Source organism: Litorivivens lipolytica, assembly GCF_014191715.1.
Taxonomy (GTDB): Bacteria; Pseudomonadota; Gammaproteobacteria; order Pseudomonadales; family Spongiibacteraceae; genus Litorivivens; species Litorivivens lipolytica.
In genome coordinates this window covers 288,358-403,700 of the sequence record NZ_JACHWY010000001.1, presented here as the reverse complement: position 1 = coordinate 403,700, position 115,343 = coordinate 288,358, and the positions used below count along the sequence as shown (strand labels likewise).

105 protein-coding genes and 1 tRNA gene (2 of these 106 only partly in view) are annotated in these 115,343 nt (G+C 55.6%); 32 read left to right on the top strand and 74 right to left on the bottom strand.

Annotation, left to right across the window (positions count from 1 at the left end):
• The 6 genes from sixA to FHR99_RS01800 all read right to left on the bottom strand — a co-directional run.
• Window positions 1-259: the 5' portion of a phosphohistidine phosphatase SixA gene (sixA, locus tag FHR99_RS01825; RefSeq protein WP_183408834.1), read on the bottom strand. 221 nt of this gene lie to the left of the window's left edge; 259 of the gene's 480 nt are visible here — the first part of the coding sequence; its start codon is at window positions 257-259; the stop codon falls past the left edge of the window.
• Window positions 259-1,278 (bottom strand): NAD(P)H-dependent glycerol-3-phosphate dehydrogenase, encoded by a 1,020-nt coding sequence (locus tag FHR99_RS01820; protein ID WP_183408833.1) that lies wholly within the window; start codon window positions 1,276-1,278, stop codon window positions 259-261. The genes sixA and FHR99_RS01820 overlap by 1 nt, the downstream gene beginning before the upstream one ends.
• Window positions 1,279-1,420: 142 nt before the next feature.
• The gene (gene htpG, locus FHR99_RS01815) at window positions 1,421-3,325 is read right to left on the bottom strand and encodes a molecular chaperone HtpG (RefSeq protein ID WP_183408832.1); all 1,905 of its coding nucleotides are present in this window, start codon (window positions 3,323-3,325) and stop codon (window positions 1,421-1,423) included.
• 112 nt (window positions 3,326-3,437) lie between these two features.
• Window positions 3,438-4,214 carry an SDR family oxidoreductase gene (locus FHR99_RS01810; RefSeq protein ID WP_183408831.1) on the bottom strand — a complete coding sequence of 259 codons (777 nt, stop codon included), beginning with the start codon at window positions 4,212-4,214 and terminating at the stop codon, window positions 3,438-3,440.
• Window positions 4,211-5,680 (bottom strand): aldehyde dehydrogenase family protein, encoded by a 1,470-nt coding sequence (locus tag FHR99_RS01805; protein ID WP_246386438.1) that lies wholly within the window; start codon window positions 5,678-5,680, stop codon window positions 4,211-4,213. The genes FHR99_RS01810 and FHR99_RS01805 overlap by 4 nt, the downstream gene beginning before the upstream one ends.
• Window positions 5,681-5,725: 45 nt before the next feature.
• Window positions 5,726-6,589 (bottom strand): NAD(P)-dependent oxidoreductase, encoded by an 864-nt coding sequence (locus tag FHR99_RS01800; protein WP_183408830.1) that lies wholly within the window; start codon window positions 6,587-6,589, stop codon window positions 5,726-5,728.
• 151 nt (window positions 6,590-6,740) lie between these two features.
• On the opposite strand from FHR99_RS01800, the gene FHR99_RS01795 reads away from it, so the two are divergent.
• Window positions 6,741-7,151, top strand: coding sequence for a carboxymuconolactone decarboxylase family protein (locus FHR99_RS01795; RefSeq protein ID WP_183408829.1), 411 nt, complete (start codon window positions 6,741-6,743; stop codon window positions 7,149-7,151).
• Window position 7,152: 1 nt separating this feature from the next.
• Window positions 7,153-8,448 (top strand): hypothetical protein, encoded by a 1,296-nt coding sequence (locus FHR99_RS01790; RefSeq protein ID WP_183408828.1) that lies wholly within the window; start codon window positions 7,153-7,155, stop codon window positions 8,446-8,448.
• 60 nt (window positions 8,449-8,508) lie between these two features.
• Here FHR99_RS01790 and FHR99_RS01785 read toward each other — a convergent pair whose 3' ends face one another.
• The 8 genes from FHR99_RS01785 to FHR99_RS01750 form a co-directional block, all read right to left on the bottom strand.
• The gene (locus FHR99_RS01785; protein WP_183408827.1) at window positions 8,509-10,263 is read right to left on the bottom strand and encodes a cholesterol oxidase substrate-binding domain-containing protein; all 1,755 of its coding nucleotides are present in this window, start codon (window positions 10,261-10,263) and stop codon (window positions 8,509-8,511) included.
• A 112-nt stretch (window positions 10,264-10,375) separates the two neighbouring features.
• A complete protein-coding gene (locus tag FHR99_RS01780) occupies window positions 10,376-10,975 on the bottom strand; it encodes a DUF2314 domain-containing protein (protein ID WP_183408826.1) in 600 nt (199 codons plus the stop codon).
• Window positions 10,976-11,044: 69 nt separating this feature from the next.
• A complete protein-coding gene (locus FHR99_RS01775) occupies window positions 11,045-13,612 on the bottom strand; it encodes an amidohydrolase family protein (protein ID WP_183408825.1) in 2,568 nt (855 codons plus the stop codon).
• 104 nt (window positions 13,613-13,716) lie between these two features.
• Window positions 13,717-14,610 carry a 3-hydroxyisobutyrate dehydrogenase gene (gene mmsB, locus FHR99_RS01770; protein ID WP_183408824.1) on the bottom strand — a complete coding sequence of 298 codons (894 nt, stop codon included), beginning with the start codon at window positions 14,608-14,610 and terminating at the stop codon, window positions 13,717-13,719.
• A gap of 1 nt (window position 14,611) precedes the next feature.
• Window positions 14,612-15,763, bottom strand: a complete 1,152-nt coding sequence (locus FHR99_RS01765; RefSeq protein ID WP_183408823.1) for an enoyl-CoA hydratase/isomerase family protein — start codon at window positions 15,761-15,763, stop codon at window positions 14,612-14,614.
• On the bottom strand, window positions 15,756-16,559 hold the full coding sequence (locus tag FHR99_RS01760) for an enoyl-CoA hydratase (protein WP_246386437.1): 804 nt from the start codon (window positions 16,557-16,559) through the stop codon (window positions 15,756-15,758). The genes FHR99_RS01765 and FHR99_RS01760 overlap by 8 nt, the downstream gene beginning before the upstream one ends.
• Window positions 16,556-17,716 (bottom strand): acyl-CoA dehydrogenase family protein, encoded by a 1,161-nt coding sequence (locus tag FHR99_RS01755; protein ID WP_183408822.1) that lies wholly within the window; start codon window positions 17,714-17,716, stop codon window positions 16,556-16,558. Before FHR99_RS01755 ends, FHR99_RS01760 begins: the two co-directional genes overlap by 4 nt.
• Before the next feature lie 134 nt (window positions 17,717-17,850).
• The gene (locus FHR99_RS01750) at window positions 17,851-19,347 is read right to left on the bottom strand and encodes a CoA-acylating methylmalonate-semialdehyde dehydrogenase (protein WP_183408821.1); all 1,497 of its coding nucleotides are present in this window, start codon (window positions 19,345-19,347) and stop codon (window positions 17,851-17,853) included.
• A gap of 158 nt (window positions 19,348-19,505) precedes the next feature.
• Here FHR99_RS01750 and FHR99_RS01745 point away from each other — a divergent pair, with 158 nt between their 5' ends.
• Complete coding sequence (locus FHR99_RS01745; protein WP_183408820.1) at window positions 19,506-20,387, top strand: AraC family transcriptional regulator; 882 nt, start codon at window positions 19,506-19,508, stop codon at window positions 20,385-20,387.
• A 10-nt stretch (window positions 20,388-20,397) separates the two neighbouring features.
• On the opposite strand, the gene FHR99_RS01740 is transcribed toward FHR99_RS01745, so the two are convergent.
• Window positions 20,398-22,101 carry an amidohydrolase gene (locus tag FHR99_RS01740; protein WP_183408819.1) on the bottom strand — a complete coding sequence of 568 codons (1,704 nt, stop codon included), beginning with the start codon at window positions 22,099-22,101 and terminating at the stop codon, window positions 20,398-20,400.
• A 471-nt stretch (window positions 22,102-22,572) separates the two neighbouring features.
• On the opposite strand from FHR99_RS01740, the gene FHR99_RS01735 reads away from it, so the two are divergent.
• Window positions 22,573-22,779 (top strand): hypothetical protein, encoded by a 207-nt coding sequence (locus tag FHR99_RS01735; protein WP_343067328.1) that lies wholly within the window; start codon window positions 22,573-22,575, stop codon window positions 22,777-22,779.
• A 59-nt stretch (window positions 22,780-22,838) separates the two neighbouring features.
• On the opposite strand, the gene FHR99_RS01730 is transcribed toward FHR99_RS01735, so the two are convergent.
• From FHR99_RS01730 to FHR99_RS01720, 3 genes are all read right to left on the bottom strand, one after another.
• Complete coding sequence (locus tag FHR99_RS01730) at window positions 22,839-24,488, bottom strand: ShlB/FhaC/HecB family hemolysin secretion/activation protein (RefSeq protein ID WP_183408818.1); 1,650 nt, start codon at window positions 24,486-24,488, stop codon at window positions 22,839-22,841.
• A gap of 26 nt (window positions 24,489-24,514) precedes the next feature.
• Window positions 24,515-25,270 carry an OmpA family protein gene (locus FHR99_RS01725; protein WP_183408817.1) on the bottom strand — a complete coding sequence of 252 codons (756 nt, stop codon included), beginning with the start codon at window positions 25,268-25,270 and terminating at the stop codon, window positions 24,515-24,517.
• A gap of 252 nt (window positions 25,271-25,522) precedes the next feature.
• Window positions 25,523-26,485 carry a hypothetical protein gene (locus FHR99_RS01720; RefSeq protein WP_183408816.1) on the bottom strand — a complete coding sequence of 321 codons (963 nt, stop codon included), beginning with the start codon at window positions 26,483-26,485 and terminating at the stop codon, window positions 25,523-25,525.
• A 469-nt stretch (window positions 26,486-26,954) separates the two neighbouring features.
• Between FHR99_RS01720 and FHR99_RS01715 the strand changes: the two genes are divergently transcribed.
• Window positions 26,955-27,929 (top strand): D-2-hydroxyacid dehydrogenase, encoded by a 975-nt coding sequence (locus FHR99_RS01715; protein WP_183408815.1) that lies wholly within the window; start codon window positions 26,955-26,957, stop codon window positions 27,927-27,929.
• A gap of 10 nt (window positions 27,930-27,939) precedes the next feature.
• On the opposite strand, the gene FHR99_RS01710 is transcribed toward FHR99_RS01715, so the two are convergent.
• Window positions 27,940-28,389 carry a hypothetical protein gene (locus tag FHR99_RS01710; RefSeq protein ID WP_183408814.1) on the bottom strand — a complete coding sequence of 150 codons (450 nt, stop codon included), beginning with the start codon at window positions 28,387-28,389 and terminating at the stop codon, window positions 27,940-27,942.
• 178 nt (window positions 28,390-28,567) lie between these two features.
• Between FHR99_RS01710 and FHR99_RS01705 the strand changes: the two genes are divergently transcribed.
• Window positions 28,568-29,344, top strand: coding sequence for a glucose 1-dehydrogenase (locus tag FHR99_RS01705; protein WP_183408813.1), 777 nt, complete (start codon window positions 28,568-28,570; stop codon window positions 29,342-29,344).
• Window positions 29,345-29,399: 55 nt separating this feature from the next.
• On the opposite strand, the gene FHR99_RS01700 is transcribed toward FHR99_RS01705, so the two are convergent.
• Both FHR99_RS01700 and FHR99_RS01695 read right to left on the bottom strand, forming a co-directional pair.
• Window positions 29,400-29,606, bottom strand: a complete 207-nt coding sequence (locus FHR99_RS01700; RefSeq protein WP_183408812.1) for a type II citrate synthase — start codon at window positions 29,604-29,606, stop codon at window positions 29,400-29,402.
• Between the two features lie 13 nt (window positions 29,607-29,619).
• The gene (locus tag FHR99_RS01695) at window positions 29,620-29,991 is read right to left on the bottom strand and encodes an FtsB family cell division protein (RefSeq protein WP_183408811.1); all 372 of its coding nucleotides are present in this window, start codon (window positions 29,989-29,991) and stop codon (window positions 29,620-29,622) included.
• A 105-nt stretch (window positions 29,992-30,096) separates the two neighbouring features.
• On the opposite strand from FHR99_RS01695, the gene FHR99_RS01690 reads away from it, so the two are divergent.
• Window positions 30,097-31,368, top strand: coding sequence for a CinA family nicotinamide mononucleotide deamidase-related protein (locus FHR99_RS01690; protein ID WP_183408810.1), 1,272 nt, complete (start codon window positions 30,097-30,099; stop codon window positions 31,366-31,368).
• A gap of 173 nt (window positions 31,369-31,541) precedes the next feature.
• Entirely contained in the window at window positions 31,542-33,452 is a 1,911-nt protein-coding gene (locus tag FHR99_RS01685; RefSeq protein WP_183408809.1) for a B12-binding domain-containing radical SAM protein, read from the top strand.
• Between the two features lie 22 nt (window positions 33,453-33,474).
• On the opposite strand, the gene FHR99_RS01680 is transcribed toward FHR99_RS01685, so the two are convergent.
• The 6 genes from FHR99_RS01680 to FHR99_RS01655 all read right to left on the bottom strand — a co-directional run bounded on the left by FHR99_RS01680 (window position 33,475) and on the right by FHR99_RS01655 (window position 38,890).
• Window positions 33,475-33,894, bottom strand: a complete 420-nt coding sequence (locus tag FHR99_RS01680) for an HIT family protein (RefSeq protein WP_183408808.1) — start codon at window positions 33,892-33,894, stop codon at window positions 33,475-33,477.
• 34 nt (window positions 33,895-33,928) lie between these two features.
• On the bottom strand, window positions 33,929-36,001 hold the full coding sequence (locus FHR99_RS01675) for a GNAT family N-acetyltransferase (protein WP_183408807.1): 2,073 nt from the start codon (window positions 35,999-36,001) through the stop codon (window positions 33,929-33,931).
• A 12-nt stretch (window positions 36,002-36,013) separates the two neighbouring features.
• Complete coding sequence (locus FHR99_RS01670) at window positions 36,014-36,292, bottom strand: hypothetical protein (RefSeq protein WP_183408806.1); 279 nt, start codon at window positions 36,290-36,292, stop codon at window positions 36,014-36,016.
• Between the two features lie 3 nt (window positions 36,293-36,295).
• Entirely contained in the window at window positions 36,296-36,601 is a 306-nt protein-coding gene (locus FHR99_RS01665; protein WP_343067325.1) for a DUF2288 domain-containing protein, read from the bottom strand.
• A 3-nt stretch (window positions 36,602-36,604) separates the two neighbouring features.
• Window positions 36,605-37,324: a pseudouridine synthase gene (locus tag FHR99_RS01660; RefSeq protein WP_183408805.1), complete on the bottom strand. Its 720-nt coding sequence runs from the start codon at window positions 37,322-37,324 to the stop codon at window positions 36,605-36,607.
• A gap of 300 nt (window positions 37,325-37,624) precedes the next feature.
• The gene (locus FHR99_RS01655) at window positions 37,625-38,890 is read right to left on the bottom strand and encodes an MFS transporter (RefSeq protein WP_183408804.1); all 1,266 of its coding nucleotides are present in this window, start codon (window positions 38,888-38,890) and stop codon (window positions 37,625-37,627) included.
• Window positions 38,891-39,006: 116 nt separating this feature from the next.
• On the opposite strand from FHR99_RS01655, the gene FHR99_RS01650 reads away from it, so the two are divergent.
• Entirely contained in the window at window positions 39,007-40,518 is a 1,512-nt protein-coding gene (locus FHR99_RS01650) for an AbgT family transporter (RefSeq protein ID WP_183408803.1), read from the top strand.
• Between the two features lie 26 nt (window positions 40,519-40,544).
• On the opposite strand, the gene phoU is transcribed toward FHR99_RS01650, so the two are convergent.
• The 9 genes from phoU to FHR99_RS01605 all read right to left on the bottom strand — a co-directional run bounded on the left by phoU (window position 40,545) and on the right by FHR99_RS01605 (window position 50,812).
• Window positions 40,545-41,258: a phosphate signaling complex protein PhoU gene (gene phoU / locus FHR99_RS01645; RefSeq protein ID WP_183408802.1), complete on the bottom strand. Its 714-nt coding sequence runs from the start codon at window positions 41,256-41,258 to the stop codon at window positions 40,545-40,547.
• Between the two features lie 24 nt (window positions 41,259-41,282).
• Window positions 41,283-42,125, bottom strand: a complete 843-nt coding sequence (gene pstB, locus FHR99_RS01640; protein ID WP_246386436.1) for a phosphate ABC transporter ATP-binding protein PstB — start codon at window positions 42,123-42,125, stop codon at window positions 41,283-41,285.
• A gap of 21 nt (window positions 42,126-42,146) precedes the next feature.
• On the bottom strand, window positions 42,147-43,853 hold the full coding sequence (gene pstA / locus FHR99_RS01635; protein ID WP_183408801.1) for a phosphate ABC transporter permease PstA: 1,707 nt from the start codon (window positions 43,851-43,853) through the stop codon (window positions 42,147-42,149).
• Between the two features lie 11 nt (window positions 43,854-43,864).
• Window positions 43,865-46,090 carry an ABC transporter permease subunit gene (locus FHR99_RS16530; protein ID WP_343067323.1) on the bottom strand — a complete coding sequence of 742 codons (2,226 nt, stop codon included), beginning with the start codon at window positions 46,088-46,090 and terminating at the stop codon, window positions 43,865-43,867.
• A gap of 145 nt (window positions 46,091-46,235) precedes the next feature.
• Entirely contained in the window at window positions 46,236-47,207 is a 972-nt protein-coding gene (locus FHR99_RS01625; RefSeq protein ID WP_183408799.1) for a PstS family phosphate ABC transporter substrate-binding protein, read from the bottom strand.
• A gap of 110 nt (window positions 47,208-47,317) precedes the next feature.
• Window positions 47,318-48,628: a phosphate regulon sensor histidine kinase PhoR gene (phoR, locus tag FHR99_RS01620; protein ID WP_183408798.1), complete on the bottom strand. Its 1,311-nt coding sequence runs from the start codon at window positions 48,626-48,628 to the stop codon at window positions 47,318-47,320.
• Between the two features lie 6 nt (window positions 48,629-48,634).
• Window positions 48,635-49,339 (bottom strand): phosphate regulon transcriptional regulator PhoB, encoded by a 705-nt coding sequence (phoB, locus tag FHR99_RS01615; RefSeq protein WP_183408797.1) that lies wholly within the window; start codon window positions 49,337-49,339, stop codon window positions 48,635-48,637.
• Window positions 49,340-49,470: 131 nt separating this feature from the next.
• On the bottom strand, window positions 49,471-50,316 hold the full coding sequence (locus FHR99_RS01610) for an SPFH domain-containing protein (protein ID WP_183408796.1): 846 nt from the start codon (window positions 50,314-50,316) through the stop codon (window positions 49,471-49,473).
• Between the two features lie 34 nt (window positions 50,317-50,350).
• Window positions 50,351-50,812 (bottom strand): NfeD family protein, encoded by a 462-nt coding sequence (locus FHR99_RS01605; RefSeq protein WP_183408795.1) that lies wholly within the window; start codon window positions 50,810-50,812, stop codon window positions 50,351-50,353.
• A gap of 130 nt (window positions 50,813-50,942) precedes the next feature.
• Here FHR99_RS01605 and FHR99_RS01600 point away from each other — a divergent pair, with 130 nt between their 5' ends.
• Both FHR99_RS01600 and FHR99_RS01595 read left to right on the top strand, forming a co-directional pair.
• A complete protein-coding gene (locus FHR99_RS01600; RefSeq protein ID WP_183408794.1) occupies window positions 50,943-53,093 on the top strand; it encodes a YgiQ family radical SAM protein in 2,151 nt (716 codons plus the stop codon).
• A 199-nt stretch (window positions 53,094-53,292) separates the two neighbouring features.
• Window positions 53,293-53,499, top strand: coding sequence for a cold-shock protein (locus tag FHR99_RS01595; RefSeq protein WP_183408793.1), 207 nt, complete (start codon window positions 53,293-53,295; stop codon window positions 53,497-53,499).
• A gap of 78 nt (window positions 53,500-53,577) precedes the next feature.
• On the opposite strand, the gene rlmKL is transcribed toward FHR99_RS01595, so the two are convergent.
• On the bottom strand, window positions 53,578-55,761 hold the full coding sequence (rlmKL, locus tag FHR99_RS01590; protein ID WP_183408792.1) for a bifunctional 23S rRNA (guanine(2069)-N(7))-methyltransferase RlmK/23S rRNA (guanine(2445)-N(2))-methyltransferase RlmL: 2,184 nt from the start codon (window positions 55,759-55,761) through the stop codon (window positions 53,578-53,580).
• Window positions 55,762-56,024: 263 nt separating this feature from the next.
• On the opposite strand from rlmKL, the gene rmf reads away from it, so the two are divergent.
• On the top strand, window positions 56,025-56,228 hold the full coding sequence (gene rmf, locus FHR99_RS01585; RefSeq protein ID WP_183408791.1) for a ribosome modulation factor: 204 nt from the start codon (window positions 56,025-56,027) through the stop codon (window positions 56,226-56,228).
• 79 nt (window positions 56,229-56,307) lie between these two features.
• Here rmf and rluB read toward each other — a convergent pair whose 3' ends face one another.
• The 5 genes from rluB to FHR99_RS01560 form a co-directional block, all read right to left on the bottom strand.
• A complete protein-coding gene (rluB, locus tag FHR99_RS01580; RefSeq protein WP_183408790.1) occupies window positions 56,308-57,132 on the bottom strand; it encodes a 23S rRNA pseudouridine(2605) synthase RluB in 825 nt (274 codons plus the stop codon).
• The gene (gene scpB / locus FHR99_RS01575) at window positions 57,129-57,941 is read right to left on the bottom strand and encodes an SMC-Scp complex subunit ScpB (RefSeq protein WP_183408789.1); all 813 of its coding nucleotides are present in this window, start codon (window positions 57,939-57,941) and stop codon (window positions 57,129-57,131) included. The genes rluB and scpB overlap by 4 nt, the downstream gene beginning before the upstream one ends.
• Window positions 57,942-57,943: 2 nt before the next feature.
• The gene (locus tag FHR99_RS01570) at window positions 57,944-58,774 is read right to left on the bottom strand and encodes a segregation and condensation protein A (protein ID WP_246386498.1); all 831 of its coding nucleotides are present in this window, start codon (window positions 58,772-58,774) and stop codon (window positions 57,944-57,946) included.
• A gap of 186 nt (window positions 58,775-58,960) precedes the next feature.
• Window positions 58,961-59,587, bottom strand: coding sequence for an L-threonylcarbamoyladenylate synthase (locus tag FHR99_RS01565; protein ID WP_183408788.1), 627 nt, complete (start codon window positions 59,585-59,587; stop codon window positions 58,961-58,963).
• Between the two features lie 15 nt (window positions 59,588-59,602).
• The gene (locus tag FHR99_RS01560; RefSeq protein WP_183408787.1) at window positions 59,603-60,448 is read right to left on the bottom strand and encodes a PHP domain-containing protein; all 846 of its coding nucleotides are present in this window, start codon (window positions 60,446-60,448) and stop codon (window positions 59,603-59,605) included.
• Window positions 60,449-60,554: 106 nt separating this feature from the next.
• Here FHR99_RS01560 and FHR99_RS01555 point away from each other — a divergent pair, with 106 nt between their 5' ends.
• From FHR99_RS01555 to FHR99_RS01535, 5 genes are all read left to right on the top strand, one after another.
• Entirely contained in the window at window positions 60,555-61,280 is a 726-nt protein-coding gene (locus tag FHR99_RS01555; RefSeq protein WP_183408786.1) for a VC0807 family protein, read from the top strand.
• Window positions 61,281-61,308: 28 nt separating this feature from the next.
• Window positions 61,309-61,608 carry a YciI family protein gene (locus FHR99_RS01550; protein ID WP_183408785.1) on the top strand — a complete coding sequence of 100 codons (300 nt, stop codon included), beginning with the start codon at window positions 61,309-61,311 and terminating at the stop codon, window positions 61,606-61,608.
• 70 nt (window positions 61,609-61,678) lie between these two features.
• Complete coding sequence (locus tag FHR99_RS01545) at window positions 61,679-62,365, top strand: TIGR04211 family SH3 domain-containing protein (protein WP_183408784.1); 687 nt, start codon at window positions 61,679-61,681, stop codon at window positions 62,363-62,365.
• Window positions 62,365-62,925, top strand: a complete 561-nt coding sequence (locus tag FHR99_RS01540) for a peptidylprolyl isomerase (RefSeq protein WP_183408783.1) — start codon at window positions 62,365-62,367, stop codon at window positions 62,923-62,925. The genes FHR99_RS01545 and FHR99_RS01540 overlap by 1 nt, the downstream gene beginning before the upstream one ends.
• Window positions 62,922-63,692, top strand: a complete 771-nt coding sequence (locus tag FHR99_RS01535; RefSeq protein WP_183408782.1) for a pyridoxine 5'-phosphate synthase — start codon at window positions 62,922-62,924, stop codon at window positions 63,690-63,692. Before FHR99_RS01540 ends, FHR99_RS01535 begins: the two co-directional genes overlap by 4 nt.
• Window positions 63,693-63,771: 79 nt before the next feature.
• On the opposite strand, the gene FHR99_RS01530 is transcribed toward FHR99_RS01535, so the two are convergent.
• From FHR99_RS01530 to FHR99_RS01515, 4 genes are all read right to left on the bottom strand, one after another.
• The gene (locus FHR99_RS01530) at window positions 63,772-64,050 is read right to left on the bottom strand and encodes a hypothetical protein (RefSeq protein ID WP_183408781.1); all 279 of its coding nucleotides are present in this window, start codon (window positions 64,048-64,050) and stop codon (window positions 63,772-63,774) included.
• Window positions 64,047-65,669: a PepSY-associated TM helix domain-containing protein gene (locus tag FHR99_RS01525; protein ID WP_183408780.1), complete on the bottom strand. Its 1,623-nt coding sequence runs from the start codon at window positions 65,667-65,669 to the stop codon at window positions 64,047-64,049. Before FHR99_RS01525 ends, FHR99_RS01530 begins: the two co-directional genes overlap by 4 nt.
• A 16-nt stretch (window positions 65,670-65,685) precedes the next feature.
• On the bottom strand, window positions 65,686-65,955 hold the full coding sequence (locus FHR99_RS01520; RefSeq protein WP_183408779.1) for a hypothetical protein: 270 nt from the start codon (window positions 65,953-65,955) through the stop codon (window positions 65,686-65,688).
• 120 nt (window positions 65,956-66,075) lie between these two features.
• Window positions 66,076-68,193, bottom strand: coding sequence for a TonB-dependent receptor domain-containing protein (locus tag FHR99_RS01515; RefSeq protein ID WP_183408778.1), 2,118 nt, complete (start codon window positions 68,191-68,193; stop codon window positions 66,076-66,078).
• 357 nt (window positions 68,194-68,550) lie between these two features.
• Here FHR99_RS01515 and FHR99_RS01510 point away from each other — a divergent pair, with 357 nt between their 5' ends.
• On the top strand, window positions 68,551-70,326 hold the full coding sequence (locus FHR99_RS01510; RefSeq protein WP_183408777.1) for an acyl-CoA dehydrogenase C-terminal domain-containing protein: 1,776 nt from the start codon (window positions 68,551-68,553) through the stop codon (window positions 70,324-70,326).
• 59 nt (window positions 70,327-70,385) lie between these two features.
• On the opposite strand, the gene FHR99_RS01505 is transcribed toward FHR99_RS01510, so the two are convergent.
• From FHR99_RS01505 to FHR99_RS01495, 3 genes are read right to left on the bottom strand one after another with little or no spacing between them, the layout of a single operon-like run.
• Window positions 70,386-71,645, bottom strand: a complete 1,260-nt coding sequence (locus FHR99_RS01505; RefSeq protein ID WP_183408776.1) for a hypothetical protein — start codon at window positions 71,643-71,645, stop codon at window positions 70,386-70,388.
• Entirely contained in the window at window positions 71,645-72,415 is a 771-nt protein-coding gene (locus FHR99_RS01500; RefSeq protein WP_343067470.1) for an outer membrane lipoprotein-sorting protein, read from the bottom strand. The genes FHR99_RS01505 and FHR99_RS01500 overlap by 1 nt, the downstream gene beginning before the upstream one ends.
• A gap of 19 nt (window positions 72,416-72,434) precedes the next feature.
• The gene (locus FHR99_RS01495; protein WP_183408775.1) at window positions 72,435-74,777 is read right to left on the bottom strand and encodes an efflux RND transporter permease subunit; all 2,343 of its coding nucleotides are present in this window, start codon (window positions 74,775-74,777) and stop codon (window positions 72,435-72,437) included.
• Between the two features lie 215 nt (window positions 74,778-74,992).
• Here FHR99_RS01495 and FHR99_RS01490 point away from each other — a divergent pair, with 215 nt between their 5' ends.
• A complete protein-coding gene (locus FHR99_RS01490) occupies window positions 74,993-76,387 on the top strand; it encodes a class II fumarate hydratase (protein ID WP_183408774.1) in 1,395 nt (464 codons plus the stop codon).
• A 52-nt stretch (window positions 76,388-76,439) separates the two neighbouring features.
• Here FHR99_RS01490 and bfr (FHR99_RS01485) read toward each other — a convergent pair whose 3' ends face one another.
• Together bfr (FHR99_RS01485) and bfr (FHR99_RS01480) are read right to left on the bottom strand one after the other, a co-directional pair.
• A complete protein-coding gene (gene bfr, locus FHR99_RS01485; RefSeq protein WP_183408773.1) occupies window positions 76,440-76,922 on the bottom strand; it encodes a bacterioferritin in 483 nt (160 codons plus the stop codon).
• A gap of 36 nt (window positions 76,923-76,958) precedes the next feature.
• Window positions 76,959-77,423, bottom strand: a complete 465-nt coding sequence (bfr, locus tag FHR99_RS01480; protein ID WP_183408772.1) for a bacterioferritin — start codon at window positions 77,421-77,423, stop codon at window positions 76,959-76,961.
• Window positions 77,424-77,731: 308 nt separating this feature from the next.
• On the opposite strand from bfr (FHR99_RS01480), the gene FHR99_RS01475 reads away from it, so the two are divergent.
• Both FHR99_RS01475 and FHR99_RS01470 read left to right on the top strand, forming a co-directional pair.
• Entirely contained in the window at window positions 77,732-79,417 is a 1,686-nt protein-coding gene (locus FHR99_RS01475) for a hypothetical protein (RefSeq protein ID WP_183408771.1), read from the top strand.
• A gap of 113 nt (window positions 79,418-79,530) precedes the next feature.
• A complete protein-coding gene (locus tag FHR99_RS01470; protein WP_183408770.1) occupies window positions 79,531-81,213 on the top strand; it encodes a hypothetical protein in 1,683 nt (560 codons plus the stop codon).
• Window positions 81,214-81,243: 30 nt separating this feature from the next.
• On the opposite strand, the gene FHR99_RS01465 is transcribed toward FHR99_RS01470, so the two are convergent.
• Window positions 81,244-81,319 (bottom strand) — tRNA-Ala (locus tag FHR99_RS01465).
• A 74-nt stretch (window positions 81,320-81,393) separates the two neighbouring features.
• Window positions 81,394-82,884, bottom strand: coding sequence for a glutamate--tRNA ligase (gltX, locus tag FHR99_RS01460; RefSeq protein WP_183408769.1), 1,491 nt, complete (start codon window positions 82,882-82,884; stop codon window positions 81,394-81,396).
• A 138-nt stretch (window positions 82,885-83,022) separates the two neighbouring features.
• Between gltX and dusA the strand changes: the two genes are divergently transcribed.
• The 4 genes from dusA to FHR99_RS01440 all read left to right on the top strand — a co-directional run bounded on the left by dusA (window position 83,023) and on the right by FHR99_RS01440 (window position 86,771).
• Window positions 83,023-83,997: a tRNA dihydrouridine(20/20a) synthase DusA gene (gene dusA / locus FHR99_RS01455; protein WP_221200406.1), complete on the top strand. Its 975-nt coding sequence runs from the start codon at window positions 83,023-83,025 to the stop codon at window positions 83,995-83,997.
• Window positions 83,998-84,006: 9 nt separating this feature from the next.
• Window positions 84,007-84,951: a transaldolase gene (gene tal / locus FHR99_RS01450; RefSeq protein ID WP_183408767.1), complete on the top strand. Its 945-nt coding sequence runs from the start codon at window positions 84,007-84,009 to the stop codon at window positions 84,949-84,951.
• Between the two features lie 2 nt (window positions 84,952-84,953).
• Window positions 84,954-85,406, top strand: a complete 453-nt coding sequence (locus tag FHR99_RS01445; RefSeq protein ID WP_183408766.1) for a tellurite resistance TerB family protein — start codon at window positions 84,954-84,956, stop codon at window positions 85,404-85,406.
• 225 nt (window positions 85,407-85,631) lie between these two features.
• Entirely contained in the window at window positions 85,632-86,771 is a 1,140-nt protein-coding gene (locus FHR99_RS01440) for a GGDEF domain-containing protein (protein WP_183408765.1), read from the top strand.
• On the opposite strand, the gene FHR99_RS01435 is transcribed toward FHR99_RS01440, so the two are convergent.
• The 4 genes from FHR99_RS01435 to FHR99_RS01420 form a co-directional block, all read right to left on the bottom strand.
• Window positions 86,768-87,334 carry a hypothetical protein gene (locus FHR99_RS01435; RefSeq protein ID WP_183408764.1) on the bottom strand — a complete coding sequence of 189 codons (567 nt, stop codon included), beginning with the start codon at window positions 87,332-87,334 and terminating at the stop codon, window positions 86,768-86,770. The two genes, FHR99_RS01440 and FHR99_RS01435, sit on opposite strands and share 4 nt — an antisense overlap.
• A 9-nt stretch (window positions 87,335-87,343) precedes the next feature.
• Window positions 87,344-89,587 (bottom strand): xanthine dehydrogenase family protein molybdopterin-binding subunit, encoded by a 2,244-nt coding sequence (locus tag FHR99_RS01430; RefSeq protein WP_183408763.1) that lies wholly within the window; start codon window positions 89,585-89,587, stop codon window positions 87,344-87,346.
• Window positions 89,584-90,057 (bottom strand): (2Fe-2S)-binding protein, encoded by a 474-nt coding sequence (locus FHR99_RS01425; protein ID WP_183408762.1) that lies wholly within the window; start codon window positions 90,055-90,057, stop codon window positions 89,584-89,586. The genes FHR99_RS01430 and FHR99_RS01425 overlap by 4 nt, the downstream gene beginning before the upstream one ends.
• A 174-nt stretch (window positions 90,058-90,231) precedes the next feature.
• A complete protein-coding gene (locus FHR99_RS01420) occupies window positions 90,232-91,005 on the bottom strand; it encodes an SDR family NAD(P)-dependent oxidoreductase (RefSeq protein WP_183408761.1) in 774 nt (257 codons plus the stop codon).
• Window positions 91,006-91,211: 206 nt separating this feature from the next.
• Here FHR99_RS01420 and FHR99_RS01415 point away from each other — a divergent pair, with 206 nt between their 5' ends.
• Complete coding sequence (locus FHR99_RS01415; protein WP_183408760.1) at window positions 91,212-92,207, top strand: AraC family transcriptional regulator ligand-binding domain-containing protein; 996 nt, start codon at window positions 91,212-91,214, stop codon at window positions 92,205-92,207.
• A gap of 6 nt (window positions 92,208-92,213) precedes the next feature.
• Here FHR99_RS01415 and FHR99_RS01410 read toward each other — a convergent pair whose 3' ends face one another.
• Window positions 92,214-92,960, bottom strand: a complete 747-nt coding sequence (locus FHR99_RS01410) for a class I SAM-dependent methyltransferase (RefSeq protein WP_183408759.1) — start codon at window positions 92,958-92,960, stop codon at window positions 92,214-92,216.
• A gap of 173 nt (window positions 92,961-93,133) precedes the next feature.
• A complete protein-coding gene (locus FHR99_RS01405) occupies window positions 93,134-93,424 on the bottom strand; it encodes a hypothetical protein (RefSeq protein ID WP_183408758.1) in 291 nt (96 codons plus the stop codon).
• A 114-nt stretch (window positions 93,425-93,538) separates the two neighbouring features.
• On the opposite strand from FHR99_RS01405, the gene FHR99_RS01400 reads away from it, so the two are divergent.
• Entirely contained in the window at window positions 93,539-94,477 is a 939-nt protein-coding gene (locus tag FHR99_RS01400) for a LysR family transcriptional regulator (protein WP_183408757.1), read from the top strand.
• Between the two features lie 48 nt (window positions 94,478-94,525).
• Window positions 94,526-94,729 (top strand): hypothetical protein, encoded by a 204-nt coding sequence (locus FHR99_RS01395; RefSeq protein WP_183408756.1) that lies wholly within the window; start codon window positions 94,526-94,528, stop codon window positions 94,727-94,729.
• Window positions 94,730-94,762: 33 nt separating this feature from the next.
• Here FHR99_RS01395 and FHR99_RS01390 read toward each other — a convergent pair whose 3' ends face one another.
• Genes FHR99_RS01390 through FHR99_RS01380 form a run of 3 tightly spaced genes read right to left on the bottom strand, consistent with a single transcriptional unit; the run spans window position 94,763 to window position 98,641 of the window.
• Window positions 94,763-96,316, bottom strand: a complete 1,554-nt coding sequence (locus FHR99_RS01390) for a long-chain-fatty-acid--CoA ligase (RefSeq protein WP_183408755.1) — start codon at window positions 96,314-96,316, stop codon at window positions 94,763-94,765.
• Between the two features lie 25 nt (window positions 96,317-96,341).
• Window positions 96,342-97,454, bottom strand: coding sequence for an acyl-CoA dehydrogenase family protein (locus FHR99_RS01385; protein ID WP_183408754.1), 1,113 nt, complete (start codon window positions 97,452-97,454; stop codon window positions 96,342-96,344).
• 8 nt (window positions 97,455-97,462) lie between these two features.
• The gene (locus FHR99_RS01380; RefSeq protein ID WP_183408753.1) at window positions 97,463-98,641 is read right to left on the bottom strand and encodes an acyl-CoA dehydrogenase family protein; all 1,179 of its coding nucleotides are present in this window, start codon (window positions 98,639-98,641) and stop codon (window positions 97,463-97,465) included.
• 225 nt (window positions 98,642-98,866) lie between these two features.
• On the opposite strand from FHR99_RS01380, the gene FHR99_RS01375 reads away from it, so the two are divergent.
• Both FHR99_RS01375 and FHR99_RS01370 read left to right on the top strand, forming a co-directional pair.
• A complete protein-coding gene (locus FHR99_RS01375) occupies window positions 98,867-100,864 on the top strand; it encodes a DUF3604 domain-containing protein (RefSeq protein WP_183408752.1) in 1,998 nt (665 codons plus the stop codon).
• 101 nt (window positions 100,865-100,965) lie between these two features.
• Window positions 100,966-102,327: a cytochrome P450 gene (locus tag FHR99_RS01370; protein WP_183408751.1), complete on the top strand. Its 1,362-nt coding sequence runs from the start codon at window positions 100,966-100,968 to the stop codon at window positions 102,325-102,327.
• 78 nt (window positions 102,328-102,405) lie between these two features.
• On the opposite strand, the gene recA is transcribed toward FHR99_RS01370, so the two are convergent.
• Entirely contained in the window at window positions 102,406-103,443 is a 1,038-nt protein-coding gene (gene recA, locus FHR99_RS01365) for a recombinase RecA (protein ID WP_183408750.1), read from the bottom strand.
• Between the two features lie 205 nt (window positions 103,444-103,648).
• On the opposite strand from recA, the gene mutS reads away from it, so the two are divergent.
• Complete coding sequence (mutS, locus tag FHR99_RS01360) at window positions 103,649-106,222, top strand: DNA mismatch repair protein MutS (protein ID WP_246386433.1); 2,574 nt, start codon at window positions 103,649-103,651, stop codon at window positions 106,220-106,222.
• 143 nt (window positions 106,223-106,365) lie between these two features.
• Complete coding sequence (gene fdxA, locus FHR99_RS01355; RefSeq protein ID WP_183408749.1) at window positions 106,366-106,689, top strand: ferredoxin FdxA; 324 nt, start codon at window positions 106,366-106,368, stop codon at window positions 106,687-106,689.
• A 71-nt stretch (window positions 106,690-106,760) separates the two neighbouring features.
• Here the strand turns inward: fdxA and rpoS are convergent, their stop codons facing one another.
• From rpoS to pyrG, 11 genes are all read right to left on the bottom strand, one after another.
• Window positions 106,761-107,750 (bottom strand): RNA polymerase sigma factor RpoS, encoded by a 990-nt coding sequence (gene rpoS / locus FHR99_RS01350; RefSeq protein WP_343067468.1) that lies wholly within the window; start codon window positions 107,748-107,750, stop codon window positions 106,761-106,763.
• 82 nt (window positions 107,751-107,832) lie between these two features.
• A complete protein-coding gene (locus tag FHR99_RS01345) occupies window positions 107,833-108,591 on the bottom strand; it encodes a peptidoglycan DD-metalloendopeptidase family protein (protein WP_183410074.1) in 759 nt (252 codons plus the stop codon).
• A gap of 223 nt (window positions 108,592-108,814) precedes the next feature.
• Window positions 108,815-109,672, bottom strand: coding sequence for a DUF368 domain-containing protein (locus tag FHR99_RS01340; protein WP_183408747.1), 858 nt, complete (start codon window positions 109,670-109,672; stop codon window positions 108,815-108,817).
• The gene (locus FHR99_RS01335) at window positions 109,669-110,337 is read right to left on the bottom strand and encodes a protein-L-isoaspartate(D-aspartate) O-methyltransferase (protein ID WP_183408746.1); all 669 of its coding nucleotides are present in this window, start codon (window positions 110,335-110,337) and stop codon (window positions 109,669-109,671) included. Before FHR99_RS01335 ends, FHR99_RS01340 begins: the two co-directional genes overlap by 4 nt.
• Window positions 110,334-111,344 (bottom strand): tRNA pseudouridine(13) synthase TruD, encoded by a 1,011-nt coding sequence (gene truD, locus FHR99_RS01330; protein ID WP_183408745.1) that lies wholly within the window; start codon window positions 111,342-111,344, stop codon window positions 110,334-110,336. The genes FHR99_RS01335 and truD overlap by 4 nt, the downstream gene beginning before the upstream one ends.
• Entirely contained in the window at window positions 111,345-111,818 is a 474-nt protein-coding gene (gene ispF, locus FHR99_RS01325) for a 2-C-methyl-D-erythritol 2,4-cyclodiphosphate synthase (RefSeq protein ID WP_183410073.1), read from the bottom strand.
• Window positions 111,819-111,831: 13 nt separating this feature from the next.
• Window positions 111,832-112,539 (bottom strand): 2-C-methyl-D-erythritol 4-phosphate cytidylyltransferase, encoded by a 708-nt coding sequence (ispD, locus tag FHR99_RS01320; RefSeq protein WP_183408744.1) that lies wholly within the window; start codon window positions 112,537-112,539, stop codon window positions 111,832-111,834.
• Window positions 112,536-112,829 carry a cell division protein FtsB gene (ftsB, locus tag FHR99_RS01315; protein ID WP_343067317.1) on the bottom strand — a complete coding sequence of 98 codons (294 nt, stop codon included), beginning with the start codon at window positions 112,827-112,829 and terminating at the stop codon, window positions 112,536-112,538. The genes ispD and ftsB overlap by 4 nt, the downstream gene beginning before the upstream one ends.
• Before the next feature lie 23 nt (window positions 112,830-112,852).
• Window positions 112,853-114,136: a phosphopyruvate hydratase gene (gene eno / locus FHR99_RS01310; RefSeq protein ID WP_183408743.1), complete on the bottom strand. Its 1,284-nt coding sequence runs from the start codon at window positions 114,134-114,136 to the stop codon at window positions 112,853-112,855.
• A 38-nt stretch (window positions 114,137-114,174) separates the two neighbouring features.
• Complete coding sequence (kdsA, locus tag FHR99_RS01305; protein ID WP_183408742.1) at window positions 114,175-115,032, bottom strand: 3-deoxy-8-phosphooctulonate synthase; 858 nt, start codon at window positions 115,030-115,032, stop codon at window positions 114,175-114,177.
• Window positions 115,029-115,343: the end of a CTP synthase gene (pyrG, locus tag FHR99_RS01300; protein ID WP_183408741.1), read on the bottom strand. The gene runs 1,317 nt beyond the window's last position; 315 of the gene's 1,632 nt are visible here — the last part of the coding sequence; the start codon falls outside the window, past its right edge; its stop codon occupies window positions 115,029-115,031. The genes kdsA and pyrG overlap by 4 nt, the downstream gene beginning before the upstream one ends.

The following is a 115,343-nucleotide window of genomic DNA, read 5'->3' as shown; positions in this document are numbered from 1 at the left end:
CCAGTTTTTGCAGCGAACTATCGGGCGTGAGTGAAGGATGATTTTTGCGCGACACGCCGGAATAGCACCCCAAGAATTCGGCGGCCGTCTGCTGCGCCCGGCGATAGGGGCTGACCAATATAAGATTCGGCTGCCAATGCTCAGAGAGCCAGCGCGCGGCCGCGCGTGCATGAGCTTCCCCCGCCGGGGTCAGCGATCGTTCGGCATCCGTAGCGGCTTCCCAGGAGGCTTCCCCATGGCGAACAAAGACACATTCCATCAGCGCAGACTGAAATCCACATCGCGCGTCTGATCGGCACTCATCATGGTCGACACGACTTCATCCAAAGATTGGCCATTGTAGATAATGCCGTACAAACCACGCACCAGAGGCATGTGCACATCCAGCTCCTCGGCCTGAGCATAGAGCAACTTCAGGGTATTCACACCTTCAGCAACCTGCCCCAGCTCTTCAACAACCGCGTCCAGATCCTTGCCCTGCCCCAGTGAGTAGCCAACGCGATAGTTGCGACTCAGTGGCGACGTACAGGTGACAAACAAGTCACCAACACCACCGAGGCCCATAAAGGTCATTGGATCGGCGCCTTTTTTCACCGCAAAGCGACACATCTCAGCCAGCGACCGGGTGATCAACACACTTTGCGTATTACTTCCCACCCCGATCGCTGCCGCAATACCGGAGCAGATGGCGTAGACATTTTTAAGCGCGCCGCACAGTTCCAGTCCGAATATATCCTCACCTGCGTAAACGCGAAAATAGCTGCACTGCAGGAGCCCTTGAATGGTTTCAGTCACATTCGTATCTTGGCTGGCGATAACCGTTGCTGTGATTTGGCGTTCGGCCAGCTCCTTGGCCAGATTTGGACCACTCATGACACCCAGACGGGCGTAGGGAATTTCCTCGTGAATGACCTGACTCATCAACTTGAAGCCATCGGCTTCAATGCCCTTGGTGGTACTGATCAGAATACAGTCTTTGCTGAGCAGGCCGGCCAGTGTGCGGGAAACCTCCCGGCAGGATTTACTGGGCACCGCCATAAAGACCACTTCGGCAGACTGCACGGCCTCGGCGAGATCCGTCGTCGCCTTCAATGAAGGGTTTAGCTGGATACCGGGCAAGTAGGTTTCGTTGACATGGCGCTGGTTGATTTCGTCAGCGCGCTCCTCGCTGCGCAGCCATAAATGCACATCATGGCCGTTATCGGCAACGATGTTGGCGATGGCTGTACCGAAACTGCCGCCGCCCAGGATGGCAACGCGATAGGACTTCTCGGACATGGATTATTCTTTACTCTGCCGCTGTGGCAGGCAGTCTACCACAGAGAAATGGGGGATTGGTTTGCAGGAAAAAAAGGCTAGCAGACGCTCACCTGCGAGCCTTTTTTCATAGCGGGACTATATGCTTACCGGAACAGCATGCTTAGCGGGACATTTCCAGCAGCAGTTTGTTCAGCTTGCGGATGTAGGCACTGGGATCTTCAATATCCGCGCCCTCCGCCAGGTGGGCCTGATCGAACAGAATCTCCACCAGATCGCCAAAGCGGTCTTCATCGGCCTCCTTATCAAGCTTTTGCACCAGCGGGTGCTCTGGATTCAGCTCGAAAATGGGCTTGCTGTCCGGCACGTCCTGACCGGCCTGCTCCAGAATGCGCTTCATCTGCATACCGATATCGTAGTCACCGACAACCAGACAGGCGGGAGAGTCTGTCAGACGGTTGGTTACACGCACTTCCTGTACCTTGCCTTCCAAAATGCCCTGCACACGCTCGACCAGATCCTTGTGCTCTTTGGCCAGCTTTTCTTTCTGCTTCTTGTCTTCCTCGGCATCCAGTTCGCCCAGATCCAGCTCGCCGCGGCCGACATCCTTTAACTGCTTACCGTCGTACTCGCCCAGCTGATTCATCAGCCAGTCGTCAACGCGGTCTGACAGCAGCAGTACCTCAATGCCCTTCTTGCGGAAAACTTCCAGGTGCGGGCTGTTGCTGGCCATGGCGTGGGATTCACCCACCACGTAGAAGATCTCTTTCTGGCCCTCTTTCATACGGGCGATATAGTCATCCAGCGAGTGGGTCTGCTCGGCCTTGTTGTCATGGCTGGTGGCAAAGCGCAGCAGCTTGGCGATTTTCTCGCGGTTGGCGAAGTCCTCTGCCGGACCTTCTTTTAACACCTGCCCGAAGGTTTTCCAGAAAGTCTGGTACTTCTCGGTGTCTTTCTTGGCCAGTTTCTCCAGCATGTCGAGCACGCGCTTGGTCAGCGCGGACTTCATGGAATCGACATTCGGGTCTTTCTGCAGAATTTCGCGGGAGACGTTCAGGGACAGGTCGTTGGAATCCACCACACCTTTCACAAAGCGCAGGTAGAGCGGCAGGAACTGCTCGGCCTCATCCATGATAAAAGTGCGCTGTACGTAGAGTTTCACACCGCGGTTGGCATCGCGGTTCCACATGTCAAAGGGCGCTTTTTCCGGGATATACAGAAGGCTGGCGTATTCCAGCTTGCCTTCCACCTTGTTATGGCTCCAGGTGAGCGGCTCATTGAAGTCATGAGAGATGTGCTTGTAGAACTCGATGTACTCTTCATCTTTCACTTCGGTGCGATTGCGCACCCACAGGGCCTTGGCCTCGTTGATGGTTTCGAACTCGGGCAGCGCACCTTCCTTGATTTCCTCCTCGCTCTGGGACTTGTACATCATCACCGGCAGCGAGATGTGATCGGAGTACTTTTTGATCACTGAACGCACGCGCCAGTCATCGGCAAAATCCAGCGAATCGTCGCGCAAATGGAGCACCACCTGAGTGCCGCGCTCAGCGCGCTCAACCGGCTCAATGGAGAAGTCCGCTTCGCCGGTGGATTCCCAGTGAACCGCCTCGTTGGCAGGCAGGCCGGCGCGACGGGTAAAGACTTCCACCCGGTCGGCGACGATAAAGGCGGAATAGAAACCCACCCCGAACTGACCGATCAGCTGGGCGTCTTTTTTCTTGTCGCCAGTGAGGTTTTTCAGGTACTCCGCGGTGCCGGAACGGGCGATGGTACCGAGGTTTTGAATCACCTCGTCTTTTGACATACCGATACCGTTATCGGTAATGGTGATGGTCTTGGTGTCTTTGTTGGTGACCACGGTGATCTTGAGGTCCGGGTCCTCTTCCAGCAGCTCAGGCGCTTCCAGCGATTCAAAACGCAGTTTATCCGCGGCATCCGAGGCGTTGGAGATAAGCTCGCGCAGGAAGATCTCCTTGTTGCTGTACAAGGAGTGGATCATCAGTTTCAGGAGTTGCTTGGCTTCCGTCTGGAAGCCCATGGTTTCCTTTTCAGCAGTGGCAGACATGGCGCCCTCAATCGATGTTATGGAGTAAAAATCGGATTAAGGGGGATATGGGGGCAGGATTAAGGGTTTCAAGGGCCAAATTAGCGGCTTTGCGTCGCCACCTGAACGCCAGTCACAGGCGGAACTTTTCAGTCAGACGATTGGGCCGGATTTCTAGCTCGTCCACCGACACGCCGGGGTCCATCCCCACGCAGAAAGCCACGGCCTCGGCCACATGGCGGGGCTCCATACCCTCGTCCATATAGCCCCCACAGCGCTTGTGCCAGAGGTCCATGCCGGCTTTTATCCTGTCGAAATCCCAACCGCTGGCAAATTCTGTCATCGCCGCACCGGGCCGCAGGATGGTGACGCCGATGTTCTTTTCCTGCATCTCACGGCGCAGATCCCGAGTCAGCCGCTCAACCGCCGCCTTACTGGCCGCATAGAGCGACAGGCTCAACATCTCGTCATGATGCTCGGCGCTGGCCGAGCTGATATTGATAATGCGCGGATTGGGGGAATCCTGCAGCAGCGGAATGGCCGCCCGGCAGGCGTAGATCACACCGGCGATATTGATATCAAGCTGGGTGCGGACTTCCTCGTCGGTATAGTTCTCCACCAACCCCGGCTTGGCCACGCCAGCATTATTGATCAGCCCATCCAGTCTGCCAAAGTGACGGGCTACGCCGGCAATAGCCTCTGCGACCGCTGCCGAATCCGTAACGTCGGCGCTGAAGGCCTTCGCCTTGCCTGGCCCGAGTTCGTTCACGGCATCCGCCAATCGCGCCTCATCCCGCGCCAGCAGACCAACGTTCGCGCCCTTATCAATTAGCGCCTTGGCAATCGCGAGGCCAAAACCCCGCGACGCCCCGGTTACGACGTAGACATGGTTTTCAATCGACTGACTCATACCGCAATGGCCACCGTCTTGGTTTCAAGATATTCCTCAAAGCCTTCCGGCCCCATTTCCCGGCCCACACCACTTTGCTTGTAGCCACCGAAAGGCGCATCGGGCCCGAGGAAGTTGCCGCCGTTTACGTTCATGGTGCCGGTACGCACCTTGCGGGCAAAGTTCAGGGCGCGCTCTTCACTGGCCGAGTAAACCGCCCCCGACAGACCGTAGATAGAGTCGTTGGCGATACGCAGTGCATCGGCTTCATCTTCGTAGGCAATGACTGACAGTACCGGCCCGAATATCTCTTCCTGAGCGATGGTCATACTGTTATCTACATCGACAAACACGGTTGGCTCTACGTAATACCCCTTTTCCAAGTGAGCGGGGCGACCACCACCTATGAGTAAGCGAGCGCCCTCCTCCTTGCCTTTCTCGATATACGCCAACACCCGCGCACGCTGTTTAGCGTTGATGAGCGGCCCCATCATATCGGCTTCGCTCTCGGGATCACCATAACCGAGCATTCCGATGTAAGACTTCAGGATTTCTTCCGCTTCCGCTTGTTTGGATTTGGGTATCAGCAGCCGAGTGGTAATCGCGCAGCCCTGGCCCGCGTTGGCCCCAATGGAGAACACACCAAACAGGGAGCTCGCCAGATCCGCATCGTCAAGAATGACCATGGCGGATTTGCCGCCCAGCTCCAGAAATACCCGCTTAACCGTATCTGCCGCGTTTTTCATAATGTGTTTACCGACGGCGGTTGAACCGGTAAAGGACACCACATCAACGCGCGGGTCGGTGGTTAGAAAGTTACCAATTTCCGCAGGGTCCGAGGCTGTCAGCACATTAAACACCCCGGCAGGCAGTCCCGCCTCTTTGGCGTAACGCCCCAGTAATGTCGCGGTCCAGGGCGTATCCGGAGCCGCTTTCAACACGACCGTACAGCCTGCGGCGAGCGCCGGCATACACTTGGCGAGATTAATCTGAATCGGGAAGTTCCAGGGCGTGATCGCCGCCACAACTCCTGCGGCCTCCTTCCAGACAAGGCGCTTACTCTTGATGCCCATCACCTCGAATTCGCCGATACCACGCTCCCACTGGAAATTTTCAAGAAAGTCCAAGGGCCAACTGGCCATCGAAACCGGGCCATCACACTGGGGGCCGAGCGCAAAGCAACGAGTTGCACCCACTTCGCGCTGGGAGGCCTGACGCAGCTCTTCAATATTGTCCTGCATGACCTTCACAAACCGGCGCAGCACCTTCAAACGCAGTGCGTGATTAGATGACCAATCGGTGTTGTCGAAGGCATTGCGCGCCGCGGCGAGCGCGTTCTCAGCGTCGTTCAAACTGGCATCCGGACCGACACCAATCACTTCTTCGGTAGCCGGGTTAATATTGTCGTAGACGCGACCACCCTCCGCATCAACCAGTTCACCGTTGATGTACAAGCGCTCCTCACCAAAACTCGGTTGTGACATCATTCCCTTCCTTATTCGATTATTAAATTCGAGGTTAGCCGTGACCTTTTAACCCTGACCTTTTAAGAAGGTCTGGCGAATATGCTCGCGCACGGTTTTGGTGGCCGGAAGGTCAAGCTGCAGGTCTTTGCAAAGCCCCAGAGCATGATCCAGATCCTTTTCCCCCAAACCGGCAAAGGGGCCAAAAAATTCCAGCATCTGCTCTTCGGTGCACCCGGCCAGCAGGCCCTCGCGCCCGGTAATAAATTGTTTCCCGGAGGGGGTAATGACGCCGTTGATCTCGCCAACGGCGTACAAGTCTTCAGGGTTCAGCCCGGATTTCTTGACCAGTGCGACCGCTTCACTGACCGCGGTAAATGCGGCGTAGGTAATTACGTTGTTGGCTAACTTAAGAACAATCCCGGAGCCAACATCACCACCGCGCACAACGCGCTTGGAGGTCGCCTCCAGCATAGGCAGCGCGCGCTCGAGAACAGCCTCGCTGGCCCCCACCATGATGCACAGGGTTCCTTCCGCGGCACCGGACGCACCACCGGTAATTGGCGCATCGATAATATGGATATCCTTGCCCGCACCATCACTTGCCCAACGCAACATGTTGGTTTTGGTCACCGTGCTGTGAATGGCAATAATCGTGCCCGGACGCGCATGCTCCAGCATGCCTTGATCGCCATAGAGGATACTGTCGACATCATTATCGTCGCGCACACAAACCCCAACCAGATCACAACGCTCGACAATTTCTCGCACCGAATTTGCCTTGGTCGCTCCAAGCTCAACCATTTCCGCAACTGGATCCGGCATAACGTCATAGACCGTGACCGCGATGTCCCTGCTCGCGCCATTTTTAATCAGGGTGCTACACATGGGCTTACCGATATTACCCAAACCGATGTAACCGACTTGAATCATGGAGAGTATCCTTATCGAGACGTGAGGAATCAGATTCGTGTTATACCTTCACGCTACCACACGCACTTTATTTTAGTAAATATTTATTTTGCTTTATTGTTAATACCTGTTACCTTTATTCCGGTCATTTCTTCTGAATGGGGCATCCATCATGAGCGATAAAAAGAAAGAGATCACCTTTGACTACGACAAAGGTGCCGCCCAAATGAACGATATTTACTGTGGCATCGTACCGCCCGGCCCCAAAGGTGCAGGCCGTTTTACCGACCTGATGATTCCCTATCTCTTTGGCGAGCTATGGAACGAAGAAATCCTTTCTATTCGAGATCGCCGCTTATTCACCATGGGCATTATTGCCGCGATGGGCGAATACGATGTCTTTACCATTCAAGCCATGGCGGCACTAAAGCGCGAGGAATTGACCGCCGAGCAGTTGTCCGAGCTGGCCACTCATGCGGCGCCCTACGCTGGCTACCCCCGCTCCGGCGGTTTGCTGAACGCCGTTTCCAATGCCATCAACGCGATCAACGCGATCAACAACGAAAAAAAGAACGAGAAATGATATGGCGTCGAACTACCGTGGAACCCATCGGCCCGATTTCTGCCTGACGGATCTCGATCACTCAACCCTTGCCTGGTATGGCCGCGAAGTCATGCTGGCCAACCACATACACGACCGTGCCATCATGCCGCAGCTGGCACTCAACTACGGAATGGCCGCGCAAACCCAGGCGGCCTGCGACGAGTGGATGGGCTCCAGCCCCATTTATAACTACCGCAACCGCAAGCTGCTTAATATTGGTGGCGATGATGTAGAAACCATTCTGAAAGCCTTTCAGTTTGATATTGGTGCACCCCACACCTTTCTGCAGTTCCACTTCTCGCTGCAGTCGCCCACCGAGGGGCAGTTCTGGTTGCCCTACTGCGGTGCCTACAACCATGTGCGCCGCATTACCAATGCCGACCCGAAATCGGAAACCCAAATCTGCCACCACATGGAAGACCCCACCTTTGACGCCACCGCAATGACCGTCAATCAACGCGCGCGTTGTCGGCCGGTGTTTCGCCCGCCCCACGGTGAAGTGCCCGCCGAAGGCCCCTGTCGTTGGCAAGTTTTTATCGGTGACGATTTAATACTGGCAGAAGAATGCGAGGTGTTGCCGCAGGTAAAACAATCCCGCGCCGCCAATTTTGAGTTCGCCCCCCTATCGCCCGCTGGCGAGGGTTTGACCGACTACAGCGGGCCATTAAAACCGGATTTTCGGCTCGAGGATTTGGAACACTCGACACTGGCCCGACAGTGCAAGGAATTTTCACTGGATGTGCACCTGTTGCAACGCGCCTGTTATACCTCGGTTATACGCGATCACGGCGAAGACGCCGCCTGGTCGATGACAGAAGAACAATGGCGCGCCATGGCGCCCGTCTATATTCATCGGCTGCGCCGCGTGCTTGGCATTGAAAGCGACCAAATCGATGACATCCTGACGCTCCTGCAGTTCGACCCCTACCTGCCTCAGGAATACCTGAAGTTCGGCAGCGCTAAAGTGAGTGACAAGCACGGTCGATTCTGGATCGAAGACTGTGAAGCCGCAAAGGATAAACCGCTCGGTGTATTGGGGCTGCTCTTTAAAAAACCCGATGTTGGCCTTTCAGCACCGGTGGCTGCCATCAATGGCAAAGCGATCTGCCGGCCGGCACCGGACTGCCCCGAGGCTAAAGGCAAGTCGATACTGGCTTGGGACATTCTTATCGATGATGCGCACGAGGCTCCCAAGCCGTCCGACTATACCGAGCTTGTTGCCGGCGCAGATCTGTGGGATCACGACGCTAGCGAACATACCTATTCTTACGCGTGAGCATTACTCGCGAGCTGACAGCTCTAAAACGAAAAACCGGGCACTAGGCCCGGTTTCACTTTATCTTCTCTGCAATAACTGATCGAGAAAGTCGTTACTGAAAACCCGCTGCGGGTCGAGCTTGTCGAGTTGCTTCACCGCACTATTCCAACCCGCGTTTTGGGGCCTGCCCACGGTGTGGCTGCCGGGAACTGTTGACGCGATATAGTTCGCGTCCGTCCAGGCAGCTTCCGGTCGGTAGGCCCAACCTTTAGACCACTCGGGTCGGACCAGCGCATCTTCGCCATCGAAATGACTGTGCAACCAGTGCTCCATTTCGGCGTTAAACGCTTCGGACATCTCGGTACCGACAAAGCTCAGACAGTCAAACCAGACCGCCACATCCCATTCCGGATGTGATTCAACGGGGCGAACCGCTGATAGCGTCGGTGCTTCAGCGCGATCCGCTTCAATCTCGTCAGGCTGATCAAGGCCGGTGACACGAATTTCAACGGGCATATTGATTGGATATTCACCCATAGATTCATAGGCGGCGATCATATCCTTGAACTTCTCGGTAAAGTCGTAGATAACGCGCTGCACGTTGTCTCGACGGGTAAGCACGGCGTAACCGCTGGCCTCGATGCGCAGTGTCGTCGGTTTAATGTAGAGCAAAACATTTTTTGAATCGCCCCAGATATCCGCCGACTGCGACGTCGCCAGACCGGCCTTGGACACGTTGTACATCATTTGCCCAAACAGTGGCGTTGACTCTTTATTCCCCTGCGTCAACGAACGGGCCATTTCCTCAATTTCGTCCGGCATATTGTCGGAGAAGGGATAGTTGTAGGGCTCAGTAACCTCACGCGACATCAGGGGCTTGGTCGGCGCGACGCTCCACACCTTCAGCCAGGGCTTGTCGGTAAACGGAAACCAGATAACCTCCATTCGCCCGGCCTGATCCAGATAATGCGCTACTGTGCGACCGTTAGTTTCCGGCGGCCCCAGCAATTCATCAATATGAATATCCATAAAGCTCTGGCAGCGGAGTTTTTGATTCTCGCCCAGCTGCAGGACCGCCTCGACAATCAGCGTCCGACCGAGGCTAGTCATAACCGCTGCGGCTTCGCGATCACTGCGATTAATGGTCTGCAGAGTATAGGCGTTGGCATGCTTGTCCCACGCCACCACCGTAACTTCCAGCACAAGATTCGATAACGAACCATAGCTATGACCGTGCTCTCTGACCTCACCAATGGCCGGAACAGCGGTGCCGTGCGCATCGACCGCCAGCACACCGCCCACAGTCACATCACCGGGCGCGGGGACAGCCGTCATGCCCAGATTATGGGCTTCAACAAAACCCAGCAGATCTTCCATGTAGACGCCGGCCTGAGCTCGCACTGCCGGAACTGAGCGCCCGTAGTCCATGGCGATATTTGCCAGGTAATCTGTTGTGCTCAACAAAATAACCGGCGTGTCGCAGCTCATGTCTGGTGTTACGTGAATCGGTGACCAGTTGTGCATGGCACCGCGTGGGCGTACCTGCCAGCCCTGAGCGGCTGCCCAGTTCACCAGATCAACGCAATCCTGAGCGGAGCGCGGTGCGCAGGTCCAAAGTGAATCAATCACTATACCTTTCGACCAGTTCTCGAAGCCTTGCCGGAACACATCCAGATGCGCAGGCAGATTGGGCGGCGGCACACATTCACCGGCCTCAGCGACCCCGACGCGGAATGCAGGAATCCACGCGGCAGTAGAGAACACAGCAGAGTTTTTGAGAAAACGACGACGGGACAACTCAGGCTGTGCCTGAGAGGACTTTTCGGACGACATGGAACCCCTTCAACTTGCTAGTTTTGTTTTTAGTTATGCGTTCTGTTCTTGTTATACGTACTGTTAACGGAAAATGTAAACAATCTGTATCAAAAAAGCGACAGGAAATTTCCTAAGGATTAAGAAGCGCGTTGCCGTCCACAAATTTTGACAGCTCCAAGCGCAGGCCGCGGGGAATATAGCCCTCCTGACGTTGGTATTTTTCTGCGTAGGCGACATGGGTAAAGCCGCCTTCGATACGGCCAGAGAGATCCGCCAGCAACCAGTCTTCAACCTGATCAACAGGCACTGACTCCGGTGTGCTGACATTGGGGTTGACCGAGCGCGGCTTCAATAACAGGAGGTTGCCCTCCTGACGCTGCACATTGGCCCAGATACGTTGCTGAGAACCAAACTTGGTTTCGACCGCGATACGCACCGCGCCTTTGCGATCAGAGCGCGCAATGCCTTCACAAAAACGCTCTATTGATGCCTGAGCACGTTCCGTTGCCAACTGCATTTCAGGCTCGTCAACCGAGATTTGAATGGGCGGATAGCGAGTCGGCATCATGGGCTGCCAGCACCAGTACAGCAGCATGACGCCGAGGATCAGAAAGCCAAGGGTACTGGGGACGCCAAGCACAAACAGGGTGTAAATACCCGACGGCAACAGCGCGAGACCAAAGACAAAGCCGGCCCCGCCCAGAATCCGATTCCGCAACTCTCTATTCATCTGTTACCCCACCCTTTTGACAGCGGTGGATTGTAGCAGGAGTTTCACACTCACCGTGTGCAGTCTGGCTCACTCCTCCTTAGCCTTGAAACTTTCAACGGTTTCCCACATCCGCAGATAAGCCTCAGCTGAGCGGAAGAAAATATCCAGCGCTTTGGAGGTATCCTTGCAGTCCTCGCCCTCTGCGCACTGACCGAAGGCTTCTGCATCGGCGATGTAATCCGGGTACAGACCGTAGTGAGCAACACCGCGACCATCGTACAAATCAAATACCCGGTCGCCGGTGACCTGACGTATGAACCGAATGCGCCCATCATAGGACAGGAAGCCGTTGTCGTAATCTATCTTCCCGTCTGTTACTGCAGCACCTTCGGTCGGCGGCGCTGGCAACTGAGCAATGCCGTTTACATCCGAGGCAATACCGCCGCCCATGAATTCCACATTGTCGTAGCGAGCCGCCATACCGCGCAGTCGGCTCAGCCACTGGTCGCGACCACCGCGCGCAAAGCGTCCGATAAAGCCCTTGTTATCCGCCATCCGGTTCAGCAGGTATTCCGAGTTGGTCCAATCGTGAGAACTGATCACTGGATAAACTTCGCCCTGATCGTTCTTGATCTTCTCCAAGTGGTCGAGCGCCTGTACCGCCGCGCGGCGACTAATGTGATCCAGGTCAATCAGCATATTGCGCTTTACAAGCTCGTCGAGCAGAAATAATCCCAGAGGCGTGAGGCCGCGGATATTACACAAATGGCCAGTGCCAGTGCGTGGATCTGGCTCCTGCCCGGAGGGAGGCAGCTGATTGGCCAGATATTCAAAGTTATGAAGCAAGTATTCATAAATGCCAACAGGATTCTTGCGTGGATCGTTGGGATTTTCCTCTAACCCGCTGTCATCGGATTCGCTGTCGTGATCACACTCCTCCACTTCCAGCGGGTGCCCCGTCTCCGCCTGGTTGCCCGCAGACAGTATCGGCCCCAGCGCAAAGCCCGAGTGTGGCAGATGCCCACCAAAGGCATTATCAAATTTATGTACCGGGAATATCAGGCGTATGCCGAGTTTATAAACCTCATCCAGACGCTTCTGAATCTGGGCTCGGGTGCATTCGGCCTGATCGAGAAACTCACCGCAGTTAAGCACCTTGGATAATTCGATTCCCAGCACAACCGCCATCTTTCCATCATCAATCACCTTGCGCGCCTCGGCAGGAGAGGTCACCACGCGGAACCAGCCCTTACCCGGCCCGCCGGATTGCATGTCGATGTAATCCTGCAACTCGTAGGTGCGCGTCGCCTGCAAGCGGACGTTCGCCATTCCGTCACAATCATTTTTCTTTTGCGGCACGATCTGACAGAGAATTTCATTATGGGTGATCAGATTGACCAGAATCTTCTGACCACCCAGAAAGGCCCGTTCCATCCAGCGATAGTAGGTTTGATGATGCTGCAGGGAATCATGTCGCGGCCAGTCACTGTAGTCCGGCCAACCTCGGGTCTGGTGACCTTCAAATGCATCCGAGGTCGCCATTTCTACCGTGCCAGTAGAACCCATCGGGCCGTGGTTTTCCTCGCAATCATGCAGCGCGTGATCAACCCCGAACTTATGGTGGGTTGAACCGTAATTAATACGGCCACCAATAAACTCGTAGGCGGTAATATGGGCGTGATCATCCACCCAACCGTAAACATCTTTGCGTCCGGAGCCGTCCCAGTAAATACGTGGTCCCTGCCCCGGGTTAACCCGCTCCGCATTCAGTTCCGCTTCCGGATAAGCCTGACAGTTTTCAACCAGCTCGAGTTCAAACAGGTTGCCGGTGTCGGCTTCGCTGGCCAGAGCCGGCACACCATTATCATCGACAACGAGATACTGCCCCGTTACCTGAGAGCGCAAAGTAAAGTGCTTGCCGTCAGGATCAACCTTTTCCAGTTCCCAAACCGCAAGATCAGACGCCTTTTCGACTTTACCAAGGGTTGGGCTACTCACCGCATCGGCCAAATCATCCTGACCATCCGCTAGCGCATCGCCCCCCGCTCGCAGACCATCGCCCACCTGACTACTGTTGTCGCCAATCCGATCGGCGTTTTCATCACCAGCGCGATCCTCGTTAATGATGCGACCGGCGTTGGTGAAAAACTCGGACAGATCGCCGACACCGGCAATAACCGCACTCGGCTCACCGACAAAGTTTCCATCTGGATCGAGAAATTCGCGATTGGGGTCACTGATCCCGAGCAGGGTCTTTATACCCATACTTGGATTAGTCGCCATCTTTTCCGCCATCAGACGAACAGCTTCCCGTTCATACCCGGAAAGCAAAAGGTAATCTGCCGACGCCGCCTGCTTTTCGCTTTCCGGGCGAAAAGTACCGGTCGGTTTAAAGTAGAAGGTATAGGGCTCCACCTCGGCTGGCAGTACCGGCGAAGCCGCGTAGCCCTCGTCAATCTCTCCTAGAAAGCCAGCATTCGTTGAGCGCAAGGTTACGCAGCGGTTGGCCGGCGAAAACACGGTCAGACGCTTGTCAGCTGGTACGTCAACGGGGGTTGCAACAGGTGCCGGGCTGGACGAAGAACTGTCGTTGCACGCGCTCAAAAACAGACTACTGGCCACCGCAGCGGCGAGAAGTGGAAATCGGAACTGCATAGGCCCCTCGTTTTTTATAGTAATTAGACAGGGGAAATTATCGCATGATTACGGCGAAAACATAGTGACAAAACCGGCCTCCGGGGAGGCCGGTTTAGGCCGACTCAGGAGGGCTTGCGTAACAGATTGAGAATACTGGAAAAATCCTTCTGGCCGTTGCCTGCCATGCCGTGGGCGGTATAGAGGCTGCGGGCCAGCGAGCCCATGGGCACTGAGCTTTTGCTGTCGATGCTGTTTTCCATGGCCAACCCCAGATCCTTGATCATCAGATCCACCATAAAGCCCGGCTGATAGCCCTTGCTGGCGGCGGAGTTTTCCTGCACGCCCGGATAGGGGTTATAGACCTCCAGCGACCAGTTGCGGCCAGAGCTGGCGAGCATGATCTCGGACAGTACTTTGGGGTCAAGGCCGTTATTAGCACCCAGTTGCAGAGCCTCGGCCGTGCCGATCATGTGAATCGCCAGCAGCATGTTGTTACACATCTTGGCAACCTGACCAGCACCGTTGTCACCGGCGTGAAAGATGTTTTTGCCCATGCCGGCGAGAATGGCTTTGGCACGCTCGAAATCTTCGGCGCTACCGCCGCACATAAAACTGAGCGTACCCGCCTGCGCGGCCGCCACACCACCGGAAACCGGCGCATCCATGACGCCAACACCCAGCTCGGCACCGGCCTTGGCCAGCGCGCGAGCACTGTCGGCATCGATGGTGGAGCAATCCAGCACTAGCGCGCCTTTGTTCAGCTGTTTGAGGATGCCGGTTTCCTCGTCCAGATAAACGGCCAATACATGCTGACCGGCAGGCAGCATGGAGATAACCGCTTCTGCACCAGCAATCGCATCGGCAGCCGAGGCGGCGATATTAACCCCTTCAGCCTTCACCGCTGCCAGAGCTTTTTCCGACAGATCGAAGGCGGTCACGGTGTGCCCGGCTTTGGCGAGATTGATCGCCATCGGGCCACCCATATTGCCCAGACCGATAAACGCTACGGTACTCATGTTATGCCCTCTTTAATGTCGCGATATCCGCCAGCGGGTTTTGCGGCCACGGCGGCGTAAAAAATTGCTCAGTCAGCTCGGCGGGAACCTCTGCAACAGAGGTGTAAATCCACTGTGGATTTTTATCCTTGTCGATCAACAGCGCGCGCACACCCTCGGCAAATTCAGGATGCCTTACCACCGTTGTCGAGAGCATCAGCTCGAATTGGAAGACCTCTTCCAGCGACAGGGCTTCACCGCGCTTGAGTTGCTGCCAGATATTGTGAGCGGCAATCGGCGAGCCGTGAGCCAAGCTGGCCTTCGCCTTATCCAGCCATTTGTCATCCGCTGAATCCAGGGCAAGAACGGCGTTCACTACGGTTTCGAGATCATCGCCACTACAGGCCTGATCAATTAGCCCTCGATGCTGGGCGACGGCGCTGGCCAACTCACTGCCGTCTTCCTGGATCGCTTTTGCCGGTGCAAGGGTTTTCAGCCTTTCCGTCAGCAACGCCTTGTTGGCGGCATCATCGGCTTTCCAATCCAGCGCTTTCACTGTGTCGAATATTTCGGCCTTGCGCGCGCGCTGAGCAAAATGGCGCGCCATCCCCGCATACAAGGTGTCCGCGGCGTTAATCGACGCTGCGGTCAAGGCCACAAACAAACCAGTCTTGCCCGGCATGCGATTCAAGAACCAGGTACCACCCACGTCGGGATAGAGAGCAATGGTAATTTCCGGCATGGCGATCCGGGTTTTCTCTGTGACAATGGCGTGACTGCAGCCCATAAAGAGGCCCAGGCCGCCGCCCATCACAATACCGTCACCCCAGCAAATTACCGGCTTCGGATAGAGGTGCAGCAGGTAGTCAAGGCGGTATTCCCGCTCAAAGAAGGTTTCCGCTTCCACACAGGGGCCGCCCGGGGTTTTAGTCGCGGAGCGATGCAGTTCCTGCACATCGCCGCCGGCGCAAAAAGCTTTCTCCCCTGCCCCCTGCAGCCAAACAGCAGCAATGCGATCATCGTCTTGCCAATCCTGCAGCTGGGCCAGCATCAGATCGACCATGGGCAGGGTCAGTGAGTTCAGGGTTTTCTCAACGCTGAGGGTGATTACGCCAATGGCCTTGCCATTGGTCGCATCCACCTCTTCAAAAATAACGGGACCGGGCTCAGGCATTTTTCCACTCCGGCTCACGCTTTTCCAGAAAGGCCTGTACACCTTCGACCTGATCCTGAGTGTCGAACAGATCCACAAAAAGTTCCCGTTCCAGCGGAAGTTGCGGGTTCATAGCGCGCTCGCGGGCACCGCGAATCAGCTTTTTGCAGGCGGTTACGCTGCTCGGGCTTTGCTTGGCAACCTGATGAGCCAGCTCGATGGCGCGCTTAAGGGATTCGCCCTTCGGTACCACTTCCTGAGCCAGACCAATTTTCTCAGCGGTGGCGGCATTGATGCGCTCATTACAGAGAATCATTTTGGCGGCCCAGGCTTCGCCTACCAGCCAGCTCAAACGCTGAGTACCGCCGGCACAGGGCAAAAGACCAACACGCGCTTCCGGCAAAGCCATTTGCGCCTGTTCTTCAACCACGCGGATATCACAGGCCAGCGCAAATTCCAGACCACCGCCCATCGCGTAGCCATTCACGGCTGCGATCGCTACGCCGCGAAAATCTGCCAGCGCTTCAAAAGCCTCGCCGAAGGCCTCTGCCATATTGCGAGCGTTGACCTTGTCACCGTCGGCAAACATTTTCAGATCGGCCCCGGCGGAGAAAAATTTCTCACCTTCCCCGGTTACAACCAAAGCGTAAATATCCTTCTCTTTGTTCAGACCTTCCACGATCTTTTTCAGGCCCGGCAGGCTATCGCCATCCCAGGTATTGGCGGCCGGGTTGTCGATGGTGATGATGGCGACATGACCGTCACGCTCGAGTTTCAGTTTTTCAGTAGGGCTGGTTATCGTCATCGTACTTGTCATCTGAGAATCTCCGTCATACCTTCCATCAGAATACGGCGCGACAGAATCACGCGCATGATTTCATTAGTGCCTTCCAGAATCTGGTGAACCCGACTGTCACGCAGAAAACGCTCTACCGGGTATTCCCGAATGTAACCGTAGCCACCGTGCAATTGCAGTGCCTGATTGCACACCTCAAATCCCACGTCGGTAGCAAAGCGTTTTGCCATCGCACAGTAGGCCGTGCGCTCAGGGTGTTTGGTATCGAGTTTGAAGGCGGCCAAACGCACCATCTGGCGCGCGGCGACCAGCTCGGTCAACATGTCTGCGAGTTTAAATTGCGTATTTTGAAAATCCGCTATGCGCTGATTAAATTGCTGGCGTTCTGACACATGGCTCAAGGCGAACTGCAGGCAGGCCTGTGCCGCGCCTATGGAACAGGTGGCGATATTGATACGGCCGCCATCCAAGCCTTCCATGGCAATGGCAAAACCCTGCCCCTCATCACCCAAACGGTTTTCGACCGGCACTTCCACCTCGTCGAAACTGATCGCTCGGGTCGGCTGGCTATTCCAGCCCATCTTTTCCTCTTTTTTGCCGTAGCTGATGCCCGGCGCATCGGCGGGAATGGCAAAGGCGCTGATGCCTTTCGGTCCGTCCGCCCCCGTGCGAGCCATCACCACCAGCACATCCGAATCACCGGCGCCGGAGATAAAGGCCTTACTGCCGGTCAGACGATACACATCACCGTCACGCACCGCGCGGGTTTTCAGGTTGCCCGCATCAGAACCCGCATTCGGCTCGGTCAGGCAATAAGAGGCCAGCGTTTCGCCTGCAGTCAAGCCGGGGCAGAATTTGCGTCGCACAGATTCCGTTCCGTAGCGCGCCACCATACTCAGCGCCATATTGTGGATGCTGATATAGGCCGCCGTAGACGGACAGGCTGCGGCCAACTCTTCCAGAATAATGGCGGAGTCAAGCCGAGACAGATCAATGCCGCCCTCGGATTCCGGCGTATAAAGGCCCATAAAGCCCAACTCACCGGCCTGGCGCAGCACATCCTTGGGAAAAAAGTGGGTGGCATCCCACTCGGCAGCGTTGGGAGCCATAACGTCCTGGGCGAATTGACGCGCCGTATCCTGAAAGGCGCGCTGATCTCCGTTCAGTTCGAAATCCATTGTTATTCCTTAAGGGTCATTCCAACTCTTCGATAACTCACGTCATTGCGAGCAAAGCGAAGCAACCTTTTCCAGTGCGGCAGAGGCTTCGGGAGATTGCTTCGTTCCTCGCAATGACAGGTGGTTTACACCTGTCATTTAAGAGCGATGGTCATATTTGGCTGATCACCCGCAGCTTCATCCACCGGCCAGCGCGCGGTAATAGTCTTGGTTTCCGTATAGAAACGCACCGCCTGCTTGCCGTAGGCGTGCAAGTCGCCCATGAAAGAGGCCTTCCAACCAGTAAAGGAGAAGAAAGGCAGGGGTACTGGAATCGGAATATTGATACCCACCTGCCCCACTTCAATTTCATGCTGGTAGCGACGTGCAGCAGCGCCCGACTTGGTGAAGATAGAGGTGCCATTACCGAAGGGGCAAGCGTTAATCAGTTCAATCGCTTCACCCAGGGTTTTAGCGTGCATACACACCAGCACAGGACCAAAGATTTCTTCCTTGTAAATGGTCATGTCGGTGGTTACATCGGTAAAGATGGTCGGGCCAACCCAGTTACCATCCGGGTAGCCTTCAACGGTGCAATCGCGACCATCCAGCAGGCAAGTCGCGCCCTCTTCAATGCCTTTTGCGATATAGGCCTTAACACGATCGGTAGCGGCCTTGCTGACCAGCGGGCCGTAACCGGCTGACGCATCGTTCCAGTAGCCGGGCTGCACTTTGGCCAGCTTCTCTTTCAGCTCGTCGACCCAGTTAATGCTGTCACCGACGAACACGGCCACACTGATCGCCATGCAACGCTGACCGGCAGCACCGACAGATGCACCGACCAGATTATTAACCACGGTATTCTTGTCGGCATCCGGCATGACCACCATATGGTTTTTGGCACCGGCAAAGCACTGCACGCGTTTCAGGTGGTGAGTACCGGTGCGGTAAATATGTTCGCCAACGGGCACTGAACCGACGAAGGAAATCGCCTTGGTGACCGGTGAAGTCAGTAGTTGATCCACCTGATCCTTGCCGCCGTGAACCATCTGCACCACACCATCCGGACAGCCGGCCTCTTTAAACAGTTCCAGCAGACGCACCGCAGTCAGCGGCACTTGCTCAGAGGGCTTCAAGACGAAAGTATTGCCGCAAGCCACCGCCAGCGGAAACATCCACAGCGGGATCATCGCCGGGAAATTGAAGGGTGTAATGCCCACGCACACACCGAGCGATTGCACATTGCTGTAGGTGTCTACGCCGTTGGCCACATTCTCAACGGTTTCACCCATTAGCAGCGAAGGCACGTTACAGGCGTGCTCAACCACTTCGATACCGCGCCAGACATCGCCCTTGGCATCTTCAAAGGTTTTACCGTTGTCTTCCGCCAGAATCTCGGCCAACTCGTCGTGGTGTTCTTTCAGCAGGGCCTGATAGCGCAGCATCAAACGGGCACGCTCGGGTACCGGTACATTGCGCCAGGTTTTAAAGGCTTCGGCGGCGCCCTGAATGGCCTGCTCGACTTCGTCCGGAGTGGCGAACGGCACTTCGGCCAGAACACCCTGAGTTGCCGGGTTGATAACCGGCAGGGTCTGGGCCGACTTACTGTCAACAAACTGACCATTAATCAGAAGGGGTACGCGCTTGTTCATTGCTTCACCTGTCGTTGAATGTGGATAGCGGGTTTAAGAGTTGTTTATGGAATGTTTGAGACTATACCCGCGCACCAGAAACAGCAGTATTGACGAAATTTCGAATAACATGGACTATATTGCGGTAACAACTCGTCGAGACTGCTACCGAATTACCCATGAGCCAACCCTCGCACTGGCCCCTGCCGCAAGACGGCATTCGCTTCGTCACGCCCGGTTTTCTGCTGGACGCCCTGCGCAGCAGTCCGCTGGCGCGCGACTGCTACCCCTCGGCCATGGGCTACTACCCTGAGGCTCACGGCCATAGCATGAGCCGCGAACGCCACGACGATAATCTATTGATCTTTTGCATAGACGGCGAAGGGATAATCGAAGCGCACGAGAAAACCCGCCGCGTGCAGTCTGGCGATCTGCTGATCATTCCCGCCAATACGCCCCACTTCTATGAGGCTAGCCGGGAAGACCCCTGGACGATCTATTGGTGTCATTTTGCGGGGGATCAGGCCGAGCATTACGTGAATCTGATTATCGGCGCTAGCGAACAGCTGCTGGTACCGGCGACTCAGCGCCTGAAGCTGGTGCGGGATTTTCAAAGCTTGCTGAGTGTGCGTGAGACCGGCTACCGCGAATTGCCCTTTATTCACGCCGCCAATCTGTTGAAACAATTACTGAGCTATATCGCTCTGCAGAATCGTTCAACGCAGCACAATACGGCAACCGGTTTTAACCTGCGTGAGATCGAAGACAATATGCGGGCGAATCTGGATAAACCGCTCACGCTGGACGAGCTGGCCGAGAGCTGCAATCTCTCCAAATATCACTTTTCCACCAAGTACAAAGAGGCGACCGGTTACTCACCGATTAAACACTTTCTGCATATGAAAATTGAGGCGGCCTGCCAGTTGCTGGATACCACCGACCTGCGAATCAGCGCCGTCAGTACAGCGGTCGGTTATGACGACCCACTGTACTTTTCCAGACTATTCAGAAAGGTGACCGGGCTGTCGCCCAAAGATTACCGGGCCTCGCACAAGAAATAATCTCGTACAGTCAATCTCGCGAATAGACCGTTACACCACCAATGACAGTGCGCATCACCGGAATGTCATTGAAGGTCTTGGGGTGACTCAAGGGATCGCGCTCCAGAACCACCAGATCAGCCAATTTGCCCGGGGTGACGGAACCTATTTCATCCTCGCGGAATATTTGCCACGCCGCATCAATCGTAATCGCACGCAGCGCCTGCTCCACGGAAATGCGCTGATGGGGCCCAATCACTTTGCCACTGCTGGTCTTGCGATTGACCGTCGTCCAGGCACCCATCAGCGGATCCATGGGAACCACCGGCGTATCAAGATGGGTGGTAAAACGCAGACCGAGATCGACCGCGGACTTCGCCGGACTCATATTGGCCGCACGCTCTGGCCCCATGAAAATATCCCGATGACGATCGCCCCAGTAATAGGTATGCGCCGAGAAAAACGTCGGCGTTATACCGAGCTCTTTCATGCGAAGCAATTGATCTTCCCGTGCCATCTGGGCGTGAACGAGAATAAGGCGCGGATCTTCGCGGAAATGGGTTTTCTGTGCCTCGGAAAACGCATGAATGATATCGTCGATAGAGGCATCGCCGTTGCCATGAATCGCCAGCTGATAGCCCGCTTTGTGAAAACGCGTAACGATGCGAGTCAGCTCATCACGAGGAATCGTCGGGTAGCCGCGGTAATCGTCCTTACCGTGATAAGGCGTGTGGTAGGGCTTGGACAGATAGCCGGTAAAACCCTGAATGCTGCCATCGGCGGTGATTTTGATAGCGCCCAGATTCAATTGATCGGATTCAAAATCCTCCGCTTTCTTTTGGCCTTCGATCAGCTCTTTTCCAAGGCTATCGTAATAGGGCCACAACTCCAGTCGCAGCGGCGACAGGTTCAGTTTCTGGGCTAACCATAGCCCCTGCATCATCGTGCCATCCAAAGCCCCGGATTGCGCGACCGTTACCCCCTTGGCCAGATAATCAACGGAGGCTTTCTTGATCATCTCCAGAAACTGAAACACCGACAAATCCATCGACATTTCCAGTACCGGAATGCGCGCCTCTTCTTCGAGCAGCCCCGTCAATTCACCACTCGCAGGATCTTTGACGATAACCCCACCCTCCGGATTGGGCGTATTCTCGTCGATCCCCGCGAGCGCCAGCGCCTTGCTGTTAGCCACCAGCATATGTCCGGAAATATGCCAGATGGCAATAGGGTGAGCACTTGAAACCTCGTCGAGTTCAAGTCGGGTCGGATGGCGTTTATCTTGCAGCAGGGTATCGTCATAGCCGTAGCCAAACACCCATTCCCCTTCTGGCGTTTGCGCAGCCTTCTCCGTCAGGCGCGCGAGCAGTTCAGTCATTGAACTAATATTCCCGATGGGCGGGCTGTTCAGATCAAGTCCAAAAACCGAGAGCCCGGACGCGGGAAAATGGCCATGGGCATCAATAAAGCCCGGCATCAGTGTTTTGCCGTTCAGGTCGTGAATCACCGTGTCGGCATTGATATAGGGAGTCATATCGTCCCGGGAGCCAACAGCCACTATCCGGGCGTCTTGCACCGCGACCGCTTCGGCGACAGGCAGATTCGGGTCCATGGTCAGCACCCGAGCATTCATAAAAACCTGACTCTGGGGAGGGCGCTCGGGTTGCAGCTTGAAATATACCGCCAACAGCAGCACCAAACTGACCACTAAAAGCCCCCATAGTATTTTTTTCATGCCTTACCTCCCCCGAGCAGATTTGAGTGTGCCGTAAACGGCCCCGGCATCACCACCGTCCAAACGGCTGGGGTGAAAACTAAGGCTATCGGAGGAGATTAAGGAAGGAAATCCGCGACCAAAGCGACACTTTCTTGCCAGAAGCGCACTACAAAGTCGGGATCATTGACCACTGGATTGGGCGCCCGCGGCTTGCGTTGATAAAAATAACCGCCACCGGCTTTGATTCTTTTTGACTGGAAGCTTGCTGGGACATAACGCGGCCTCAATGTTAGGGGTTTCTGTTATTTTTTCACAGCGACTCACAGGCTGAAAGCGGGCCGTATGTCGACAAACGGCCATTTCATGGGGAATCCGAGCCTTTTTCCAAATCCTTCCAAACTGAGTGCAGTGTGCATATTTACTGTACGGATCAGCGATACAAAAATATCTTCACGTCTCGACTTTATGAACGGGAAAAGGATGTTCTACATGACTATGAAACTTGCAAAAGCTTTTTCACTGATTGCCCTGATGCTGATTTCACTCACGACTCTCAGCGGCTGTGAGCGAGAAGAAGGCCCAATGGAGGAAATGGGTGAAAACATGGATGAGGCTGCAACGGATTTTGGCAACGCGGTAGAAGACACCTGTGAAGATGCCAAAGAAGGAGCCGGTGCCAAGGACACCGATTGCTGATATCCGAGAAAGGTTTAAAAAAATGCCCCGAGACTTTGTCGGGGCATTTTTTTGTCTGCTCAGAAAGTTTTGCTGAGCTTCCAGTAAAAATCGACTTCCAGATCTTCCAACGCGTCTTCGCCGATGTTGCGATCTGACAATGGCGCCGCTGCCACAAACTGCATGGTGATATCCCAGCCCAACTCCCCTTCGATGCTAAGCCCCGCATCGCTCAAGCTGCGGGTATCTCCCAACTCACCATCAACGTTTTCAAATTGGGCCTGACCGTACTCTGCAAACAGAGCGGGCGTGAACTCCATGCCAAAGGCTTCCCAGCCGTTGCGTTCCAGTTTTACGCGAACATAGGTCCCGGTATCGCCGATCAGAGTACCCGGCAGATAAGCACTCAGGGTCGACATACCGCCGAGAACAAACTGCTTTTGCTGCGGCAGCTGCTCACCGTCCGACAGCTGCGACAGCACGTCGAGAGTAACCGACCACTTGTCAGTCAGCCCTACTTTAACCCCCATCTTGGGCCGATAAAGCAGGTACTCAGCCGTGCGTTTGCCCGCCGACACATTGTTGGCATTGTTGTCCAGAGAAAAGGTGCCGTCATCGGTACTAAGCCCCTTTTCGACAAAACCCTGCACGCTCCACCGAACCGGCTTGCCAAACCAGTCCGAGTAGCGGAAATACTTCAGCCCGAGCTCTGCCGCCGCATGGGCCTCTTCTTGCAGAATTCGGCCGTCATCAAGCTCGATATCGGCTTTGGTGTAGTCCAGCCGCTCACTGACGGTTAACCGCTGACGGGGAGTCGCATACAGCACCTGCTCCCCGGTCAGGGCCGCAGAAGAAGTTTCACCTTCGACAACGACGGGTTCATTCGTGGCCGGCGCATCCGAGCAAAAGCCGAACACGGTGCACAGCAGCGAGGTATCTTCCTGACCGGGATTAATCACAACATCATCTCGCTCGTAGCGAGCATGGCTGAGCTCCACACCGTAGAGACCGAATCGGGTCGGTTTATCCAGCGTCAACAGTAAGCCGTCGTAGCTGCGACCGCCATTGGTTTCCCCCCACTCTGTCATGGCCGACTCGTAATTCACATCCAGCTCAGTCCCATTCCAGAACTGATGAGTGACGCTGGCGCCCGCAAAATACCGGCCCACAAAGCGGTTGCCTTGATTACCTAATGACAGCCCCCATTCCGTTGGATCGTAATCTTCAACATCGGCCTGGTTAAACACCAGCGTCATGGCGTCGGGTTCGGAACCTGCCTTATAGCTAATCTGATATTTCTGCCCGCTTCTATTCGCCTGAATATCTGCCAGCACGCGGCGCCGTTCAAATTCGGCAACGGTCAGATTTTCGTCGCCGACCAGCGGAGTGAAGTGCGAAGTGAGACTCTGATCGCCTTCAACACCGGCAAGCTTGCCATTGACCACATGGGCGTAAATCACTTCGCCACGCTGGGCGTAATAAATCGTGACCAGAAGATGGCCGCTTTGATAATAAGCCTGATTAATGGCTCGAATAGCCTGCGAAGGCGTTTTCGCTGCACCTGCAATCTGTCGGATCTGCTCTTCTGTCAGATACCGATTCCCGGTAACGCGCAGGGTAAAACCGCTGACTTCCGTATTGATCGTTTCCGATCCGCGACTGGCGTGTGCTTCGATTTTCTCGGCACTGGACAATTGCGGCGGAATGATCGGCGGCAGGTCGATCGCCATAGAGAATTCCCTTCTGCTTGGATAAATTAATTGGTGCGGCTAGCTTCGGAGCCGGCTTCTGCCAGATCGCTGACAACGCGCAGATCAACTCGCCGATTGCGGGCGCGCCCGGCCGCGAAGTCTTCACCATCAGCCAGTTTGTTGGCTGCCACCGGCTGGCTTTCACCATAGCCCTTGAAACGCAGTCGATAAGGCGCAATTCCGCGATTGATCAAGTAATCGTAGACTGCTTTAGCACGCGCTTCGGAAACTTTGCGATTGGTTTCTCGATTGCCGCGTGAGTCAGAATGCCCGCCGATTTCAACAACCACGTTGAATTGCTGCCGTAGCACCGCCACGACGCGGTCAAGAATCTCAAAAGATTCGGGGCGAAGTGAAGTGCCATTAAAGTCAAAAAATACCCCTACCAGCTCCAGCGGCGCATCGCGACTTAAGTGGCAGCCACTTGGCAGCACTACCGCTTTCGCCGGTGTGTTGCTGCAATAATCCTGAGTATTACAAACGCCATCATTGTCATCATCCGGGCAGGCTTCGTAGTCCAGCTCCTGTTTCTTCTCAAGCGACGCTAACTTTTCTTCAGGCTCGGGAATACCGCCAACGAACACATCGGGTGAGGAGCCACTTCCCAGGCCGACAAGGTTATCTGCCGGGATTCCGCTCATATCAATCACTGATCCGTCGCTGATCGGGACCATCGCGCCACCCGGCACAGCAACCGCACTACCCACTGCATTTGCGGTGCCACTCGCCAATGATGGCAGACCTTGAGCCTGTACTCCCACCGCCCAGCATCCGACTATCGCCAGCAACGTCCGTTTTACCGTCCCCAAAATTTTGCCCTTAGTCTGAAGTGATTGCGCAAAATGTTAGCACTCGCAGAAGGCAGCAAGAAACATTCTGTTGGTCAGCGCGCCGACAAATACCGAATTTGCGACGAAATCCACCACTCTCGTGCGCCTATAAGCTCTATGACTATGATAAAAAAGCCCCCGCAGGGCGGGGGCAAACAAGTGCATATCGTTCCCGAATGGGACTTAGGGAATTGGCAGCGCAGGCAGGCCGCCGCCCACCAGACCGGTGACCGTGCCAACCGGATCGACTGGCAAGGCGGGCAAGCCAGGCGCACCACCGGCAGGTATCAGTCCGGTCAGAGTACCAACAGGATCAACGGGCAGCGCAGGCAATCCACCGCCCACCAGACCGGTGACCGTGCCAACCGGATCGACTGGCAAGGCGGGCAAGCCCGGCGCACCACCGGCAGGTATCAGACCGGTCAGTGTGCCTACCGGATCAACGGGCAGCGCAGGCAGACCACCGCCCACCAGACCGGTGACCGTGCCAACCGGATCGACTGGCAAGGCAGGCAAGCCCGGCGCACCACCGGCAGGTATCAATCCGGTCAGAGTACCAACAGGATCAATGGGCAGCGCAGGCAATCCACCGCCCACAAGACCCGTTACTGTGCCAACCGGATTGACCGGCAACGCAGGTAGGCCTGGCAAACCACCACCTGAAGGGATCAAGCCTGTTAGCGTACCCACTGGGTCAACCGGCAGCGAAGGCAACCCACCGCCAACCATGGCAGTAAGCGTTCCCACCGGGTCAACGGGTAATGCCGGAATAGCGCTCGGCCCCGTGGGCAGCAGATCATCAAGAATCTCAGCCGGATCATTTGGCAGACCCGGCAAAGGGCCATCATCCAGACTCGGCACCATATTCACCAGATCCGCCACCGGAATACCGGTACCCCGCTGAAAATCGCCAATCAGACGAGGTACACCGGTTAGCGGATTACTGTCGGGTGTCAAAGCGAAACGACTACCCGCCAGATTGACATCAACCAGACCGGTATCCCCGCCGATCCCGACCCCCAAAACATTGCCAACACCGGGCACGTTCACAATCGCCCCAACCAGCGGCTGCGCAGACGCTGAACCGGCAAGCACCAGAGAACTGGCAATCGCTGTATTGAGCAGTCGTTTCTTGAAATTTTTCATCAGACCTCTCCTAATTACATGTCCCCGCCCTAAACCACTATGCAACACAGTGAACCCACAAGTACCGACGAGGCATTTACATTACAGCGCTGTTTTCAAGACCTTGATGTGTGATTAATCACAATACGTATTTGCCCGGACAGAAGCGCCCAAGAATGTGACATGACACATGTTTTAGAGCCTAAAAACCCCCATAGAAATCGTTTTATTTATTATATTTCATACACTTAAAATGTATTGGCTTTATATACAGGAGCGGTTCGTAACCTGTAACCCATTTCTGGGACAGACATCTCGATAAGGTGTGTCATTGCGACCTCTACTGCATCATCGATGCGTTTTCGACTTTCACTACAAAAACACTACATTACACACATAAGATTACTGAAAAAGACCAGAAGCTTAAAACCGGCTTGTACTGGCTGCGACTCGTGTTACTTTTTCGCCTCAGCGTTGATAGGCAATCACTATGAAGGGCGTACTCTTGGATCAGGGCAGCCTGCAAAGCTCTGACCTCCACCTCGATAATCTGATCGGCGAGTTCGATAACTTTAAAGCCTTTGATCAGACACTCTCAGGACAGCAACTAGAGCGGCTAAAGGGCTCGCAAATAGCTCTGACCAATAAAGTCCCGCTGGACCGGGAGACGCTAGAACAGTTGCCTGAGCTCAGGCTGATTCTGGTTCTGGCGACGGGCACCAACATTATTGATCTTGAGGCTGCCTCTCAGCTGGGAATTGCCGTGTGCAACAATCGCGATTATTCAACCCACTCGCTGGTAGAGCACACCCTGAGCCTGATGCTGGCTTTGGCACGGCGATTACCGGCTTATCAACAAAGAATCGCCAACGGCGACTGGCAAGGCGCAGACCAGTTCTGCCTGCTTGATCCGCCCATCATCGAACTGCATAACAAACAACTGGGTGTTATTGGCGCAGGCGCCTCGGGAACACGGCTGGCAACGGTGGCACAGGCCTTGGGCATGAGAACCGTTGCCCTGGAGTCCAATCGCCCGCAGAAGACGTCGACAACAGATCTGCCGAGAGTAAGCCTCGACCGCCTGCTAAAGGAAAGCGACGTGATATCCGTGAATTGCCCATTGACGGAAACCACCCGCAACCTGATCGATGCCAATGCACTGGCGCAAATGAAGCCAGAAGCACTGCTCATCAATACGGCGCGAGGAGGCATTATCAATGAAGCCGATCTGGCAGCGGCGCTCATGCGCGGTGAGCTGGGAGGGGCCGCGTTGGATGTGCTATCGGTAGAGCCACCACGCGACGGCAATCCCCTGCTGGACGTCGTTCACCCCAACCTGATAATCACCCCGCACAATGCCTGGGGCAGTCGCGAAGCACGACAGGCCTTGATTGATCAAAGTACGGAAATCGTGCGGCGCTTCAAACAAGGTGAAGTGATGAACTGCGTCAACCAGCCAAACTGAAACGCGAGGATTACTTCAGCGGTACAACGATGCCAATTTCGCCGCCATCAACGTTATCCATGCGTTTTTCCGAGGAAGGCTCGTCGATCATATAGACCTTACCCTTGAATTTAACACCCGGTTTGTCTGACTTGGATTGAAAGTAATTTGGTGTCTGCTCTTTTTCAGCAAACAGGTACTGATCATTGTTCGAGCCACCTTCACTGGGTAGCGACAGATTCAGTGACACCGGCCTTACACCGCCTTCGGACGAGCTGCTTTGGGAAGCGCTGTTAGCGTCAACATTTTCAGGGGCAGGCGTGGCGGCGGCCGAGGCCGGCGGCGTCGTGACGGAGGTCACGTCCGTCACATCGGTAACATCCACCGAGGCTGGCTCCGGTGGCTCGGGCTGGCGGGTACACCCGGCCAGCACCGTCAGCGATACGAACCCTGCGAGGCTTAACGACAGGACTGACTTCATGAAACCTCCATACCGTCCTAAAAACCTTAGTCTGCTCAGACCCCACACCACCGGGAAAGTGCCGCCCGTGGGCACACATCGTTAATCCAGACTAATTGAAAGTTCCGTTGCGCTTGATGGGCCCGAGCGCCCCACGCTTAAATAACGGCCCCACTACCCTAGCAAATGAGGACAAACAATGGGACGACTCAGTGGCAAAGTTGCCATCATTACCGGCGCCGCTCGCGGCATGGGTGAAACCACCGCCCGCCTGTTTCACCGGGAGGGAGCTGTGGTGGTCATTGCTGACGTACTCGATACCGAAGGTCAGGCAGTGGCCGACAGCCTGGGGGAAGGCGCCCACTACGTCCATTTGGATGTGCGCGAAGAAGCAGACTGGCAACGGGCGGTAGAGCTCGCCACCTCACTCGGCAGCTATCAGGTGCTGGTCAACAACGCCGCGATTCTTTACGCCGCTGCGATCACCGACGCTACGCCGGAAGACTATATGCGCGTAATCAGCATTAACCAGCTCGGACCCTATATCGGTATGCGGGAATCCTTTGCTGCCATGAAGGCCGCAGGCGGGGGCTCAATTATTAATATTTCGTCGATTGACGGCCTGCAATCCAAAAATGGTTTGAGTGCCTACTCGTCCAGCAAATGGGCCTTGCGCGGCCTGAGCAAATCCGCAGCATTGGAATTTGGCCGCTTCAACATCCGCGTCAATACCGTACACCCGGGCGGCGTTTTTACCGCTATGCACGCGGCCGGCGACAAAACGGAACCCACCGAAGAAGACAACGCCTTTTACGCCCATCACCCTTTGCCGCGGGTTGGACTGCCGTCAGAAATTGCCAGCATGTCACTGTATCTGGCATCCGACGACAGCAGCTATTCCACAGGTGCAGAATTTATCGTGGACGGTGGCTGGAGCGCCGGCATGAGACTGGATATGCTGCCCACTGCGCAGTAAAAACCGATTGAAGGGCGCAGCTGCGCCCTTTCTTCGCAACGAGCAAGGCTGACAGCTAAAGCGATTCGTCCATACCGATATAGTCGATGCGCGGGTAGGAAACCCACTTAAAGCTGTGTTCGTGACCGCAGATCATACACTTGTGCGGCGTAACACCGGTTTTGGCATCCATCTCACCGCAGCGCTCTACCATCCCGTGTTCGCACTTGTCACAAACGTAATTGACTTCAACGGCCTGCACTTTGCGCTTGAGTTCTGTCACAGACGGATTCCTTCTACTGTTCGGCGGGAGGATTGGAATTCTGCGGAGTTTCCGACTTGGAATCGTTGCGTTCACGACGCTCGCGCATGGCCTCTTCGGCCTTGCGCAACTCGGACTCCAAAACATCCAACATACTGTTCCAGCCTGTTACTAAAGCATCACCAGCTTCTTCAACGATAACGTCCAGATCACTCGACTGGAGTTCTTCCAGCGCCGCTCTGAGTTCCCGGTTTTCTTCCCGGGTTTCCGCCAGCTCGGTTTTCACTGCCGCCAGCTCAGATGCCACGTTGCGCTGAAACGCACGATTGTTCTGAATAAAAAAGACCTGCACACAGACTAGGGCAAGGACCACCGCACACAACACCGGCACCAACCATCGATTCATCGACAAACCATCCTGACAGCTCAGAGAGAATTGTAATTAGCCTACAAGCGCACTACCCTTTTCACAAGATGCCCAGTCCATCCCGCAGTCTATCGAGACATAACCATGAAGATTCAAGTGCTACTCACCGGCAATGAAATCATGTCCGGTGATATCGTCGATTCCAACTCCTCCATGATGGCCGACCTGTTCAGCAAGTACGGCTGGCGCATCGCCCGCAAAGTCACTGTCGGTGACGAAATGGAGACACTGGTTGAGGAAATTCGTAGCCTTAGCAGCAACAGCGATGTGCTTATTATTAACGGCGGCCTCGGCCCAACCGTGGATGATCTAACCGCTCAGGCAATGGCGGAAGCCAGCGGCCAGCCTCTGGCCATTCACCCCGACGCCATGGCGCATCTGGAAACCTGGTGCGGCCGACGGCAAATACAGATCAACGACGCCAACCGTAAACAGACCCTTCTGCCCAAAGGCTGCGCCATACTCGCCAACGAAACCGGCAGTGCCGTCGGCATCCAGATGGAACTGAACGGCTGCCTAGTATATGCCACACCCGGGGTGCCCTCAGAGCTGCGCTGGATGCTGCGTCACGAGGTCTTGCCCCAATTACTAAAGCATTTCCCCTCGGGTTCCGTTGAGACCCGTCGCCTGCTGGTCTTTGGTAGCGGCGAATCCACCCTGCAGCAACTGATCAGCAATCAGTATCCGGACTGGCCTGACAGTATTGAGCTCGGCTTTCGCGCCTCCATGCCGGCACTTGAAGTTAAGCTCACCACCCGCGCAGCGAATTCGGACGAGCTGGATACCTGGCAGCAGCGTCTGATCGATGACATTTTTCAGGATTGCTATATCGCCAATGCACCGAATTCACTGGCGCAAGCCACTATCGACGCCCTCTACCGCGAGCAACTCCATGTGGCCACGGCGGAATCCTGCACTGGCGGTATGATCGCCAGTCAACTCACCGATATTCCCGGTGCCTCTCAGGTATTTGAGGCGGGCTGGGTGACCTACTCCAACGCCATGAAGCAGAGCCAACTCGGCGTGCCCGCAGGCGATCTCGAACACTTCGGCGCCGTCAGCGAGCCTGTTGCCCGGGCAATGGCAGAGGGCGCCAAACGGCACAGCGGCGCCGATATCAGCGTCGCAGTCACCGGTATTGCGGGGCCCGACGGCGGCTCGGAACAGAAACCGGTCGGCACGGTTTGGATCGCTCTGGCGACGCCCGAAGAGACTCACTGCTACGCCCTGCAGGTGCCCTTTGAGCGCAGTATGTTTCGACGCTGGGTCAGCGCCTGCTGTCTGGATCTAATCCGCCGCGCCGCGCTGGGATTGACCCTGCAACCGCGCTATCTGGCGCGCTTCCAGAATCACTGAGTTTTCCTCCTCTCTAGGCGCCGAATATGCCGGTTTGCGGCGTCTAAAATGCTAATGCCCAGAGCCCTAAAGCCTGTTAGGCTACGCGCTGGATTGCACAGTTTTTACCCTGTGTTTAAACCCGCAGTGATTTAAAACACGGCCTTTTCACTCTAATAACGCGATTTACACACATGTCTCTGCCCGCCTCTTCCCTGAACCCCATTAAACGCCCCGTCTGGCTGCTCAGCATGGATTCGGATCAATTCTATGCCGCGCCAACCACCACCGGAGGGCTCAAGGCCTATTATCTGGAATACGGCACGCAGACGGATCAAAACGAGATTGAGCTGGTGCACTTTCGTGATGGCGATCAGGCGCTCGAATGGCCGGCCCAGTGGATTCAACAGGAACTGGCACGGGCTCAGCAGGCGCTGGCCGAAGGTCTCACACCGATACTGGGGTTGAGCTTTTACACCTGGAATACGGCGGAGTTTCTTAGCATTGCAAGGCAATTGAAAGCGGCTTGCCCGGAGCTGCTGGTGGTTGCCGGCGGCCCCCATGTTCAGCAGGCAGAAGACTACCTGTTTGATGAGCCCATTGATCTGATTGCACTGGGCGAAGGGGAAGCGACGTTTCAGGAACTGCTGGATAATCCCGCGCGCAGCCACTGGCCCGAGATCAGCGGCCTCGCCTACCTCGACGAGGGCGAACTGCGCAAAACCGGCGAACGTACCCGCCGTGTGGATCTCGACAGTCTGCCCTCAGCGCTGAATGTGGTGCCACTGCGTGATCAGGTCACCGGCAAAGCCCTGTATGACTCCATCTCCTATGAGACCAGCCGTGGCTGTCCCTTCAAATGTGCTTTCTGCGAATGGGGCACCGGCGCCATTGGCACCAAGATGTATCAGTTTTCCATGGAGCGTATTGAACGGGATTGGCGTCAAATCGTCGCGGCGGGCATCAAGGATATCTGGCTTGCAGATTCAAACTTCGGTGCTTTGAAAGACGATCTGGCCAAAGCCCAACTGATCTGCGATCTGAAAGCCGAAACCGGTTTTCCCAGCACCTTTGCCACGTCCTGGTCGAAAAAACACAGCCCGCGCGTTCAGGAAATCGTGTTGTTGCTGAATCGCCACGGCCTACTACCCCACTACCAGCTGGCGCTGCAGACCCTGACCCCGCTGGCGCTGGAATTGAGCAACCGGCAAAACATGAGCTCCAACAAATATGAGCCCATTGCCAAGCAGATGGCGGAACAGGGCGTGCCCATCGCCGCGGAACTGATCTGGGGCCTGCCCGGCGACAATCTGAAAGATTTTGAAGCGAACCTCGATCAATTGCTGGCCACCTTCCCCAATATCAATATCTTCGGCTACACCCTATTGCCCGGCACGGAGTTTTACGAAAAGCGCGAGGAATATCAGATCGAAACGATTCCGGTAGCGGGTTATGGCAAAGCCAAGGGCGAGTATGTGGTCGGCTGCCATACCTTCGATCGTGACGAAGGCATTGAAGGTTATTTTCTGATTACCGCCCATATTATTTTTGTGCACGGGCATCTGCTACCGCTGACCAATCGTTTTCTTGCCCTTTCAGGTGTTAACGGCATTTCTCGCGCTCTGCGCCATCTGCTGCGTACCTGTCTGCAGGAATATCAGAACCAGCTGCCGAACCTGGATATCAGTGATCGCATGGCCGTCTATGAGCAACGCTCCAAACTCTATTTGGCGCTACTGCAATCACCGCAGACGAGTTATCGCCTCCTGGAAAAGGTACTCTGTGCCTGGGCCAAGGAAGAAGGACACGACGAGGTTTTCCTTAAACGTCTGCGCTGCGTCATGGCGCTGGATAAAACCCTGAGCCCCCGCATTGGTAAAAAACAAACTGCGTGGCAGCATTTTGAGTTTGACGCTCAGCAGCTACTCAAAGCACTGGATGCGATGGACCTGCCGGACTGGGATCGAATCCTGGATCAGCAGCAGGATGTGATGATAGAAACGCCGGGGGGCGTGGGTGATGTATTGAAAGACCCGGATGGCGGCAGCTGGCTGAAAGGCAAAGTGCTGCACTCCGCCATTCCTGTGGACCGTCTGCCCGCCTGATTGAAATAGCGAGTGCCCGGCTCTAGAGCCGGGCCTCTTTAAAGCCTTTATCTACGAGTTCTGCACGCAGTTTTTCTGCTTCAGCAGCCAGCGCATCGGCCTCCGCCATCTTGGCACGCGTGATGTCGGTATCTTCCATGGTGTTGATCGGCACCAAATGAAGATGGGTGTGAGGAACTTCAAGTCCGATAATCTGCAAAGCGACTCGCTGGCAGCCATACACGGCTTTCTGTGCTCGACTGATAACGCGCGCAACCCCAAGGCAGTGGTTTGCCAGTTTTTCCGGCATATCGTCCCAGTGGTCTATCTCTTCAACCGGCACCACCAGCAAGTGCCCGGGCACGATGGGTGCAATGGTCATAAAGGCTACGACCCGGTCGTCGCGCCAGACGAAATGTCCCGGTAGTTCGCCGGCAATGATTTTACTGAATATGCTGCTCATATCGCTTACTCATTCCTTGTAGTAAAAAGGCCTTTCAAAAACGGCTGTTTGATAACTCCAGTGAGAGCAACAAACGGTAGCCCTGTCGCAAGTGATGTTCAACTTCACGCCGCCCTTTCAATTGATGGCGCGCGGCCAGCTCCGACCAGGATAACCCCTGCAAAACCCGAGCAATCACTAGATTGATATCCTCAGACGCTGGCAGCTCGGCTAGCGGGCGACTCTGCAAATACCGAAACAATGCCGGGTAAGCATGTTCAAAGGCGATCTCGCCCAGCGCAAAGCGCTGCACATCCCGTCGCTCATCTTCATGCAGAGGCTGCTCCACGGGTAGCTGATTGATTAGCTGCCGTATCAGGTCTGCTTCAAGGCGTGGATACGTCTCGCGCAAACCAAGCATAAAGTGGCGCGCAAAGCGGCTGTTCAGCGGCATCAGCGCCTCGCTGGCAATATCCGTAAACGGTTTGGCAACCAGCAGTGCATGGCTTCCACTACAGGGGTCTCTTCTAACACCCAAGCGCAGCGGCAAATAGCCCTGCGTTAGCCAGAATTCGCTGACAGGCGCGTCGGCGGCGAAACTGGAGCCGACGTAATCCAGCCCCTCGTCACAGGCAAATTGTTCAATCTCCTGCAGTAGCCGCCGGCCAAAACCTTGCCGCCGATAGTCCGACAACACCGCAATACGGCTGATGCGCGCACAGCGCAGGCTAAGCCCCTCAACCAAACCACCGTGATAAACCAGCGATTGCGGCAGGAGATGCCCCTGCAATCTGCGCTCACCTTGCAGTACCGGTTCCACCAGTGACTCGGGTAAGCCGCCCTCTTCGATGACCAGCGCCGCCGCACACACCGTCCCGTCGAAAAGTCTGGCGACCCACACGTGGGTGGCCAGGGAGTCCAGCAAATGATGAAGGTCTGAGGGAGCGGTTTGATAATGGGCTACCACCAGCAGCCCAAACACGTCGCGTAACAGCGCTTCGTTATTCAGCAGCAGGTGCTTATCGAGGAGTTCAACCACACAGTCGTCGCTGACGTCGGCTGAGGCCGAAATGGGAGCTTCGGCGTCTAACAGAAACAAACGGCTGACGAGCGCTTCCAGTGGATCACCTTCACTCCAGCGAATCGGTTCCTGTAGTTCAATCTGCTGCCACTGAGGCGTTAGTCGGTTCAGGGATTCCGTAAAACGAATATCAAAGCCTCGCCCGGAGCCTTCATAACCGTGGACGGTCGTGGCAAACACCACGCGTGGATAGGCCGTCACTAAGCGCTCCAGCAGTGCCGGAGGAATCGCAGCGGCCTCATCCACCAGTACCAGGCGCGCTTCCGGTAGTTCTGCTAACAGCCGATCCGGCGGTAGGAAACGCAGACGGCTATCACCCACGGACGGCTCGCCGTTTGCCACGCCAAGACTTTGCGCCGCATGATGCAGGGCTGTCATAGCAGCCTCTTTGCGCGGTGCGGTCAGCAAAATATCGCCGCGATCTTCCAATAAAAACTCGGCGGCGCTGAGCCCCAGCAACGCAGATTTTCCACGACCGCGATCGGCGCGTATTACCAGCGGCCGTTTGCGGTGACCATGCAAAACCCGGCTAACCCGGTGCATCGCCGCCACTTGATCTGCGGTTGGCAGAGCATCTCCTTCCGGCAAGTCGGGGAAGTGCTCATCAGGCGCGATAAAGCGCCCTCCCTCATATCTTGTCAGCCACGGCCAGCGCTCGAGTTCACGCAGCACATGTTGCCAGAACAGGCTGGGGCTGCCATCGGCCAGCGTAAAACTGTCGACCCAATCGTCCGTCTCCGGCGCAATAATCAGCAACAGGCCGCCACGGCGCAAACATCCGGCACTGGCCGCCAGGGTGTTGATATCGGGTTCACTATGGAAATTCCAGATCAGGGTATCGCATTCACTGCCGAGCACAGCCGTCCGCAAAGCCGGCTCCATTTCGCCCACGACGTATCGGCACACGAGCAGCGGGTTTTCGAGTTCTGTTTCCAGATCAGCAAGCATCAGCTCGCACCGGTCTTTGTCACCGCTGATCAGCAGAACACCGCGACAGGCACGCGTCGCCAATTGCGCTCTGAGCTTGTCGATCTCCTCAAGAATCACGATGCAGGCGTTTCACGAGGAGCTGGTGGGATACACGGGCGCCCGTCGCATGTGACTGTGCAACATAAGCGGACTGTCAGACTGATAGACGCTGGCCGCCTCTTTGCCCAGATGAGACTCGCAGCTGTCGGCGATCAACTGCAGAATGTCGCTCGCTGCACAGTGTTCCATCTCAACCAATGCTGTCATATACCCCTCGAGAAAATATCGCCGGGCAGGCGCAACATCGTCACCGCGGGCAAAAGCGCCGAAATACTCATTCAATAGCGATTTCAAATTACCAAAGGCCATCGCTCAGGCTTCCTGCACCAGTACCCAGGGGGCAATGACCAGCGCCCAGAGCTCTGCATTGCGCTCATGCCAGGCCAAAGCCTGATCATCCTCCGGCACACGCAGTTGCTCATTGTTGATCCAGGCTTCTACCTGCGTCTGATCGTTATCGATAATGGCTTTGCCGACCGCGATTAAATCCAGCCCCTTGGCAACCTGTCGCACAACCCCGCGCGCATAGTAGCGCTCCAGCTCATGCCAACCGATACGGCCAGTCTGACCATTAAGGCGTGACTCCAGATCGAGATTTGGGTCGTCCAGCACACTCACGATTTACTCTCCTTCTGTTCTGTTGGCCGGGGCTTTTTCCGTTTTGCCGGCGGGCCAAGCCAGTTCTGTGGGATCACCCAACTCTTGGAGCTTGGCGATGACCCGCTCGTCGGTAAAGTATTGCCCCTGCCGAGGTGGCAGAGTATAGCGAAAGCGCTCACCATTCAGCGAGAACGTGAGCGCATAGGCGTGCAGGTAACAGCGATCGACCGCATCCGAAGCCGAACCATAGCGCTCGTCGCCGAGAATGGCTGCTCCCAGACTCTTCATCACAACACGCAGTTGATGGGTACGCCCGGTCAGGGGTTTCAGTACAAACAGCCGCCGGCCGTCACCCAAGCCATAGCTGAAGAAACGGGTCTGCGACCAGGGCTCGCCCTGCCTGGCCAGGCGGTAGTTGCCGCCGCGCGATTTAAGCAAGGCGCCTTCCACCAGTCCCTGCTTTTTCGACGGCTTTTGCCGGGACAACGCTAAATAGATTTTGTCGCAAGATCGCTCGGCGAACTGCCCGCTGAGCTCGGCGGCAGCCTCGGGCGTCCGCGCCAGCAGCCAGAGTCCTGAGGTAGCCTTGTCTAGCCGGTGCACCGGCGCCAGATAGCCCCCGCCTAACTCGCAGCGTATCGCGTCAAAATAGGAGCTTTTCGCGTCGTCACGATGCACCGAGACGCCCGCCGGCTTATCTACCAGAACAAAGCGCGGATCGATGGCAATGGGCGAAAACAAGGCACTCCCTCCCCTTGTGGATAACATTTTTTGAGCAGTTTGCGCATTTTTCCAGCAAAGTCACGGGATTACAGAAATGTGAATATACACACCAAATCTGTGAACGATTTACCAAACAAGCGGCCAATTTTGTTGGTTATGTGTCTTTGGCATGACCAAATGGACATCCGGCGGTGAGTCTGTGGATAAAGTTTTCCCCAGATTCAGTGTACAACCCTGTGGATAAGCCCGTGAATAAAGGCGCAAGTTACGACCTCGCGCCCACCCGCAGAAACTGTTTAATTTTTAACCAGATCGAACTTATTCAGCGACCGCCGCACGCAGTCGACCGGACAAGCGCCAGACGCCCACAATCACGAACAACATCACTCCACTGGCAACCCAGTAAGGAAGGCTAGGATCCCAGCGATATAGAAACCCGCCAGCGATCGGGCCCACGACGAAGCCCATGCCTGCGGCTGAACCCAGCAACCCGGCCAGCCCGCCCTGCTCATGAGATTCAACCACCAGCGTCGCGCTGGCACTGTAGCCCGGCCCGGCCATCCCCATGCCCAAACCAAAGAACAGCATTGCCGAAAGCAATAAAGGAAGACTATCCGCATTGGCGATCATCAGGTAACCAATCAGACTAAAAGGCAATCCCAGCTTCACCAAGCCAATCGGCAGGCCTTTGAAACGCTGTACGACCACAAATTGGGCTACCAACATGGCCGCCGAGGAAATCACCATGGCCATGGAGAAGAGTTTTGCAGCCTGCACGCTCTCCAAATGCAAAATATCCTGATAGTAGAAACCCAGCGTCTGCTGCACCATGCCCAACATGGTAAACATGCTAAAGCCCACCAGAATAAAACCGCGAAACCGCGGGTCGAAATAACTTAAGCGTTGCTGATTCGGGTCACGGGTTTTGTGGCTGCTGGTTGCAGGCAGCATGCGCCAAACCAGAAAGGCCGCGAATAAGGTGATCGCCGCCTGCAAATACATCGGCGCCAGAAAATGGATGCCCACAAACCAGGCCAATGCAGGCCCGACCATCGAACCAACCTGATTAAAGGCATTCAGTTTTCCAATACCTTTGACCCGGTCGTGCAATGTCGTGACATCAACCACATAGGCTGACGACGCCGGTGTAGCCGCCGACATAATTACCGCATGAAAAACGCGCGTCACCAACAATAAAAGATAGAGCGCAACGCCGCCTATCAGACCCGACAAGCCGATCTGCGCGGCACCGTTGAAGGTCAATGTGCCGACGGTATAACCCACCAGGCCAAAAATAATAATGGGTTTGCGACCAAAGCGATCACTCAGTCGCCCCCAGAAAGGTGCTGCCAGAGAGAAAATTAGCGCCGTCAGCGCAGACAGCGACGTGATGGCCATTTCACGCGGCGCGAACTCCCAGCCCAGAGCAGGTATGGAAAAAACAATTTCGTCGAGTGCCAGCTCCCGGCCCAGCATCGGCAGAATCGCAAACACGACGGTCTGCCCCATGCCAATGGTCATCATTGCAATGTACAACGTCGTCAGGTTGGGCGCGGATTCGCGCGCCGAAGAAGCATCTTCCACCGGGAGTTCCAAAAATCGAGGGCCGAAAGGGCCAATTTGCAAGGGCCGAGCCATCGGGCTCAGAGTGGCTAATGGTACACTACCCGTGACTGATACGAAAAATAAGCGGTGATCACTTGAGCGTTTCCCAACCCCTGCTGCTGCGGCTGTTGAATCGCATCGAACAACTCGGCAACCGACTGCCACACCCTACAGCACTCTTTGTCTACCTCTGCCTGTTTATCATTGTTCTGTCCGGCTTGAGCGCGGTGCTGGAACTATCGGCCCGGCACCCGGGAACGGGTGATGAGTTGGTCGCGCGCTCACTCGTTTCGGGTGACGGTATTCGCTGGATGCTCAGTCATACGGTCAGCAACTTCATCGATTTCGCCCCGGTCGGAACCGTACTCGTCGCCATTCTCGGCATCGGGCTGGCCGAACATTCCGGTTTGCTCGGCGCCCTACTGGAGCGCGTTGTCCGCATTGCCCGCGGCTGGGCCTTAACCGCCAGCATTGTGTTCGCTGGCGTATTGTCGAGCCTCGGAGCTGATTCGGGTTATGTGGTACTTGTTCCATTGGCGGGTCTGGCGTTTGCCAGTGCCGGGCGACACCCGTTAGCCGGCATCGCCGCGGCGTTCGCGGGCGTTTCCGGGGGCTACAGCGCCAATCTTGCGATCGGCCCTCTGGATGCCATTTTGGCGGGCCTGTCGACAGAAGCGGTACGTCTGGTAGCCGAAGACAGCGTTGCCAGCAGTGACAATTATTACTTTATGCTCGCCTCGACCCTATTGATCACGCTGGTCGGCACGCTGGTGAGCCAGCGCTGGGTGGAGCCGCGGCTGCCGCGCTGGCAAGGGAAGATCAACGAGGACAAGACCACTGAAACGGCTCCCCGTTTCCGCTGGGTTGGCATCTACTGCGCACTGTTCATTGCTGCCTTGCTATGGGCCGCCGTACCCGAGGGAGCGCTACTGCGCAACCAGCAAACTGGCGGCCTGATCGGTTCGCCGCTGTTGTCGGGCATTGTCACACTGATTGCCGTATTTGCCGCCGGTGCCGGTATCGTCTTCGGTCACGAAAACGGTCGCTATCGTCGCGCAGACGATTGGATCGAAGGCATGGAACAGACTATGGCGACGATGGCCTCTTATTTGGTGCTGATGTTTTTTGCGGCGCAGTTTGTAAATTATTTTGCCTGGTCAGGCCTCGGCGCCATTGGGGCGATCAAGGGCGCCGCCCTGCTGGCAACCTTTGAGCTTTCTGCCGGGCCGCTTTTGATCAGTTTTATCCTGCTCTGCGCCACGATCAATCTGGTTATTGGTAGCGCATCGGCCAAGTGGGCCCTGCTGGCACCGATTTTTGTACCCATGCTTTATCTGCTCGGCATCTCGCCAGAGGCAACCCAGCTGGCTTATCGCATCGGCGATAGCAGCACCAATATCATTACGCCCCTGATGCCTTACTTCGGTGTGGTCGTGGCATTCGCCCAGCGTTATGACAAGGATCTGGGTATCGGCACTTTAATGGCAATGATGCTGCCCTACTCGCTCGCCTTTCTAGTCGGCTGGGCAATTATGCTGCTGGTATGGATGGGACTGGGCTGGCCAATCGGCCCGGGTGAGGCGGGATTTCTGGCGCCGAGCCCGTAGGCCGGCACCAGTTTGAGCGTTAACGTCTAACCTTTAACTTCGGCTTCCATTTCTTCAAGCGCGGCGTGGCGTACGTCTTTACCTTCAACCAGATAAATAACGTGTTCCGCGATATTGCGCGCGTGGTCACCGATGCGCTCCAGCGAACGCAGCGACCACATGATATTCAGAATGCTGCCAATACTGCGCGGATCTTCAATCATGTAAGTCACCAGACTGCGCATGGCCGTGCCGTATTCCGTATCAACCGCTTTATCTTCCTGGGCTACACGCAGCGCCAGCGGACTGTCGAAACGGGCAAAGGCATCCAGCGCATCGCGCACCATGCTGCCCACGTGATCTCCGATATGACGAATTTCCAGATAGCTGCGCGACACACCACCTTCGTTAGCCAGTGCAATGGAGTGCTTCGCAATCTTGCTGGCTTCATCACCCATACGCTCTAGATCATTCAGCGTCTTGCTGATCGCCAGTACCAAACGCAGGTCGCTTGCGGCTGGCTGACGGCGAGCCAGAATCAGCGTACACTCTTCGTCAATTTCGACTTCCAGGTTGTTGACCTTGTTGTCGCGTCGAGCCACTTCCTCAGCCAATCCGCTGTCGAGGTTCATGAACGCTGAAATGGCGTCACGAACCTGCTTTTCCACCAAACCGCCCATCTCGAGCATACGCGTCTTGGCATCGTCCAGCTCGGCGTTGAACTGCTGAGAAATATGATGAGAGTGAATGTCTTTTTCCATGGTGTGCCCCTGCCGCAACCGCTATTAGCCGTATCGTCCGGTGATGTAATCTTCCGTCTGCTTGCGCGACGGATTGGTGAACAGTGTATCGGTATCACCAAACTCAATCAGCTTACCCATATACATAAACGCAGTATAGTCAGAGACACGCGCTGCCTGCTGCATATTGTGGGTAACAATGACAATTGTGTACTTGGACTTAAGCTCGTAAATCAACTCTTCAATTTTGAGCGTTGAAATCGGGTCCAGTGCCGACGCGGGTTCGTCCAGCAACAACACCTCTGGCTCTACAGCGATGGTGCGCGCAATAACCAGACGCTGCTGCTGACCACCGGACATGCCGAGCGCGTTATCCTGCAGACGATCTTTTACTTCATCCCACAGAGCGGCGCCGCGCAGCGAACGCTCCACCACTTCATCCAGCACACGCTTTTTGTTGATGCCCTGAATGCGCAGACCATAGGCCACGTTTTCGTAAATGCTTTTGGGGAACGGATTCGGCTTCTGAAACACCATACCGACGTTGCGGCGCAGCGCAGCGGCGTCTACTGACTTGTCGTAGATGTTGTGGCCATCGAGTTTGATCTGACCCTCGATGCGACAACCGTCCACCAGATCATTCATCCGGTTAAAGCAACGCAACAGCGTCGACTTACCGCAGCCACTCGGCCCGATAAAGGCGGTAACGCGCTTGCGCGGAATGACCATGTTTACGTTGTGTAGCGCCTGTTTTTCGCCGTAGTACAGGCTGAGATCATCGACGGTCAGCGCGATATCTTCCTTTTCCAGCTTGTTGACCGCGGTACCGCGACCCAACGCATCCATTTTGATGCCATGGGTTCTCGCCTGTGTCGTATCCGTGCTCATAATGTCACCGTTCGCCTTAAATTAGAGTTCCAGAGACTTGTACTTCTCACGCAGGTGGTTGCGCAGCGCGACCGCACTGAGGTTCAGCAACGCAATGATCACCACCAGCAGCAAGGCCGTCGCATAGACCAAAGGTCGGGCCGCTTCCACATTGGGGCTCTGGAAGCCCACATCGTAGATGTGAAAACCGAGATGCATGAATTTCTGATCGAGATGGAAGTACGGGAAGTTACCATTCACCGGCAGGGTCGGCGCCAGCTTGACCACACCCACCAGCATCAACGGTGCCACTTCACCTGCCGCCCGGGCAACCGCCAGAATCAGACCGGTCATCATCGCCGGGCTAGTCATCGGCAATACCACGCGCCACAGGGTTTCCGCCTTGGTGGCACCCAGCGCCAGACTGCCTTCACGCAGGGCTTTGGGAATCCGGGAGAGCCCCTCCTCCGTCGCCACAATCACAACCGGCAGGGTCAACAAGGCCAGTGTCAGCGAGGCCCACAGCAGACCCGGGGTACCAAAGGTTGGTGCCGGCAGCGCTTCCGGGAAAAACACCTGATCGATTTCAGAACCCAGAAAATAGATAAAGAAGCCGAGACCAAACACCCCGTACACAATCGATGGCACGCCCGCGAGGTTATTCACCGCGATACGGATAATGCGCGTCATCAGGCCCTGCCGCGCGTATTCTCGCAGATAAACCGCCGCTACCACACCAAAGGGCGTCACGATGATCGACATAATCAGCACCATGATCACGGTACCGAAGATTGCTGGGAAAATACCGCCTTCGGTGTTGGCCTCACGGGGCTCGTCGGTCAGGAACTCACCGAACTTGGCGATATAAAACCAGACTTTATCAAAGACGTTCATCGCGTTCGGTTTAAAGGCGTGAACGATCTTGGCCAGGCGCAGCTCAACCTGACGGCCATTCATCGCTTCAGCAATAATACTGTCGCGATTGATAGCGGTATAAAGCCCGACCAACTCTTCCTGATACACCCGATACTCGGCATCCAGCGCGGCGCGCTCGGCCTCGATTTCGGCTTGTTCGCGCTCGCGTTTCTCGGAGGAAAGGTCTTCGTCCAGCTCCAGGCCGCGCTCACGCAGGCGCAATTTTTCAATGCGGTAGTTGATGGCGCCGATGTCTTTTTTCTCGATCTTTTCGATCTTCGAGTGCAGCTCCTTCGCTCGCTCAAGACGCTCTAAAAACGCGTTCCAAAGTACTTCGTGACTTTGATCCTGCGTGGCAACCGCTTCGCCACTCTCTTTAACACCGCGCAGGTAACCGTAGAAATTGCCCCACTCATGGCGCTCAAGCACCATGATCTCTTCCGGGTAGGTAATATCAGACAGATAGTCCGACAGCACCCAGCTGAAGTCGGCGCCTGATACATCGCGGTTACCGGATTTGATCAGTTCGCGATCCAGAAATACCTTGTCGGTCTCGAGCTGAAAACCGGCACTGCGCAACTGCTCGATAGGAACAGCTTCTTTCTGTACTCGCTCGCCAATCAGCACCTTTGAGCTTTCGCCCGGTGGCTGGTAGTTAGCCTGCATCACATCGGCAGGCCAAAAGTGACCGAAGCCGCGCACCGTGAGCAGGATCAGGAGACCGATCACGGCAATGGCGCTAAGACTCACCGCCGCCGCATTGATCCAGATCAGCGGTTCACCGCGACGGCACCATTCGTAGAAGCTGTGACGTTTCTGTTGTTCCAGTGGCATCTCAAAAAATCCTACAAATTGCCGTAACGGTTGCGCAGTCGCTGACGAACAATCTCAGCCAGCGTGTTGACTACAAACGTGAACATGAACAGCACAAAGGCCGCCAGGAAAAGGACTCGGTAGTGGCTGCTGTCGACTTCGGTCTCACCGATCTCAACCGCAATGTTAGCCGCCAGCGTCCGCATACCCTCGAAGATATTCATATCCATCACCGGCGTATTACCGGTTGCCATCAGTACAATCATCGTCTCACCAACGGCGCGCCCCATACCGATCATCAGCGCCGAGAAGATACCCGGGCTTGCAGTCGGCATGACCACGCCGACCAGGGTCTGCCAAGGCGTCGCCCCCAGTGCCAGCGAGCCGTAGCTAAGGTGTTTAGGTACGGAGAAGATCGCATCTTCGGCAATGGAGAAGATCGTTGGAATAACGGCGAAGCCCATGGCGATACCAACAACCAGTGCGTTGCGCTGGTCAAAGGAAATCCCCAGCTCTGCCGTGAACCAGGCTCGCATATCGCCATCAAATAGCACGCGCTCTACCGGCGCACTCATCCAAACACAGACGACAACCACGAGTATGATGACCGGCGCCACCAACAAAGGGTGCCAGCCGTCCGGAACATGCTTGCGAAAGCGCATGGGGATGTAATTCCACAGCCAGGCAAACAACAGCACTCCGATAGGCATAAACAGGAAGATACTGAACACCGCCGGCAAATGCTTCTCGACGAAAGGCGCCAACCACAGACCGGCGAGAAAGCCCAGAATAACCGTAGGCAATGCTTCCATAAGCTCGATCAGCGGCTTGACCTTACGGCGCATCGCCGGAGCCATGAAGTAAGCGGTGTAGATTGCCCCGCAGACTGCCAGCGGCGCGGCAATAATCATCGCGTAGAAGGCCGCTTTCAGGGTCCCGAAGGCCAACGGCGCGAAGCTGTACTTGGGTTCGAAATCGTTGGTTGAAGCCGAGGACTGCCAGATGTAGTCCGGCTCCGGGTAACTCTCATACCAGACTTTTTCCCACAGCACAGACCAGGAGACTTCCGGGTGTTCGTTCTCGATTTCCCAGACCAGAAGCTCACCGCCCTGAGTCTCAATGAGCAGGGTTTCCGCACGGGGCGCAATGGCCATTTTAGTTGCCGGTTCCGGGAGCTTGGTGCTCGCCAGGTGGCGCTGAGAGGTGCTGTAATAAATATCGAGTTGACCGGCATCATTCACGGTCACAAAACCCTTGCGGCGATGCTCGGGGCTGACCGTCACAATACCCTTGTCTGCATTGCGGAAACTGCGGATTTTCTCGAAGTGAACCGCGCCGTCACTTTTAACATTGAACCACTGAGCGGTTTCCCCCGCGCTGTTCGACACCAGCACCGAATAGCCACCGAGCAAAAATCGCGCATCGGTCAGCAGCGCATTATCGAATAACACACCGGCATCGACGACCTCTTCCTCATCGACATCAACCAGACGATACTGCCCCTTGTGTGACAGGACGTAGAGCCAGTCCTGCGTCGGACCGAGCAAAATCGTGTGGGGCTTGATATCGAGATCAGGCAGTGTGAGGTTTTCCTCGACCAGAGTGATCTCTTCGGTCAGGAAGTCCTCTTCCTTGACCCAGCGACGCCCTTCCAGCCCACCGTTGGCGGTATAGGCGATGGCTACCAGCGCTTCTTCGGAATTGCGCAGCGTAATTTTCTGCAGGCTCGAATCTGCCAGCCGGATCGGCTCGTCAGCATAGGGGTACTGCAGTACCGGAGTGATCAAGCGCTCGTCGTTGGGGTAGCTAATTTTGTAGTGATGGCGGGCGATTAGCATGCGGCCATCCGCCAGACCCACCGCAAAAATACGGCTGTTTTCAGAATCGATATTGAAACTGGTGATTTCGGCATCCGCGGGGAGATTGAGTCGCCCCTCACTGACTATTGAGCCATCCGACACGCTGAAAAAGTAGTACGTGCCATCGGCTGCCAGCCGAAAACCCACCTCGGCCTGCTCTTCCACCGCCATATGCAGCGTAGGCGCGGGGCTGCCCACACGGGCGTAGCGCTGAGTCTGCTCCATGTGCGCGGACTGGAACAGCGGCATGATTTCATAAAGGAGATAAAAGAAGATCAGCAGAATCGCGAACAGAACGCCGGATCCACCGGCGGTAATTCCGACAGCTGCGGCCTTGTCCTTGAACTTTCGCCACTGGGCAAAGCGGGTATTGCTGCCCGCGAAAACTGAGTCGCTCACTCCTGGCTCCAGACTGTCCCCTTTGAGGGGGCTTATGATATGTCGTTTTTGTGACAGTATTGTTACAGAGGCGGATATTACGGCGCTTCCGCCCATAAAAAAACGGCCATACCGGAGATATGGCCGTTTTTCGATCAGACCAGGCTTACAAACCCAGCGATTTCAGCGTCTTCTCCGCCACTTTCGCTGGCAGCGGGATGTAGCCATCTTTCACCACGACTTCCTGACCCTGCTGGGACATCACCATCTTGATGAACTCCTGCTCCATCGGGCTCAGCGGCTTGTTCGGCGCCTTGTTGATGTAAACATAGAGGAAGCGAGACAGCGGGTAGTTACCTTTAACGGCATTTTCCGGGGTCGCCTCAATGAAGTTGTCGCCCTTTTTGCTCAGCGGAACCGTGCGGACGCTGGAGGTCTTGTAGCCAATACCGGAGTAGCCCACACCGTTAATCGAAGTAGCGACGGACTGCACTACAGAGGCAGAACCGGGCTGCTCGTTCACAGTGTTCTTGAAGTCGCCCTTACACAGGCCTTTTTTCTTGAAGTAGCCATAGGTACCCGATACCGAGTTGCGGCCAAACAGCTGTACATCGCGGTTTGCCCAGGCACCGGTCATACCGATGTCACCCCAGACGTCGATGCTCTTTTTCGCACCACACTTAAGCGTGCTGGAGAAGATCGCATCAACCTGCTCAATCGTCATACCCTTGATGGGGTTATCCTTGTGTACGAATACTGCCAGCGCGTCAATGGCGACGGGCACGGCAGTGGGCTTGTAGCCGAATTTACTTTCGAAGGCTTCGATTTCCTTGTCCTTCATCTTGCGGCTCATGGGCCCCATGTTGGAGGTGCCTTCAGTCAAAGCCGGCGGCGCGGTCGAAGAACCTGCAGCTTGAATCTGGATATTGACGTTCGGGTACAGGCGTTTGAATTCTTCGCCCCACAGGGTCATCAGGTTTGCCAGGGTGTCAGAACCGACACTGGACAGGTTGCCGGATACACCGGAGGCCTTCTGGTAAACAGCCAGATTCGGATCGACCGAACTGGCAGACGCCAGATTGATGGTCAGGGCCGCGGCGGCCACTGCTGTCTTGCTGAACCATTGTTTAAGTTTCATTACCGTCTCCTGAGTGTCGGTCGTAATCGTTTTACAGCCGCCACATTAATACAAGTTTGTTACACTAAAATGACAGATAACATTCTAGACACAGATTCGTCACAAACCCGTCATCCGCTCACCAGTTGACGCTGCTGGACCGCAGAACGGGGAAATACGCAGGTAAAGGTACTGCCCCGCCCCGGCTGACTCTTGATCTTCAGCTCGCCCTGATGACGCAGCAGGATATGCTTGACGATGGCCAGCCCCAGCCCGGTACCCCCGGTATCCGTGGAACGGCTCTGATCCACCCGGTAAAAGCGCTCCGTAAGCCTCGGCAGATGCTGGGGCTCGATACCAATACCGGTGTCGGCCACTTCGAAATAGGCATGATCCCGATCCGCATACCAGCGCAACGTAATCCTGTCCCCGTCACGGGTATAGCGAGCGGCGTTGACCGCGAGATTGGAGAAGGCGCTTTGAATCTCCTTGCTGTCGCCGATCAGGTTCAGGGTCTCATCGCACTGAACAGTCACTTCCCGTGAGCCTGTAGCGGCCGCGTGGATCTCTTCGCGAATAGCCTCAATCAGCGACGTGACGATGATGGTGTCTCGCTGTTTGCCGACAGGGACAGCTTCCAGCCGGGACAGGGTCATCAGATCCTGCACCAGATTCTGCATGCGCAAAGCCTGCCCTGTCATCTGGCCGATAGCCCGCTCACTGGGCGTACCCGGCTCGGTCTGGGCCGCCAGAATCTCCAGATAGCCATTGATCACCGTCAAGGGCGTGCGCAGCTCGTGAGAGACATTGGCAACAAAATCCTTTCGCATCTGTTCCAACTGCACGGTGCGAGTAATATCCCGAGCGAACAGCAAACGATTATCGCGCCCAAAAACCGACACGGAGACGCTCAGCTTCACCTGACTATTAACCGGTGACGCCATCTGAAAACGGTCTTCGTAGTCGCGGGACTCAAAGAAGCGAATAAATTCGGGAGAGCGGACCAGGTTCACCAGCAGGCGACCGGTGTCATCGGGATGACGCAAACCCAACAGCGTGTGGGCCGCCTGATTGGACCACTCGATAGCGCCATCGGGGCTCAACATCACCACCGCATCGGCCATCGAGGAAAAAGACGCCCGCAGGTGGTCAATATTGCCCTGCAGTCGTGCGTTCACCTTGAGGGTTTCTTTCTGCACCTGAGACATAGTGTCAAACACCTGCCCCCACAGACCGCCAGACTCCGGCGGCTCTTCCTTACCGGCGCCAGAGTGCAGCCACAGGTTGAGCAGGCGCAACTGGTTTAGCGACCAAAGCGCATAGGCGATAGCCGCCCCTGCGAGAAACCAGGGCAATAGATTGAGAATAAGGCCAAAAAAGGCGGCGATTCCCAGCAACAACCCAAAACGAGCCAGCTCGGTTTTCCACCCTTGAGACGGCATACGCGGTCAGTCCAGCCCTGCAGCGGAAAAACGATAGCCGGTACCACGCACGGTCTGTATCAGCGCCCCGTAATCGCGCATGTCCGTTGCCAATGCCTTGCGCAGGCGACGGATATGAACGTCTACCGTGCGTTCCTCCACGTACACATTACTACCCCATACCTGATCCAGCAGTTGGCCGCGGCTGTAGGCGCGCTCCTGGTGCGTCATAAAAAACTTGAGCAGCTTGTATTCGGTGGGCCCCATATCGATGGGCTTGGTATCGGCGAAAACCCGGTGGCTGACCGGATCGAGTACAAGGCCATTAACTTCAACCGCATCACCTTCTTCAGGGTCCGCACTGCGACGCAGCACGGCCTTGATCCGGGCCAGCAGCTCACGCGATGAGAAAGGCTTGGTCACATAGTCATCTGCGCCAACATCCAGACCCTGAATGCGATTGTCTTCGTCATCCTTCGCCGTGAGCATAATGACAGGAATATTTCGGCTGACATCATCGCGTCGCAGGCGACGCAGTAATTCGAGGCCCGAAGTATTGGGCATCATCCAGTCGAGCAGAATCAGGTCCGGGCGGTTATCGAGAATCTGGCCGTAGGCGTCTTGGGCGTCCGTGGCCTCCATACAATTGAAACCGGCCATTTCAAGGCCGATGCGTATCATTTCCCTGATTGCGCTCTCGTCATCGACAATCAGAATGCTGCGATTTGCCATAGCTTTTCCGGTCATAATTAAGAATCACAGCTACGCATTAAAAGACTTTTTAGTGACAGTAATGTTACAACAAGTCGCAGAGATGATGACAGGCCTGTCAGGCCAGACCCGCCAACTTAGAGAGAAAATACTTAACGGCTCAAGATCCCGCGAATGGCTTCTGGCAGATCGGCGGGGAACACCACGGTTTTGGCGTTAGCAGATGAAGAGAGATTCTGTAGCGACTGAATGTACTTTTCACCCAGCAAGTACACCATCGGCAATTCTTCGTTTTTGATAGCTTCGGTCACCACTTCAATCGCTGCTGCACTGGCCTTGGCCAGTACCACCTCCGCCTGCGCATCGCGACGCGAGGCCTCCAGCCGGCCATCGGCTTCGAGAATTGCCGCCTGCTTTTCACCTTCTGCCCGGGTAACGACCGCCCGGCGCTGACGCTCGGCCGCGGCCTGCTCTTCCATTGCGCGCTGCATGGTGGGCGACGGGTTGATATCCTGAATCTCAACGGTTTTCAGGGTAATGCCCCAATCGGCAATGTCATCGGAAATCGCGGCTTTCAGCTTGGCCTTGATCTGATCGCGCGAAGACAACGCATCGTCCAGCGCCATTTCACCGATAATCGAACGCAGGGCGGTCTGCACCAGATTCTGAATGGCGATAGTGTAGTTTTCGACACCGTACACCGCCTTTTCCGGCGACACGATATTGATGTAGGCCACGGCGTTGGCAATGATCACCGCGTTGTCATGGGTAATCACTTCCTGCGAGGGAACATCGAGCACAATATCCTTGGTCGTAACCTTGTAGGCCACGGAGTCGATAAACGGCACCAGCCAGTTAAGCCCCGGATTCATGGTGGCGTAGTATTTACCCAAACGCTGCACAATATGCTTTGAACCCTGCGGTACTATTTTTACTGTTTGCGACAGAACAACCACCACAACAACCGCCAGCGTTATGACAACACTCAAGCCTTCCATCGACCCTTCTCCCCGTAAGAATATTTTTTAATGTTTATGACTGCGCTTTGGTAACTATCAACGTATTGCCCGACACGTCGGTTACGCTAACCCGGTCCCCAACGCTGAGGGTTTCCGTGCAGATAAAAGACCATTCGTCGCTACCCAGTAGCGGCACCGAAAAGCGCAAACGGCCGCGATTGGCGACATTGGCCTGCACGACCAACCCGGTCTGCCCGAGCACGGCCTCGCGCGACATGCCGGAGAGGGTTTTATCCCGAAAGCGTGGCTGAATAAATTTGAACCAGACAAAGAGGTCAGTCACCGAGAGCACCGTCCAGATCAGCAGCTCAGCGGTAAAACCCAGATCTACCGCCCAGGCCAAGGCACCCACCACCAGAGCACTCAGCCCCAGCCACAGCAGCACGAAGCCAGCGGTGAAAATTTCCAATGCGATCAGAATCAGACCCAGTACCAGCCAGTGCCAGTAGGCAACCGACGAATCAAGCCACTCCATGAAGCTCCCCAGATAAGCCTGTTGTTATATCCTGACTATTTAGCCCCGAGCCCCTGCCGCAATCAAGGATTTTCCGCCGCAAATCCCGTATACTGCGCGCTTTCGTCAACACCATCTCAGGCAGCTCGTTATGTCCGCCGCCCCACCCGCTACAGCGTCCACCACCGCCGCACCAAAACCCCTGTTCAGCTACCGCAAGTACTGGGCGGAATGCTTTGGGCCCGCGCCCTATCTGCCCATGTCCCGCGCCGAAATGGATGCACTGGGTTGGGATAGCTGCGACATCATACTGGTGACCGGCGACGCCTATGTGGACCACCCCAGCTTCGGCATGGCGGTAGTCGGCCGGGTACTGGAGGCTCAGGGCTTTCGCGTGGGCATTATCGCCCAGCCAGACTGGCAGTCGGCGGAGCCTTTCAAGGTGTTGGGCGAGCCCAATCTGTTTTTCGGCGTCGCGGCCGGCAACATGGATTCCATGATCAACCGCTACACCGCGGATCGTCGCCTGCGCCACGACGATGCCTACAGCCCGGACAATGAGGGCGGCAAACGGCCGGATCGCGCAGTCATCGTCTACTCCCAGCGCTGTCGCGAAGCCTACCGTAACACCCCAATCGTGGTCGGCTCGATCGAGGCCAGCCTGCGCCGTATTGCCCATTACGATTACTGGAGCGACAAAGTGCGTCGCTCTATTCTGCTCGACTCCCGCGCCGATCTCTTAGTCTACGGTAACGCTGAGCGAGCTATTGTCGATATCGCCCACCGCGCAGCCAATGGCGAGGCCATTCGCGAAATGCGCGACATTCGCGGTACCGCCTTTGTGCGTAAACGAATTCCGGAGGGCTGGACGGTCGTGGATTCCTCGACCGTCGACACTCCCGGACCGATAGAGCCGCCGATCAACCCCTATCAGGACACGACCGAAACCAGCGACTGCAAGACCAAGCAGGCCGATCCGGAAGAAGTGCAGGCGGTGCGTATTATCGACCCGCTCAGCGCCCGCAAGCTGAAGCTGATGGATGACCGCTGTGTGATTCGACTGCCCGACTACGAGACCGTGCGCAAGGATCCGGTGCTCTATGCACACGCCGCGCGCGTGCTGCATCTGGAAACCAATCCCGGCAACGCCAAACCCCTGGTGCAGCGTCACGGCGATCGCGAAGTGTGGCTCAATCCACCACCGATTCCGCTGACCACCGACGAACTGGACAATGTGTTTGAGCTGCCCTATCAGCGCAAACCGCACCCGGTTTACGGGAAAGCCCGCATCCCCGCCTACGAGATGATTCGCTTCTCGGTGAACATCATGCGCGGCTGTTTCGGCGGCTGCACCTTCTGCTCCATCACCGAACACGAAGGCCGCATTATCCAGAGCCGCTCACACGATTCCATCGTGCGCGAGGTCGAAAATATTCGCGATAAGACTCCCGGTTTTACCGGCGTGGTATCCGATCTTGGCGGGCCCACTGCCAATATGTGGCGACTGAACTGCAAGAGTAAAACCATCGAGGAAAACTGCCGTCGCCTGTCGTGCATTTATCCTGGCATCTGCAAGAACCTGAACACCGACCAAACGCCGCTGATTGATCTCTATCGCGATGTGCGCGAACTAGAGGGCGTCAAGAAAGTCCTGATCGCTTCGGGGCTGCGCTACGATCTGGCGGTAGAAACACCGGAATACGTCAAAGAGCTGGTTACGCACCATGTGGGTGGTTATCTGAAAATCGCCCCCGAACACACCGAAGACGGTCCGCTGTCAAAGATGATGAAGCCGGGGGTCGGCACCTACGACGCCTTCAAGAAACTTTTTGACAAATATTCCAAAGAAGCGGGCAAAGAACAATTTCTTATACCCTACTTTATCGCCGCCCATCCGGGCACCAGCGATAAAGACATGATGAACCTGGCGCTCTGGTTGAAACGCAACGGTTTCCGCGCCGATCAGGTGCAGGCTTTCTACCCCTCGCCAATGGCTAACGCTACGGCTATGTATCACTCAGAGCGCAATCCGCTGAAAAAGGTTACCCGCAAAAGTGAGCCAGTGTTTACCGCCAAAGGCCTAAAACAAAGGCGTTTACACAAAGCCTTCCTGCGTTATCACGATCCGGAAAACTGGCCGATGTTACGCGATGCGCTGAAGAGTATGGGCCGCGCCGATCTGATTGGTTTCGGTAAAAAACATCTGGTGCCACCGCGTCAGCCCGCCGGCTGGAAGCCTGCTAGAGGTAAAAACCGTATGCTGACCCAACATACCGGGCTGCCACCGCGCAAACAGCGTTAATTGATATTTGTCAAATACGCTTTTCAAATTGCCTTTAAAGTTTCATGTGCCCTGTGTATATTCAAGGTGCTGGCAATTTAAGCAGCACGGTTTTATGGTACAAGGCATCACGAAGTCGCGGTATTACCTCGTTCTGTTTGTCATAACTCCCCTGCCTGGCTCAGCATAAAAAAGTAAACAAATGAATCGAGGTTACGACATGTCAAAATCAACTGGCAAAGTGAAGTGGTTTAATGAAACCAAAGGCTTTGGATTTATCCAGCAGGAACAGGGTCCTGATGTATTTGTCCATTTTTCTGCCATTCAGGGCGACGGCTTTAAAACACTGGCCGAAGGTCAGGATGTAGAGTTTGAAGTCCAGCAAGGTCAGAAAGGTCTGCAGGCTGCCAATGTAACAGCTATGTAATACCCGACACTTTGTATTGAAAACACCAGCCTTGTGCTGGTGTTTTTGTTTGTGGGGTCTTTATCTACAGGTAGACAATTACTTGTAGAAGAAAAAGCAGTGATGAATCGGCTTACCCGGCCGTTTAAAGTCCGGATCTAATGACCAGTCTGTTCTATTTTCGACACGGTAGCGCTCGGCTAAGGCTTCCGACAATTTAAAGTCGCGGCGGTTATTGGAAAAGATCAGCAGCCCGCCGGGATTCAACACCCGCATCGCCTCGTCGACCAGCAATTCCTGATCTCGTTGTACATCCAGAACCGTTTCCGTGCGCTTGGAATTGGAGAAGGTTGGCGGATCGAGCAGAATCAGATCAAAGGTTTTGTCATTGCCTTTCAGCCACTCGACACAATCTGCCTCAATCGTATGATGACGCGCCTCACTCATACCGTTCAGCGACAGGTTCTCGCGTGTCCACTGCAAATATTTAGGCGACAGATCGACGCTTGTCGTCCATTTAGCGCCACCCATTGCGGCGTGAACGGAAGCGGTGCCGGTATAGCAGAACAGGTTCAAAAACGATCGGCCATTGGCGCGCGCAGCAATCTCCAATCGCACCCGGCGATGATCCAGAAACAGCCCGGTATCAAGAAAGTCTTTCAGGTTGACCAGAAGTTTCGCCTGACCCTCCATCACCGTTAGCGTTTCATTGCTGCGCTGTTCGCGCTGATACTGATCCTTGCCCCGCTGACGGCGGCGCTGTTTCAGTACAATGCGATCTGGCGAAATACCGGTCGCATCCGGCAAACCAGCCAGCACGTCGCGCAATCTGGCCTCAGCCTTTTCTTCCGGCACCGACGCCGGCGGGGCATATTCCGCCACAACCAGCCAATCGTTGTAGCGATCCACCGCCACCGCATACTCCGGCATATCCGCATCGTACAGTCGATAACAGCTGACCTCTTCGCGCTTCAGCCATTTCTCCAACCGCTTGCGATTTTTCTGCAGCCGATTGCTGAACATGCGCGCGCCTTCCGTCATCGGCAGGCTATTAGATTTGGCACCCTGCTCGCCCTCGCGTTGGCGAATCTGATTTTCGGGGCTCAGATCAAACAGCAGCAGCTTGGATTCGATGGAACCGTTGAGCATCCGGTATTGCTGGTGGCTATGCCAGGCCATGGCCTTGCCCAGATGGGGGTTGCCGGTAATCAATGCCGCCTGCCAGCCGATAAAATCCCGGCTCAGGGCATCGCCCAGATAGCGGTACAGATGCACCAGTGAGGCCTCATCGCCCAAGCGCTCGCCGTAAGGCGGGTTACAGACCACCAGCCCGACAGGCAGATCCGTATGGGTCGGTTTGGCAAAGTCTGATAGTTCGCGGCGGCTGACCCGCACCCGGCCGCGTAAACCGGCGCGCTCGATATTTTCCTGCGCCGTGGCCACTGCAGAACCACTTGCATCGTAGCCTCGAATCTCCGGCCACTGCCGGTCGAGGCCCTGCCGACGCCGCTCCAGCGCCTCTTCGCGAAGTCGCTTCCACAGGGCCGGCACGTGGCCCTGCCAATGATCAAAACCCCAATGACGACGCAACAGACCTGGGGCAATATCCATCGCCATCCAGGCGGCTTCTATCAGCAAAGTCCCAGAGCCACACATGGGGTCAATCAGGGCGCCGCCGCGAGCTGCCATGCCCGGCCAGTCGGAGCGCAGTAAAATCGCACTCGCCAGATTTTCCTTTAGCGGTGCCAGGCCACCACGGCTCCGGTAGCCGCGACGATGGAGACTTTCACCGGAAAGGTCCAGGGAGACTAGCGCCTTGCCCTTGCGCAGGCGGACGTGAATACGGATGTCTGGCCTCGCCTTGTCGATACTCGGGCGTTCACCACAGCGCTCCCGGAAATAATCCACAATGGCATCCTTGCAGCGCAGCACCCCAAATTGACTGTTCTTCAGCCAGGACACCTTGCCCTGAAAATCGATAGCCAGTGTCGCAGTGGGCAAGAGGTGCTCTTCCCAAGGCAGCGATTTGACGGCGGCATAGAGGGCATCGGCGCTGTTGACCTCAAACTCACCCAAGGTGAGAAAAATCCGGTTGGCCAGACGCGACCAAAGACAGGCGCGAAAAGCTGTTTCCAGATTAGCGTGAAAATAGACCGTGCCGACACTTTCGCGCAGATTGGTGGCGCCGAGACTAGCCAGCTCCGACACAAGCAAGCCCTCAAGTGACTTAGGGCAACTAGCGCGAAGGGGTAAAAGTGTCGGGGTAGCGTCAGATTCTGACAAAACGATCTCTGCCTGTTCGAGGAAACGGGGCTACAGCACCCACCATCCGTGACTTATGAAGTTACTGCCTAAGTAGGCATCAGGATATAAACAATTGGTCTTCGTCAGCAGCGAGCAAATCTGCTTATATCTTAGGTCTGCAGTGCGCAATTCTAGCACCCCTATTGGGTGCTACACAGTAAGGATTGCTGTTCCGCGTAGCTGTAGCGACTAACCTCAGTCCATTCAAGTAACGACCTTTGCATCAGGGAGAGTCACCCTCTATGAGAAGACAGAAACGCGATATGTCCGATCGAGCCTTTCACAAAGGATATCAAGCTGGATTTTCAGGTAAAAACAAAGACATGTGTCCCCATCAACAAGAAGCCTTGCGCCAACACTGGTTAACCGGTTGGCGTGAAGGTCGCCAGGATTCCTGGGAAGGCTACACTCAGGTTGAGGCCCTGCAGAAATCCTACGCGCAATAAGCGCTTTCTCCACGACCAGCAGAAGCAGACTCGCCCGCCTTTAAGGCGGGCTTTTTTTGGTCTGTGATTTCTGCCTGACTCAGCGCGGCTTGCGACCGCGCACGCGCACGGCCTTGCCACGCGGTTTGGTATCCTGCTTTTTCGGCAGTTTGCTTTTAGCGACGGGGGCCAGACCGGCCATTTCGTAGACCTTGTTGACCTCGTCCGCCGGCAGTTCCATCCACTGCCCGGCCTTGAGCTTGGGCGGCAAGAAAATGTTGCCGTAGCGAACGCGCTTCAAGCGATTCACCTGCAAACCCTGCGACTCCCACAGACGGCGCACTTCACGGTTGCGACCTTCCATAATCACCACGTAGAACCAATGGTTGATACCCTCACCACCGCCATCAACGATATCGGTGAAGCGGGCAACGCCATCGTCCAACAAAACGCCATCGACCAGCGCTTGCAGGTTTTCCTCCTTGGCCTGGCCCATAACCCGGCACAAGTATTCCCGCTCAATCACCGATGAGGGATGCATCAGTTTGTTGGCCAGCTCACCGTCCGTGGTAAACAGCAAAAGGCCGCTGGTGGTGAAATCGAGACGACCGACGGAAATCCAGCGCTCTCCTCGAGCCCGAGGCAGGCTTTCAAATACCGAACGGCGCCCTTCCGGGTCTTTTCGGCTGCAGATTTCATTGTCGGGCTTGTTGTATATCAGCACGCGCCCGCGAACACTGTCAGGGGCGGTCAATTTGATCGGTCGGCCATCCACAGAGACTCGCGCATCTTCGGTGACGCGATCGCCAAGGCTGGCTTTTTTGCCGTCGACCGTTACCCGGCCGTCGGCGATGGCACGTTCCATTTCCCGGCGAGAGCCAAGGCCGGCGCGCGCCAGAACTTTCTGAAGCTTTTCGTCACTCATTGATGGGAATTCAACTCCGAATCCTCAGTCTCGACATGGGAGTCGCTTGAGGTGGGTTCAGAAGCGTCACTGATAACAGCTTCGCTGTCTTCTGTTTCGCCATTATCTGCACTATCTACACTGAGGTCAGCAGGCTCGTCTGCCGGGCTATCGCTTTCAGCCGCCTCTTCTGCGGCTTCCGCTTCGTCATCCAGCAGTCCGCGTTCATCGCTCTGCTCACCGTTTTCGCCATTGCCAGCCGGCTGCTCGCTGTCGTCGAATTTAAGCTCGCCGGTCAGAGTATCCAGATCCTTGATGTCGGCCAGTGCCGGCAAATCGTCCAGATTGCTCATATTGAAATAGTCGAGGAACTTGCGGGTCGTGGCGTACATCGCCGGGCGACCCGGCACATCTTTGTGGCCGACCACTCGCACCCACTCGCGCTCGAGCAGGGTTTTGATGATCTGAGAGCTAACAGCCACACCGCGGATATCTTCAATATCGCCTCGGGTAATGGGCTGGCGGTAAGCGATCAGCGCCAGGGTTTCGAGCAGCGCACGGGAATAACGCTGGGGCTTTTCTTCCCACAGCCGACCAACCCACGGTGCCACATCTTCCACCACCTGAAAGCGGTAGCCACTGGCCACCTGACGCAGTTCAAAACCGCGTCCGGCGCAGTGTTCGGTCAGTTGCGACAGCGCTTCGCGAATCTGATCAATGTCCGGGCGCTCCTGCTCTTCAAACAGCTCGGCCAGCTGGGGAACCGTCAGTGGTTTACCGGCAGCCAGCAGGGCTCCTTCAAGTATGCGAATAAGTTGCTCTGTTTCCATGGTCAGGACTTGGCCTTCACGTGAATGGGCCCGAAGGCTTCCGTTTGTACGATTTCGATCAGCGATTCCTTGATCAGCTCCATCACCGCAAGGAAGGTTACGACAATACCTACGCGGCCCTCTTCTGCGGAGAACAGGGTGACAAAGGGCGTAAAGCGTTCGGTAGAGAGTCGTGCCAGCACTTCTGACATGCGCTCGCGGGTCGAGAGTTTCTCGCGCTGAACTTGATGGCTTTCAAACAGATCCGCCCGGCGCAGCACTTCACTAAGTGCCAACATCAGCTCGCGCAGATCAACATCCGGCTCCGGCCGGGTACGCTCACGCTCTGGCGGCTCAGCGCTAGCCTCAAAGATATCGCGCCCCATACGCGGCATCTCGTTGATATCTTCAGCGGCCTTTTTGAAACGTTCGTATTCCTGCAGGCGGCGGATCAGCTGGGCGCGAGGATCTTCCTCGTCGTCCTCGACTTCGCTGGAGCGCGGCAACAGCATGCGCGATTTGATCTCCGCCAGCATGGCCGCCATCAGCAGATATTCCGCCGCCAGCTCAAACTGCATGGCGTTCATCATATTGACGTAACGCATGTATTGCTCGGTGATCTGGGAAACGTCGATCTCGAGAATATCGAGGTTCTGGCGTTTGATCAGGTAGAGCAGCAAATCGAGGGGGCCTTCAAAGGCCTCGAGAAAGACCTCCAGCGCATCGGGCGGAATATAGAGATCTTTAGGTAATTCCGTTACCGCCTTACCGAGCACCACGGCAAAGGGCATCTCACCCTGCTGGGGTGATGCCGTTCGACGCAGGGCTTCCAGACTCAAGGGCGCACCACCCAGCGGACTGGGGTTCTCTGCCGGCTCCAAGGCCGGCGCCTTGGCGTCCTGTTCGGCGGTTTCGCTTTGCACTGTTATTGTATCGTCATCCACCAAAGCTATTCTCTACTGCTGAGCAGCCGTCATGTAAGTTCGGAAACCGGGCATTATACGCGCATGTGAGCGGTGGTACTATCAACCCAGCCCTTCTTATTCCGGCTCAAAAGCCGTCCAGTCACCCTGCCCTTTACGCACGATCACCGGCACCTCATCCACCAAATCAATAACGGTGGTGGGCTCCATGCCGCAGAACCCGCCGTCAATCACCAAATCCAGATCGTGCTGGAGGGTATCGCGAATATCGTAGGGGTCGGTCATGGGCATATCCTCACCCGGCAGAATCATCGAAACGCTCATTAGCGGCTCATTCAAGGATTCCAGCAACGCCAGCGCAATCGCATTGTCAGGCACCCGCAGACCGATGGTTTTGCGCTTGGGATGCAACAGGCGGCGCGGCACTTCGCCGGTTGCCTGCATGATAAAGGTATAGGGTCCCGGCGTATGCGCCTTGATCAGCCGAAAGGCGGTGTTGTCGACCCGGGCGAAGGTACCCAGCTCCGACAGGTCTCGGCAGACTAGGGTGAAGTTGTGGTTGTCATCCAGCCGCCGGATACGTCGCACCCGTTCAATGGCCGACTTGTCGCCAATATGGCAACCCAGTGCGTAACCGGAATCCGTGGGATAAACCACGACACCACCTTTGCGGATAATATCGACAGCTTGCCCGATCAGGCGCTTCTGGGGATTTTCCGGGTGAATCTGGAAGAACTGACTCAAGTGGTGCTCCTATTTTTAGGGATTTGCTGGTGGATTATCCGTTTGCCAGGCCCGCCAGACCGGCACGCAGCTGCCCACCAGGTCGGCCTCGCAGCCCACGTCATTCCAGGGACTCTCGGCATGAAAATCACTGCCAATCGAAGCCATCAAGCCAAAGTCTCTGGCCAGACCCCGCAGATGCGACAGGTCTGATTGGCTCCAGCGACGGCCATTCACCACCTCCAGCGCACGACCACCCGCGTCATTGAAGGCGATCACAAGGCGGCGCAGTTTGCTGCGTGTCAGCTTGTAGTGCAAGGGGTGAGCCAATACGGCCACGCCACCACTGCTGACAATCCAGTCCACCACCTCGTCGAGCTGGGGCCAATGGGTTTTCACATCGCCGATCTTGCCGGCCCCCAGATAGCGGTCAAAGGCCTGTTGCAGGGAGTTAACCGCCCCTCGCTCAAGCAGCAGCTGCGCAAAATCCGGGCGCCCCAGGGCCTTGTGCGGACCCACCCGCTGCCGCGCCTCATCATACAAGCCGGCATGACCGCGCTTGGCCAGCTTTGCGTCAATCGTTCGGGCGCGCTTGTCTCTCGCCTCCTCTTGCTCCGCCACGGCCTCTTTCAGCACGCCATTGTGTAAGTCGATATTGAGTCCCACTACATGCACCGTCACGCCCGACCAGACACAGGACAGTTCGATACCGGGAATAATCTGCAGTGGCGGGTTTTCAGGAAGGTGATGGTAGGCCGCCAGGGTATCGTGGTCAGTGATAGCCAGCATCTCGACCCCCTGATCCAAAGCCCGTTGAATCAGAACCTTGGGTTCAAGACTGCCGTCTGACAGTGTGGTGTGAGTGTGAAAATCGACGCGCAACGCTACCTGACTCCCAAAAATACGGTGGCGAACGCCCTCCGTGTTGGCCGGTCAGGGCAAAGCCAGTATAGTGTCCGCTCGCTGGAAACCTGACCTGCAGTCATCAATGAGTGAACCAACCGCTACCTCAGCCGACGCACGTGCTGCCAAGAAACCCCACGGCAGTCTGCTCGCCAATCTTGCCTTCAATCTTATCATCCCCACCCTGATTCTGACTAAACTGGGCAAGGAAGAATACCTGGGACCGAGCGGGGCCATCGTGGTCGCGCTGGCGTTTCCGATTGGTTACGGCCTGCGGGATTTCGCAAAAACCCGGGAGGCAAACGTATTCTCCATTCTCGGGGTGTTCAGTATCGCCCTTACCGGCGGCATCAGCCTTCTGCAGCTCGACCCGAAATACATCGCCATAAAAGAAGCTGCTATTCCCGGCCTGATTGGTCTGGCAACCCTGATTTCCCAGTACACGCCGTATCCTCTGGTGCGCACCTTCCTGTTTAATGACCAGATCATGCAGGTGGAGCGCATCACCGCGGCTGCTCGGGAAAAAGGCACTCTGGCCCTGCTCAACAAGCGACTCAAGGTTGCCACCTATCTGGTAGCCTGCTCCTTCTTTTTGTCCTCGGTATTGAACTATCTGCTGGCCAAGTGGGTCTTGGTAAGCCCCCCCGGGACAACCGCTTACACCGAAGAGCTGGGCAAGATGACCGCGCTGAGCTTTCCGGTGATCGCCATACCGAGCATGATCGTGATGATGATTTCGCTGGTGTATCTGTTCACCGGCATCGAAAAATTTACGCAATTAAAGCTGGAAGATATTCTGCAGCAACATTAGCCTTCCGGCGCCTTGATAGGAGTTGAACGTGTTATTTGCCATAAACTGTCAGGACGTTCCCAATAGCTTGCCACTGCGCAAGCAGGCTCGCCCGGCCCACTTGGCCCGTCTGGAACAGCTGAAAAACGAAGGTCGTCTGATTCTGGCTGGCCCCTACCCTGCCATCGAGAGTAACGACCCGGGTGAAGCGGGTTTTACCGGCAGCCTGGTTGTCGCAGAATTTGATTCGCTGGAAGCGGCCCAACACTGGGCAGACACCGACCCCTATATCGAAGCGGGTGTCTATGCCAACGTCAGCATCAAGCCCTTTAAACATGTACTGCCCTGAGCGGTTTAATCTGCCGGAGCGTTACGGTAGATTAGCCCTCAAAATTATAATGCATCGCTGGAAGCCCATAGTGAACAAGTTAGTAGCCTCAATTTTCATCGCCGCCTTACTCGGCAGTGCGGGATTCACCAGCCCGGCGCTGGCCCAGAACGACGTTCGATACATTACCGATCGCCTTTATGTGCCCCTGCGTAGCGGCAAAAGCGCAAGCCACCGCATTCTGCACAAGGGCCTGCCCAGTGGTACCGCGGTATCAGTACTGGAAACCGATGATGAATCCGGCTACAGCCTGATCCGCACCCGACGCGGTTTGGAAGGCTGGATCTTGAGCCGCTATCTTGATCGCGACCCGGTAGCTGAGATCAAGCTCGCAGAAGCTACCGCCCGGGTAAAAAGCCTGGAAGAGGAAAACAGCAAGCTGAAACGCGCCTTCAGTAATGCGGCCGGTGCCTCCAAAGAGGCGAAATCCACGGTTTCTGAGCTGGAAGCGGAGAATGTCCGTCTCACTGAAGAGCTCGAGGAAATCAAACGAATTTCTGCTAACGCTATCCGTATGGAGCGAGAGTATCAGGCTCTGTCAGAAGCCCACCAAATGGTCAAAGACAAAGTTGACGTACTCGAAACTGAAAATAGCCGCCTGCGCGAGAACCACGAAAATGAAGCCTTCCTGAACGGCGCCTTTGCGGTGATTCTCGGTGTACTGGTTGCTATCGTGCTACCCCGCCTGCGTCCGCGCAAACGTTCGGAGTGGATCTGATGATACGTCGCCTACTGCTACTTGTTCTGCTCGCCATCAGCCCTCTGGCGCTGGCCAACCCAACGGTCACACTGCACACCACACACGGTGACATTGTGATGGAGCTTTACCCGGACAAAGCGCCGGTCACCGTTGAAAACTTTTTGCAGTATGCCCGCGACGGTTTCTTTGAAGGCACGATCTTTCATCGCAGTATCCGCCGTTTTGTTATTCAGGGCGGTGGCTTTACCGCCGATCTCGAAGAAAAGCCGACCCGCGATCCGATCATCAACGAAGCCGACAATGGGCTGACCAATGACCGCTGGACCGTGTCGATGGCTCGCACCAGTGATCCGAACAGCGCCACATCCCAGTTCTTTATCAATGTCGGCCTCAACCTGAGCCTCGACCGCCGCGCCGGGCGCGACGGTTACGCCGTATTTGGCAAAGTCATTGACGGGCAATCGGTGGTTCGAGAAATCAACAATCTTCCCACGCACACGGTTGGCTTTATGCGCGATGTGCCCAAGGAAAAAGTGATCGTCGAGCGCGTCAGCCTTGGCGAGACCTCAGCACAATGACGACACCCGCACTAAGCATCAATCTCAACAAGATTGCCCTGATTCGTAATTCCCGGGATACCGAATATCCCAGCGTGACGGACCATGCGCAGCGCTGTATTGATGCCGGTGCCGATGGCATTACCGTTCACCCGCGCCCGGATCAGCGCCATATTCGCGCAGACGACTGCTATGCGCTGGCCGATATGCTCAGCGTGGAATTCAATATTGAAGGCAACCCCTTTGCCGCGCCGATGAAGTCGGATCGCAAAGGCGTGAGTGATTATCCCGGCTTTCTGGAAATTGTGCGCCGCACCCGGCCAGCCCAGTGCACACTGGTCCCAGACAGCAACGCACAACTGACATCTGACCACGGCTTTGATCTGACCCAGTCAGGCGAACAGTTAAAGCCGGTTATTGAGGAACTGAAAAGTCTTGGTTGTCGCGTCAGCCTGTTTATGGATCCGGTCATTTCCCAGATAAAACTGGCCAAGGCTGTGGGTGCAGATCGCATTGAGCTTTATACCGGCCCCTACGCTGATGCCTTCAGTCAGGGCGATCACGAAGCCAGTCTGCAGGCCTTCAGCGATGCCAGCGCATTCGCCACCGCGATTGGTCTTGGAGTGAATGCCGGTCACGATCTGAACCTGCTGAATCTGGAAACCTTCCGCAAAGCCTTACCCGATCTATTGGAAGTATCGATCGGTCACGCCTTTACGGTGGATGCCATCGAGCTGGGGCTGCGCGACTGCATTGCCTCCTACCAGCGCTGTCTCGGCAAACACTGAGATTATTCCCAACAAGCTGCTCAGAAATCAGAGACTGAGCACTGGCACTGCCACTAATGTGCTCTTGAGAACCGCAAACTTAACGGGACGCCAAGGTAGAAAGGCTCAGCACCACGCACCAACCCACCATGAAAACCGCGCCAAACCAAATCAGAAATGCTGACCAATAGCCAAGCGCCATGAGTGGGAGCGCAGGCAGAAACAGTGCAACGGTCAACAGCTTGCGTTGATTAGCGCTCAAAGCCCCGCGATCGCGAATACGCTGAACACGCAGCCGCTTTGGGTCGCGATCAGCCAATAACCAGAGAATCAGTGCACTGGGAATAGCCAGCAACAGGGCAACAACATCAATGCTCATGCCGCATCCGCCACCCGTTCCGCCACGGTTTTGTCTTCGTCTGTGCGCTCGATGTTTATTTCTTCCGGCGAGCTGTGCGGGCGCTTGTAGCGGAGACAGGCCAGCGCACCGAGGATAAAACAGAGGTCCATGACAAAGACCCAGCTGAGCCCGGACGACAAGGCCATGCCCCAACCCGGCCCTTCTGCCGCCAGCCAACGCAACAGCGGCAGCAACAGCATGATCCCGCCAGTCAAACGCAGCAGTAGACGATTTGCAGCCTCAGCCGAGCGGGCTCCAAAACTCAACAACGCCGTTGCCAGTAGCCCGCCAAGAAAAACGTATAACAGCGAATACCCAAGACCACTGACACCGTCAATCAACAGAAAATAACCCGCCGCGACCGCCGCCAGTGACGCGGGCAAGCCATAGCCCAGCCAGGCTGTTGCTCGCGCCAGCTTGTCCCAGCCCGGTTCAGATTCCCGACGTCGCGTCCACAACACCATACCAGTCAGCGCCACATAAGCGCTGGCAAAACCCAGCGCAAACCAGACGATCTTGGAAGGCGTGCCTGCGAAGTTGCCAAAATGGAGTGGCGACATCAGGCCGGCAAGGTCACCACCAAAAGACGGTTCATTACCCAAATTGGGTTGGGTCTTGAAAAACTCGCCAGTCGCGCCCTTATACAACACCGCACCGGGCAGCAAACCGCCCTCCTCGGCCGACATGCGCACCGTAACCAACGCATCGGCGCGGCCCCAGTGATTCACGAACATATTCTGGGGTTCACCGCCGGTTCGCTCAGCCGCTGATACAAGGATCAAATCCAGATCCGCCAGTGGAGCGGGCGAGGAGTCTTCACCCACTTCCGGCTGCAACACTTCCAGCGCGGTTTCCACATCGCCGCCAAACGCTATCGCTGCCAGCATCGGCAAGCCAATCGCGCCACCAAAACTGAAAAAGGCCCCGGTAAAGGCCAGCACAAAGGCAAAGGGCAGACTCCAGCTGCCGGCAATCACGTGCGCATCCCGCGCAGCCAACACATCCGCACGTCGCCGGCGAAGGGTAAAAATATCCTTGATCAGATGCCGGTGAATCACAAAGCCGCTGACTGAGGCCACCAGCATGGCAAAGCCCAGCAATCCAGTCGCCCACAAGCCCCATTGACCGGGCAATAGCAGACGAATGTGCAGGTCGAGCAGGAAGTTGGAGAGCGCGTTGTTGCCAAAATGGCGGAAAACCTCATCTGCCGAACCCGTAACGCGATCAAGCTCTTCAAGACTCGCCGGTTCCAGCAGAATCAACGTGCCCTCTTCAACCGCCTCACGGCCCTGCTCGGCCTCAACATGGGTGTGAAAAAACGCCATTAGCCGACCGTCAGAGGAAGGAAACACGCCGACTTCATCGAGATAAGCCGGATCAACTGACGCCGCCAGTGTTTTCATTCGCGCGCCAATACCCGACGGCAGCGGAGCCTCGCCCGCCTGCGACGGCGGATTTGCCCACACCCCTAGCTCATGTTCAAACACCGCCAGAGTGCCGGTCAGAATGACTGTATATAGCAGGAGACCGAGAAATACCGCAGAGCAGCCGTGGATGGCGAGCAGTGACTTGGTCATTCGAGTGGAAACGTTAATCATCGGACTCGCTCATCCCTCACGCCGCAGCCTGCAGGACATCGGCAGTTTGTGCGAAATGCCACGCAATAAGCCCGCCGTTCAACAACGTGAGCCCAGCCACGACGCCGTAGGCGCGCAATAGTTTCTGATCAAGGCAGGCATAGAAAAACAATACGCCCCAAGCTCCCGGGAACAGCACCAGCGGCACCGCGACGTTGTTGATCATAGCCGGGCCAGGCGCAATAACCACCGCCAAGCCGCCCATGACGGCTACGGAGCAGAGAAAAACCAGAGGCCCAGCCAGCACAACACGCCACCAAAAAACGGCACGAGAGGTGGTAGAGCGTGTAGATTGGCGAGACATAGCGGGAGCCGGGTTATTGAAGCACGGTGCATGGTATCCCAAAACGGAATGATTCGCATTTGTCTAAAAGCGATAATTGGCTTCCAGCGCGATCTCACGCGGGTCTCCCACGATCACGGCTTGCAGATCGACCGAGGGGCTATCGATCTGATCGGTGATATAAACCTGATCGGTAAGGTTGCGCCCGGTCAGGCTCACCTCCCAATCGTTCCCCTGATAACCCAGCCGCGCGCCCCAAAGGTTGCGAGAATCGGTCATCAGGCCTTCGGTATTTGCCCGGTCGGTAAAGGACGCATCTGCATGGCTATAATTTATACGGGCATACCAACCGGCTGCATGATTCCAGTTCAAGCCGATATTGCCGGTAAAATTCGCCGCCAACGGAAACTCGTTACCCGCGAAATCGGTGCCATCCTCTACGTAGTCCTCGAATTTGGTTTTGACGTAACCCAAACCCATATCAACGCTGAAGCCCATTGGCAGAAATGCCGCGATCTCCAACTCCGCGCCTCGCGCAGAAGCCGAGCCAACATTGTCTGTGCGAATGGTCGTCGCATCCAGACGCACACCGACCTGCATATCTTCATAGGAAATATCGAACAGGCTGACGGCAAGGTTCCAGCCATCGCGCTGGATGCGCAGGCCCAGATCATAGTTTTCTGTGGTTTCTGGCCCGAAGGGCGGTGCCTCACCGGATACAACAAAGTCGACACCACCCGCGCGATAGCCTTCGCTGCGGGTGAGAAACAGATTGATGTCATCGCTGATATGCCAGGTTGCACCCAGCTTGCCTAGCGCCACGTAATCGCCGTTAGGGTAGGTTTCATCCACATCCTGAAAGCCGCCGTTCTGCAGTGCCACCAGCAAAACATCGCTGCTTGATACCAGGCCAAAAGCGCCGTTGATATTGCCACCCGTAACCGGATTGATCGGCGTGACTTTCTGCAACTCAAAGATCACGCGGGTAATCGCGCTGTTTTCTTCATAGCGGCCACCGGCCGTGAGAGTGATAGCCTCATTGAGGTTGTAGTCAAACTCGGTATAAAAGGATTTAACCCGCGCATCCCGGCCGAAACCGATAATGGAATCCGTCCGCGCACTGGCGCCAGCTGCCACCTCAACCGGCAAGTCAACGCTCGGGGTAATACCCAGAACGAAGTCCTCGCTATAGTAGAGCCCGGCCACACCTTTAAAGGATTCGAACTCCAGATTAAAACGCAGTTCAGCCGTTTGGTTGTCGAACTCTACATCGTTGATAAAGTAGCCGCCCCGCTCCTCGGAAATATCGTAATCACCGCGGCGCTGGTAAACCGTTTCTGAAGAACTGAGCAAGAGCATCATTCGCATCTCATCGCTCAGCTCCAAGGTCTGACGCAGAGAGATCAGGTCGGTATCGTCTTCGAAGTGACCGTCCTGATTGTCGGTCGCTTTGTATTCCTTGGCCAGTTCCGGTGCGAGAAAGTCCGGGCCCGCCCGCAAACTGGTTTTCTGCACACCAAGGTGAGCGGTGTATATGCCTTTGTACCAGGACACCTTGCCACGCAGCATCTGGCGCGTGCGCTCCTGCCAGGTATCGTCATCACGCGTGATGTTGGTGATGTTGTCGTCGGTATGGTTCTGTTCCAGCGAAATTCGCCCTGCCAGTCCTTCACCGCGATCATCTGTGTAAATCGGGAACCCGAGAGCCACTGCCGCTTCCCAGCTATTGTGGCTGCCATAGGAGAACCGCGAACGACCATTAAATTCTTCACCCGGTTGCGGCATTACACTGTTAACCACAATCGCCCCCGCCAATGAACCGGGGCCGAAGGCCGTCGATTGGGGACCTCGGTAAACTTCAACCTGAGCCACGTCAAAGGCATTGGCAACGCCACGCCCCGACTGCCTGACACCGTCGACAAAGATACTGACCGTGGGCCGGCCTACCCCTCCCTGCCCGACACCCTGATTAGAGATACCCCGCATGGAGAACTTGTCTTCGGTGGCAGCGTTCAGGTTAGGCGCCCGCAACAGAAGATCGTAGATATCCCGGATATTGCGCGCTTCCAGCTCGACCTGATCGACCACAGAAATGCTTGCGACAGTGTCTAACTCGGTGCGTTGAATAGGTGCACCGTAGACCACCACCTCTTCCAACGGTGATGGATCTGAAAATGCTCCGGATAGACTGAAAGCGGACACAAATGTAAGCGCCAAAGATTTTCTGAGGGGTGACATGTTGATCCTACAACTCGTTTGCGCCCCTGGATATCAGGGACTCCGGCCGGTAGCAGCGCCAAATCCACTCTACAGCCGCAAAGGCGTCAAAGTTGCGAACTATAATCATTCTCGATTGTGTTTACAATCACACATACTTCAACAGCCAGACAGCAATATCGCAGGGTGTTCCCCTGCATCCCCCGCGATAAAGCAAGCATTCAGCGCAGTGAACCAGAACAGAGGAATTGCCGTAATAGCAATGTAATCAGTGTTCACAATTGGCATTAAACAGCTTGTGACAGTCGTTGGATAAGCAGGCTCAGTGAAGGAGAAACCTCCATGCAATACCAGGCTCCAGCAAACGATATTCGGTTCTTGTTATTCGATGTGTTGGGTGTAGACCGGCTCCACGAGCTGGAAAAATACGCCGAAGCCACTCCCGACCTGATATCTGCGGTCATCGATGAAGCCGGCAAACTGGCGGCAGAAGTGATCCAGCCCACGAATCAGACCGGTGACCGCGAGGGCTGCAGCTACGATCCGGAAACACATGCGGTCACGACGCCAAAAGGTTTTAAGGAAGCCTACAAGCAATTTGTTGAAGGTGGCTGGACAGCGCTGGATGCGCCGCCGGAGTTTGGCGGACAGGGACTGCCCCATACACTCAAATTCGTTGTCGACGAGATGATGTGCTCTACCAACCTTTCGCTGGGCATGTACCCGGGACTGACCCATGGCGCGATTAGCGCCCTCTTCGCCCACGGTTCCGACGAGCTAAAGAACATTTATCTCGAGAAGCTCATCTCTGGCGAGTGGACCGGCACCATGTGTTTGACCGAGCCCCAGTGCGGCACCGATCTCGGCATGATCCGCACCCGCGCTACACCGAACGATGACGGTAGCTATGCTATCGAGGGCACTAAAATCTGGATTACCGGCGGTGAACACGATCTGGTCGATAACATCGTTCATTTGGTACTGGCCAAGCTGCCTGACGCACCGGATACCACCAAAGGCATTTCCCTGTTTGTGGTTCCGAAATTTCTGCCCGACAGCAGCGAGCGCAACCCCGTGTTCTGTGGCGGCCTGGAGCACAAGATGGGCATCAAGGGCTCGGCCACCTGCGTCATGAATTTTGAAGGCGCGAAGGGCTGGCTGGTTGGCGAAGCCAACGATGGTATGCGCGCCATGTTTACCATGATGAATGAAGCCCGCCTGATGGTCGGCATGCAGGGGCTGGGTCTGGCTGAAATGGCTTTTCAGGAGAGTTTGGATTTTGCTCGCGAACGCCTGCAAGGTCGATCGCTCGGCGGACCGAAAAACGCAGATGGTCCAGCCGACCCCATCATCGTGCATCCGGACGTTCGCCGGATGTTAATGCGTCAAAAGGTTCTGAACGAAGGTATGCGCGCGCTGGCACTTTACACCGGTCGTCATCTTGATTTGTCTGTAGCCCACCCGGATGAAGCCGTGCGCGAAGCCTCCGATGATCTAGTGCAATTGCTGACGCCGGTAGTAAAAGGCTTTTTAACGGACGAAGGTTTCAATAACGCCAACACCGGCCTGCAGGTTCTGGGCGGTTCCGGCTTTACCACCGACTGGCCGCTGGAGCAGTTGGTCCGCGACGGCCGGATTGCCCGCATATACGAGGGCACCAACGGCATTCAGGCTATGGATCTGGTCGGCCGCAAACTGAGTCTGAAAGGCGGCAAGCTGGTCGGCGGCCTGTTCAACGAACTTACCGGCTACCTCAAAGACAATCCGGAAGCCCCGCACCGTGAGGAGCTTGAAGGCGCAATCAAGTCTCTGGAAGAAGCCACTCTGTGGCTGGCCAGCAACGCACCGAAAGATCCGGAACAGGCCGGCGCGGCGGCAACGCCCTATCTGCGTCTGATGGCGCTGACGGTAATCGGGTATCTATGGTCACGGATGGCCGGCGTGGCTGAGAAAAAACTGGCAGACGCTGACGCCAACACAGCCTTGCTGGAGAGCAAGCAGGTATCAGCGCGTTTTTACTTTGAAAAGTTGTTGCCAGAAGTGCATTGGCTACTGGATGACATCAAGTCTGGGAAAGATAGCTTGATGGCCTTCGATAACAATCACTGGGCTGCATAAGGCCACACTGACGAAATGGGCGGCCTGGCTTATAAACGTGCGAACCCAAGCCGCCAATTTTAGAAGTAGAGGTTGTACTCCAGCTGCAAATAGCCGTCGCGCCGTACGAGGAAGAATGAGCGATCCTCGGGCGGCACATCATGAAAGGCACGTGCTTCTACACTGAGCTTACTGGCACTGCCGATGCGACGACTAAATTCTACGCTGTAAAATTGACTGTATTCTTCGAGGTCCACAACGACCCCGGCCAGCAAGGCGGTACCGGCTACATCGTTTGCGGCCCAGCGCGCACCGACGAAGAGGTCATTCTGAAAGCCGCTGCCCTCATCGCCCCGCTCGTCCCACAAATACTCAGCCAGTACGCCGATATCGCTGGCATTTCCTGAAACACCGTAAAAGGTACGCTCAAAGCCTAGGCTTGCCGCTGAATAGTCATCACGCCGTTCGATGGCAGGGTTTAAGGCTGTGGCAACTGAATTGAATTCGTCACGCCAGAGCGCTTCGAGCTTGAACAGCCAATCCCCTGCTGTGTATTGCGCATCCACACTGAACTGGTCCATCAGACCGTAAAACGGACGCAAGGACTGCACCTGAAGGCGCGGGCCCACAGGTGTCATTACCGGCACGACGGAACCGGGTACCAACTTGGGATCGCGTTGATTCCCGGAGAACCACGCCACACCGTAATCCAAGGCGCCGACCCAGCCCTGATGGCGAAGCGCCCAATCAACATGTTTTTCTTCAGCACCGGATTGGTAGAGCGGATCATTGTCATCAACCGGCAGTGGTGGCCTTAAGCGACCTTCTTCACCGGGGAACGCACGCTCTCGAAAATACGGCAACACAAATAACCGCGTGCTGCTGCCATTGTCCGCCACATAATTTATACGCAACATCGGCTGGCCGAGCTTGTCTTCGCCGTCGAGGTTTTCCAGCGCGTCATCCTGGTTGATGGTATCCACCAGATGCAGCAGTTCGGTGCGCCCCCAGAATACTCGGGAAATACCCACGAGAATTTCCCACTGTCCCAATACACCCTGCCAGTGCAGCTCGCGGATATCGCCGTGAGTTCGTTCGTCGTCGGCAGAGTCCACTCTGGCGAAAGGCGTAACGGTGATGCTGTGCGCGCCGCCCTGCCAATCGCGATACCATTCCGGTGTCACCGCCAGCGACAACGACGCATCCTTTTGCTCGGATTGCAGTGCGTTTTCTGTGTAAACCCGTGCCTCTAGTTGCAGATCCACTTCAAAGGTCTGACGCGCATAGGCTTGACTGGAAAACATCAGCACAAAGGCAAGCAGACCACTGGCGACTTTCATCAGCGCATTCTCGCCAGACCGGACTGATTGAACTCTCGATCATCAAAGCCGTTGGCAAAGGTATAGTCGGCAAAGGTCAGGGTCGTACTTTTCATTGTCTGGTGATTGACCATCTCCAGACGCTGGGCGCGCCAGTGTTTATTCAGGTACTGCTGATAATCGTGAAAGGTCAGGGTTTTGAGGTGGCTGTCCTTGCGATCATAGTATTCCACTTTCTGAACCCGGTACTCGGCTTTATCCATCCAGACGATTTGACGCGAATAGCCGGAATCCTCATCCACCGGATCGCGCTCAATGACAAAGCAGTCCTGACCATTCAAGGTTTCGTCGCGAAGATATCGATAGGTGTATTTCTCCACTTCCTGAGAGGAAATGTCTTCGTAGGCAAACTCGGAGCCCATAAAGGGGCCAGACTTATTGCTCGAGGCAATCCGTTTGACGCGCTTTAGCGCTGGCAAGTACAGCCACTGGTCGTCATCGCCCACACGATGACTGAACGTCAGCAGCGCCGTGCCACGCACATCGCGCGGCTCATCAAAAATGATCAGGCTCTTGTCGCCGTCATCAGCCACTTCCAGCGCCTTGTTGCGCATCTCGCGCACGCTTTCATCGCCCTGCCGGTTGCGCAGCACCATGTTCATGGTGGCACTGGAATCTCCCCAGCCCAAATCCCGACGATCCGCCTCACGGGCAATGGCGAGCCCCTTATCTTCGGCACTTAAGCCATCGTATTGCGCCAGCGAAGTTCCGGCGACAAGACTCAGCAATATGGCAGCTAACACGTTAATTTTACGACGCGGATGATTCACAGGCAGTCTCCATAGTCTGTTCAGATGCTTTTTCACGATCGGCCCAAAGTAATACCACGGGCAGCAACAGGAAATCCGTTATCAGCGCGCAGGCAATTCCCATCACCGTCAATAGTGACATGCTGGCGGTAGGATAAAACGCCGAGTAGCACAGCACCAGAAAGCCGAGCGCCAGCGTTAAGGACGTTACCAGAAGTGCCGGCCCAACCGTGCGGAAGGTATGCACTACAGCCTCCTCCGGGCTGATATTCTGCTCGCGACGAGCACGCAGATATTTGCTCATAAAGTGGATGGTGTCATCGACGATAATGCCGAGCATCACCCCCATCGAAAAGGACATGGTGAAGTTCACTTCACCGTTGTAAATCGCCCAAAGGCCAAAGGCCATGCCCATGGGAAAAAGATTGGGCACCAGACTGACCAGACCGAATTTAAGGCTGCGCAGGGCCAGCACCAGAATCACTGAAATACCCAACAGTGCCAGGGGAATCCCTACGGCCATGGAGCTGAAATTGCGCTCGGCAATAAAGGCAAACATGACTGCAGGGGATACCCCGGTGGCGGCCAGATCCGGCGCGTTGTCCCTCAACCACTGCTGACCGGAAAACAGGGTTTCGCGGGTTTCCCGAGATTTCAGGTGCTCAAAGGTCACAATAAAGCGCGACGCCGTCTTATCCAGATTGATGCTGTTGTTCAGATCCAGTCCGAATGGCAACGAGAACTCATACAGCAGCAGGTACTGGGCCGCCATATCGCGCTCGGTGGGCAAGCGATACCACTCCGGATCGTCACCGTGAAGATTCTTGTTCAAGCGCTTGAAAATATCCGACACGCTGGAAACGTGCATCACCTTTGGATTTTCGTACCACCAGTTTTTAAAGGCATCCAACTGTGCAAGATATGCCGGGTCTGCCACGCCGTTTTTCGCAGGCAGCGAAAACTCCATGGTGTACAGACCAGTAATATTGTCCGCCATAAAATCTGAATCGTTGCGGAACTGAATACGCTCATCAAAGTAGTGCACGAATTTGTCGTTGGCCTCATTGAGCGGAATCATCGCCATCAATGCCGCCGAAATCAGCGCGGATGACCAAAAGACGGGGCGTTTGTTGCGCACAGTCCATTCGCCGAGGGCCATCATTCGAGCAGCCATGAAACTGCCTTTGCGGGCCGGTACCTTGACCGGAAAGATCGCAATCAAAGCGGGCAGCAGTGTGATCGACAACAGCCAGGCCAGAATCGACCCCATCGCTGAAATATTGCCGAGATCATGCAGCGGTGGAGAGTCTGCAAAGTTGATCGACAGCAGACCGAGCGCGGTGGTAATCGAAGTGAGGAAGACCGGCATAAAGTTCAGGCGCAACGATTCCACCATCGCCTCCTGTTTACTCTTGCCCTCACGCATCAGCGCGAACAACGAAACCAGAATATGCACCGAATCAGCAACGGCCAAAGTGGTAATAACAATGGGCGAAATGGCCGACGGTGACGTCAGGCTAATACCGAGATAGCCCGCCAGCCCCATCGCGCCGACCGTCGAAAACACAATAATCACAACCGTAGCCGCGGTCGCTGTTACCGAACGCAGGAACAGATACACCACCACAATCAGCAACCCGTACATCAGCGGATACAGGGATTGGATATCCGCCATTGACGCCTCAGCAAAGGTATTGCTCATCATGTTCGAGCCGCTGAGGTAGATACGGTGTTCCGGGTATTCGGCCAGCAACTCGTCGCGCAATTGGCGGGTTGCCGCCACCGCTTCGGTCACCTCCATCGAGGATTTGCCAAGGTATTGATGTGTTACCGCAACGGCCAGTACCCGGCCATCACGACTGCTCAGCCTTCCTGCCAGCAGGGGTTCATTGATGGCTACCGCGCGAATCGCGGCAAGTTCGGCGTCCGTTAGCCCTGCGGGGTTATCGACCAGATCAGCGACCTTGAGATCATCCCCTTCCGCCTCGGTGTGCTGAAAATTAGTAACCGAATCGATGCGGATAACATAAGGCAGCCCCCACGCGCGCTCGGTAAAGGTGTCGACAAGACTCAGGGTTTCACGGTTAAAGGTGGTGTCCCCCGGCGGTTCGATAACCACCATGGTAATGTCGTTCTTGTTATAGACATTCTGAACCTGATCGAAGGCTTTTAGCTGCGGGTTCTCAGGCCCAAAATACACCCTGTAGTCCGTTGAAAAACCCAGATAGCGGGCGCCATAGGCAAACCAGCCCACCAACAGAATACTCAAGATAACGGTGAGCCAACGATGGGCCATAATGCCCTGCCCCATCCTCACCACAAATCGATCAATGGCATTAAGCATACCGACAGTCTCCAACCCCCATTTCAATTGAGTGCTATTTAAACATGTCGGCTGCCAAAGAAAACGGTGCCGGTGCTTCTCGGCCTGCACAAGGTTTGTGCGATCTGGCTGCCACGTACCACGCTGACGCTGGCATCCGTGGGGAAATTCACATTTACAGCCTTGCGCCTTTGCGCGACAGTGGATTTAAGGAGACAACGCTGGAGGGGCCATCCATGAATGAGAAAACCGCATTCCGCATTGAAAAAGACAGCATGGGCGAACTACAGGTACCCGCCAATGCGCTCTATGCCGCCCAGACCCAGCGAGCAGTCAACAATTTCACCGTTAGTGGTCTGCGAATGCCTTCCACTTTTATTCGCGGTCTACTGCTGGCCAAAGCGGCAGCCGCCAGAGCGAATGCAGAGCTGGAGCAGATCACGCAAGCCATGGCCGATGCCATCTGTCAGGCCATCGACCAGCTACTGGCCGACGAGAACTTCATGCAGCATTTCCCAGTTGATGTTTTTCAGACTGGTTCCGGCACCAGCAGCAATATGAACGCCAACGAAGTGCTGGCCACACTGGCAAGCGATATTCTTGGCCAGACCGTTAACCCCAACGATCACGTCAATTGCGGCCAAAGCAGTAACGATGTGATTCCCTCCAGCATTCATATCAGCGCAGCCGTCGAGCTGCACAGCCATCTGCTACCGGCGCTTCGTCATCTGGCTACCACCATTCGCAGTAAAGCGAAATCGGTCGAGCATCACGTTAAAACCGGGCGCACCCACTTGATGGACGCGATGCCAATTACCATGCGTCAGAGCCTTGAGAGCTGGGCGGCGCAAATTACTCAAGCCGCTGACCGGCTGGAGAGGCGCCAGCCCGACCTGCTGACACTTGCCCAGGGCGGTACGGCGGTCGGCACCGGTATCAACGCCCACCCGGCCTTTGCCGAAGCATTTAATCGCCAGCTAGAAAAAGAGACCGGTCTCGCCTTTCGGCCAGCCGCAAACTTCTTTACTCACATCGGCTCGCAGGATATTGCGGTGGCTCTGTCAGGCGAATTGAAAGCCACGGCGGTAGCGATCATGAAAATCGCTAATGATCTTCGCTGGATGAATTCCGGTCCGCTGGCCGGGCTCGGCGAGATCGAGCTGGAAGCCCTCCAACCCGGATCCTCGATCATGCCGGGCAAAGTAAATCCCGTGATCCCGGAAGCCGCAGCCATGGTTGCCGCCCAGGTAATCGGCAATGACAGCGCCATTACTGTCGCCGGGCAATCCGGCAATTTTGAATTGAATGTGATGCTACCGCTGGTAGCCCACAACCTGCTGCAAAGTATTGAACTGCTAACCAATGCCAGCCTGCTGCTGGCCGACAAGGCCATTGCTACATTCAAAGTGAATGAGGAAAGACTGGAAGAAGCCTTGGTCCGAAACCCCATTTTGGTTACCGCGCTAAACCCGGTGATCGGCTACGCCAAAGCCGCTGAAATTGCCAAAAAGGCCTACAAAGAGGGGCGAGCAATTCTCGATGTAGCCAAGGAAGAAACCAGCTTGAGCGAAGAGGACTTGAAGGCCTACCTCGATCCTCACGAACTGACCAAAGGCGGTATCGCAGGTTAATCGACCAAAAAAAATGCCGCGATTGCGGCATTTTTACTGCGCTTGAGAGAGCTTACTCCCCGGCTGATTCCATCTGCGATTGCAGGTAGTTTTCCAGCCCCACCAACTTGATCAGGCCCAACTGTTTTTCCAACCACCAGCGGTGGTCCACTTCGGTGTCCTCCAGCAGCTTCTCAAGAATTTCGCGCGTATTGTAATCGCGCAGTGACTCACACAGCGCAATGGTTTCTTTAAGGGCATCGCCCACCGCAACCTCGACATCCAGGTCACTCTGCAGCATTTCCGGGACGGTTTTACCCACCTTGATCGGTTCGCGGGTAACCATATCCGGCGTGCCTTCAAGAAACAGGATCCGCTCGATCAGCTCCGAGGCATGTCCTTTTTCATCTTCAAACTCATGGGCGATGCGCTCATGTAGCTTTTGCAGGCCCCAGTCGTCATACATGCGCGAATGAATAAAGTACTGATCCATGGCGGCCAGCTCGTAACTCAACAGGCCGTTGAGCGCCTCAATGATTTTCTTTTCACCTTTCATCGTTTTTCCTCCTGCCTAGTCTGATTCTGCGACGGTTTACATCTGCGACTGCAGGTAGTTTTCCAGCCCGGTGTTACTGATCAGGTATTCCTGGGTTTCGATCCAATCCACGTGCTCCTCTTCATACTCGAGGATATCCTCCAGCAGATCCCGGCTTACGTAGTCCTGAGCGTTCTCGCAGAAGGCGATGGCATCACGCAGCTTGCCAAGCTGCTCATGCTGCAGGGCCATATCGCACTTCAGCATTTCCTGTGGATTTTCGCCAATACGGATCTTGTCGAGCTTTTGCAGGTTAGGCAGCCCATCAAGAAACAGAATGCGTTCGATCAAATCATCCGCCTGCTTCATATCCTTGATCGACTTTTTGTAGCTCTTCTCATTGAGTGCTTCTAGCCCCCAGTTTCGATACATACGGGCATGAAGAAAATACTGGTTAATGGAGGTCAGCTCGGTTGTGAGCAAGCCGTTCAACAGCGCTATAACCTTGGCGTCGCCTTTCATGCGGTTCTCCTGAACGCCACACAGTCTGTGCGGCTCAAAAATTGTGATGTAGACATTGTAATCCCGCCGCCCAGAAAGTCAATTTTTCTATATTTTTCAAGGAGATACAAAATATAATGCAAATAATTACCATTGGCTTTCAACAATCTTTTCAACCCGCATACAACTGCCCCCGATGAAATCAAAACAGCTCAAAACCTTTCATGGCGGGCATTGCCCCATTACAGTCAACGTCTTAGTATGACAAACTACTAACAGACCGGATCATTCTGATCCAAATTCTTGATAGCAATGGATTTGTCGACCGCATGAAACTGTTCCGCCGCAAGGGGACTTCCAGCCACAGCCAGTTTGAGCTGGACAGCGAAAGTGTATCCGCGTGGGTGATCCGATTACCGCGGGCCAACATCGCGGAAACCGGTAAACAGGTCTATCAGGCGCTGGACGAGCTCTCGAAGCTGAATTGCAGTTTTCATCAGCGTCTGGAGGTACTGGAGGCTCTTCGTCCCACTATCAATATGGTCTTGCGCGGGCTGCAGCCACGTTACCTCAACGCACCAATCGTGCTGCCGGAAAAAACAGGGACCATCGTTCGGCTTTGTAACGCATTCAATCTGCGCCTTATCGACAACTACCGTTTGGTCACGGAATCGCTTCTCAGCCATGGCTGGGTGAGCCGACACAAAATGTCACTGGCCCTGGCAATTCATCGAGAACTAACCGAGCGCAGCCAGTTACTTTTGAGAAGTCATCTTCTTTACCAGAGCGAGGGCAAGAGCTACTGGAAAAAACTGCATGAGTGTTTCCAGATTGCCAAGAAATACAAACTGGAAAATATAAGGATCTTTGATCCTGACCACGGACACTGCACCGTTGAGCGCGCCTACCTTCGTCCGATGCTTTTCGTTGGAGCCCACCCCTATCAATTACCGCAGCAGTCACAGCTAAAGTTGCACGAGGACTTGCACTTTTTGTCCGAGCACGTTTGGATTCGAGATACTGACGTACGCAAGTGCTGTTTTCTATTTAATCCAGCGGAAAACCAGCCACCTATTTACCAGGAGTTGTGTGAAAATTCCGAAGGTTGGCTGGGCATTGATACCACCGATGCCGTGAAACGACTTGCCCGTCAAATGCGGGCCAGCGCCAATACCAAGGATGGCCTGCCGCCCGAACTATGCTACAAGCTGCAACAGGCCTGGAGCAGCATTTCTGACCGTGTTGAACAGCGCAATGATGTGGTGCAGAAACTGGATATCGCGGTTGGCTTATCCTCTGTGCATTTCTTTGCAGCGCAAGAACAGCCCTTTGAGGCTTTTACCCGAGATCTGCAAACGACCAGCCCAAATGATTCCGATGACCTTTGGTCACACGTTCAGGACCCTGACGCTCCTGCACATGAGTATGAGGAAGGGGAAGCCAGCATTGAGTTCATTGATTACTCAGACCCGCAGCAGAAAAATGCAGACAAAAATAAGACCCGCTATCGTCATTTTCTGGTTCACACCGTCAATGCAAGTCGAAACGGGTACTGTATTGCCTGGCCCGCAGAGGAAAGCGACCAAATTCGCAATGGTGATGTTATTTGTCTGCGCGATCTCGACGCACCTTGTTGGAGTATCGGCTGCATTCGTTGGCTGAAAAAGCAGAGCGAAGAAGAGTTGCATGCGGGGATAGAAATCCTGGCGCATGCTGCGGAACCCTTTGTTGCGCGCAAGCTCGATGACGGTCGGATACTGCGCGCCCTACTCCTCGGCAACGAGAGTGTTTCCGGTAAACCGCAAAGTCTGCTGTTGCCCGCAGGCACCATACCGCCGTTTACAGAGATGGAGCTGAATCAACCTGCCGGCCGGATGCGGGTAACACTAGGAAAACTCCTGCAAGAGACCCGGCACTTTACGCGCTATGAATACAGGCTGACTCAGCACGACAGTTCGCCGGAAGGCGAGGATAAAGGAGATGAGGATTTGAGCGGTGCCTGGGAAATCATTTAGGCCGCATTGCCGGCGCCCCCTGTAAGACCGATAAGAATTCCCGCCCCTTCGAGAGCATTTATCGTATACTCTTGTTTTTTCGCAAGCCTTGTGGCAGAAGGTATGCTAATTGCATGAAACTACCTAGGTCAGCAAAAAAACAACACCTCCTGTTCGAATCAGGGCGCGAAAGCGTATCCGCATGGGTAAATCGGCTGCCTCGGGCGAATCTATCGGAAACTGGCAAACAGCTATATCGAGCACTGGAGGAGCTGTCGGGGCTGGATTGCACTTTTCGGCAACGCCTTGAGATCCTTGAGGCCCTTCGCCCCTCGGTAAACCTTGTTTTACGCGGCCTGCGTAATAACTATCTAAACACTTCAATAGTACTGCCTGAAAAAGCAACCGCGTTTGTACACTTCTGTAACGCGCTAAACCAGCAACTGGTGGACAACTATCGTCAAGTTTCCTCAGCCATTCTCGAGCGCAGCTGGGTGGGCCGCTACAAGTCCTCACTTGCACTTTCTCTGCACCGAGAGCTTAGCGAGCATAGCCAGTTACTGCTGAGACAATACAATCTCTATCAGGGTGAAGATAAGACGTTTTGGGAGCGGATTCATGCGTGCTACCGCATCGCGCACAGATACCGGCTTACCGGCACAAGAATTACCGACAATGATCATGGTCACTGCACTCTGGAACAGGCCTACCTCAGACCCATGCTATTCGTGGGTGCCAACCCATACCAGTTAACTCAGCAATTCCAGACCCAACTGCATGAAAACCTGCACCAACTGGCTGAGCACACGCGCATTCATGAAACAGACCCACGAAAGTATTGTTTCATGTTTGACCCCTCTGGGACTCAGCCGCTCGTTTACCAAGAGTTGTGCGAAAATGCCGAGGGTTTACTCGGCTTAGATACATCAGCCTTGGTCGAACACATCACGCGTCAACTCAACAATGACGGCGACTCAGAAACGGCACTTCCGTCTGCCCTGTGCCGAAAGCTGTTACGCGTCTGGAGCAGTATCAGCGACAGGATTGAGCAGCGTAATATCGACACACAAAAGCTGGAACTCGCTGCAGGCCTTGCATCCACGCATTTTTATGTTGGCAAGGAACAAGCCCTCGAGGATTTCACTCGCGGCCTGGAAGCGGACATAGTGCACTACAACAATGGCGAGTCCTTGTCGACATTACTGGAAGAACACATTCCACACCAACAGATTGGGCCGGAAGAATACTCGGTCGAATTCGTAAGCTACTCTAATTCGCAGCATGACATCACGGATGAAAAAAGTCGCAGCTACCGTCACTTTTGGGTTAATACCGTTAACTCCAGCGGCAATGGCTACTGTATTTCCTGGCCCACCAGTGAAAGTAATGTGCTGCTCAACGGGGATGTGATTTGCGTGCGGGAGGCAGATGCTCCCTGCTGGAGTGTTGGCTCAATTGGCTGGGTCAAACGGCATACCGAAGAAGAGCTGAGAGCAGGGATTATGATTCTCAGCCACGCAGCGGAAGCCTACGTGGCACGACCGGTAGGTAGTGGCTACGTCTATCGCGCCCTGCTGCTGTGTGCTGAACGTGTGTCTGGCAAATCGGAGGGCTTGCTGCTTCCGAATGTTTCGCTACCCCCTCAGACTGAACTGGAACTGACGCAACCAGGACGCCGAAAACGTGTACACATCGGAAAGCTGCTGCAGAAAACCCGTCACTTTGCGCTATACAGCTATGATCTCGACAAGCAACAAAACGGTAGCGCTGAAGAGAACAAAGGAAAAATTCTCGAAGAAGCTTGGGATAGTATCTAGAGCTTTGCCTTAGAAAAAGACAAAGAAATTTGGTGGAGCTAGGCGGGATCGAACCGCCGACCTCTTGCATGCCATGCAAGCGCTCTCCCAGCTGAGCTATAGCCCCCCACGCGAGAAGGTGCGCATAATAAGCAGACTCCCGAGGCCTGTCAACTCGTATGCGCACCTATTTCAATTTTTTTAGCCGGTGATCTCCGCGTAGCGTTTTTCCAGCTTTTTAAGTTTCTTTTTGCCCACCCCGCCGAGCAGATTCAGCGCATCGCGCAGTCGCGCACGACTCATATCCGGACCAAGCACGACCATGGAATCAAACACTGAGATCGACGCGGTGCTGCCAGCAACAGCAATAAAGAGCGGCGCGACAAAATCTTTCATTTTCAGCTCCAGCGCATCGGCCACGGTCTTGAGAGACTGAAAAATTGCATCGCGATTCCATTCTCGCAAGTTATCCAGCTGCCATACGCAGAGCTGCAGCAGCTCTACCAAGGCGTCTTCCTGTACCGCCAAGCCCTGAAAGCTCTCAGCCGTCAGCCGCAGCTTGCCGGAGAAGAAGAAGGCCGCCAGCGGCGCCAGATCACTGAAGGTTTCCATGCGCGGCTGGGCATGGGGCAGGATGTCCAGCAGACGCTCTCGATTGAAGGCCCAATCTCTAAGACGGTCGGCCAGCTGTTCCAGACTCAGTTCTTCGCGAATCCACAGGCCGTTGAGCCAGGAGAGTTTCTCAACATCAAAGATCGGCCCACCCAGGCTGACCCGCTGAATATCAAAGGCGGCGATCATGTCGTGCAGCGAGAATTTTTCGCGCTCATCCGGCATGGACCAGCCCATACGCCCCAGATAGTTCAGCAGTGCTTCTGGCAGATAACCCATTTTCTGGTAGTACAGAATGCTGGTGGGGTTCTTGCGCTTGCTGAGTTTGCTTTTATCCGGATTACGCAGCAGCGGCAGGTGGCACAGTACCGGCATCTCCCATCCAAAGTACTGATACAGCAGTTTGTGCTTGGGGGCAGAGTTGATCCACTCCTCACCACGTATCACGTGGGTAATTCCCATAAGGTGGTCATCGACGACGTTGGCCAGATGGTAGGTCGGCATTCCGTCGGATTTCAGCAGAATCTGGGCATCCACCTGCCCCCAGTCCAGCTCCACCTCGCCACGCAACATATCGTTGACGACACAACGGCCGTCATCCTCTGGCACCACCATGCGAATTACATAGGGAGCACCCTCCGCTTCGCGTTTCGCCTGCTCGTCCTCAGACAGCTTCAGGTCGCTGGGTTTCAGCGCGGTACGCTGACCGGCTTCACGGCGCTGCTCCCGCAAGGCGTCCAGCTCTTCCGGGGTGCGGTAGCATTTAAAGGCGTGACCGCTGGCCAGCAGCTTTTCAACGTGCTCCCGGTAAATCTCGCTGCGCTCGCTCTGGCGATAGGGGCCCGCCGCGCCGCCCACATCGGGGCCCTCATCCCATTCCAGGCCAAGCCAGCGCAGGGAATCGAGAATCGCTTGCTCGGATTCAGAGGTTGAGCGCTGTTGATCCGTGTCCTCTACCCGCAGCAAAAACTGGCCGCCATTGGCCTTGGCAAAACAGTAGTTAAACAGGGCGATATAGGCGGTACCCACATGAGGGTCGCCGGTGGGAGATGGAGCAACGCGGGTGCGAACAGCAGTCATAATGATTCCTGATGACGAATTTCATACAATAGGCGGCTGGCGCCGAAAGGCGGCCATTATACGTGTTCACTTCCTGCAACTCACCCGGAAACCCCAGTGTCGCCAGCCAAACTCAATCGCCGTTTCTGTATTGCCCCCATGATGGACTGGTCAGACCGCCACTGTCGCGTGTTCTGGCGCCAGCTCACCCGCGATGCGGTGCTCTATACCGAAATGGTGACTACAGGCGCCCTGCTCCACGCCGAGCCCGCCCGCTTTCTCGATTTTGACCCCAGCGAGCATCCGGTGGCGTTGCAACTTGGTGGCAGCAACCCAGCGGATCTGGCGCGTTGTGCGGCCATGGCAGAACAATGGCAGTACGACGAGGTGAACCTCAACTGTGGCTGCCCCTCGGATCGGGTTCAGAACGGTAGTTTCGGCGCCTGTTTGATGGGTGAGGCCGCATTGGTTGCTGATGGCGTAAAAGCCATGCGCGATGCCACCTCCCTGCCGGTTACGGTGAAACACCGCACCGGGATCGATAATCTGGATTCCTACGAATTTCTCACCGATTTTGTGGGCACCGTGGCCGAAGCCGGCTGCGAGGTCTTTATCGTCCACGCCCGCAAGGCCTGGCTCAGCGGCCTCAGCCCGAAACAGAATCGCGAGATCCCGCCACTGGAATACGACAAGGTCTACCGTCTGAAAAAGGATTTCCCGCAACTGGAGATCATTATCAACGGTGGCATTCAGGAGCTGGATGCGGCAGAAGAACACCTGCAATACGTGGACGGTGTGATGATGGGACGCAGCGCCTATCAAAACCCTTCGATACTCTGCGGCGTCGATCAGACCTTCTATGATGCCAAAGACAATAGCGAGCCCTTCACCGCGCTGGAAAACTTTTTCCCCTATGTCGAGTCACAACTTAAACGCGGTACCCGCCTGAACCATATGACCCGGCATATTCTGGGCCTGTTCAATGGCCGCCCTGGGGCGAAACAGTTCCGCCGGCACCTGTCGCAGAATGCCTACAAACCAGGTGCTGACCTGAAAGTTCTACAGGATGCGGTGAATTGCCTCAACAAGGACAGGGTTTTGCCGTTACACTCGGAGACTCTGCTGGAAAACTAACGGATTACTATGACAAGCAAGCTCGACCAACTACGCAACTTCAGTGATGTGGTTGCCGACACCGGTGACATCGAAGCGATCAAACGATTCCAACCGCTGGATGCCACCACCAACCCTTCTCTCCTCCTGAAAGCCGCCAGCGTTCCCGGCTATCAGGCCATGATTGATGAGCATGCAGCGGCCGTAACGGCTGGCAGCTCGGAAAACGAACTGCGCCACACCGTCAATCGGCTGGCGGTGGCCATCGGCAGTGAGATCGCTGCCATTGTGCCGGGGCGCGTATCAACAGAAATCGACGCCCACCTCTCTTTTGATACCGAGGCCACGGTTGCCCAAGCCAAAGAGATCATCGAACTCTACGCCGCTCGAGGCATTGGCGCGGAGCGCATACTGATCAAGATAGCATCCACATGGGAAGGCATTCGCGCTGCAGAACAGCTGGAAAAACAGGGTATCAACTGCAACCTGACGCTGCTGTTCGGCTTTGGTCAAGCGCAGGCCTGCGCGGATGCGGGAGTCACCCTGATCTCGCCCTTTGTCGGCCGCATTTACGACTGGTACAAACAGCGTGGAGAGGAACAGACCGACCCAGAGCAGGACTACGGCGTCGCCTCCGTACGCCGCATTTACCGCTACTACAAAGCCCACGCTTACAACACCATCGTAATGGGCGCGAGCTTTCGCAATACCGGCCAGATAGAGGCTCTGGCGGGCTGTGATCGCCTGACCATCAGCCCCGCACTTCTAGAAGAACTCAGCGGCGACAGCGACAAGCTGATACAACGTCTTGGCAGTGGCGAAGTAGAAACCGATGACGCTCGCGAACAACTAAACGAGAGCGCCTTTCGCTTTGCCCTGAACGAAGACGCCATGGCGACCGAGAAACTGGCCGAAGGCATTCGCTTGTTTGCTGCCGACCAGCGCAAACTGCAGCAACTGCTAATTGAGCGCTGAACATGCTGCGTAAACTGCAACAGTTCTTTACTGAACAGATGGCCCCACAGGATTCAGGTGATGTGGAGCATCGCCTGCGTCTCGCCACCGCTGCCCTGCTGATCGAGCTGTCAAAGGCCGACTTTGAGCAAGACAGTAGTGAGCGCGAGGCCATCGAACAACTGCTGCAACGCGACCACGGTGTGACCGCCGACGAAATAGAAACCCTGATGGCATTGGCCGAGGAACAATTTGCCGAGGACAACGCCTACCATCCCTACACCAGCCTGATTAACGAACACTTTTCACCTGAGCAGAAAGTCGCCTTGATCGACACGCTATGGCAGGTAGCGATCGCGGATGGCGAGATATCCAAATATGAAGACCATCTGATCCGTAAAATTTCGAAACTCATCTACGTACCGCACCGGGAGTTTATCCGCAGCAAACTCAAGGTCACCGAAAACGGGCACTGACCATTCAACTCAGCTGTAGCGCAGCGCTCCTCCTAACAGCTTATTTACATCGTAGATCCCCGCCATTGCTGCGGCTTTTCACTACCGCACCTATCTTTCATCCAGAACCTGCAATGTGTTCAAAAAATAAGCTAGACTAGGCGTCTCCGAATGGTCAACAGCATCAAGGAATGAGCCAAAATGCCGGGAGGGATTCTTATAATAAAAAATCGACTCATCACATGGTTGACCCGCACAGCTGACAGCCTTCTGCCAAGCAGCCTGACTCGTAACAGCGACGAATATCTGCGCAGCTACCTGCTGCTCGCCTTACTCTTGCTGAATCTGACAACCTGCGTACTTACCGTACCGATCTACCTGCAGATAATAGGCTTGGAGAGCCCGGCAACACCGATAGCCGCCGCCACAACCCTCGCCTGCGCATCGCTGTATTTGCTTGCCTATTGGCTGTTGACCCGGCGAGGCCGCTTTCTGCTGTCTGCCAATATTACCTTTGCTACCCTGCTCGCCGTGAATCTGCTCGCCACCCAACTTACAGGGGGCTTTATCGAATCGCCGGTGCCGCAGTTAACCCTGTTTACGCCCATTTTCGCTCTCGTATTGTTCGGTATGCGGCTGGGGCTATTCTGGCTCATGATTACGGTTGGGCTTTGCCTGCTCTCAGTCGTGCTGTCGGCTGAGGGTCAATTCGCAACGCAAATGATTCCCGACCAACGTGACCGGGATGTGCTCAAGGTTATCTTCTTTTTTGCGCTGATTTTTATGGGCACCACCGCGCTGATCTTCCACGAACTGATGTACCAGAACCTCCAGAACAAACTTAAGCAAGAGCGCGACAGCTACGTCTATCAAGCCAGTCACGATATGCTGACCGGCCTGCCCAATCGCTTTCAGTTTTTTGAGTATTTCGAGCGTTCTCTGGCCCTTGCAGAACGCAAGAACCACTCGCTGGCTTTGGGTTATATCGATCTCGATGGTTTCAAGCCGATCAATGACACCTACGGTCACCATGCGGGTGATTTGATTCTGGAGACCATCGCCAGCCGTCTGGGCCGAATCATTCGCACTGGCGATATGATTGCCCGTTTTGGCGGCGATGAATTCGCACTGCTCATTCCACTTGTCGACGATAGGGAATCGGTAGAAACGGTTGTTCAGCGAATCGTCGAGGCAGTTGCGCACCCGCTTGAAGAAGGTGACATGAAATTGCAGGTAACCTGCAGCGTAGGGATCGCTCTTTATCCCTACGATGCCGAAGATGTGGATGATCTTTGCCAGAAAGCCGATCTGGCCCTGTATCGGGCCAAGGAAGAAAAGAACAGCTACAGCTTTTTTGAAAAAAGCCTGAAACCGGTCAGCGGTTAGTTTTCCGGACAGGGGCCGCCAGCATCGGCCCACGCTATAAAATCAACCATAAAGCTGTCATGGCTGGGCGACGGAGTATCCCTATCACCACCGGGCTCCCAACCCCACAGTACCAGTGCGTCCTTTTCTACATGCGTGACCAAGTCTTCCAGAGACTTGCCACCATTCTTGCTGGTATCCTTAAGGGTCAAGCACAAATCACGCCGATTTAAACCTTCCCAGCCCATGCTGAGTGGCGCCAGATGCCAGTGCGGTGCGCCCGGCATTTTGCCGTCGGCGACGTTTGTATCCTGATGACAGGCACCGCACTTCAGGGTCGGCGCACCAAAACCATCCTCACCGCGAATCACTCGCTGGGCATGTCGGAATCGCTCGTAACTAACGGCACCACTAACAGGGTCAACAATCTTGCGTGACTGAGTCGGGTACTCGGTCAGGGTATGACAGTTTAAACAGCGCGGATGCTGTAATACCTCGGCGATGGGATCGAAGGGATGCGGCGTTTGGGCCTGCACCATAGAAACTGCCAGAGCCACGCCTGCAAATACGGTTTTACGGATCATGACAACTCCTTATTCAAAAACCAGTGAGGCATGGCGGTTAAGAGGCAGCGAGGTATACAGGGTCTCCGTGGCCGCATAGATCGCGTTGGCCAACGCCGGCCCCACACAGGGAACCCCAAGCTCACCCACCCCGCCGGGCGAATGATCCGACGGAAGCACACGCGTCTCCATCGCCGGTGACTGATACATGCGCAGTACCGGGTAATCGTGGAAGTTACTCTGCTTCACCTCCCCGTTTTCCAGTTCGATTTCGCCGAAAAGAATGGAAGACAGCGCAAAGACAATGCCCGACTCGATCTGAGCCTCAACAAGATCCGGGTTGACCGCTGTGCCGCAATCAACCGCGCTATACACTTTTCGAATGCTGACTTTATGCTTGCCTTCGCCCTGCTTTTCCACGTCGGCTTCAATCAACTGAGCAATGACACTTTCATAGGACGCGAAGACCGCCACACCGCGAAACAGGGAATCGTTCGTCTCCGGCGTCCAATTGGCCATTTCGGCTACGGCGTTCAGCACCGCCAGATGACGCGGTTTTTCCTGCAGCAATTCACGGCGCAAAGAAAGCGGATGCCGGCCGGCTTGCTTGGCCAGATGATCAAAAAAAGTTTCGACGGCATACACGTTGGTAGCATTGGCCACCGAGCGCACCCACAAGGTAGGAACGCCATTGCTTATGGCATGGGTGTCAACGTAAACATCGGGAATGGCATAAGGCATTTCCTTGGCGCCCTGACTGGTTTGTACCTCTTCGGTCACCTGGCCCAACGCCGTTTCCACAATCGGGTTAACCAGCAGGGTCTGGCTGGCAACGCGATGAGACCAGGACGCGATACCGCCGGCACCATCCAGCGACGCGCTCAAACGGCAGGCTGTGTAGGGACGGTAGTAACCCCCGCGGATATCGTCCTCTCGCGTCCAGACAACCTTCAGGGGTTGACCCACAACGCGGGCCACATGGGCCGCTTCCTGAATATAATCAAAGCCCAGACAGGCCCGGCGACCAAAGCCACCTCCCGACAGAAGATTGTTGAATTTAACGGCTGCAGGCGGCAAACCCAGCACCGTCGCCGCCACCAACTGATCCATATCCGGCCACTGACTGCCGCACCAGATTTCGCATTCGCTGCCCCGGTAGTCGATGGTGACATTGAGAGGTTCCATCGGCGCGTGGGCCAGATAGGGAAAGTGATAGTCTTCCGTGATATCGCCGCTCGGTAATCCCGGCAAGCGAAGTGCATCATTGCGAACCGGTACCCCGGGCAGGCTGTTGCGGGTATCAAACTGGTCTTTCAGATCTGCCGTGGAAAGCTCCTCGCCACCAATCCATTCGGTGGTAATCAGTTTACGGGCCTGCTCGGCACTCCAGTAATCATCAGCTACCACCGCAAGCCCCGACGGAATTGGGTGTACACCGCGAAATCCGTCAACGTCAACTGCATCTCCGACCTTGTGACCAATGAGCTGAGCACCAAAACGCGGCGCCCGGATCACCATTACGGTGACCATATTCGGAATCTTGAAATCAAAACCATAGTCCAGCGAACCATCGGATTTTTCAGCCGCATCGAGGCGCTGTTTGCGCTGGCCAATCAAGCGAAACTCGCTCGGGTCTTTCAATGGCGGCGATAATGGCGGTAGCTTTTCGGCGGCGGCAGCCGCCAGCGAACCGTAACTCAGGCGCGAACGGGACGCGGTGTGGATCACAAAGCTGTTACGGGTGGTCAGGCTTTCAACGGGAACATTCAATTGATCGGAAGCCGCTTCCAGCAGCATCTGACGAACCGCGGCGCCAGCGCGACGCTGGGAATCGTAATAACCCCGCACTGTGGTGCTAGCTGCAGTAATCTGCAAACCCGCTTGATCCAGATCGCCCAAGCCGCCTTCGCTCTGCCAGAAGGGGTTGCCATAGGTAATAGCAGAGGCCTCTGACTGTTCCCAGCTGACCCGCTCCCAATCCGCATCCAATTCTTCGGCGACGATCATCGGCACGGCGGTCATGGTGCCCTGCCCGATCTCTGCCGCGCCCACAATAACCGTCACAAAGTTATCGGCACTGATACGGATAAAGGCATTAGGTGTCCAGCGCTCGGCATTGGGGTCCGCAGCAGGCGTCTCGTCATTACGCCGCGCCGAAGAAGCCGGAGTCGGTCGCGAGCTGCTGTCGGAATCCCATTTACAGGCCACCAACATGCCGCCCCCGGCAATCGCAGTGGCACGCAGAAAATCTCGGCGCAGAAGAGTCTTCTTCATGCGAAACCTCCCGCCGCCAGTTCGTGCACCGCCTTGCGGATTCTTGGGTACATACCACAGCGGCAAATATTGCCCGACAAGGCTTCATCGATATTTTGATCTGTCGGCTTGGGTATGGCGCGCAACAGGGCCACTACCGCCATAATCTGGCCTGACTGGCAATAGCCACACTGAGGCACATTCAGGCTCTTCCAGGCACGTTGTACGCGAGCGCCCAATTCAGTTTCGCTAAGGGCCTCAATCGTGGTTACGCGCTTGCCTTCAACGGCCTTGACCGGGGTAACGCAGGCGCGGGTGGGCTGGCCATCCACATGCACGGTACAAGCGCCGCAGAGCGCTCGGCCGCAACCATATTTGGAACCGGTAAGGTCAAGTTCGTCACGCAACACCCAAAGCAATGGTTTTTCGGGACTTACAACGGTCTGTTCGACGCGATCATTAACCGTAAAAACGACGGTTTCCTTGGTCATGGCTTCCCCACTTCCGTACCCAGCCAATGGGTATCTCTAATCTGAAATTATCATTCTGGCGCATGCTAGCCGGCGGGCGTGAATGTTGCCAGCCGTTACATCACAATTCCAGATACGGTCTTGAAGGGTTTTTAGATGAGCACCGGCGCGAATGCGCCGGTGCGGAGGGCTAGATCAGCGAGGTTGCATGCGGATACCGCCATCCAGACGGATGCATTCGGCGTTCATGTACTCGTTTTCCGCAATCATAACGGACAGGTGGGCAATTTCTTCCGGACGTCCCAGACGCTTGGGGTTAACCACGCTGCTCTCAAGCGACTTGTAAGCCTCTTCAGGAATCATTTCAAACAGCGGCGTGTGAATCAGGCCGGGCACAATGGTATTTACGCGAATACCGTAGGACGCCAGATCGCGCGCCATAGGCACGGTCATACCGACAACACCACCCTTGGACGAGCTGTAAGCCACTTGGCCGACCTGCCCTTCATAGGCTGCAACGGAAGCGGTATTGATAATCACACCGCGAGCGTTGGCGCCGTCATAAGGCTCATTCTTGGCGATCTGCTCAGCGGCCAGACGGGCTACGTTAAAAGTACCGATCAGATTGACTTCGATAACCTGCTTGTAGGAATCCAGCGGGAAGGGTCCATTTTTGCTCAGGGTTTTAACAGCGTTACCGATACCTGCGTAGTTATTGCAGATATGGATGGCGCCCCAGCTCTGCATAACACCGTCGATGGCTGCCTGAACCGAGGCCTCGTCGGCCACGTTAACCTTGTAAAAGCTGACGTTTTCCTTGCCCAGTTCAGCGATGATGTTGTTGGCACGCTCTTCGTTAAGGTCGAAAATCGCGACCTTCGCGCCCTTAGCTACGTAGGCGCGCACCGTCGCCTCACCGAGACCGGAAGCGCCACCGGTCACCACCGCAATCTTGCCTGAAATATCCATAAACTTACCCTCTATCAATCAATTATCAAGGTCTGAGCATCCAGTTTACCCGGCGGCATTGTGCTCCGCTGAGCCTATAACTGGCAGTAAATTACGCTGCCATAGCTTGTCGCCCACCGCAAAGTCTAACAATGACGGCGAGTGACATAAGATTGATATTTTGTTACAACTTTCCGCCTAAGGGGAAAGGCCTATCCAGGATGAATGTGAACAGTCGCACCATTTCGATTAGCTTCGTGCGCGCGATGCTCGAGAAATTCGAGGCCACTGGTCACAGCCGGGAATCCCTGCTCCAATCAGTGGGTATTGCGCCGAGCGCTCTCCATCAGAACAAAGCCCGCATTGCGCCCGCCCAGTTTTCACAACTTGCCCGTCTCGCGATGAAATGGTCTGAAGATGAGGCGGTTGGTCACTACCCACAACATGTACCACTGGGCTCCTACCGGGTGCTGGCGGAATATGTCAGCGGAGGCGGCGACCTGCGTGAAGCGCTTAAGCGTCAAATACGCTTTGATCGACTGATTAACAGCGGTTTCTCAGTGAAACTCGTCTGCGAGGGGCGCATAGCCCGCTACCAGATTCACTCACCCGAGCCCTTGCGCCCCTGGGTCGTCGAGCAGCATCTGATGCTGACACACCGACTTATGAGCTGGCTGGTCGGGACGCCGCTGCCTCTGCAGGCGGTGCATTGCCAACACCCGGCGCCAACCTACCGCGATGAATACCACTACCTGTTTTTCAGCCCTACCCGTTTTGAGCAGCCACTGACAGAACTGGTCTTTGAAGAGCGACTGTTGGACCTGCCGATCATTAAAAGTCGCGAGGAACTCGATGCTCTGATCCGGCAGCTGCCCTATAACCTGCTGTTCATGCCAACGCACCAGAAGAGTTACACCGAACGCATCCGCCGCTACATTCGCAACAGCCTGCCGAAATCCCCAAGTTATGAACAAATCGCCCACTCCCTCGGGCTGACGCCGCAAACTCTGCGCCGCCGACTGCGCGACGAAGGCTGTGACTTTCGCCAGATCCGCAACGAGCTGCTGCGCGACACCGCCATTAACCTGCTGGAACAGACTGACAACAGCGTTCAGGAAATCGCTTATTCACTGGGCTTTTCAGAACCAAGCGCCTTTATCCGTTCGTTCAAGAACTGGACCGGGATTCCGCCCAACAACTACCGCCGCCAGCACGAGACCTAGAAAAGTTCAGCCGGGCTTTCGCCTAACCAGCACTGTCAGAGGCCATTCCACATTGCGCTCCCGCGTCTCCCAAGCCGCGATAAGTGCCGGCTCAATCTGGCTGACTGGGTCAATGCCATTGTGCTTTTGATATTGCTTTACGCCGGACCAGGTGCGCAGGTAACCGAGCATATGTGCAGCACTCCACCGCGCCTTCAGGCCATGCCCCGTCCCTGTCTCCGAAACCACCGTATAGGGTAAGGGAATATCGGCGTAGCCGTTTTCAACGTGCTTGCGCTCCGCATCCCAATAGCCTTGCAAGACCTCGTAGTACAGGTGGTGAACCAACGCATCAATTTCCGGGCTGACCGTCAGCAGGTTATAGGTGACCGCCACCAGCAAACCGTCAGGTTTCAGTACCCGCTCGACTTCCTTGAAAAAAGCATCGAAATCAAACCAGTGCAGTGCCTGGGCAATCAGAACGAGGTCGCAGCTTTGCGCGAATAAGGGCATCTGCTCAGCCCGCGCCGCGGCGTAACTGACCCTAGGGTGGTGATTGGCCTGCGCAACCTGCGACGCGCTCAGATCTGTGGCAATAACCTGCTCAAAACCTTCCGCCAGCAAAACGCTGGCCTGACCCGTGCCACAACCACAATCCCAGGCCAAATGTCGGGCCTTCGACAAGGCAGCCAATTCTTTAAATAAACTGATGTCATAGCGTGGACGGAACTGCTGGTAGGCATCTGATGCCTGAGAAAACCGGTCTTTACTCATCTCCGTTCCCTGTCTGACTTTATTATGAAGATACGACAGAGACTCAGCGGCCGCCATCAGCCGAGGTAATAGCCGTTATTCCAAAAGCCCCGACACACAACGCCAACCGACGGGCAAAAAAAACCCCGCTTGCGCGGGGTGTCCCATAAAAGGGGTGCCTGGATGGCAGCGGATCAGCTCTGACGGCTCAGCGAGATGATCTCACCAGTTTTGGTGTTCAGCTCACACACCGCGTTGAATGAATCACCGTTCTCAGGGAAGACCTGCAGGCGAACGGACTTGGCAGAACGCGGCCCGGAAACACCCTTGAACTTCACGCGAGCAGGTTCGGCATTGTTAAATTGGTCCAGCGCGCCGGCTTTGCAGATGCTCGCCATATCGTTCACCGAGGTTCCGGCGAAGGTCGGGCTGCTCAGCAGCAGTGCGGTAGTGATAGAAGCGGTCAGTTTTGTCAGTGTGTTCATGTCCCAGTCCTCATTGGCCTTGAATTTCATGGCGCTTGTGTTTGCCACGGAGAGCACGTTACTATGTGCACACAAACACATGAATAGCCGTTTTGGCAGAAGTGGTGTGCACTCATGCAGAACCTGGATTGGAACGATATTCAATACTGCCTCGCCGTAGTACGCGAGGGCTCAGTCACCGCCGCCGCTCGAGCGCTGGATGTCAATCACACCACCGTGTCGCGGCGTATTACCGCGCTAGAGAAACAGCTGAACGTCAGATTATTTGATCGTTCGACGGCAGGCTGGCTGATCACCCCCGTGGGCGAGCAAGTGCTGAAATCAGCGGAGGCCATCGCTGACGAGGTCAATACCATTCAGCGTCAGGTACTGGCTGACAGCCAAGAGCTCAGCGGCACACTCAAGGTCACCGCCGTAGACCTCACCATTCAACGGGTATTGCAACCGGCGCTAAAAGCCTTCTGTGAGAAGTACCCGGACATCACTATTGAGCTGATCTCTTCTGAAGACCCTTTCAATCTCTCGGTGCACGAAGCGGATATCGCGTTTCGGGTCACCAATGACCCACCGCCGAATGTGCTTGGCAAAAAAATCGCGGATTTTGCCTACGGCATCTACGGAACACAGGAAGTTGCCGAGCGATTACAGAATGGTGATCGCAGCGTCGGCACTATCATGTGGCTGTCAGACCAACGACGCCCCGCGCCGCAGTGGAAGGAAATGAGTTTCCCCGATCTGCCCGTACGTTTTCGGGTGAACTCGCTGAATGTCACTTACGATCTGGTACGCAATGGCCACGGGATTGCACAACTGCCAACCGGTCTGGGCGAGATGGATCCGTTGTTAACACGCATCCCATGCGAACATGTCGATAACCCGATGGGCTTCTGGGTGCTGTCACATATCGATTTGCGCACCACGGCGCGCATCCGTATATTTCGGGACTTTATGCTGGAAGCGATTGAACCGCGGATTCCTGCATTGGAAGGCCGTGTTTCAGCGCGTGAGCTGCTGAACAACGAGGCCTACAGCGAGTATTTGGTGAAAGAATAGGTCGCTGCGGCATTGGCCAAACAATAATGATAAGTACAGGGAAAACAGATGCCCTTGGGATACCAGTGCCAGGATTGCAGCTATCAGGGACACAAATTCAGGCAGGGGCGTTGCCCCGCCTGCGGCTCGGCAAATGTCGCCAATCGCGGCGACGCCAGCGATGAGAAAAAACGCGGCCCACTCAGCCTGATCCTTTGCATAGCGCTGTGGGTTTATCTAGCCATTGAGATTGGCCGCCGTTTTATTGCCTGAACGCTTCGATTGGCTTCGGTCAGCCAGCCTGACTCAAGCCGAAGCTTTCATCCTATCCTTGAATTGTTCTCGAAGATCTTTTTTCAAGAGCTTGCCCGTGGGGTTTCGCGGTAAGGCATCGACGTAAGCTAGCTGCCGGGGAATCTTGTAGCCCGCCAGTTTATCGCGACAAAACTCAATCAGCTCGTCGGCGCTCAGTTCGGGATTTCCGCCGCTGACCAAAACCGCAAAGGGCACTTCGCCCCACTTTTCATCTGCAATGCCGATCACCGCAGCATCCTGAATCGCAGGGTGTGACATCAGCACATTTTCCAGTTCGGCGGGGTAAATATTTTCACCGCCGGAAATGATCATGTCCTTCACCCGATCCTGAATGAAAATATAGCCCTCGTCGTCCATACGACCGGCATCGCCGGTGCGCAGCCAACCGTCAACAATGGCGCTGGCTGTGGCATCTTCCCGTTTCCAGTATCCCTGCATCAACTGCGGACCGCGGGCGACGATTTCGCCAATTTCACCGTTGGGCAAGGTATTGCCCTTGTCGTCGACTACGCGGATTTCGGTGCCAAATACTGCACGGCCACAGGAGCGCAGCAGGTGGGGTTTGTCGTTCAGGGCGGCGCGGTGGTCTTCGGCAGAAAGAAAACTCAATGCGAGGGTAGCTTCAGTTTGTCCATAGCCTTGCACAAAATCGCAACCGAAAATCTCCATACACTGGCGTAGCAGATCCTCTGCTATCGGTGACGCGCCATATGTCACGGTATGCAAGTGGGAAAAATCTCTCTCGGCAATATCCGGCACACAGATAATGGAGAACTGCAGCATGACCGGAATGACGGCCACGCTGTTAATTTGCTCCTGCTCTAACGCATCAATCATGCCGACCGGATCGTATTCCCGCTGAATGATCACGCTGCTGCCATAGACCATAACCAGCAAGGCACCGACCAAACCGACTGCATGAAAAGTGGGGGCTACCAGCAGCGATTTTTCACCGGTACGCATGCCCTTACCGTGAGACATGGGCGCTTGGTAAGTCATCAGCAGGACGTTGCGATGACTGATTAGTACACCTTTAGGCAGCCCCGTTGTACCACTGGTGTACATCTGGAACAGGATGTCATCACCACCAGCGCGAGATTCCGTAATCGGCACGCCCTGCTGGAGCCACTCTGAAAACCGTTGCGCTGGCTCTGAACTGTCGTAGCAAACGGAGGGGCGAGACTGCAGAAACTTGCCTCGCAGCCCGGCAAACTCTGCGTCAAAAAACAGGATGCAAAGCTCAGCATCCTCCGCGATAAACTCCACCTCCGGTTGCGTCAGGCGATAGTTCAAGCCAACAGCGACCGCACCCAGTCTGGCGCAGGCGAGAAAGGTACACAGATTGTCGACGGAATTTTTAGCGAGAATACCAACCCGATCGCCAGCCTTGATGCCGGACGCTTCCATCGCGCCAGCAATGGCGTCTACATGTCGTTTGGCCTGTGCGTAGCTGAGTGATTGCTCGGCGTCTCTGGCCATTAACAGATCGCCTCGTATCAAGGCGTGATAATCCAAGTGATCCGTCAAACTGTGAAACAATTGCATACCCTATCCTCTTTGTGATTATTAATCAGGCGGCGTAGCGTGCGTTGCAGTATCTCCGGCGATGGAAATCCGCATCACCGAAGGTGACATCTATCATCATCAGGCGCTTTAAATAGTGCCCGATGTTCATTTCGTGGGTAACCCCCATGCCGCCATGCAGCTGCACGGCCTCCTCTGCGACCTGCCGGCCATAGCGCCCAACCATGGCCTTCAGTGCAGAAATATCTTCAGTCACGGTCTCGCTATTATCCGAGACAGAGCACAGCGCACACACCAGCAGCGAGCGGCATTGCTCTGTCAGCATAAACATGTCCACCATGCGATGTTGCAATGCCTGAAACTTGCCAATGGGCTGCCCGAACTGCTTCCGGGTTTTGCTGTACTCAACAGTGGCCTGATAAAGATAGTCCATGGCGCCTACGGCTTCAGCGCAGAGTGCCACAGTGGCCTCATCCACCACCTGTTGCAGTAATTGCAAACCCGCTTCCTGCAGGCAATGTTCCGCTGTCAGCTGGCAATCGGTCAGCGTGACGTTCATCGCGTCGCGCCCATCCATCAGTTTCAAAGTCTGCAGAGTCACACCGGGGTTATCCGCCGGCACGGCAAACAGACCGACCTGATCCCCTTGCTTCGCCGATACGATCAGCAGGTTTGCTGCTGCATTGCTGACCAGCACTTTCTCGCCGTTTAGCAGCCAACCACCATCCTGACGCTTCGCTTCAGTTTCACAATGTTCCAGGCTGCTGCGACTTTGCCGCTCCTGCCAGGCCAGCGCACCTTGCAGTTCACCGGCAATCAGGGGCTCCAGGTATTGCTCGGCCATGGAGGCATTGCCAGAACGCGCCAGCACTTGGCCGCACAAAAGCACCGTATCTACAAAGGGCTCCAACACCAGACCTCGACCGAAGGCTTCCATAACAATCGCCGATTCAACGATGCCGCCACCGATACCGCCCTGTTCCTCACTGAAGGGGATGCTGAGCCAGCCGAGCTCGGCAAAGGTCTGCCAGTGATCGGCGCTAAATGCGGCCGGGGCATGCAATAATTTTTCCCGCTGGGTGGGGCTATATTCGCTGGCGACAAATTTTTCCAGACTGTCTTTCAGCAGTTGCTGTTCTTCGCTCAATGAAAAATCCATACGCCCCCCTACAGTCCCAGTCCAAACTTGGCGATGATGTTGCGCTGCACTTCATTACTGCCGCCGTAGATCGTGGTGGCGCGGCCAAACATATATTCGCGCCGCGCCTGATCGCCGTAGGCATGACCGCTGACGTTCTGATGATCGTCGCCGGGCAACACCCCGCCGTAGGCCGCCGCGAGATTCCAGTACAGGGTTTGCACTGCCTGCTGACAATCGGAGCCCTTGAGTTTGAGCAAAGACGACTCCATGCCGGGAGCACCCCCCTTATCCACCGCGTTCAGCACACGCAGTTCGAGGTATTCCAGCGAGGTGACTTCCATCTCCACGTCCGCTAGCCGGGCTTGGAAATCCGGGTCGTCGATCAACCTGCCACCGCCCTGCCTTTCGTTCGCCGCATAGTCGCGAATACGCTGCAAGGTACGTTTACAGTAGCCAACCCCTGAAAGCGCTGTGCGTTCATAGGTCAAAAGCGCCTTGGCGTAGGTCCAGCCCTCATTTTCTTCACCAATGCGATTGGCTACCGGCACGCGCACATCACTGAAGCTGACTTCATTGAGGTGGTGCTCATCATCAATCGAGATAATCGGCGAAACGGTGATGCCCGGTGAAGTCATATCGATCAGCAGGAAGCTGATCCCAGCCTGAGGCTTGCCCTCGGTATTGGTGCGCACCAGACAGAACATCCAGTCGGCATACTGGGCGTAGGTGGTCCAGATCTTGGTGCCGTTAATGATGTAATCATCACCGTCGCGCACGGCACGCGTCTGCAAGGCGGCCAGATCCGAACCAGCGCCCGGCTCGGAATAGCCCTGACACCACCAAATGTCGGAGGCTTTGGTGGCGGGCAAAAATCGCGCTTTCTGCTCCTCATTCCCAAAGCTATACAATACCGGCCCGACCATTTTGATTCCCATGGGAACAACGTCCGGGGCGCCGGCCAGCGCCATCTCATTGCTATAAATGCTGCGTTTAGTTGCGCTCCAGCCACAGCCACCATGCTCTACTGGCCAGCCATTGGCGGCCCAGCCTTTGGCATCCAGTTTTTTCTGCCACTCAATCATCGCCTCGCGGAAGCTATCGGGATGACGAATACGCGCCGCGAGCTCGTCGGTGAACTCATTGGTCATGAACTCGCGAACTTCCTGCTGGAATACCCTTTCCTCGGGAGTAAATTTGGCGTGCATGCCCTACCCTCGTTCTTATCGTAAAAGCCTAGCTTGGCGCGCTACCGATAGCCGGACAATGACTGGCCATGACATCCAATTGACAGTTTCTTACAGATTCTTGGTAGATCACGACAGGCCCTGCCCCGAGATGACAGGAAAGCACGCCGCTACCAGGCCGCCCCAGCGAGACTATACTGGGTGATGACCATTGGGCTTTCCAAACTCCATGCCTCAAGGACTGTCATGATCTCCGCCAAAACCATCATACGCCACGCAGTGTTGACCACGAGTCTTGTGCTCACCAGTCTCTGGGTAAACGCCAAATCACCTTGTGATGACTACAGTGAGGACCGTCGACCACTGTTTGGGGATCTTCACGTACATACCAGCTATTCCTTTGACTCTTATATCTCCAGTCAACGCAACGACCCCTGGGTTGCCTATCAGTTTGGCAAAGGCGAGGCCATTACCCTGCCCGATGCCGACGGCAGACAGGAGGTTACGGCGCAGTTACGCCGACCGCTGGATTTTATGGCGGTCACTGATCACGCTGAATTTCTCGGCCCCATCAATATCTGCACTCAAGATGCCGGGAAGTTGGGCTACTGGTTCCCCGCCTGTATTGCCACGCGTAGCTCCAACTTCATTCTTCAATTACTGGCCGCCGATTACTGGGTAAGTCTCGGAGTCGCCGGAACCAGCAATGAAAAAGAACGCAGCTTCGCCTGCACCCTATCGGATTGCGATGAGGCAGCCAAAAGCGCCTGGCAGGACATTCAGCAGGCAACCGCGGATCACTACGAGGAATGCCGTTTTACGACCTTTGTCGGCTACGAATACACGGACGCGCCTGACTTTAAAAACCTCCATCGCAACGTTATTTTTCGCAATGACAAGGTTACCGACCTACCCATCTCGGCCTACGATACCGGCTCCTACAACTTCCCCAAATTGTGGACTCTGCTTCGGGAGCAGTGTCTGGAGGGCAAACCCGACTGCGATGTCATGTCCATTCCCCACAACCCCAACCTCTCCGGAGGGCTGATGTTTCCCGACCCGAAAACGCCGCAAGAAGCCGCAGACCGGTTGCTGTTTGAGCCCGTTATCGAGCTGGTTCAACACAAAGGGGCCTCCGAGTGCCGCTTTGACCGACTGGCGGGCCGTGGAATCGCCACCGAAGACGAGGCCTGCGACTTTGAGCAGATCAAAAATGACAGTCTGGCCATGCTTGGCAGTGTCGCCGGCGAAGTTCGAACGCTTGACGCCGCGCCGGTCGAAATAGAATCCTTTGGTCGCCGCAATATGATCCGCAATGTTTTAAAAGACGGCACCCTGCTCGAGCAGAAAAGTGGTCTGAACCCGTTCAAGATGGGATTTATCGGTTCGACCGACACCCACAGTGCGATGCCGGGCGCCGCGGAGGAAAACAACTATCCCGGCCACCTTGGCCGACGAGATGCTGGTTACCGAAATATTCAAGATCATTTCTTCTCGAACGCAGGTGGCCTGGCGGTCGTTTGGGCAAAAGAAAATACCCGCGATGCGGTTTTTGATGCTATCCGTCGCAAGGAAACTTACGCCACCAGTGGCACGCGGCCTACTCTGCGCTTTTTTGGTGGCTCCAGCCTGAATGCGGCTCTTTGCGACGACCCCGATATGATTCAAAAAGCCTACGACAACGCCACTCCCATGGGCGGTGATCTCACCGTAACGGCGAACGAAACACCCCACTTTCTGGTCGCTGCCAGCAAGGATCCGGGAACGCCAAATTTTCCCGGAAACGATTTGCAGAGAGCTCAAATCATTAAAGGCTGGACGGACGATTCCGGCAAGACACACGAACGCATCTATAACGTCGCAGGGTCCGACACCGGCGCCTCGGTGAATCCGGAATCCTGTAAACCGGAAGGCACCGGCTACGCCACACTGTGTGCGGTGTGGAAAGATCCGGACTTCGATCCCGCGCACAATGCTTTCTACTATGTACGCGTACTGGAAACCCCCAGCTGCCGATGGTCTACCCTGCAATGCAAAGCCGCGGGAGTAGATCCCTTCAGCGAAGACTGTGCTGCGCAGGCTACGGTAGCAACACAAGCGGCGCTGGACGACGGCGCGTGGGGGGATGATGTCTACGGTAAATGCTGCCTGAACCCTGAAGAAGAGCCATTTTATTCCCCTGTTATTCAGGAACGTGCATGGAGTTCGCCCATCTGGTATTCAGCCTCTCATAAAAAGCCATAAGGGCTTTGCCAACATTACCAAGCCGCCATGAACCCGACTTGCGGAAGGTGTAGTCTTTCTATTCTCTTCAGCCATTATAAAAATCAGGCATTGGAGCACCTATGACCAGCAGCACCGCCACACCCGACTACACGCAAGCGCCCAACAACCGCAAACTCGGACACATCCCCGGAGAGAAAGGCTGGCCCGTGGTGGGCTGCCTGCCGCGCCTTCGAACCGACCCCTTTGGTCTGGCCAAGCACCACTGGGACAAATACGGCCCGGTATCGCGGATCAACATGGGGCCGCAGCCCGGCGTGATGGCGCTGGGGCCAGATCTTGCACAAACCCTGTTTCTGGACAGCGACCGGAACTTCTCTACCAAGATGGGTTACGACTACGCGCTGAGAACCTTTTACGGTGACAACCTTTTGTGTCTTGATTTTGACGAACACAAATTCCAACGCCGTATCATGCAGACCAGTTTCAAAACGGCGGCGATGCGCAGTTACGTGGATACCATGAACCCGATTCTCGACAAGGGCATGGATCAATGGGCGTTCGATGATAACTTCCGTTTTTACGACAATATCAAAGAATTGCTGCTGCGCATGACCTGCAAGGTCTTCTATGGCGTGGAGCCTGAAGATGAAGGTTCGGATGAACTGGCCAAGGCCTTTATCGATATTCTCGATGCACAGATGGGTATTGTGCGACTGGATGTGCCCGGCACCAAATTCCATGTGGGTAAAAATGGACAACGCTTCCTGCGCAAATATATCACTAATCTGATTCCCATCCGCCGCGCTGGCAATGGTACCGATATGCTCAGCCATATGTGCAAGGAAACCAAACCGGACGGCAGTTACTTTACCGATGAAGAAATTGTCGACCACGCCAGCTTTCTGCTGTTTGCGGCCCACGACACCACAACCAGCACCCTGACCCACATGATGTACTACCTGGCGACCCAGCCAGAGTGGCAAGAGCGTTTACGTGTCGAAGGCGAACAGATTGGCCGCGACTATCTGGAATACGAGGATCTTTCTTCCGTAGTAGAGTTGGATGCGAGTTTTCAGGAAGCCCAGCGACTCCACCCGTCCGTTACCGTCTTGGTGCGCCGCAATATTCGCGACTGTGAACTCGGGGGACATCACATCCCCGCTCACACGCTGATTTTCCAATATCCAATTTTCACCAACCGCATGGAGCAATACTGGACTGATCCCCACCGTTTTGATCCAGAGCGTTTCTTCCCGGAGCGCAATGAACAGAAAGGCCACGCCTTTTGTCATATGCCCTTCGGCGGTGGCGCCCACAAATGTATTGGTATGCACTTTGGTGCGATGCAGTCGAAACTGTTTACCCATCAGTTTCTGCGTAAATTCCAGATCAGCCTGCCCAAGGGCTACCAGGCGGGCTTTACTTACCTGCCCATGCCCAAAGAAAAGAATGGCCTGCCGCTGGTGGTCAAACGCCGCTGAGCTCCGCAACAAACAGACACAAAAAAGGGCGCCATCGGCGCCCTGAAGGATGCGGTCTCATAAGAGACCTGTCGAGAATCAGGCTTCTTCCTCTTCCTTGGCGGCTTCGCCGTTTTCCGCCGGCTTGGCAGAAGGAAGCAACTGGTCGCGGATGGCCGCTTCAATTTCGCTGGCAATTTCCGGGTTTTCTTTCAGGTAGTTGGCCGCGTTGGCCTTACCCTGTCCGATCTTGTCGCCATTGTAGGCATACCAGGCACCGGATTTGTCAATCAAGCCCTGCTGTACGCCGAGGTCAATAACCTCACCCATACGGTAAATGCCCTGACCGTACATAATCTGGAATTCCGCCTGCTTAAAGGGCGGAGCCACCTTGTTCTTGACGACTTTGACGCGGGTTTCGTTACCTACCACTTCGTCGCCCTGTTTCACGGCACCGATGCGGCGGATATCCAAGCGCACGGACGAGTAGAATTTCAAGGCATTACCGCCCGTGGTGGTTTCAGGGTTGCCGAACATCACACCGATCTTCATACGAATCTGGTTGATAAAGATCACGGTACAGTTGGATTTGTTGATGGTACCGGTCAGCTTACGCAGGGCCTGACTCATCAGACGGGCTTGCAGACCGACGTGGCTGTCACCCATTTCACCTTCGATTTCCGCTTTGGGGGTTAAGGCCGCCACGGAGTCGATAACGACCAGATCCACCGCACTGGAGCGCACCAGCGTTTCGGCAATTTCCAGCGCCTGTTCACCGGTGTCCGGCTGTGACATCAGCAGGTTATCCAGATCAACACCCAGTTTCTCCGCATAGCTGGGGTCAAACGCGTGTTCCGCATCGATAAAGGCGCAGACGCCGCCTTTTTTCTGGCTTTCGGCGATCGCGTGCAGGGTCAGCGTCGTCTTACCACTGGATTCCGGACCGTAGATTTCAATAATCTTGCGGCGTGGCAAGCCGCCCACACCCAGTGCAATATCCAGTGCCAGCGATCCGGTACTGATAACCGGCACCGCAACACGCTCCTGCTCGCCCATGCGCATGATCGAACCTTTGCCGAACTGGCGCTCGATTTGCGACAGCGCTGCACTCAGCGCCTTCTGCTTGTTATCATCCATAGCTGACCCCGTTGATTTCGCATACAGTGAATTAACTGTATATATAATCAGTATAACAAGGGGCAGTGTCAACCGTTGTCAGCAACTTTTTTTATCGCCCCTCCGCAGGCCGCGCTGTTGCCGCGTTTGTGGAGGCCGCACTTTGCTGCCGGCCGGGCTCCACCTTACAATCGCCACCTTTACTATGCAGGGCAAACGAGAATCAATGAGCGCCACCGCCAAACTTGAACAGCACACCCCCATGATGCAGCAGTACCTGAAAATCAAGGCGGAGCACCCCCGCGAACTGGTTTTCTACCGCATGGGCGATTTCTACGAGCTGTTCTACGACGATGCCAAAAAAGCGGCTGAGCTGCTCGACATTACCCTCACCGCCCGGGGCAAATCGGGTGGCGAGCCGATTCCCATGTGCGGCGTGCCCTATCATGCCGCCGAATCCTATCTGGGACGCCTGGTGCGCAAGGGTCAATCGATAGCGATTGCTGAGCAAATCGGCGATCCCGCCACCAGCAAGGGCCCCGTCGAACGTCAGGTTGTACGGGTTGTCACCCCCGGCACGGTCAGTGATGAAGCCCTGCTGGAAGAGCGCCGCGACAACCTGCTAGTGGCCTTGCATCAGCACGAGAATACCTACGGTATCGCCAGTCTGGATATTTCCAGCGGTCGTTTCGTGGTGCTGGAAGCCGAGGGCGACGATGCCCTGCTCGCGGAAATCCAGCGCCTGAATCCGGTCGAGCTGCTGGTCAACGAAGCCCTGAGCCTCAGCGACACCCTTCAGAATCGCCCCGGTTTTCGCCGCTGCCCGCCTTGGGAGTTTGAACTGGAAACAGCCCAGCGCCTGCTAAACCAGCAATTTGGCACCAAGGATCTGCAGGGTTTCGGCTGCAGTGAGTTGACCACTGCACTGGGCGCGGCTGGCTGCCTGCTGCAATACGCCAAGGAAACCCAACGCACCGATCTGCCTCATATTCGCAGTATCCAGCACGAAAACCGCAGCGACAGTGTCGCCATCGATGCCGCCACCCGCCGCAATCTGGAACTGGATATCAACCTCAACGGCGGTGAGGACAACACGCTTTACTCCGTGCTCGGCACCACCCGCACCAGCATGGGCGGACGATTGCTGCGGCGTTGGTTGCACCGCCCGCTGCGCGACCTGCATGTACTGCAGGGTCGCCAGCAGAGCATCGCCGATCTGATGAGCGATTTTCGCTTTGACACGGCGCGCGACGAGTTGAAGCAGATAGGTGATATGGAACGCATTCTGGCGCGGGTTGCACTGCGCTCGGCCAGACCTCGCGACCTGACCCGGCTGTACCGCTCGCTGACAGCCGTGCCATCGCTTGTTTGCCAGCTTCGCCCCATCGAAAACCCACACCTTCAGCAGTTGGCGGATAATCTGGGGGAATTCCCGGAGCTGACTGATCTCCTTAACCGGGCGCTGGTGGAAAACCCGCCCATGGTCATTCGCGATGGCGGCGTGATCGCCGAGGGCTTTGACAGTGAACTGGACGAGCTGCGCAATATCAGCAGCAACGCCGGCGATTTTCTGGTGCAACTGGAAACCCGTGAACGCGAGCGCACCGGGCTCAGCACCCTCAAAGTGGGCTACAACCGGGTACACGGTTACTACATCGAGATCAGTCGCGCACAGGCCGGGGAAGCGCCGGTCGAATACACTCGTCGCCAGACCCTGAAAAATGCCGAGCGCTTTATCACACCCGAACTCAAGGAGTTTGAAGACAAGGCACTGAGCAGTAAGAGCCGTGCATTGGCGCGAGAGAAATGGCTCTACGAAAACCTGCTGGATACTCTCAACCAATCCCTGCTGCAACTGCAAACCTGCGCCGAAGCCGTGGCTGAACTGGACGTATTGGCTTGTCTGGCCGAACGCGCTACCGCACTGGACTTTTGCCAGCCCGAATTGCTGACGGAAGGCGAATTACATATCGACGGTGGTCGCCACCCTGTGGTCGAATCCGTGCTCGACAGCCCGTTTATCGCCAACGACACCCGCTTTAACGAACAGCGCCGTATGCTGGTAATCACCGGCCCGAACATGGGCGGTAAATCGACCTATATGCGCCAGACCGCTCTGATTACCCTGCTCGCTCATATCGGCAGTTTTGTGCCAGCCCGCTCGGCGCGCATTCCCTTGGTCGACCAGATTTTCACCCGTATCGGTTCGTCCGATGATCTGGCCGGCGGCCGCTCGACCTTTATGGTCGAAATGACGGAAACCGCCAATATTCTTAACAATGCCACCGAGAAAAGTCTGGTGTTGATGGACGAAATCGGCCGCGGTACCAGCACCTTCGACGGCTTGTCATTGGCCTGGGCCTGTGCGGTACGGCTGGTCGAAGAAGTCCGTGCCTGCACCTTATTTGCGACCCATTATTTTGAACTGACCGCCCTTCCCGAGCAGTATCCGGAAGCGGTAAACGTGCATTTGGACGCCACCGAGCACGAGGATCACATCGTATTTCTGCATGCGGTGCAGGAAGGCCCGGCCAACCAAAGCTATGGCCTACAGGTGGCCAAACTGGCGGGAATTCCGCCGGCGGTGATCCAAAATGCCCGGCGCAAGCTGGCTAGCCTAGAACAGCAGGTTGCCCCTGCCCCGGTGAACGGCCACGCACCGGCGCAACCGGATCTTTTTGCGGCTCCGGCGGAACCCAACCCGGTGCTCGAAGCCCTGTTGGATCTGGACCCTGACGATCTGTCGCCACGGCAGGCGCTGGAAGCCCTCTACCGTCTGAAATCACTGGAACAAGGTTAAGTCACAAAAGCTGACCCGTTTTGTTACCGATTGTTCGCTTTTCGGTGGTACCCATTTCTTTTTGAGGTGGTAGAATAGCCGCCTTTAAACACCCGTGGTCGCTTTCAGGCCGGGCTGGTTCAGACAGTATAAAGAGGCAGAATATGACATTTGTGGTTGGGGAAAATTGCATCAAGTGCAAGCACACAGACTGCGTAGAAGTGTGCCCCGTCGACTGTTTTTACGAAGGCCCGAACTTCTTGGTCATTCACCCCGACGAGTGTATCGACTGTGCCCTGTGTGAGCCCGAGTGCCCGGTAGATGCGATTTTCTCTGAAGATGAGCTGCCGGAAGATCAGCAAGTCTTTCTGGAACTGAACGCGGAACTGGCTGAAATCTGGCCAAACATCACCGAAATGAAAGAGCCCCCGGCGGATGCCGAAGAGTGGGCCGGTGTGGAAGGCAAACTTCAGCATCTGGAACGATAAACACTCTTCGTTCGAGCATAAAAAAAGCGGCCTGAGCCGCTTTTTTTATGTCCGGGTATTTAGCTGAAACCTCAGTTAAATACCGCCTCCTGATTGACCCCCCGACGCTCAAAGATCGCGCGGAGTGCTTTCAGAGCCTCAACCTGAATCTGCCGCACCCGCTCTCGGGTCAGTCCGATTTCAGCACCCACTTCTTCCAGCGTTGCCGGCTCGTGTCCGCGCAGGCCAAAGCGGCGGGCCAGCACTTCGCGTTGCTTTTCGTTGAGCTCGTCCAGCCACTGACCAATAGCTTCTTTCAAATGGTCGTCCTGCAGGAGATCTGCCGGGTCCTGCGCCGCTTCGTCGGCAATGGACTCCAGCAGCGGCTTGTCGGATTCACGACCCATGGGCACGTCGACAGAGCCCACCCGCTCGTTGAGGCCCAGCATCTTCTCCACCGAGGCCACCGGCTTATCAACCCGTTTGGCGACTTCTTCAGCGGTGGGTTCGTGATCAAGCTGCTGTGTGAGTTCACGGGCCGCGCGCAGGTATACATTCAGTTCCTTGACCACATGAATTGGCAATCGAATGGTGCGCGTTTGATTCATCAGCGCCCGCTCAATGGTCTGACGAATCCACCATGTGGCATAGGTGGAGAAGCGAAAGCCTCGCTCGGGGTCGAACTTCTCGACCGCGTGAATCAGGCCCAGATTACCCTCTTCAATCAGGTCGAGCAGGGTCAGACCTCGATTGGTGTAGCGGCGCGCGATTTTCACCACCAAACGCAAATTGCTCACGATCATGCGTTTGCGGCCAGCCTCATCACCTCGCTGCGCAAGGCGCGCGAAGTGCACTTCTTCCTCGGCCGTCAGTAACGGCGAGTAGCCTATTTCATTGAGATAAAGCTGGGTGGCATCGAGTTCGCCTTGGGATTCTCGGCGTCTTTTCTTTCGGAGTGGAGAGCTGTCAGCGTCTTCGCTGCGAACCATCACGTCGACCGGGGGTTCTTCCGTTGAAATTTCTTCAGCATCTACGCTCATGGCAACATCCTTTTGTTGTCTCTGTCTGTCTGCGTGCCTGATTGTCTGCGCGACTGACTTCTACAACTTTGATGATGCCCGGCGCGCTACGTTATGCCCCTGAGTCCCTTGATAATCTCTGTCATTACCGTCCTGGCAGCAGCTTCACCGGGTTCACCGGCTTGCCGTCTTTTCGTATTTCAAAGTGCAGCTTTACGCTGTCGGTACCGGTATCACCCATGCGGGCAATGGTCTGCCCCTGTTTTACCGACTCGCCTTCTTTGACCAAAAGGCGATTGTTGTGAGCGTATGCACTGAGGTAACGGTCGTTGTGTTTCACGATTAGCAGCTTGCCGTATCCGACCAAACCGCTGCCTGCGTACACCACTATCCCTGCTGCAGCTGCATTGACAGGCTGCTCCAATTTTCCAGCGATATCAATACCCTTATGTGCGTACTGAGAACTATTGAAACCTTGTACAACGCGACCATCTGTTGGCCATAACCAAGTCGACACCGGCGCGGTAACACTTTGCGCGGGCGCTTTTGAAGACGCTGTTGGTCGAGGTTTTTGTGGAGGCGGCGTCGGCGTGGGCTTCGCCTTCGCGGGGGTGTTAGTAGGTCGCAATACCGGCGTTGAACTAACGACCGGTGCCACGGTTGTCACACTTGCGGCCTTGTCTTCCAGCCGCAGTTTCTGGCCTGGATAAATAGCGTAGCCCCGTCCTATTCCGTTAGCAGCTGCTAACCCGCGAAAGTCCAAACCATAACGAAAAGCAATAGAGAAAAGTGTGTCGCCTGAACGAACAACATAGTGCTGGGGCACCCGTTCAGGAGGAGAGTGAAGATCCTGGACTGGGGCGTAATTGGGGCCAGAAGTACAAGCCGGGAATAGCACTGCCATCGAAATGAAGGCCACGCAGCGGATTAAAAAACGCAGCCAAGACAATGAATTTTCAGGCTTAGTGGCGCGTAAAATAATTGTTCTCCCCGGTCAGTTTGCTTAAAGCCAACCTTGATATATGACACGGTTCTACACAAAAGGCCGGGACTTTTCTCTCAATTTTAATAACTAGAAAAGTCAAGCTCGCTACGTTTTATGAAAAAAAAATCTTAAAAATACCGCCTCAGGCTGCTTGCAACTGACGATTTCCAAGCCGGGCCAAGGCCAAAACCAGCACCAGACCACCGGCAAAACAAAGTGCAGGTAGGCTGGTATCAGTCAGCGGAGGAAAATTTGCTTGCCCCTCCACCTGCCACGGCCACAACACCTTAAGCGAGCCCAGTAATACGCCGACCAAAAATGCCATCAAGCTGAGACGATAGTGAGTTAACAACCACGACAGCAGACGCACAAACGACAGCAGCCCGACACCACAGCCCAACGCAAAAATTACCAAGGTCGCCAGATCCAGTGACTCAACGGCCTCCAACACAACCGGATATACGCCCATCACCAGCAGCAGGAAACTACCCGAAATACCGGGCAAAATCATGGCACAGATAGCGATAGCGCCGGCGCCAAACAGCATCAGTGGGCCAACCTCCGGACTCGCGGGGCGCAGCTCCGACACCAGCAGCATCAACACCAAACCCGCAGCCAGTGCTGCCCAGCACACGGGACGCCAAGGCTGAATATCTCGCGCCAAAACAAAGGAGGATGCAAGAATCAGCCCCATAAAAAAGCCGTAGAGTTCATGCGGGTGATGTTCAAGCGCCGCAGTAATGATCTTGGCCAGCGAGAACAGGCTGGTACCTATGCCGGCAAACAACACCAGTAGAAACTTGCCATCGACATGATGCCAACCATCGCTGAAGCGCCCTTTCAGTATCATCTGCAGCAAGCTCAAATTGAACGCACTCAGACTGCGGATCAGACGCTCGTAGATTCCAGTAATCAGGGCAACCGTACCGCCAGAAACACCGGGAACCACGTCGGCAGCCCCCATGGCCAATCCGCGGATAAAAAGTCCAGCGGGCTTCATCGGCCAACAATACCTTCCAGCAAGGGCACAAACATGACCGGAGTAATCGACACTTCTTCCAGCTCACCGTTTTGTTTTTTGAGTAACTGCAAACTCTGTCCCCGGCTATCGCCCACCGGAATCACCAGTACACCGCCCTCGCCAAGCTGTTCTTTCAGCGCGACCGGAATCTGTTCCGGTGCCGCCGTGACAATAATGCCATCGTAAGGGCCTCGATCTTCCCACCCCATGCCACCGTCGGCATGCTTCATATGAACGTTGCTCAAGCCCAGCGTGCGCATGCGCTCGCGCGCTTTTTCCTGCAGCGGCAGAATTCTCTCCACGGTGTAAACACGGGTAACCAGTTGTGCCAGAATCGCCGTCTGATAACCGGAACCAGTGCCAACTTCCAGCACCCGAGTGCGCTCCCCTACGCTCAACAGAAGCTGGGTCATCAGCGCGACAATGTAGGGCTGCGACAGGGTCTGCTGATAACCAATCGGCAAGGCACTGTCTTCGTAAGCGCGATGAGAAAGTGCTTCGTCCAGGAAGATATGTCGGGGGGTACGCCCCATAACGTCGAGTACGCGCTGATCGTCGATGCCCTGTTCCTTGAGGCGGTTGATCAGACGGTCGCGGGTACGCTGGGAAGTCATCCCGATCCCGCCTAGGTTTAACTGCGTCATACCGATGGAGTCACTGTTTGATAATCTATTAATTCTCGCACAAGCGCGGTGGCGAAGCAGCCTCTAGGCAGGCTGAATTCAATGAGACAACCGGGCTCTGTCGCCCTGGCAGTCAATCCAAGCGGCAGTACCCGCAGCGGCCGGCGCGCTGCATCGACCCGCCGATCAACCAGCGCAGCGACCACGCCCTCTTCCGCTGCCAACACACTATCTTCCAGCGCCAGCGCTTCTTCGGTAACGTGCGTACGCCCCACCTTGCCAGGCAGCGGACCCGAGGGGTGAATTTCACCGGCCTCTACGCGCGCTTTGGCAAGAGCACTATCGCTTTCCTGAAACACGCTATTGCCATCCCCGAGGCAGAATAAATCGCCGTCCAAGGGCTTGTTCCAATTGCCCTGTCTTACCCGCTCCGCAACAACCGAGTTAAACAGATGCGCCCGCAGCACCGACAGCCATAAACCGCGCTTAAAGCGCGATACCTTGCGTCGACTCGTGAGCCAACGCCGCGCCTGCTCTAGGTTGTTACCCTCGCGGCCAAAACGCTGTTCGCCAAAGTAATTGGGGAAACCGTGTTCCGCGATACGCTCAATGCGCGCAGCGATGTGACCGTGTTCAACGCCCGCCAAGACCAACTGGAAATGGTTGTAGCGATGGGTGCCGCGACGCAATTTTCGTTGATGGCGCTGGGAGTCGAGAACTTTCAGTGCGGGGTGATCAAAGGTGCTCCAGTCGGCACTGGGCTGACCCAGCATTTGCAGGCTGAACCATTGTCGCGTAATGCCGTCTTTGTCTTTCATTCCGGAGTAACTGATGTCTCGAGCACCCGAAAACTGTTGCAAGAGTTCAGCCGCTTCAGGAGTCGTTAGCTCACGTTTTTCAACGTACACCCAGTCAAACTCACCGGCGCCGGTAAATTCTAGGTCAAGGGTTTCAGTCACCTGAAAATGTTCGGGTTCTACCCGAAGCTGGCCTCGAACCGTGGGCTCGCCCCACGCGTAAGGCAGCACTCAGCGCACCTCAACCAACACCGTAGCAAAGGCGGCAATGCCTTCTTCACGGCCGGTAAAACCCAGCTTTTCGCTGGTCGTCGCCTTGACGCTGATCTGTGAAGTCGTCACCTGCAAATCGCTTGCAATGGTTTTGCACATACTTTCAATGTACGGCGCCAGTCTGGGCTTTTGAGCGACAACGGTAATATCGGCATTAGCCAGCGAATACCCCTGCTCGCCGATGAGTGCATAGACATGGCGCAGCAGCTGGCGACTGTCGATGCCGGCGAAACGGGGATCGGTGTCGGGAAAGTGTTTGCCTATATCGCCGAGCGCCAATGCGCCTAGCAAGGCATCACACAGCGCATGCAGCACCACGTCGCCATCTGAGTGGGCAATCAGACCCTGATCGCAATCAATTCGCACACCGCCGAGAAAAACGGCGTCACCCTCTCCGAATTTATGAACATCAATGCCCTGTCCGATTCTGATCTGCGCCACGCGGCTACTCCCCTTCGGCGGCCAGAATCAGTTCTGCCAAATGCAGATCTTCAGGCACCGTAATTTTCAGGTTGGTTCGGCTGCCGGAAAACAGCTTGGGTGTATGTCCCGCCCACTCTACGGCTGAGGCTTCATCGGTGACCGTCACGCCGGCATCAAGTGCTTTCTCCAGCGCTGCCACCAATAGACCATAACGAAACAATTGAGGCGTTTGTGCGGCCCAGAGGCGGGAACGATCAAGCGTTGCCGCAATCCCCTGTTCAGCGTCGACCTGCTTCACGGTGTCGGCGATCGGCGTTGCCATAATGCCACCTACCGGGTGATCGGCGAGCGTTATCAGCATTCGACTGATCGCTGCACTTTGCACGCAGGGTCGCGCCGCATCATGCACCAGCACCCAATCATCAGGCGCAGCGTAACTGTCGAGGGCTTTCAGTGCGGCCAGAACGGAATCAGCCCGCTCAGAACCACCGGCCACTGTCGAGATTCGCGACTCAGACGCCTCTGGCAAGCTGGGCCACACGGCGTCATTGGGCGACAGTGCCACCATGATTCTCTCAATGAAGGGAACCGCCAACAGTTTCCCGAGACTGCGAGACAGGACGGTTTTGCCAGCAAGGTTGAGATACTGCTTGGGCGTTTCGGTCTGCATGCGGCTGCCAATACCAGCAGCGGGCACCACAGCCCAGAAGTGCGAGGGCGTTGCCGTCAAGGCTTTTTATCCTCTTCGACAATCAGATAAAAGGTTTCACCTTCCTTAATTAAACCAAGCTCTCGCCGAGCGCGTTCTTCAACGGTGCCAAGGTCGGATTTCAGACTCTGCACTTCGCGTGAGAGCTTTTCATTGCGGGCGCGCAGCTCAGCGTTGGTTTCTTCTTGCTGCGCGATTTCGCGGCGCAGCCGGGTAATTTCTTCCCAGCTGCCGGGACCAAACCAGAGGCGGAATTGCAACCAAAGCAACACCGCCAACAGGGCGAACAGCAGCCAATTGCGTCTGATCACCGGCGTCCCCCGCGAATCAGCGATCAGGATTTGAATTCATCCCGACCGCGGTAGGCCGCACCCAGCTCTGCCTCAATACGCAGCAGACGGTTGTACTTCGCAACCCGGTCGGAACGGCACAGCGAGCCGGTCTTGATCTGGCCTGCCGCTGTCGCAACCGCGAGGTCGGCAATAGTGGTGTCTTCGGTTTCACCGCTGCGGTGAGAAATAACCGCAGTGAAGCCTGCGTCCTTGGCCATCTTGATCGCATCCAGCGTTTCGCTCAGCGAGCCGATCTGGTTGAACTTGATCAGGATGGAGTTGCCGACTTTCTCGTCGATACCGCGCTTCAGGATTTTGGTGTTGGTCACAAACAGATCGTCGCCCACCAACTGTACCTTGTCGCCAATGCGCTTGGTTAGAATCGCCCAGCCTTCCCAATCGCTCTCATCCATACCGTCTTCGATGGAGATAATCGGGTATTTCTGGCTCAGGCCATCCAGGTACTCGGCGAAACCGGCAGCATCAAAGACTTTACCTTCACCGGCCAGATCGTATTTGCCGTCTTTGTAAAATTCAGACGACGCACAATCCAGCGCCAGCGTGATGTCTTCACCCAGCTTGTAACCGGCATTGGCAACGGCTTCGGCAATCACTTCCAGTGCCGCTTCGTTAGACGGCAGGTTCGGTGCGAAACCACCCTCGTCACCTACGGCGGTGTTCAGACCGCGGCTGACCAGCACCTTCTTCAGGGCGTGGAAGATTTCAGCACCCTGACGCAGGGCTTCGGCAAAGCTGTCGGCGCCAACTGGCTGCACCATGAATTCCTGAATATCGACGTTGTTGTCGGCGTGCTCACCACCGTTCAGGATGTTCATCATCGGTACCGGCATGGTGTATTCACCGGGCGTGCCGTTGATATCAGCAATGTGCTGGTAAAGAGGAATGCCTTTTTCGGCGGCAACCGCTTTGGCAGTAGCCAGTGACACCGCCAGAATGGCGTTGGCGCCCAGCTTGCCTTTGTTCTCGGTACCGTCCGCATCGATCATGGCTTGATCAATCGCACGCTGATCTTCTGCATCACGGCCCATCAAGAGATCGCGAATGGTTGTGTTGATATTGGCAACGGCCTTCAGCACGCCCTTGCCCAAGTAGCGGCTTTTGTCGCCGTCACGCAGTTCCAGCGCTTCGCGCGAACCGGTTGACGCACCAGACGGTGCACACGCGGTGCCGATCGCACCAGAAGCCAGTACAACATCGGCCTGAACAGTGGGGTTGCCCCGGCTGTCCAGCACCTCAAAGGCCTTAATATCAACGATTTCTGCCATGAATGTTCTCCAGATAGATCAATAGAATTCGGTTAGCGTTACTGAATATCGAGGGCGGGCAATTGCTTAACGGTATCGTCCACCGCCTTCATCTGCGCCAGAAAGGGTTCGAGCTTGTCCAGCGGCAAGGCGCTGGGACCATCACACTTGGCCTTGCTCGGGTCCGGGTGGGCTTCAAGGAAAAGCCCCGCCAAGCCGAGTGCCATACCGGCGCGGCCCAGTTCGGCCACCTGATGGCGGCGGCCACCTGAAGCGGCCCCCATCGGGTCGCGACACTGCAATGCGTGGGTTACGTCAAAAATCAGCGGCGCCCCGCCACTGACTTCGCGCATAGTGTGAAAACCCAACATATCGACCACCAGATTGTCGTAGCCGAAATTACTGCCGCGCTCGCACAGCATCAACTGTTCGTTGCCGCATTCGGCAAATTTTTCACAGATATTTTTCATCTGCGCCGGGCTCAGAAACTGCGGCTTTTTAATATTGATGACCGCGCCGGTTTCGGCCATCGCCTTCACCAGATCGGTCTGCCGCGCCAGAAAGGCTGGCAGCTGCAGCACATCGCAAACTTCCGCGACGGGAGCGGCCTGATGGATTTCATGAATGTCGGTGATGACGGGAACGGAGAAAGTGGATTTTATTTCCTGAAAAATTTTCAGGCCTTCATCCATGCCCGGACCGCGAAAGGAATGCACGGAAGATCGGTTTGCCTTGTCGAAGGAAGCCTTGAAGACGTAGGGAATACCCAGCTTTTCGCAGACCTGAACGTAGTGCTCGGCGACCTGCATAGCCATATCACGAGATTCCAGGACGTTCATACCACCAAACAGGGTAAACGGCCGGTCGTTGGCTACTGGGAGACCGGCAACGTCGATGGTTTTGTCTGCGGCTGTCATGCCTGCTTACCCAGCTGCTCCAGCGCGGCACCCACAAAACCGTTAAACAACGGGTGGCCTTCACGGGGACGCGAGGTAAATTCCGGGTGGAACTGACACGCGATGAACCAGGGGTGATCTTCCAGTTCAACCACTTCGACCAGCGAGCCGTCCGATGACCAACCGGAAATGGTCAGGCCGGCTCCCTGCAATTGCTCAAGGTAATTGTTGTTCACTTCGTAGCGGTGACGGTGGCGCTCAACAATGCGCTCGGAGCCGTAGGCCTTACAGGCACGGGTGCCAGCCACCAGACCGCACTCCTGACCACCCAA

What these genes read in the sequence shown, in the direction of transcription:
- FHR99_RS01820 (WP_183408833.1), bottom strand. Translation starts at nt 1,278, where the DNA reads ATGTCCGAGAAGTCCTATCGCGTTGCCATCCTGGGCGGCGGCAGTTTC.
- htpG (WP_183408832.1), bottom strand. Translation starts at nt 3,325, where the DNA reads ATGTCTGCCACTGCTGAAAAGGAAACCATGGGCTTCCAGACGGAAGCC.
- FHR99_RS01810 (WP_183408831.1), bottom strand. Translation starts at nt 4,214, where the DNA reads ATGAGTCAGTCGATTGAAAACCATGTCTACGTCGTAACCGGGGCGTCG.
- FHR99_RS01805 (WP_246386438.1), bottom strand. Translation starts at nt 5,680, where the DNA reads ATGATGTCACAACCGAGTTTTGGTGAGGAGCGCTTGTACATCAACGGT.
- FHR99_RS01800 (WP_183408830.1), bottom strand. Translation starts at nt 6,589, where the DNA reads ATGATTCAAGTCGGTTACATCGGTTTGGGTAATATCGGTAAGCCCATG.
- FHR99_RS01795 (WP_183408829.1), top strand. Translation starts at nt 6,741, where the DNA reads ATGAGCGATAAAAAGAAAGAGATCACCTTTGACTACGACAAAGGTGCC.
- FHR99_RS01790 (WP_183408828.1), top strand. Translation starts at nt 7,153, where the DNA reads ATGGCGTCGAACTACCGTGGAACCCATCGGCCCGATTTCTGCCTGACG.
- FHR99_RS01785 (WP_183408827.1), bottom strand. Translation starts at nt 10,263, where the DNA reads ATGTCGTCCGAAAAGTCCTCTCAGGCACAGCCTGAGTTGTCCCGTCGT.
- FHR99_RS01780 (WP_183408826.1), bottom strand. Translation starts at nt 10,975, where the DNA reads ATGAATAGAGAGTTGCGGAATCGGATTCTGGGCGGGGCCGGCTTTGTC.
- FHR99_RS01775 (WP_183408825.1), bottom strand. Translation starts at nt 13,612, where the DNA reads ATGCAGTTCCGATTTCCACTTCTCGCCGCTGCGGTGGCCAGTAGTCTG.
- mmsB (WP_183408824.1), bottom strand. Translation starts at nt 14,610, where the DNA reads ATGAGTACCGTAGCGTTTATCGGTCTGGGCAATATGGGTGGCCCGATG.
- FHR99_RS01765 (WP_183408823.1), bottom strand. Translation starts at nt 15,763, where the DNA reads ATGCCTGAGCCCGGTCCCGTTATTTTTGAAGAGGTGGATGCGACCAAT.
- FHR99_RS01760 (WP_246386437.1), bottom strand. Translation starts at nt 16,559, where the DNA reads ATGACAAGTACGATGACGATAACCAGCCCTACTGAAAAACTGAAACTC.
- FHR99_RS01755 (WP_183408822.1), bottom strand. Translation starts at nt 17,716, where the DNA reads ATGGATTTCGAACTGAACGGAGATCAGCGCGCCTTTCAGGATACGGCG.
- FHR99_RS01750 (WP_183408821.1), bottom strand. Translation starts at nt 19,347, where the DNA reads ATGAACAAGCGCGTACCCCTTCTGATTAATGGTCAGTTTGTTGACAGT.
- FHR99_RS01745 (WP_183408820.1), top strand. Translation starts at nt 19,506, where the DNA reads ATGAGCCAACCCTCGCACTGGCCCCTGCCGCAAGACGGCATTCGCTTC.
- FHR99_RS01740 (WP_183408819.1), bottom strand. Translation starts at nt 22,101, where the DNA reads ATGAAAAAAATACTATGGGGGCTTTTAGTGGTCAGTTTGGTGCTGCTG.
- FHR99_RS01735 (WP_343067328.1), top strand. Translation starts at nt 22,573, where the DNA reads ATGACTATGAAACTTGCAAAAGCTTTTTCACTGATTGCCCTGATGCTG.
- FHR99_RS01730 (WP_183408818.1), bottom strand. Translation starts at nt 24,488, where the DNA reads ATGGCGATCGACCTGCCGCCGATCATTCCGCCGCAATTGTCCAGTGCC.
- FHR99_RS01720 (WP_183408816.1), bottom strand. Translation starts at nt 26,485, where the DNA reads ATGAAAAATTTCAAGAAACGACTGCTCAATACAGCGATTGCCAGTTCT.
- FHR99_RS01715 (WP_183408815.1), top strand. Translation starts at nt 26,955, where the DNA reads ATGAAGGGCGTACTCTTGGATCAGGGCAGCCTGCAAAGCTCTGACCTC.
- FHR99_RS01710 (WP_183408814.1), bottom strand. Translation starts at nt 28,389, where the DNA reads ATGAAGTCAGTCCTGTCGTTAAGCCTCGCAGGGTTCGTATCGCTGACG.
- FHR99_RS01705 (WP_183408813.1), top strand. Translation starts at nt 28,568, where the DNA reads ATGGGACGACTCAGTGGCAAAGTTGCCATCATTACCGGCGCCGCTCGC.
- FHR99_RS01695 (WP_183408811.1), bottom strand. Translation starts at nt 29,991, where the DNA reads ATGAATCGATGGTTGGTGCCGGTGTTGTGTGCGGTGGTCCTTGCCCTA.
- FHR99_RS01690 (WP_183408810.1), top strand. Translation starts at nt 30,097, where the DNA reads ATGAAGATTCAAGTGCTACTCACCGGCAATGAAATCATGTCCGGTGAT.
- FHR99_RS01685 (WP_183408809.1), top strand. Translation starts at nt 31,542, where the DNA reads ATGTCTCTGCCCGCCTCTTCCCTGAACCCCATTAAACGCCCCGTCTGG.
- FHR99_RS01680 (WP_183408808.1), bottom strand. Translation starts at nt 33,894, where the DNA reads ATGAGCAGCATATTCAGTAAAATCATTGCCGGCGAACTACCGGGACAT.
- FHR99_RS01670 (WP_183408806.1), bottom strand. Translation starts at nt 36,292, where the DNA reads ATGGCCTTTGGTAATTTGAAATCGCTATTGAATGAGTATTTCGGCGCT.
- phoU (WP_183408802.1), bottom strand. Translation starts at nt 41,258, where the DNA reads ATGGAAAAAGACATTCACTCTCATCATATTTCTCAGCAGTTCAACGCC.
- pstB (WP_246386436.1), bottom strand. Translation starts at nt 42,125, where the DNA reads ATGAGCACGGATACGACACAGGCGAGAACCCATGGCATCAAAATGGAT.
- pstA (WP_183408801.1), bottom strand. Translation starts at nt 43,853, where the DNA reads ATGCCACTGGAACAACAGAAACGTCACAGCTTCTACGAATGGTGCCGT.
- FHR99_RS01625 (WP_183408799.1), bottom strand. Translation starts at nt 47,207, where the DNA reads ATGAAACTTAAACAATGGTTCAGCAAGACAGCAGTGGCCGCCGCGGCC.
- phoR (WP_183408798.1), bottom strand. Translation starts at nt 48,628, where the DNA reads ATGCCGTCTCAAGGGTGGAAAACCGAGCTGGCTCGTTTTGGGTTGTTG.
- phoB (WP_183408797.1), bottom strand. Translation starts at nt 49,339, where the DNA reads ATGGCAAATCGCAGCATTCTGATTGTCGATGACGAGAGCGCAATCAGG.
- FHR99_RS01610 (WP_183408796.1), bottom strand. Translation starts at nt 50,316, where the DNA reads ATGGAAGGCTTGAGTGTTGTCATAACGCTGGCGGTTGTTGTGGTGGTT.
- FHR99_RS01605 (WP_183408795.1), bottom strand. Translation starts at nt 50,812, where the DNA reads ATGGAGTGGCTTGATTCGTCGGTTGCCTACTGGCACTGGCTGGTACTG.
- FHR99_RS01600 (WP_183408794.1), top strand. Translation starts at nt 50,943, where the DNA reads ATGTCCGCCGCCCCACCCGCTACAGCGTCCACCACCGCCGCACCAAAA.
- FHR99_RS01595 (WP_183408793.1), top strand. Translation starts at nt 53,293, where the DNA reads ATGTCAAAATCAACTGGCAAAGTGAAGTGGTTTAATGAAACCAAAGGC.
- rmf (WP_183408791.1), top strand. Translation starts at nt 56,025, where the DNA reads ATGAGAAGACAGAAACGCGATATGTCCGATCGAGCCTTTCACAAAGGA.
- rluB (WP_183408790.1), bottom strand. Translation starts at nt 57,132, where the DNA reads ATGAGTGACGAAAAGCTTCAGAAAGTTCTGGCGCGCGCCGGCCTTGGC.
- scpB (WP_183408789.1), bottom strand. Translation starts at nt 57,941, where the DNA reads ATGGAAACAGAGCAACTTATTCGCATACTTGAAGGAGCCCTGCTGGCT.
- FHR99_RS01555 (WP_183408786.1), top strand. Translation starts at nt 60,555, where the DNA reads ATGAGTGAACCAACCGCTACCTCAGCCGACGCACGTGCTGCCAAGAAA.
- FHR99_RS01540 (WP_183408783.1), top strand. Translation starts at nt 62,365, where the DNA reads ATGATACGTCGCCTACTGCTACTTGTTCTGCTCGCCATCAGCCCTCTG.
- FHR99_RS01535 (WP_183408782.1), top strand. Translation starts at nt 62,922, where the DNA reads ATGACGACACCCGCACTAAGCATCAATCTCAACAAGATTGCCCTGATT.
- FHR99_RS01530 (WP_183408781.1), bottom strand. Translation starts at nt 64,050, where the DNA reads ATGAGCATTGATGTTGTTGCCCTGTTGCTGGCTATTCCCAGTGCACTG.
- FHR99_RS01525 (WP_183408780.1), bottom strand. Translation starts at nt 65,669, where the DNA reads ATGATTAACGTTTCCACTCGAATGACCAAGTCACTGCTCGCCATCCAC.
- FHR99_RS01510 (WP_183408777.1), top strand. Translation starts at nt 68,551, where the DNA reads ATGCAATACCAGGCTCCAGCAAACGATATTCGGTTCTTGTTATTCGAT.
- FHR99_RS01505 (WP_183408776.1), bottom strand. Translation starts at nt 71,645, where the DNA reads ATGAAAGTCGCCAGTGGTCTGCTTGCCTTTGTGCTGATGTTTTCCAGT.
- FHR99_RS01495 (WP_183408775.1), bottom strand. Translation starts at nt 74,777, where the DNA reads ATGCTTAATGCCATTGATCGATTTGTGGTGAGGATGGGGCAGGGCATT.
- FHR99_RS01490 (WP_183408774.1), top strand. Translation starts at nt 74,993, where the DNA reads ATGAATGAGAAAACCGCATTCCGCATTGAAAAAGACAGCATGGGCGAA.
- bfr (WP_183408773.1), bottom strand. Translation starts at nt 76,922, where the DNA reads ATGAAAGGTGAAAAGAAAATCATTGAGGCGCTCAACGGCCTGTTGAGT.
- bfr (WP_183408772.1), bottom strand. Translation starts at nt 77,423, where the DNA reads ATGAAAGGCGACGCCAAGGTTATAGCGCTGTTGAACGGCTTGCTCACA.
- FHR99_RS01475 (WP_183408771.1), top strand. Translation starts at nt 77,732, where the DNA reads ATGAAACTGTTCCGCCGCAAGGGGACTTCCAGCCACAGCCAGTTTGAG.
- FHR99_RS01470 (WP_183408770.1), top strand. Translation starts at nt 79,531, where the DNA reads ATGAAACTACCTAGGTCAGCAAAAAAACAACACCTCCTGTTCGAATCA.
- gltX (WP_183408769.1), bottom strand. Translation starts at nt 82,884, where the DNA reads ATGACTGCTGTTCGCACCCGCGTTGCTCCATCTCCCACCGGCGACCCT.
- dusA (WP_221200406.1), top strand. Translation starts at nt 83,023, where the DNA reads ATGATGGACTGGTCAGACCGCCACTGTCGCGTGTTCTGGCGCCAGCTC.
- tal (WP_183408767.1), top strand. Translation starts at nt 84,007, where the DNA reads ATGACAAGCAAGCTCGACCAACTACGCAACTTCAGTGATGTGGTTGCC.
- FHR99_RS01445 (WP_183408766.1), top strand. Translation starts at nt 84,954, where the DNA reads ATGCTGCGTAAACTGCAACAGTTCTTTACTGAACAGATGGCCCCACAG.
- FHR99_RS01435 (WP_183408764.1), bottom strand. Translation starts at nt 87,334, where the DNA reads ATGATCCGTAAAACCGTATTTGCAGGCGTGGCTCTGGCAGTTTCTATG.
- FHR99_RS01430 (WP_183408763.1), bottom strand. Translation starts at nt 89,587, where the DNA reads ATGAAGAAGACTCTTCTGCGCCGAGATTTTCTGCGTGCCACTGCGATT.
- FHR99_RS01425 (WP_183408762.1), bottom strand. Translation starts at nt 90,057, where the DNA reads ATGACCAAGGAAACCGTCGTTTTTACGGTTAATGATCGCGTCGAACAG.
- FHR99_RS01420 (WP_183408761.1), bottom strand. Translation starts at nt 91,005, where the DNA reads ATGGATATTTCAGGCAAGATTGCGGTGGTGACCGGTGGCGCTTCCGGT.
- FHR99_RS01410 (WP_183408759.1), bottom strand. Translation starts at nt 92,960, where the DNA reads ATGAGTAAAGACCGGTTTTCTCAGGCATCAGATGCCTACCAGCAGTTC.
- FHR99_RS01405 (WP_183408758.1), bottom strand. Translation starts at nt 93,424, where the DNA reads ATGAACACACTGACAAAACTGACCGCTTCTATCACTACCGCACTGCTG.
- FHR99_RS01400 (WP_183408757.1), top strand. Translation starts at nt 93,539, where the DNA reads ATGCAGAACCTGGATTGGAACGATATTCAATACTGCCTCGCCGTAGTA.
- FHR99_RS01395 (WP_183408756.1), top strand. Translation starts at nt 94,526, where the DNA reads ATGCCCTTGGGATACCAGTGCCAGGATTGCAGCTATCAGGGACACAAA.
- FHR99_RS01390 (WP_183408755.1), bottom strand. Translation starts at nt 96,316, where the DNA reads ATGCAATTGTTTCACAGTTTGACGGATCACTTGGATTATCACGCCTTG.
- FHR99_RS01385 (WP_183408754.1), bottom strand. Translation starts at nt 97,454, where the DNA reads ATGGATTTTTCATTGAGCGAAGAACAGCAACTGCTGAAAGACAGTCTG.
- FHR99_RS01380 (WP_183408753.1), bottom strand. Translation starts at nt 98,641, where the DNA reads ATGCACGCCAAATTTACTCCCGAGGAAAGGGTATTCCAGCAGGAAGTT.
- FHR99_RS01375 (WP_183408752.1), top strand. Translation starts at nt 98,867, where the DNA reads ATGATCTCCGCCAAAACCATCATACGCCACGCAGTGTTGACCACGAGT.
- FHR99_RS01370 (WP_183408751.1), top strand. Translation starts at nt 100,966, where the DNA reads ATGACCAGCAGCACCGCCACACCCGACTACACGCAAGCGCCCAACAAC.
- recA (WP_183408750.1), bottom strand. Translation starts at nt 103,443, where the DNA reads ATGGATGATAACAAGCAGAAGGCGCTGAGTGCAGCGCTGTCGCAAATC.
- mutS (WP_246386433.1), top strand. Translation starts at nt 103,649, where the DNA reads ATGAGCGCCACCGCCAAACTTGAACAGCACACCCCCATGATGCAGCAG.
- fdxA (WP_183408749.1), top strand. Translation starts at nt 106,366, where the DNA reads ATGACATTTGTGGTTGGGGAAAATTGCATCAAGTGCAAGCACACAGAC.
- FHR99_RS01345 (WP_183410074.1), bottom strand. Translation starts at nt 108,591, where the DNA reads ATGGCAGTGCTATTCCCGGCTTGTACTTCTGGCCCCAATTACGCCCCA.
- FHR99_RS01340 (WP_183408747.1), bottom strand. Translation starts at nt 109,672, where the DNA reads ATGAAGCCCGCTGGACTTTTTATCCGCGGATTGGCCATGGGGGCTGCC.
- FHR99_RS01335 (WP_183408746.1), bottom strand. Translation starts at nt 110,337, where the DNA reads ATGACGCAGTTAAACCTAGGCGGGATCGGGATGACTTCCCAGCGTACC.
- eno (WP_183408743.1), bottom strand. Translation starts at nt 114,136, where the DNA reads ATGGCAGAAATCGTTGATATTAAGGCCTTTGAGGTGCTGGACAGCCGG.
- kdsA (WP_183408742.1), bottom strand. Translation starts at nt 115,032, where the DNA reads ATGACAGCCGCAGACAAAACCATCGACGTTGCCGGTCTCCCAGTAGCC.